Below are 113,359 nucleotides of genomic sequence, written 5' to 3'. Positions count from 1 at the left end.
CCCGGACCGGGCCGACTGGCGGTTCCTGCTCGGCGTCGCCTGGAACCTCGCCTTCATGACGGCCCGGATGCACTACGACAACCTCGTCATCGGCGACTTCTCCAGCAGCAACGTCGTCGTCGACGCCAACGGCTTCGTCACCTTCCTGGACTGCGACTCCATCGCCTTCACCGACCCGGTCACCGGCGAGCTCTTCCCGTGTCTGATGCACACCACCGACTACTCGTCCCCCGAGCGCCAGTCGGGCAGCGCCGCGAGCCGGCAGAGCGACGACTTCGCCCTCGCGATCCTCGTCTACCAACTGCTCACCGCCGGCAACCACCCCTTCGGCGGGGTCCCGCACGAGAGCCCCTCCGAGTCGACCGTCAAGGACAACATCGCCTCGTCCATCTCGTACGTCGTCCGCCCGGAGATGGTCGTCATCCCGCGCGGCACGGTCGACCCGTCCGTGCTCCCGCCCGAGCTGCTCACCCTCGCCAAGGCCGCCTTCGGCCCCGGAGTCCAGGCCCCCGCCGCCCGGCCCCCGGCCGAGGCCTGGCTGCGCGCCCTCGACAAGGAGCGCGGTCAGGTACGGGTCTGCCCGGTCCGGCCGCTGCACACGTTCGGCTCCCATCTGCCGACCTGCCCCTGGTGCACCCGCGCGGCCGTCACCGGCCACGACGTGTTCAACGGCCCCCGCCCGATGACCCCCACCGGACCGGGCACCCTCCAGCAGGAGCCCGTCCCGTCCCCGTACGCCGCGTTGACGGTGTTCGCCGTGGTGATCGCGGTGATCGTGCTGATCGTGATCCTGGCCAACGCCTGAGCGGCCCGGTCCCGCCGCTCACCCCGACGAGCGGTCCTCCAGATAGCGGGTGTGCGACTCCTGCCGCCGGGCCTCGACCTCCCGCAGGCCCTCCGCCACCCGCCCCAATTCCTCCTGCAAAAGCGCGAGTTGGCGTTCCAGGTGGCGCTCCGGCGGTTCCGTGCCCGGGGCCATCCGGGTCCACCACCGGGTGCGTACGAAGGTGTCGACCGCCTCCGGGACGTCCTGCCGTACCGCCCGCGACAGCTTGTGCACGCCCTCCGGGTCCTGGACCAGGACCTCGGCGACCCAGCCGGGGTCGAGCAGGGCCGCGAGCAGCTCGGTCAGTTCGGTGAGGCGGCCGGCGGCGGCCGGGGGCAGTTCGATGCCGCTCAGATACTCGCCGAGCCTGCCGAAGTCGTCCCGGATCTCGTCCAGTTGGGCCGAGGGGTCCGGGAAGTCCGGCAGCGGCGGACGCTCGGGCGGGGCGATCAGGGCGCCCGCCCCGTACAGGCCCGCCACGACCACCGGCCAGTACGGGCCCGCGACGCCGGCGAAGGTCAGCCCGAGCCCGGCCAGGCCGAGCGCGCTGCCGGTGAGGTTCTTGCGGGACTCCAGGTAGCCGACGAACCTGGTGCTCCTACTGGTAGCCACGGATCTCCTCGAAGGCGCCGTCCAGCGAGCCCTTCCGGGCGTCGAAGAGACGGCCGCCGGTCAGCTCGGCGATGTGCTCCAGCTCGTCCTGGTCGGAGTCGCCGAAGAGGATCGGGAAGACGGGGATCCGCTGCTCGTCGCCCGGCAGTCGGCCGTAGAAGTCGTCGAACTCCTCCGGGCCCGCGCCCGTCGTGTTCTCGCCGTCCGTCATCAGCACGATCGACGTGAACGTGTCCCGGTCGTCGGTCCCGAGATGCCCGTACGCCTTCTCCAGGGACGTGTAGATCGCCGTGTCGCCGTCGGCGCTCAGGTTCCCCGTGTCCTCGCGGATGGCGTCCAGGCCTGACTTGGGGTTCTCGGGGCTCACGACATGCGTCCGTACGCTCTTCACGTCCGACCCGAACGGCATCAGCGTGACCTCCTCCCGGTCCCGGAAGTCGCCGGTCAGCTCGGTGAGCGCGGTCTTCAGCCGGTCGAGGCGGTCGCCCTCCATCGAGCCCGAGGTGTCCAGCACGTACACGGTCCGGGACGGCCGGCGCAGCTCGTTCTCGTAGGCGTCGAGGAGTCCGTCGGCGACGGACCGGCTGCCGGGGAAGGGGAGTTCGCGACGGCGGGTGGTGTCCAGGCCGGTCGCGGGCGGCACCGAGGCGACCACCGGGCGGCGCAGGGTCCTGTCGGTGATCAGCTTCTGCAAGCCGGTCGTGCGCAGGGCGTCGGTGACCCGGCGGACGTCCTCGCGGACCTCCTTGCCCGTGGAGGAGAGGGAGGACAGCGGATAGTCGGCCGTCACGACCCCGTCGCGGGGGCGGATCACCGTCAGGTCCTTGCGCGCCTTCAGCACCGACTCGTAGTTGAGCAGCGCGTCGACGTCACCGCGCCGGTCGTAGGCCTGGGCCAGCCAGCCCGACGAGCCCGACGTCAGCTCCTGGCCCTGGAAGAACTCCTTCAGCCTCGGCGTCGCCTTCGCCACGTCCGCGTCCGTGAGCGCGGACTGGGCGCCGGACAGCCCCGAGGCCACCGAGATCAGCGTCGAGAAGCCGGAGTTGGAGCGCGAGGGGTCCGTCATCCCGTACGTCAGCCTCCCGGCCGCCACCGCCTCCTCGATGTCCGACCAGGTCACGTCCTCGGGCTTCCAGCCCAGCTCCCGCACGGTGTCCGGCTTGACGCCGATCGCGACGGGGCTGGACATCACCGGCGTCTCCGACACGACCTGCTTCGCCGCCTCGGGCCGTAGCCGCAGATAGTCGTTGGAGGAGAGCCAGAGGGCGTCGTACGTGCCCTTCGCCCGGCCCTTCGCGAGCAGTTCGACGGCGTCGAGGGTGCCCATGTAGGTGGGGCGGATCTCGATGCCGGTGTCCTTCTCCAGCCGCTCCCAGACGGGCTTCATGTCGGCCAGCTCGCTGGAGGCGAGGACGCGGAGGGTGCCGGGGCGGTACTCGTTCGCGGGTGCCTCGGGCTCCTCGGTGGTGCAGGAGACCGAGAGAAGCAGCATGGCGGCGACCGCCACGACCGCACGTACTCTCATGCGAGGCCCCCTTCCAGCGCGCCCCGCGAGCGGCTGCGCTCCAGGTACGCGGTGGCGCTCTGGAGTTCGGAGGTGAGGGACTCGACCGTGGCCGCCATGGTCTCGGTGGCCTGGACCTTGTAGGTGTCGATGGCGTCGAGGGTGCGGTAGATCTGCTGGAACGCCGTGCGGAGGGTCTCCGCGCCGACGGCCGGGTCGGCGGCGATGCGCTGGATCTCGCCGCTCTGCGTGGCGAGCATCTCGGCGTTGCCCCGGATCAGGTCCTCGGTCGTGCCGCGCAACGCGTTGACCTGCTCGATGACCTTCTTCTGGTTGTCGAGCGCGGAGGCCAGCATCACGGAGATGCGCAGCGCGGAGACCGTGGTGGTGGCGGCCCGGTCGACGCCCTTGATCAGCTCGTCGTTGTTGCGTCGTACGACGTCCATGGCGAGGTAGCCCTGGGCGCAGACGGCGAGCTGGGTCAGCAGGTCCTGGTGCTTCTGGCGGACCGGGAACAGGACGTCCGCGCGGAGGGTGTCGGCCTGCTGCGGGTCACCGGCGCCGCCGATGTGCTCCTCGACCGCCCTGTCCAGGGCCTCCGTCAGCACCACGAACTCCTGGAGCTTGCCCATGGTCTCCCACAGGCGGACCCGCTCGGTCTGCAAGGCCGCGTTGTCGCGCCGGAGTTCGTCCTGGCCGCCGCGCAGCGAGCCCACGATCTTGTTGAGCGTGCCCTGTGCGGAGGCGTACTTGGCGACGTGGTCGCGCAGCTTGTTGCCGCCCGGCAGCCGGGACAGGAACTTGCGGCCCTTGCTCGCCGGCAGGTCGCGCGGGTCCAGGTCCTCGACCACCCGCCGGAGTTCGACGAGCGAGCCCGCGACCTGTGACTGGGCGTCCCCGCCCTTGTCGGGCAGGCTGCGCAGGGTCCGCTCCAGCATGCGGTTGGACTGCGCCGCGGCGGCCCGCATGTCGGCCGAGCCGAGCCCGGCGATCTCCCCGACCTTGCCCGCGAACTCGGGCGACCGGGCGTCGAGCGCGGCCAGCCCCCGCACGTACTCGGCGGCCTTCGCGGCCATGTCCGACCGTACGGAGTCGTCGACGGGCACGAGCCCGCCGGCCTTCTCCCGGGGCACGGCCGCGACCGGCTCGGGAGGGGTGAGCGTGAAGGTTTCCTCGGTTGTCATGACTGGTGGTCCCCCGTTGTTCTCACTGGCCTCTGGCCCGGCGCGCCATCTCGTGCAGCACCTCGGAGGTGGGCACGGGCGCCTGCCGGACGGCCAGTCGTGGCGTCAGATACGTCGTGTGGTCGGCGGTCGCCGCCGTGAACTCGGTGGCCGCCCCCTGCGGCCGGAACCCGTGCCGGGCCGCCAGCTTCCGCAGCGTCGGGTCCGTGCCCAGGAGTTCACCGAGGGCGCGGCCCTCCTGCGTGACGGGGACGACGGTGTGGTCGCTGTTGACCGTGGTGTCCGGGTAGAGGACGACGAGGTCGTCGGCGGACGCCTGGCCCTGGTCCTGGTTGAGCAGCGCGGCGACCTGCGACTCGTAGACGAGGACGAGCGGGTTGCCCACCCCGCTGACGAAGTCCCGGAAGGCCGCGTCCGTGCTGGTCTGCTGGGCGCCCTGGACGCTGATCAGCTCGTGCAGCAGCGGTGCGGTCTTCCTCACGTCCGCGTCGGCCGCCACGACCCGGCCGCCGTTGGCCACGAAGGAGGTGGCGGCGAGGTACAGCGCCCCGGAGTTGGAGGTGGTCGGGTCGGTCGTGGCGATGTAGAGGAGGCCGGTCAACTCCCCGTACTTCTCCGCTCCCTTGAGCTGCTGCCACGTCCGCCCGTCCTCGGCGGCCTTCAGGTACGCGGTCATGTCGAAGGTGCCCCGGCTCTTCTCCAGCTTCGCCAGACCGTTCCTCCGCAGCACCTCGGCGGCGTCCCGGTGGGCGACCACGACGAGGGGCGAGTAGAACGGCCGGGGCAGGGTCCCGCGCACCTTGTACTTGGCGGCCAGCTCCTCGGCGGGTGCCTGGCTGGACGGGAACGCGAAGTCGTACTCCTTGAGGTCCAGCCCTTCCATGGCCCAGGACCCCGACGTCTCCGTCTTCACGGTGTAGCCCTTGGCGGCCAGGGCTTTCACCACCTCGGGATCGGCGAAGAACTCCGCCTTCTCCGACCCGATCACTCCATGCACGGTCTTCGTTGCCGTGCCCTTGTCCCCGGTGTCCCGGCCCGCCACGACAGCAGCCACCACGCCGCCGATCAGCAGGACCGCGAGGACGATTCCAGCGATGCGTCTCACACCGGGGAGCGTGCTCCCGGAACCCAACGTTCCCGGTGGGTCCGGGTGAACGTCAGGTGAAGCGGCCGTCCCGGTACGCAACCGGAAGCAGGGCCGCCGGTATGTGGAACGGGGAGAGGGAGGGTCGGCTTACTGGCGGGCCCTCCGCCGATCGGCCTCGTGGCCGTGACGACCCCGCTCCGCACCACGATGCTGGCCCTGCCCGCGCTGATGGCGACGCCGGAGATCCTGACGACACGCTTGGGCGAGCTCGAACCCGGCGAGCGGGTGGTCGGAGTTCAGTCCTTCCACTCGTGGGCGAGTATCGCGTAGACGTACTCGCTGCCCCAGCGGTCCCCGTCGAGGTCGTTGTCGACCAGATGCGCTTCGCGGCGCATTCCGAGACGCTCGCACACGCGTACCGACGCGGTGTTGAGGACATCGAGCCGGGCGAAGACCCGGTGCACCCCCAACCGGCCGAAGGCCAGCGAGGCCAGGGCGCGTGCCGCCTCGGTGGCATAGCCCTGTCCGGCGTACCGCGGGTTGAAGACCCAGCCGATCTCGGCCTGCCGGGCGCGCGCACTCCGCAGGGTGAGGACCACCTCGCCGACGACACCCGGTTCGTCCGCGCGGCACACGGCCAGCAGGAGTACGTCACCATCGGCCTGCCAGGTGGTCCCGTCGGCTCGCGCGGCGATGGACTCGGCACAGCCCTCGTGGGTGAGCGGCGGGCGAAGGAGGTAGCGCACGACCTCCGGCAGGGACTGGTACGCGTACCGGTCGTCGACGTCACCCGGCGCGAACAGCCGCAGGATCAGCCGTTCGGTGGCGATGGTCGCCGGGACGTACCGCGTGACGTTGTCCATCTCAGTGGGTCGCCAGCTCCCGCTGGTCGGTGCTGGTGCTGGTGCTGGTGCTGGTGGTGGCCGCCGCCAGCGCGGCGTCATGCGCGTCCATCCGCTCCGCCGCCAGGATCGCCGCCGCCGTGTCCGCCCGGGACGCCGCGACGACAAGGGCCCGTCCCGCGAGGGCGTGCGCACGGCGGTGCAGCGGGGCGGCGGTGGTCTCCGACGCGGGGGCGCCCGGCGTCCGTACCGGCCGGTGTCCTCCCCGTAGCCGGGTCACCTGCTGGACCAGCCGTTCGGCGGCCGTGTCCAGCTCGCCGGAGGGGGTCAGGGCGCGGAGCTCGTCGGTCGTCGCGAGCAGTGCCGCGAGATGGCCGGCGAGCTGGATGTCCAGCTCCTCCTCGCGCGAGCGGTGGGGGAAGTCGGAGGTGGCGGGGCCGGCCATCGTGTGGACCGACTTGCGACGGATCGGCTCGTACATGGGATGGCCTCCAAGCTGTCGTCCACCCACCTTACCTTAGATCCTGTCTAAAGTTGAGCGACGTCTGAAGCGTATGCGGGCGCCCCCGGTGAACGACGAAGCCGGGGCGCCTCACAGGCAACCCCGGCCTCACACCCGGCCAAGCCGGCACGGCGCTACGGCTGGCCGTACCCGTCCAGGAAGTTCCCGATCCGCGTGATCGCCGACCGCAGGTCACCCACCGTCGGCAGGGTCACCACCCGGAAGTGATCGGGCTCGCTCCAGTTGAAGCCGGTGCCCTGGACGACCATGATCTTCTCCTGCCGCAGCAGGTCCAGGACCATCTGCCGGTCGTCCTTGATCTTGAAGATCTTCGGGTCGAGGCGGGGGAAGAGATACAGCGCCCCCTTCGGCTTCACGCACGACACGCCCGGGATCTGCGTCAGCAGCTCGTACGCTACATCGCGCTGCTCCTTCAGACGGCCGCCCGGCAGCACCAGGTCGTTGATCGTCTGGCGGCCGCTCAGCGCCGCCACCACTCCGTGCTGCCCCGGCATGTTCGCGCACAGCCGCATGTTCGCCAGGATCGTCAGACCCTCGATGTAGGAGTCGGCGTGCGCTCGCGGCCCGGAGATCGACATCCAGCCGACCCGGTAGCCGGCGACGCGGTACGCCTTCGACATGCCGTTGAACGTGAGCGTCAGCAGGTCGGGGGCGATCGAGGCGGTCGGGGTGTGGGTGGCGCCGTCGTAGAGGATCTTGTCGTAGATCTCGTCCGAGCAGACCAGCAGGTTGTGGCGGCGCGCGATGTCCGTCAGGCCCCGGATCATGGCCTCGTCGTAGACCGCGCCGGTGGGGTTGTTCGGGTTGATGATGACGATCGCCTTGGTGCGGTCGGTGACCTTCCGCTCCACGTCCGCCAGGTCCGGCATCCAGTCGGACTGCTCGTCGCAGCGGTAGTGGACCGCCGTACCGCCGGACAGGGAGACCGCCGCCGTCCACAGCGGGTAGTCGGGGGAGGGGACGAGCACCTCGTCGCCGTCGTCCAGCAGGCCCTGCATGGCCATCACGATCAGCTCGGAGACGCCGTTGCCGATGAAGACGTGCTCGACGTCCGTCTCGATGCCGAGGGTCTGGTTGTGCATGACGACCGCCCGGCGCGCGGCCAGCAGGCCCTTCGCGTCGCCGTAGCCATGCGCCGACGAGACGTTGCGGAGGATGTCCTCCAGGATCTCGGGCGGGCACTCGAAGCCGAAGGCGGCCGGGTTTCCGGTGTTCAGCTTGAGGATCCGATGTCCGGCCGCCTCGAGCCGCATCGCCTCCTCGAGCACCGGGCCCCGGATCTCGTAACAGACGTTGGCGAGCTTGGTCGACTGGATCACCTGCATGTCCGTGAGCTTACGGCCCGGTAACGCCTCACGGGTCGTGTTTTCCACCACGTGGGACCGGCGCGTTCGTGGGTGAGACTGGCCTCCGCTACCCCACAGGCCCCACCTGTCCCTAGAATGCGCGGCTATGTCCAGCGAGCCACCGAACGTGTACCTCCCCGTCGGCGACCCGGATGCCACGCCCGCCTACGACGGGTACCGGGACCCGGCGGCCGCTCACGGTTGGCAGAACGCGTACGACGACACGGTTCTCCTGGATCAGCCCGTCTCCGAGGGTGTGAATCAGCCGGGGGAGGCGCCCGGTCGCCGCACTGAGCACCGCCCTGAGCGCCGCCCCGCCGCCGGCCGTCGCCGCCGTCGGCCCCCGGGGCGTACGGCCGCGATACGGGGGCGGCGCGCGGTCGTCGTCGCCATCGGTGCGGGTGTCGTCCTCACGGGCGCCGTGATCGCCGCCCTTTCCGGAGGCAGGCCCCAGGACGCGGACACGGGGGACCGGAGGACGCCCGCTGTCGAGGACTCCGTCTCCGCCGACGAGGGCAGTACCGGCGGCACCGCGGGCGCGGATCCGTCTCCCGAGGCCTCCCCGGGCACCACCGGCGACGCGTCCCCGAGCGCCGTCACAAGCACCGCCGCCCCCGGCTCCGGCGACCCCGCCGCGGAACCCTCCGCCTCCCCGAGCGCCGCCACCCCCACCTCCTCCGCGACCGAGCCGACGGCCCGAGGCAACTCCGGCAACGGCAAGGGCCGCGGCCAGGGATCGACGAAGGGTCCCAAGTGACAGGGAGGCCGAGGACGTCGGGTCGGGACCGTGCGGCAGGTTCTGGCCGACCTCGGCGCTTCGCCTTCTGAGGAACCGTCAGCCTCCACCAAGGGTCCCAAGTCCACGCAATACGGCGGCCAAAGATCATCCGGCCGGAACGAACTCCTTGCCCCCGCGCACCTTGACCATCACAATGCACATGACAAATCAGACGGCGGTCGAAGGATTTCCCGTGGATTTACCGTCACCGCCACCCATGCAACCGCAAGAGGGGACCCCCACATGAGAAAGCCTCTCGTCGCCGTGCTGTTCGCCCTGGCGATCACCGGCGCGGGCGTGGCACCCGCGGTCGCGGCTCCCGAGTCCGCGCCCGTGGCCGCCGAGTCGAAGTCGACGATCGCGCAGGCCGTCGGTTCGGTGACCGACGCCGTCGCGAAGACGGTGGCAGGCCAGGCCGCCGACGCGCCCTCCATCAAGGCCGTCAACTTCGCCGGCACCGTCTCCCTCAGCAACTGTTCCGGCTCGGTGATCCGCTTCCCCAACTCCGTGGACACCGACCCGGCCCTGGTGCTCACCAACGGCCACTGCCTGGAGACCGGCTTCCCTGCGGCCGGCGAGGTGATCGTCAACCGGGCGTCCACCCGCACCTTCGGTCTGCTCAACTCCGCCGGTACGCGGGTCGCGACACTGCGCGCCAGCAAGATCGCGTACGGCACGATGACCGACACCGACGCCGCGGTCTACCAGCTCACCTCCACCTACGCGGCGATCAAGAACTCCTACGGCATCAGCGCCCTCACCGTGCAGGACACCCACCCGACCGCCGGCACCGCGATCACCGTCGCCTCCGGTTACTGGAAGCGGCTCTACGCCTGCAACGTCGACGGGTTCGTGTACCGCCTCAAGGAGGGCGACTGGACCTGGAAGGACTCGGTCCGCTACACCTCCGCCTGCCAGACCATCGGCGGCACCTCCGGCTCGCCGGTGATCGACAACGCCACCGGCAAGGTCGTCGCCGTCAACAACACCGGCAACGAGGACGGCGGTCGCTGCACTGACAACAACCCCTGTGAGGTCGACGCGAACGGCACTGTGACCGTCCGCGAGGGCATCAACTACGCCCAGCAGACCTACCAGTTCCCGGCCTGCTTCGGCACCGGCAACCAGCTCAACCTCAACGCGAGCGGGTGCGTGCTGCCCAAGCCGTGACGAAGGGTGGCGCGGGCGGTCACCGGGGAGTCCGGCGGACCGCCCGCCCCGCCAGCACGTCCGTCCGACGGCCGTCCTCGATCACGAACCGGCCGTCGACGAGGACGTACGGGATGCCCGTGGGCAGGGTCCTGGGCGCCTCGTACGTCGATCCCGCGGCCACCGTCGCCGGGTCGAAGAGGACCAGGTCGGCCCGGTACCCCTCCCGGACGAGCCCCCGGTCCGGCAGCCGCAGCCTGGCCGCCGGGCGCGAGGTGAGGTGCGCGACGCACTCCTCCAGCGACAGCACCCCCAACTCCCGGACGTACCGCCCGAGATAGTGCGGGAACGTCCCGTACGCGCGTGGATGCGGCTTGGTGCCCTGCAGGACGCCGTCCGAGCCGCCGGTGTGCGTGCGATGCCGCATGATCGTCCGTACGTTCTCCTCGTGGCCCACGTGCTGGAGGATCGTCGAACCGAGCCGGTCGTCGAGGAGAAGCCGGCGGGCGGTGGTCCAGGGCTCCTCGCCGCGCGCGTCGGCGGACTCCCGCACGGTGCGGCCCACGTACGGCCCGAGCGCCGGATCGGCGACCCCCGAGATCTCGATCGTGTCCCACTCGATCGGCACGCCGTGGCAGCCGTCCGCGCCGACGACCTCCAAGTGGTGCCGGATGCGTACGGCGGTGTCGTCGTCCGCGAGCCGCGCCAGGACCGCGTCCGGCCCGCCCTCGCTCGCCCAACTCGGCAGCAGCGCCACGAGGGTGGTGCAGCCGGGGGTGTACGGGTAGGTGTCGAGCGTGATGTCGGCCCCGGCGGCGAGCGCGTCGTCGAGGAGGGCCAGCAGCTCCGGCGCCCGCCCCTCGTTCACGCCGAAGTTCATGGTGGCGTGCGCGAGGTGCAGCGGGCAGCCCGCCTCGCGCGTGAGGGTCACCATCTCCTCGTACGCCGCCAGCGCCCCTGCCCCGTACGAACGGTGGTGCGGGCAGTAGTAGCCGCCGTACGACGCCACCACCCGGCACAGCTCGGTCAGCTCGGCGTCCTCGGCGTACATGCCGGGCGTGTACGTCAGCCCCGACGACATGCCGACCGCGCCCTGTTCCATCCCCTCGGCGACCAGCCGCCGCATCCGCTCCAGCTCCCGGGGCGTGGCCTCGCGGTCCGCCCAGCCGACGACGAGCGCGCGGACGGTCCCCTGGGGGATCAGATAGGCCGCGTTGACGGCGATGCCCCGGTCCAGCCGGTCCAGGTACTCGCCGACCGACCGCCAGTCGAAGTCGAGGTCGTCGCCGTAACCGTTCCAACCGGTTACGGCCCGGCGCACCTCCTCCAGCGTCCGGTCGTCGACGGGCGCGTACGACAGCCCGTCCTGCCCGAGGACCTCCAGGGTGACCCCCTGCGCGGCCTTGGCGCTGTGGTCGGGGTCCCGGAGGAGGGCGAGATCGCTGTGGGCGTGCATGTCGACGAACCCGGGGGAGAGGACGAGCCCTTCGGCGACCAACTCCCGCCTTGCCGACGGCCGTTGACAACCGGCTGACGCGGCCTCCTGGACGATCGAGACGATCCTGCCGCCGTCGATCACCACATCGGCGCGGTACGACGGGCCGCCGGAGCCGTCGACGACGTCCGCGTCCCGGATGACGAGCTCTTCCATCAGGGAGCCCTCAGAAATACGTGCGGATGTACTCGACGACCGTGCCGTCCGCCTCCGCCACCGGGATCAGCGGCCACTTGTCGAAGGACGTGCACGGATGGGACAGCCCCAGGCCGAGCCAGTCGCCGACCTCCAGATCGGCCTCGGGGCCGGTGCGCAGCCAGGCGTGCTGGTCGGACAGGGCGGTCACCTCGATCCCGGCGGCCGGCCGCTCGGTCCCGTCCCGCCGAACCACCTGGGCGAACGGCAGATCGAGGTCGTACGCCGCGTCCCGCTTGCCCGCGTTGACGAAGGCCTGCTCGGGGGAGGGGCGGGAGACCACCTGGGCCCACAGCCGGAAGGCGGGCTCCAGGGCGCCTTCCTCCGGGACCCGGTTGAAGGGGGTGATCTTCCGGTAGCGGCCGTCGTCGTGCGAGACGTACGCGCCGGAGCGCAGCAACTTCAGCACGGGGAGGGAGAATTCGGGGATATCGGCGAACACGTCGGCCACCGCGTCGAACCAGGCACTGCCGCCCGCGCTGACCACGATCTCGTCCGCCCCCTCGAACCGCCCGTCCTTGTCGAAGCCGACGGCGAGGGAGACGAGCCGCCGCAGCCAGGCGTGCACACGCTCGGGGTTCGCCTCCGGGACCTCGGCCTCGTACCCGGCGACCCCGACGAGCCGCAGCGCGGGCGTGGCCGCCACGGCATCGGCGACGGCCGCGCACTCCGCCTCCGTACGGACACCGGTACGGGCGCCCTCGCCCGCGGCCAGCTCGACGACGACGTCGAGGGGGCGGGTCGCGCCCTGGAGGGCCGCGTCCATGAGCGCGACGCCGCGCACCGAGTCGACGTAACAGACGAGACGGAAGTCGGGGTCCGAGTCGAGTTCGGCGGAGATCCATCGGAGCGCCGCCGGGTCGACGAGCTCGTTGGCGAGGAACACCCGCTGAAAACCGAAGGCCCGCGCCACCCGTACCTGATGAGGCACCGCGAGCGTGATGCCCCAGGCCCCGCGCTCGATCTGGCGCTGGAAGAGCCGGGGTGCCATGGACGTCTTGCCGTGCGGCGCGAAGGCGAGCCCGTGCCGGACGGCGTACGTCTCCATGAGCCGCAGGTTGTGCTCCAGCCGCTCGGCCGAGAGGGCGAGGACGGGCGTCGCGAAGCCGCCGGTGAAGAGATTGCGGCGCTGGGCGGTCAGCTCCCCGACGGTCAGCCCGTCGGCGTCCGGAGGGAGGCCCTTGAAGCGGTGGTCGACGCGTTCCTCGGCGAGTCGGGCGAGCGCCTCGGTACTCATGGAACCTCCCTGATCAGGCGTGTTGCACTCTTTGCAACGTCCATTGCGTATATCGCTTGTCGCTGTCTAACATCCACGCCAATGCCGGGTCAACGGAGCCGCCGCGGCCCGAGACGACGAGGAGCCACGACCATCGTGCATGCCCCCGACGTCGTGGACGTCGTCGCGCTCGGCGAGTCCATGGTCACGTTCCTGCCCACCCGCCCCGGGCGCCTCGCCGACGTACCGTCCTTCGAACGGGGCATCGGGGGCGCGGAGTCGAACGTGGCGTGCGCGCTGGCGGCCGCCGGCCACGCGGTGCGCTGGGTGAGCCGGGTCGGCGCGGACGGCTTCGGCGATCACCTGGTGGAGGCCGTCGCCGCGTACGGCGTCGACGTGACGTCCGTACGACGCGACCCGGACCGCCCCACGGGCGTCTACTTCCGCACGGCGGGCGACCGCGCCACCCACGCGCACGAGGTGGCGTACTACCGCACGGGCTCGGCGGCCTCCGCGATGACGTCGGCCAACGTGGACCCGCGCGTCGTGCGGGCGTGCCGGGTACTGCACCTGTCGGGCATCACGGCGGCGCTGTCGGCGGGTTGCCTGGGGCTGCTGCGCGAACTGACCGGCCCCCGCTCCGACGGCCCGCTCGTCTCCTTCGACATCAACCACCGCTCCGGACTCTGGCCCGCCCCCGACGCCCCACAGGTGCTGCTGGGCCTGGCCCGCGGCGCCGACATCGTGTTCGTGGGGGAGGACGAGGCGGAGGAGGTGTGGGGGGTGACGGGCGGACCGTCGGCGATCCGGGAGCTGCTGCCGGAGCCCGGGGTGCTGGTGGTGAAACAGGGGGCGCGGGGCGCGACGGTGTTCCGTCGTGCCGCGGGCGATCGTGCCGCCGGGGCGGCTCCCGACCCGAAGACGGGCGGCACCCCGACAGCGCCGGGCCGCGCGACCACCCCCCGCCCAGCACCGACGCCGGGTAGCGCACGACAGACGGTCGTCTTCGTCCCCGCCCCCACGGTCGAGGTCGCGGCAGCGACAGGCGCGGGCGACGCCTTCGCCGCAGGCTTCCTCTCGGCAACCCTCCGGGGCCTCCCCCTGAAAGCCCGACTGCGCCACGGCCACCTGACCGCCGCGGCCACCCTCACCACACCCGCCGACCTCGCCCCACCCCCCACCCGCGCACACGCCGACCACCTTGCCGCCCTGGCCGACGACTCGTGGGGGAGACTTCGACTCGCCCCCGGCTGGACAGACATACCGGACCGGGCCGAGGAGGAGGTACCCACCCCATGAGCCAGACCGTCGACCGCGCGCTCAGCATCCTGCCGCTGCTCGCCGAGGGCCCCGCCGACCTGGGCCGGGTGGCCGACCGCCTGGGCGTCCACAAGTCCACCGCGCTCCGCCTCCTGCGCACCCTCCACGAACACGGCCTCGTCTACCGCCAGTCCGACCAGCGCTACCGCCTCGGCGCCCGCCTCTTCGCCCTCGCCCACGAGGCCATGGAGAACCTGGACGTCCGCGAGATCGCCCACCCCCACCTCGTACGCCTCAACGAGAGCTGCGGCCACACCGTCCACCTCGCGGTCCACGAGGAGAACGAGGTCCTCTACATCGACAAGGTGGAGAGCCGCTACCCGGTGCGCATGTACTCACGCATCGGCAAGCCGGTGGCCATCACGGTCGCCGCCGTCGCCAAGATCCTCCTCGGCGACCTTCCCGAGACCGAGCGCCGAGCGCTCGCGGAGAAGCTCGACTACCCCATGTACACACCCCGTTCGACCCCCAACGCCCCCGCGTTCCTCAAGGAGCTGGCGAGGGTCCGTGAACAGGGCTGGGCCACCGACCTCGGCGGCCACGAGGAGTCCATCAACTGCGTCGCGGCACCCGTCCGCGGCGCCGACGGCCGGGTCGTCGCCGCGATGTCGCTCTCCGCGCCCAACGTCGTCGTCACCGCCGACGAACTCCTCACCCTGCTCCCACTGGTCCGCCGTACGGCGGACACGATCAGCGGCGAGGTCTCCGGCAGAACCCCACAGAAGGAAACCGAATGACCGGCAAGCACCAGAAGGTCGCCCTCAACCCCAAGAGCCTCCCCGCCCCGCCGGCGAGGTTCTCCCACGGCGTCAGGAAGGGCGGGATCCTCCAGACCGCGGGCCAGGTCGGCTTCCGCCCCGCCGTCGAGGGCGAGCCCCCCACCCCCGCCGGCCCCACCCTGCGCGAACAGATGCTCCAGACCCTGGCCAATCTCCAGGCGGTCCTGGAGGAGGGCGGCGCGACCTGGGACGACGTGATGATGATCCGCGTCTACCTCACGGACACCGCGCACTTCGCCGAGATGAACGAGATCTACAACGCGTACTTCGACGAACACCCCACCGAGCCCCCCGCGGCCCGCACGACGGTGTACGTGGGCCTCCCGGCAGGCCTCCTGATCGAGATCGACGCTCTGGCCGTACTCGACTGACGTCGATCGGATCGATCAGATCGATCAGATCGATCAGATCGACGGAACCGCGGGGGAGGAAGCCAAATCGAAGCAGGGGTTGGCTGTGCCCGGCACAGGGTTGTCAGCCATACTTCCCGCTGTGGAGCAGCGCATAGGTCCGAACAGCCAGCCCCTGGCCGCCGTCGCGGCCGACCCGTCGCACATCCCCGGCCTCACGGCACCGGTGTCGGTGACCAAGCCGGAGAAGCAGGAGGAGGAGCCGGAGGAGAAGACTGCCTCGGCGAAGGAAGACGCGAGCTCCGAGGAGCCGACGCCGGCCCCGGCGGAGGACGACGCGGCGGACGAGATCCAAGAGGCCGACGACGCCGACGACGACGCTGACGGCGACGCCGAAGAGGTCGACGGCCCCGTCTTCGAGGCCGAGGACCGCCGCGCGAGGATCGTCGCCGACCACCGGGGCGTACGACTGCGTCTGGACGACCAGGAGTGCGAGTTCCGCTGGGACGAGATCGCCGCGGTCGAGACGGAGTCCCCCCGCTTCGGCAAGCGTTTCACCGTCACGGTGCACACCCCCGACCGCCGCTGGTTCCCGATCGAGATCGAGGCCAAGGCGAAGTCGAAGCACGCCGAGTGGGAGACCCGGATCGACGAGGTCCTGGACGCGTACTTCGAGGACGCGGACGAGAAGAAGGACATCGAGGACGCGGACGAGAAGAAGGACGTCGAGGGCGCGGACGAGAAGAAGGACGTCGAGGAGAGCACCCCGTAAGGGGCGCGGGGAACTGCGCGACCGGCCACAGCCGGCCCGCAGTTCCCCGACGTTCTGATCAGTGCCGCGGGCTCATCCGCAGTACTGCGCCTCCTTGCCGATGGACCGGTACATGCAGTCCGAGTTCTCCAGCAGTTGCAGCACCGCGTCCCGGTTGCGCGCGGTCTCCCGGTCGATCACCTCGTCGGGCGGGTAGAAGCCGCCGCCTCCACTGGAGGACGGGTACATCTCGAAGGTGTACGAGAAGATCTTCTGGGAGCCCCAGAGATAGTCGTCGATCGACCCGTCCGTGATGTACAGATCACTCGCCTGCTCGGCCGTGTACCCGTTGCTCGCGGCCATCTTCCGCCCGACCGCCTTGAACGCGGCGTTGTCGTCCGCCGTCATCCCGGTCGCAGTGTCGGCGGTCGTGTACCCGAAGGGCCACAGGACCAGCTCGCTGTAGGTGTGGAAGTCGATGCCGGTCTTGATCTGCTGGACACCGCCGACGATCCGGCTGCGCACGAAGTTGGCGACGACCTTCACCTCGGGCGCGGACTCGGCGGCCGTACCCCGGTAGGTCTCCGAGGACGTGGAGCCGGACGAACCGCCGCAGCAGCCCCAGCGGTAGTTCCAGTTGCGGTTGAGGTCCGTGCCGACGGCCGACGAACCGCTGTTGGGCTGGCGGTTCTTGCGCCACGAACGGTACGAGCCGCTCGCCACGTCGTACTCGCCGCCGTCCGGGTTGAGGTCCGGGATGATCCAGATCTCACGGTTGTTCACCATGTTGGTGACGCGGGAGTCGCTGCCGTAGTCGGAGGTCAGCTCGCGCAGCAGATAGAGCGCCATCTCGACGGTGAGGTGCTCACGGGCGTGCTGGTGGTGCGTGAACAGCACCTCGGGCTCGGCCTCGTCGGTGCCGACGTTGTCGCTGATCTTGATGGCGACGATGTTCCGGCCCTGGTACGAGGTGCCGATGACCCGCTGGCTGGCGATGGAACTGTTCGCCGAGACGAGCGAGTTGATCTCGCTCGTCATCTCCGTGTAGTTGTGGTACTTCGAGTCGGCGGACGGGAAGTCGAAGAGCCGGAGGTCGTCCTTGCCGTTCGACCGGTCGGGGACCGCGCCCAACGCCGTGACCTCGTAGCCCTGTTGGCGCAGCTTCTTCACCTGGTCCGCGCGGCCGGAGATGAAGACGGAGTGGTCGTCGGCGTCGTCCACGCTCACGCCGGACTTCTGGATCGCCGTACGGGACTTGGCGTCCGAGTGCATATGGACCTCGTACTGGCGGATGTCGTCCGCCGAGGCCGCCGGGCGCTTGCCGCTGGTCGCGGTCGCGTCGGTGGTGGTGGTCGCGATCGGGGCCGCGAGGGCCATCGCCATCAGCGTGGCGAGGGTGGCGGTGCGGCGGACGGATCTCTTGCCGGTGCCGCCTGGTGCGGAGGCTGCCCTGCCGCGTATGCGAAGTCGCATGAAGTCTCCTTGTTTCTCCGGGGGTTCCGGGATCTTCCGGAAGCGGGGGAGTGGAGCGGGGGGTGGTTCCGTGCGACGTGCCTCGGGCCTGCCGGGTGCCGTGGGGTGCCCGACAGGGCCTGGTGCGGGTGTGGCGCTCATCGTGCGGCTATGACATGGCCAGGTCAAGGGTGAGGGTGGTCGGCGGCAGGTCCGCGTGGCCGGAAGGGATCGGAAAATGGCCGGTGGGGGGCGCGGGTGGTCGGGGAGGGGTGCGGGTGGTCGGTGGGGTAGCCGGGACCGCCGGGGGTGCTGCCGGGGCTGCCGGGTTGAGCGACGGGGCGCATCGGGTGCGCCGGGCGCATCGGATATGCCGGGCTCATCGGGCGTATCGGGCACTCCGGGCGCTCCGGGCGTAGGCTCACCGGTCCCGGGGTGGCAGCGAGTCGCGCAGTTTACGCGTCCCCGCCCCCTCCCCGGCGTCCCGCACAAAACGCCACCCACAGGTGTGAATCGCGGATGCGCAATCGGGCGACAGCCGCGACAGTAGGGGTCCGCGCAAGAGGAGCCCCACACTCCGGCGACTTTCAACCCACCCCAGAGGACTGGCTGATCATGGGCGGATCAGCGCCACGACGGGACCCCCACACCCTCCGGGCACCCCACACAACCCAAGAGTCACACGCACTCCCGGCACCGGACACCCTCCGAGCGCCGGGCACCTCCCATGCCTCGGGCACCCTTCACGTATCGGCCACTCCCCACGTACCCCACCCCCCGACCTCCCCCCAACTCCCGGTCGAGACCACCACCTTCGTCGACCGTGCCCACGAACTCGCCGAAGCCCGCCTCCTCCTGACCAGGACCCGCCTGGTCACGCTCACCGGCCCCGGCGGCGTCGGCAAGACCCGGCTGGCCTGCCGCCTCGCCGGCCGTACCGAACGTGCCTTCCCGGACGGCATCAGGCTCGTCCACCTCTCCGCGCTCCAGGACCCCGCCCTCGTCCCCCTGGTCACCGCCCACGCCCTCGGCCTGCTCGACAGCCCGGCCGACGCGCCCGACGCGCTCGACGCCTCCGCCGTGCTCGACGCCCTCCTCGACCACCTGCGCGACCGCCGCCTCCTCCTCGTCCTCGACAACTGCGAACACCTCCTGTCCGCCTGCGCCGACCTCACCGCCGCCCTGCTGCGCGGCACGACCGGCGTGCGGGTCCTCGCCACCAGCCGGCACCGCCTCGGCCTCACGGAGGAACACCTCCTGGAGGTACGCCCGCTCCAGGTCCCCGACCCCGACGACGACCTCTCCGACATCCGGCTCCACCCGGCCCTCGCCCTCTTCGCCGACCGTGCCGCCGCCGTCGTTCCCGGCTTCGCCCTCACCCCGGCCAACCGCGCCTCCGTGGCCCGCCTCTGCCGACGCCTCGACGGCCTCCCCCTCGCCATCGAACTCGCCGCCGTCCGGATGCGCGTCCTCGGCGTCGACCAGCTCCTCGACCGCCTCGACGACCGCTACCGCCTCCTCGCCGCGGGCAGCCCGGCCGTCCCACCCCGCCATCGGACGCTCCGCGCGGCCGTCGACTGGAGCCATGAACTCTGCACCCCTCAGGAGCGAGCGGTCTGGGCCCGTGCCTCGGTCCTGGCCGGCACCTTCGACCTGGCGACGGCGGAGGCGGTCTGTGCGGACCCGCCCGGCGCGGCGGTCCGCGCGGACACCGGCCGCACGGACCCGCAGGCCACCGTCCCCATCACCCCGTACGACGTCCTCGAAGCCCTTGCCGGGCTGGTCGACAAGTCCGTCCTGATCCGCGAGGAACAGCCACAGGGCACCGTCCGCTACCGCCTCCTCGACACCCTCCGCCACTACGGCCTCGACCTGCTCCGCCGCACCCCCGGCGCCGAGGCCGCCGCCCGCCGCCGCCAGCGCGACTGGACGCAGACCCGGGTGGCGGCGTACGAGCGGGCCTGGTTCGGGCCCAGGCAGCGGGACATCGTCGCCCGGCTGCGCGCCGACAGGGACAGCCTGCGTACGGCACTGGAGTTCAGCCTCGCCACCCCCGGCGAGGCCCTGGCCGGGCTGCGGCTCGCGGGCACCCTCTGGTTCTTCTGGCATGCCTGCGGTGAGCGACGGGAGGGCCGCTACTGGCTGGACCGCGCCCTGGAGGCGAACCCGGAGCCCACCCCCGAGCGGGCCCGCGCCCTGTGGACCTCCGCCCTCCTCACCGACGGCCACGGCCCCGAGAGCCACGGCCCCGAGAGCCACGGTCCTGAGAGCCACGGCCCCGAGAATCTCGCCGTCCGGGCCCGCGAACTCGCCCGCACCCTCGGCGAGCCCGTCGAGGCCGCGCACGCCGAGCACGTTCTCGACGTGCTTCACCTCCTCGACGGCGACCTCCCCGCCGCCCTCGCGCACTGCTCGGCCACCGCCGCCCGGGTGCCCGTCCCCGGCACCCACCCCGCCGTCGTCGCCCTCGGCCACGTGCAACTCGCCCACGCCCTCGCCCTCCTGGGCCACGCCGAGCGGGCCCAGGCCGTCTGTGAGCGCGTCCTGCGCCGCTGCGAGCGACGTGGCGAGGACTGGGTGCGGTCGTACGCGCTGCGGGCCATGGCCGTCGCGCACACCGCGCGCGAGGAGTGGCACCGGGCGGAGTCGTACGCCCGGGAGGCGCTGCGCCGCGCGAGCGCCGTCCACGACCTACTCGGTGTCGGCCTCACCCTCGACCTGCTGATCTCGATCACCACGGCCCTCGGCGCCCACGGCCGCGCCGCCGCCCTCCTCGGCGGCGCCGACCGCGTCTGGTCCGGCATCTCCACCGACCGCCTCGGCTCCCCGGCCCACACCTGTGCCCGCCACCAGGGCGAGGCACGCGCCCGGGAGGCCCTGGGCCGCCGCTCCTACGAGCGGTCGTACCGTCGGGGCGCCGCGATGGACCTGGACGAGACGGTGGCGTACGCGCTCCAGGAGGGCCTCCGGGAGGGCCTCCGGGGGGGCCTTCAGCGGGGCCTTCAGGAGAGCGTCCGGGAGATCGCGGAGCGATCCGAACCCTCCTCCGACGAAGGGTCGGTGACCGAGCAACAGGCACCGTCGGCGTCGACGCCACCTGCCCCCCTCACCGCCCGCGAGACCGAGGTGGCCCGTCTCGTGGCCGAGGGGCTGGCCAACCAGCAGATCGCCGACCGCCTCGTCATCGCCCGCCGTACCGCCGAAGGCCATGTGGAACGCATCCTCGGCAAGCTCGGCTTCCACAACCGCAGCCAGATCGCGGCCTGGGCGACGGCCCAGTCGCTCACCGCGCAACGCTGACCGCCGCGGTTGCCCGGGCTCCGTGGCCTCGCGAGCCGCACATACCCACGTACGCGCATACAAGTAACACAATCTCCCATACCTGGACGCAGTGGGGTGGGAAACAGGTATATGCAGACCGGGAAAACGGGTATTCCTCCCCGTGTACCGACCCCTCGCCGCGGCAACCCTGGAGGCATGCTGCAACTCTCCGGGGGGCACCTTCCGGAATCCGGCCCCCACTTCGCCTCCTACCCCCAACCTCCCATGCGCGCGGGCAACCTGAGCGTCGAGTACGACCCCCGCCCGACCGCCGCCGCGCAGGCCCGCGCCGAGGTGCGCCGGCAGTTGGAGGGCTGGGGACTCCTCGATCAGAGCGAGACCGCGGAACTCCTCGTGAGCGAGCTCGTCACCAACGCGCTCGTACACGCGGAGAGCCGTCTCAAGCTCACCCTGTCGGCCTCACACGGCATCCTGCGCTGCGAGGTGTCGGACGCCGACGCCCGACCGCCCAGCGTGCGCCGCACGACGGAGATATCGGACAGCGGCCGAGGGATGTTCCTGGTGGACGCGCTCGCCGGGCGCTGGGGCTGCCACCAGGACGGGCCGGGCAAGACCGTGTGGTTCGAGCTCGGCACGTGCGGGTCCGACGGCTGTGGTCGGCGACAGCCGTGACCCGCTGAGTTCCGACGGAGCACCGCCACCCCGTTCCGGAACGACAGCCAAGGCCCCCCGGCGGCGCGCCCAGCCGCCGGGGTCCGTCCCGGGCGTGAAGCCCCCAGGGTTCTTCACCGCACGCCCTCTTGTGCGGGCCCCCTCTTTACGCTTTCTTGATCCGCATGGCGGACACCACGGACAACACAGCGACCGGGGCGACTGCGGAGTCGAACCCGGCCCCACGAAAGTCCAGTTGGAAATACATCGGCCCTGGCATCGTTGTCGCCGCGACCGGCGTCGGCGCCGGCGACCTGGTGGCGACCCTCATCGCGGGCAGCAGTTTCGGCTACACCCTGCTCTGGGCGGCGATCCTCGGCTGTCTCGTCAAGATCTCCCTCGCCGAGGCGGCCGGCCGCTGGCACCTGTCCACCGGCCGCACCCTCTTCGACGGCTGGGCGAGCCTCGGCCGCTGGACGACCTGGTTCTTCGTCGTCTACGTCGTGATCTGGGGCTTCGCGTACGGCGCGGCCGCGATGTCCTCCAGCGCCCTGCCCCTCCAGGCGCTGTTCCCCGATGTGATGGACCTCGAATGGTGGGCCATCGCCTGCGGTCTGGTCGGCCTCGTCTTCGTCTGGTTCAACAAGTACGAGGTCTTCGAGAAGGTCATGACGGTCCTGGTGGGCGTCATGTTCGTGGTGACGGTCTACCTCGCGATCCGCGTCACGCCCAACATCCCCGACGCGCTCGCGGGGCTGCTGCCCGTCCTCCCCGACGAGAAGGACTCCGTCCTCAACACCCTCGGCCTGATCGGCGGCGTCGGCGGCACGATCACGCTGGCCGCCTACGGCTACTGGGTCAACGCCAAGGGCTGGACGAACACCGGCTGGATGAAGGTGATGCGCCTCGACAACCGGGTCGCGTACGTGACCACCGGCATCTTCGTCATCGCGATGCTCTTCGTCGGCGCGGAACTCCTCCACTCCTCCAAGGTGGCTCTCGCCGGCGGCGACAAGGGCCTCATCCAGCTCACCGACATCCTGGAGGCCGAATACGGCTCGGCGACGGCGAAGTTCTTCCTCATCGGGTTCTTCGCCACCTCCTTCACCTCCCTCATCGGCGTCTGGCACGGCGTGAGCCTGATGTTCGCGGACTTCGTGGCGCGCTACCGGGGCCAGGGCGCGGGCAAGGGCGAGGAGGTCGCCTCCGGCGCCCGCGAGAAGTCCTGGCCCTTCCGCGCGTACCTGCTGTGGCTGACCTTCCCGCCGATCGTCCTCGTCTTCCAGGGCCAGCCCTTCCGCCTGGTCATCCTCTACGGCGTGCTGGGCGCGGCCTTCCTCCCCTTCCTCGCCCTCACCCTCATCTGGCTCCTCAACTCCTCCCGTACACCCAGGGAGTGGCGCAACGGGATCATCAGCAACGCGATGCTGGCGATCGCGGGCCTGCTGTTCCTGGTCCTGTGCGTGAAGCAGATCTGGGACCAGGACTGGGCGGACTTCTTCTGAGCCCTGTTCTCCCGGTGGCTCAGCCGAGTTTCGCCCACTTCTCACTGGTGGCGATCTTCTTGAGCTGGGCCATCGTGAGCGCGGGGGTGTCGCGGGTCGCGGCGGCGGTCTGGGAGCCGGAGTTGAAGGCGCTGACGACGACCCGCAGCCCGCTGCCGGGCCGGAGCGTGTCCACGGTCCACATGACGACCCCCGCGCCGCCCTTCTCGCCGGGCTCCTGCCGGGAGTCGACCACGGTCCCGTCGGGCAGGGTCTCGGCGTCGTCGCCGTAGACCGAGCCGAGGACGTCCCCCATCCCCAGCTGCACGTTGATCTGCACGAGGCTCCGCCCCTTGCCGTCGTCGAGGACGACATACGCGTAGTCGCTCTCCTGCCCGCCCTTGGCGACCACGTCGACGCCGTCGGGGAGCAGCCCGAGGAGGGTCTCGCGGATGGCGTCCCCGTCGACGGTCGGGGCGTCGACGGAGGCGGTGGAGCTGCCGCCCGGCTGGGGCTCCTTCGACCGGTCTTCCTCGTCCGGGATGGCGTCGGCGGCCCTGCGCCAGATCTCAGCAGTGGCGATGCTCTTCAACTGGGCGGTGGACAGCGGTGGTTCGTCGCGGCTGACGGGCTCGCCCTTCTGGGCCGGGGAGTTCCACTCGGTGACGGTGACGACGTATCCCTTCGGGCTGACCAGGCTGGCGTACCAGTTCTTCGTGCCGCCGCGGCGGTGGTACTCGTACCCCTGGAACAGCATGAGCGTCGACCCGTCGGACAGCTTGCTCGTCCGGCAGGAGTCGTACTCCATCTGGTTCGTGTCCGGGCACAGGGTCGCGACGAACGCCGTCTCGCTGTCCGGTTCGACCAGGGCGATCCCGACGTCGACGGCCGCCGCGCCCTTCCCGTCGTCGTACACGACATGCGCGTACGGCGCGTTCTCGGAGCTCGTGCCGCGCCCGATCTCCTCGCTGAACTCCCCCTTCGGGAGCCGCTTCTTGAGCTCGCGGACGAGATCGGCGCCGGAGTAGGTGCCGTCGTCGTCGGGGGGCGGTGGCAGGGAGGGGCTGGTGGCCACGGAGTCCTTGTCCCGGCCGCTGTCGCCGCCGGGCAGGACGAGCGCGCCGCCGATCCCCACGAGGGCGACGCCGGCGACCCCGCCGACGAGGGCGGCGCGCCGCCGGAACAGCAGCCGACGGCCGCGTACGGCTCCGCCGCTGACCAGGGCGTGGCGATCGGTCTCGAAGGCACCGCCGGCCGTGCGGAGGGCGTCGCCGAGGCGGTCCTCGAAGGGGGCGTCGAAGGGGCCGTCGTGCTGGTCGATGGGCATGGTGGACCGCCGTTTCTGCGAGTGCGTGGGTGTTGGTGGACGAGGGGGCGGGGGCAGGGGCAGGGGCGATCAGGGGGCGACGTACTCGCCGAGCGCGTCCCCGAGGAGCACGCGAAGCCGGGCGAGGGCGCGCACGCACCGCGTCCGTACGGCCGCCGAACTGGCGTTCATGGCGGCGGCGGTCTCCTCGATGGACCGGTCCTCCCAGTAGCGCAGGACGACCACGGCCCGGTCCTTGGCGGGCAGCTGGGCGAGCGCCTCGACGAGGGTGAGCCGCAGGGAGGCGTCGGAGCCGGGAACGGCGGCCCTGTCGGGTATCGAGTCGGTGGCCCGCTCTTTGCTGCTCCGCCGACGCTGATGGGCGAGAAAGGTCCGAGTGAGCACGGTCTGCGCGTACCCCGCCGGATTCCCGACCCGCTGCACGCGTCCCCACCGCACGTACAGCCGGCCGAGCGTCTCCTGCACGAGATCCTCGGCGAGATGGGTGTCACCGCCGGTGAGCAGACAGGCGGACCGGTAGAGATGCCCCGCGCGCGCCGCGGCGAACTCCTGGTACTCGTCCGCGCGGACTTGTCTCATCTCTGACTCCCACTGGGTGGACTGGCCGGGCTTCTCACTTCATTGATGCGGTGGACCCCGGGGAATGTTTCAGCATGATCTAGCGCGGAACCCCGGGTGTTCACGCCCGGGAGGAAGCGCTGGCGTGGACCTTGGTATCGAGAACATCGCCACCGCCTCCACCGGCTACCTCGCGGCCGGGCGGGGGCTCAACCGGTACCGCAAGGCGACAGCTTGCCCTGCGTGCCAAGCTCCAGAAGAAGCGCACCAAGAGCGCCAAGCGGCGGCTCAAGGCCCGTGCCCGCAAAGAGGCGCGGCACGCCGCCAACCAGAACCACATCATCTCCAAGACGATCGTGACCGAGGCTGAACGCACCGGGCGCGGCCTGTCCCTCGAAGAACTCAAGGGCATCCGCAACCGGGTACGGCTCCGCAAGCCCCAACGGGTCGCACTCCACTCCTGGGCGTTCGCCCAGCTCGGAGACTTCATCGTCTACAAGGCCAAGCGGGCCGGTGTGCCCCTGGTTTTCGTTGATCCCGCGTACACGTCGCAGACGTGCGCCGAGTGCGGCCACGTCGACAAGCGAAACCGTGTCGACCAGGGGCTTTTCATCTGCCGGGGGTGCGGGGTCGTTGCCCACGCCGACCGGAATGCTTCCCACAACATCGCCACCCGTGGCGAGAGAGTGTGGAATGCGGGGCGTGAGTCACGCGTCCCTGCCACCCCATAACGGGGTGTCTGGACGGAGGAGTCCACCCCAGCAGCCAGTTGGGCACTACTTCCAAGCCCGGTCCTTCAGGGCCGGGTCAAGTTGACAGACGGGTGAGGGATACGGTGCGGAACGCACGGAGACAGACGACCCGCACACAACCTCAGGGGGACGAGCCACGATGGACCAGCAACCGCCACCGCCGCCGTGGACCCCGCCCGGGGGAGGGGCGCCCGCGCCCCAGCCGGGCTTCGGCCCACCGCCACCGCCGTACGCGCCACCGGGGCCGCCGCCCGCTCCACCGGGGATGCCTGGAGTGAACCCGTACGGGCAGCAGCCGGCGCCCCCGGCGCCCCCGGTGGCCTCGGGCCCGGAGTTCCTGGCGGTGGACCGCCACAACTCGGTGGTGATCGACCCCTCCGGAGTCGCCTTCGAGGACCACGGCCTCTCCGTCGACTTCCCCTGGCCCGAGATCCGCAGCGTGCACTACAAGTCCAACCCCTCCGGCAAGGCGTTGATGGTCGCGGTGGTCCTTGTGGACGGCCACTTCTACGAGTGCTCGGTGGACGCCAAGCCGAGGGAACGCCTGCACCAGTGGTTCGCCCAGCTGGCGCATGTGCTGGGGTACTACCGGCCGATGGGCTGACGCGCGGCGCCCTGGCGGCTCGGGTTCTCAGAGCAGGTGATCCATTTTCCCGGCCTTGATGTCGAGGATGAGGGTCCGGAGCGCTTCACGGGTGTCGGTGAGGTGGTGCTCCTCGGCACCGGCTATGGCGATGTAGGCGTTGCCGGTGGTGTCGGTGCCGAGGCGGAAGCAGGCCGATCCCTCGGCGCAGAACGGCTCTTCCCACGTGATGTCGGCCATGGCTGTCTCCTTCAGAGTTGGCTGGCGATGTCCTGGATGAAGACGCGCGACTCCTCGGTCGCCAGGGCGCGCTGTTCCATCCAGTCCAGTTGGGCTCGGTACTTGGACAACTGGGCTTCCTGGTGGAGGAATTCCGGTCCGTGGGCGCTGTCGATCTGGACGGTGTCGAGCCTCGGCACGGGCCCTTCCATGTAGATCACGGTCTGCCCGGCGCCGGGGAAGGAACCGGCGTCGAACGGAATGACCCGCAGTGACACGTTGGCCCGCTCCGACATGGCGAGCAGATGCTCGAGCTGCGCACGTGCGACCTTGCGCCCGCCGAACTGCATCCGCAGCGCGGCCTCGTGCAGTATCCCGATGTACTCCGTGGGGTTGTCCCTGTCCAGCACCCGCTGACGCTCCAGACGGTGCGCGAGCCGCAGGGCGATCTCATGGTCGGGCAACGGCGGCAGCCCGGCCTTGAACACGGCCTGGGCGTGGTTGCTGGACTGCAGGAGCCCTGGCATGTGGATGAGGTGAACGCTGCGCAGGCGCACCGCATGGTGCTCCAGTTCGGCGATGTCGAGGAGCCCGGTCGGCAGGCTGCCCCGGTACTTCTCCCACCAGCCTCGCTCGGCGGGGTGCGCCATCTCCACCAGTGCGTCGACGTATGCCTCGTCGTCACAGTCGCAGTTGCAGGCCAACGTACGCAGTCGCTCAGGGCTGATGGCACGCGTGCCCGACTCGATGTTGGAGATCTTGCCCCGGTCCACACCGAGCAGTCCGGCGGCGTACTCCCCGGTCATCCCGGCGGCGGTGCGCATCCTCCGTACCTCCGCCCCGAGCCTCTTCTGACGCTCCGTCGGGGACGTCCTCGCGGCCATGCCGTTCCTTCCTCGAAGTCAGCGCCACCCTATGCGGTGCTTGAGTTGCATCAATGGCAGGGCAACATAACCCCCCATTGCCCTACAGTCAGTGATGCACAAGCTACACACGGCAGTTGGTGGTGCATCGCGCGAGCCTGCGTCCACGATCAACCCCATGACCTCACCCGAACCGGAGCCCCCACATGCCCGACCCCACCCCCTGGCACTGCCACCTCGAACTCCCCAACGACCCCCGCTCCCCCCACATCGCCCGCCACACCATCCGCACCACCCTCCTCGGCTACGCCCAGCCTCCCGGCCTCACCGACACCGCCGAACTCCTCACCTCGGAGTCGGTCTCGAACGCGGTGAAGCACTCGGACGGCCCGATCTCCATCAGACTCCGCGCCCACCACGCAGCCATCCGCATCGGAGTCATGGACAACCACCCGGAACTCCCGGAGCCCGTGTCCACGACCCCTGACCAGGGCTTTGGCCGGGGGCTGTTCCTGGTCGAGGCACTCTCGGACGCGTGGGGCCGGTATCCGGTGACGTCCCACTCGCGAACGCCGAGCTGGAAGGTGGTGTGGTTCGAGCTGTCGGCTGCCTGTGGCTGACCGCGCGCAATCACGGCTGCGGTGGGCGGGTCAAAGGAGGCCCGCCTGCCGTGGTTGTCTGCCCCGGGTGTCCCGATGGCGGGAGTGGGAACCGCGGCGTCCCATATATCTCAATCGGTGGAGAAGGTGTGTTCCATGAAGGTCAGGGGTTGTGATTCCGGCTGTGCTTCAAATATCTATTTGTCTTGCCATTTCGGCTTCCCCCAGGAGTCTGTGAGAAAGTAAATCCACCAGACTGGGTTGATGAAGTTCAGCCAGTTCTTCCTGTTCCTGAGATGCCGCTCCCAATATGCATCCTGTTCCTCTACGGAGCCAATTTTGCTGGGGGGTGCATAGGAAAGAGTAGGCGCCAGGTCACGTACGGTCGAGGGGCGCCACATATGTAGGGTGTAGATCATCCAGGCGCCATGTGATGCTGAGAGTGCTGATGGCCTGACGTTGGCCCGTGCTCCGTTGCAGCAGATGATGATGCGCCTTGGGAAAAGTTGAGTACGGATGGATCTCAATGCTTCAAAGACATTGTTGCCAAATGCCGTTGATTCAACCCCGTTGGCTGATTGAAGGCTCAGGTGCCACGGGCCATCGCCTTCAATCAACATCTTCCAGATTGCTTCCCGGCCATCGATTTGGACGCGGATCGGAATTTCTTCGCTCATTCCGTGTGTCCTGGGTTCTCTGTGATTTCTCCGGTGGGCCGTGAGAAGCTCCACCGTTCCGTGCGGAAAATATTTATCGGATCGATATTTCTGAAGATTACTTCACGTTCGGACGGGAATCCGAGTCCTTTTATTCAGGCGCGAATGGCCCCGCCAAAGTGATCGGTTGATATCTACACCGTACCCGGCGCCACGGATCTCTTACACCCACGTGCTGCGACCCTTGGCTTCCATTGGGAAGTTTCCGTCCTCGCTGGCGACCTTGCTCGTTCCAACCCAATTGTAGGGCGTGTTGGACCTGTTACGAGGTGCTTGGATCAGCGAACGCGGTGCCATCCTTTTCTGAGGGATGCTGAGGGGTTTGCCTTCTTTGTTTGCCGAGGCAGCAGGTTCTTTCGTTGGGGCGATTCACTCGGTAATTGAACGACGGAACGGGTCCCAGATCTCACGGACGGCTGCTTGGATTTCTGCATCGGTCAGATCACCTGGCTCCCTGAGGTCCGGGTCGACCGCGTAGTCCTCCAGCATCATGAATACTTGGTCGAAGAGATCTGAGAGCGGCGCCTGGATGCGCTCCCCGTTTGCTTGGGAGGCTCGTCGAGCCTCCCACCAGTCACGGGCGAACTCAGGCGCGGAGCGAGTGCCGTCCGTGAACTCATTCAACAGTGAGAGCTGTCGCCCTACCTCGCTCCCGGGGGAGACATCGGCGGGGTAGGCCCATGCTCTGCGTGCGGGCGGGTGAGCAGTCGCGACGGCCGTCAAGCCCGGGTGCCGATCCGAGAGGGTCCGGGCGTAGCGGCTGAAGCGTGCACGTGCTGCGTCGACGCCCTCGCCGACAGCGGCAGCCATGAAGGCGTCGGTTCCTGCGACGAGTGCATAGCCGGATTCCTGAAACAGTACGCCCCCCTGCCGGTCAGGCGTATAGAAAACTGACGGCGGACGGATGTTTCCGTATCCTGAACCGATCGGGAACTGTACCGCTTTGTCGGCAGGATCGGTGCGGGTACTGCTCGCGAGATCCACGCAGAGTACATGCGGCGCACCCACAGCGCGACAGCCGGCTGCGATGCGGCGGGTCAGTGCAGCATCCACATGCGAACCTGCCGGGACGGGGGCGATCGACTTGCCGCGCAGCCATGGTGAGGAGAAGGTTCCGTCCGGGCCGAGGACAGGGGTGGAGTTTCCAGGCCGTTCGCGTTTCGGATGGGTCACCACAGGAATCCTTCGTCGATAATTCCCTGAAATTGCCGGTCTGACAACTTATAGGCAGACCAGAACTTGCCATCGGTGTGCAGCATCACCATCTTCTGGGTGTCTGGGTCGATGAATCCAACTGCAGTTCCTTGACGCCTGTAGTCAAATCGATAAATTTTTGTTCCATCTGCGGTCATGTGCTCCCGCATAGCGTCTTCGAACCGCTGCATATTGATCTTGTTCAGGTTCCCTGGGGTGTCAAGGAAATCTCCGGCGTGGGCGTGAAACTTCTTGCTCATGATCTTCTGGCTGGAGAAGTCCGCCTTTTCTTCCCATGCGCCGCGGGGGCACGGTGCAAGCCCGAGGGGATCAGTCCAAGCGTAGGGGTTGTCTACGTAAGCGGCTGGATTGGGGGCAGGTGCAAGCCCAAGGGGGTCGCAAGTGATGTAACGGGCAGTTTCGGGGTCGTAGTGGCGAAGATAGTTGTAATGAAGGCCGGTTTCCGGGTCGTAGTACTGGCCGGGAAATCGGAGGGGTGTATAGGCCGTGCTGTCAGTTGCCCAAGCCGTAGTCCCCCACAGAGTGCTTCGTGTGCGCCAGGCGATCCCACCTTGCTCGTCCACGAGTTCGCTCGGGGTTCCCATGAAGTCCGTGACGATGGCGAAGAAGCGGGAGTCGATCTCCTCCTGCGGTGCGTCGGTCGCGGTGATGCGTTCCGTTTGGGCGATGGGACTCAGTCCCTGGTGGTCCCACGTCAGCGTCACCGAGTTCGGTAGGCCTGTGGACGTGGTCGTCTGTTCGCAGAGGGTCGTGTCGTCCCAGGTGAAGTCGACCCGTTCGACAACCGTCTCGCCGTCACCGGACAGGCGGAGTTTCGCTGTGCGGCGGCCGAGAGGGTCGTACGTGTACCGCCAACGCGTGCCGTCCGGTGTCGTCACCGACGTCAGTCGGTCCTCGGCGTCCCACTCGTACCGCCACGTGTCCGGCTTGCGGGACAGGCGCGTCTTCTGGCGGAGGGTGATGCGGCCGAGGGCGTCGTGTTCGTAGCGGACGTTGCCCGCGCGGGTGATCCGGGTGCCCGTGTAGGTCCGGGCGCCCGCCGCCTCCTGGCCCGGGTGGTCCGTCGGCCAGGACGCCGACGTCTGGTTGCCCGTCTCGTCGTAGGCGTACGTCTCCGTCCAGTTCGCCGCGTGCACCGCCGTCACGCGGCCCGCCGCGTCCAGGTCGAAGCGGCGGGAGCCGGACAGGTGGTCGTCGATGCCTATCAGGTTGCCGTCGGCGCGGTAGGTGTATGCCCGGTGTTGGACCGAGCGGTTGTCCGCTCCTCGCACCGACTGACTTGTCAGGCGGCCCAGGGGGTCGAAGGTGTGTTCCAGAGTGACCGTCTCGCCGATGCGGCGGGTGAGTTCTCGGCCTGCCTCGTCGTAGGTGAAGCCGACGGTCCGGCCTGAGGCCGTCATCCCCGTACGGCGCCCGGCCGCGTCGTACGTCCACGTCGTCGTCGCGCCCGTCGGCGTCGTACGGCTCACGCGGCGGCCGAACTCGTCGTACCCGTACGTCAGTTTGCGGCCGTCGACCGTCTCCGAGCGCACCAGGCCGAAACGGTCGCGCAGGACGGAAAGCGTGGTGTCCGCGCCCGTCGCCTGGGCCAGCTGGTCCGTCATGTCGTACGCGTACGTCGTGACCTGGCCCGCCGCGTCCTTGCGTGTCATCTGGCCCAGAGCGTTGCGTTCGAAGGACACCACCTGGCCGAGCGCGTTCGTGCGGGACCTCAGGCGGCCCGCCTCGTCGTGCTCGTATGTGAGGGTGCGGTCGTCGAAGTCCGTCTCCGAGATCAGGCGGCCTGCCGGGTCGTACTCGTACTCCCATGTCAGGCCTTGCGGGTTGGTCACCCGCGTCAGGTGCAGTTCCGCGTCGTGCTCGAACTCGTATCGGACGCCGTCGGGGCCCGTGCGGGCCGTCAGCAGGTCGAAGTGCGTGTACTCGAAGCGGGAGACGCCGCCCATCGCGTCCGTGTGGCTCGTGCTGTTGCCCTCGCCGTCGTACGTCCACGACTCCGTCGTGCCGTCGGCGGCCGTGCGGCGGGCCAGGTGACCCTCGACCGTCCACTCCACGTGGGTCGTGGCGCCCGTAGCGTCCGAGATGGTGACCGGTCTGCCGAAGGGGTCTCTTTCGTAGCGGGTCGTCGCGCCGAGCGGGTCCGTGACCTCGATCGGGAGGCCGGCGCTGTCGCAGCGGATCGTCGTCGCGTTGCCCAGGGGGTCGGTCACCGTGGTCAGGTGGCCGGAATCGTTGTACGTGAAGCGGGTGGTCCGGCCGGTGGGGCCGGTCACCGACGTGCGGTTTCCCCGGTCGTCGTACGTCTGGTGTACGACCGTGCCGTCCGGGGTCACCACCCGCACCGGCAGGCCCAGCTCGTTGTACTCCGCCGTTGATTCGCGGCCGTCCGGGCGTACGACAGCCGTCGGGTTGCCCGCCTCGTCGTAGCGGAACGACGTCGTGTGGCCCAGGGGGTCCGTCTGGGACAGCAGGCGGTTGTAGCGGTCCCGTTCGTAACGGGTGACCGCGCCCAGTGGGTCGATGTCGGCGACCACCTGCCATGCCTCGTTGATGAGGAAGCGGCGGGTGTGGCCCTCGCCGGTCGTCGTGGTCGTGACGCGGAGGCCCGTGTCGGGGTCCGTGTCGTCGTACGAGACGCGCAGGGTCATGTGGCCCGCCGAGCCGCCCTCGGCCGTGCAGCGGTCCTGGTCGTCGTACTCGTAGGTGTAGCCGCGGTCGTTCGTGTCCGTCCACGACGTGACACGGCCCGCCTCGTCGTAGGTGAAACGGAGGGGGAGACCGGAGGAGTTCACGACCTCGGTGAGGTTGCCGTCGGTGTAGCCGTAGCGTTTCAGCTCCCGGTCGGCGGCGGCCAGGTGGAGGGCCGTGACCCGGTTCGCGTCCGTGGCGATGCGTACGTCGTATCCGGCGCTGGAGACGATGCCGAGCGGGGTGCCTTCGGTGTCGTACTCGAAGGTGATCCAGTTGCCGTTGCGGTCGTCGATCTGTTCGAGGACGGCGAGGGTCTCGGTTCTGTCGGAGAAGTGCCAGGTGCGGCGGGTCTGCGGGTCGGTGACCGTGTAGCCGCCGTCCTCGCGGGACAGGGGCCAGCGCGGGCCGTGGCCGGGGAGGGTCGGGACGCCGGGGGCCGGGTGGGGGTAGTCGAGGAGGAGGCCGTCCTCGGTGACGAAGATGACGCCCTCGGAGTCGATCTCCAGGCGCTGGTCGACGGTGGAGGACCAGGACGGGCCGAACCACTTGCCCAGGTGGTAGCCCGACTCGACACGGCGTCTGAACACCAGGGGAAGGGCGCCGGGCAGCGTCACGTCCGTCTGGGGGAGGTACATCCTGCCGGTGGCGAAGTCGATCGGGTCGGAGCCCCGCGACTCCACCGCGTCGGGCTGGCGCGAGTCCCGGCCGGGGCCGTCGCTGACGCTTTCTCGCGCCGACACGTCCGGCTTCTTTCCCGACTCGAGCGCGTCTTTGATGCCCTTGAGCGTCCCTTTGAGTCCGCCGGTCGCCGCTCCGCGTGCGGCCCCCGCTCCCTTGCCGGCGAAGATTTCGGGGAGCAGGCGGCCGATGCCCTCGCTCTTGTCCTTCTTGAAGGACTCGTACGCCTCCGTCACGGCGCGGTCGGGGTGCGCGACCGTCGAGGTGACGCCCGCCAGAGTCATGCTGACGTTCTGGTAGTACTCGGCGGGGTGGGACAGGTTGTAGGGGTCGAGGGCGTTCATGCTGCGGCCGAAGGTGATCGCGCCCGCGACGCCCTTGACCACGCCGCCGGCGACGTGGGTCAGTTCCACGCTCTGCGCTGCCCCGGTGTCGGCGAGGTTGGCCGCGAGGCGGAGTGCGGGTGGCATTTCGGCGGGGGCGTGTTCCAGGGCGGCCTTCACCGTGGTGGCGGCGGTGCGGGCGGCCTCGTTGCGCTGGCGGCGGGCCTCCTTGAGGATCTCGTGGGCCCTGGTGATGTCCTTCTTGCCCGGGTCGGGACCGAGTTCGGGTTTGGGGCCGGGGTCGTCACCCGACTTGACCTTGGCGTTGTAGGTGTCGACCTTGGCGTTGTACGCGTCCACCGCGTCCGTGGACGCCTTCCTGCCGTCCCGGTACGCGTCGATCGCGTCCTGCGCCTGCTCCTGCGCCCACTTGACCGTGTCCGCGTACGAGTCGAGCGCCTTGGCGGCCTTGTCGCAGGCGTCCGCCGCCTGCGCCCACTTCTTGGGCTGCATGGCGAACTTCTCGCGGAAGGTGTCGGCCGCCTGGCCCTTCCAGTGCGAGGAGTCCAGCTTCCGCATGCCGTCGCCGACCTTGTCGAAGGCCGTGTGGAAGTCCTTCAGGTGCTTGGCGCTCTCCCGGATGCGGGCCGGGCTGCCGTGGATGAGTTCGTTCGCTTGTTCGGTGTCGCCGAGTTGCTGCTCGCCCGGGGTGGCGCCCAGTGCCGAGGCCGTCTCGTCACCCCAGTCCTCGACCTTGTCCGCCCAGCCCTCGGCGCCGACCTTCTCCAGGCCCCAGCCGACGGCGTCGGTGCCCTTGTCGATGCCCTCGCCGACGAGCTTCTTGCCGCCGTCGATGAGGTCCTCGCCCTTGCCGACGACGGCGTTGGCCACGCCTTTCCAGGTCCAGTCGTCACCCATCAGCCCGCGTCCCCGCCCTGGCCCTCGGTCTGCGCTTCGGCCGCCTGCGCGCGCTCTTCCGGCGACGGACCGAACTGCTGGTCCAGCCACGTCTCGTACTGCGCGTCCGTCATGCCCATCTGCTCCTGGGGCGTACCGACCGGCCCCTGCCAGAGCACCTCGGACGTCATCACGTCACGCTTCGCGTCGTTCCACGCCTGGTCGCTGTTCTCCTGCGCCTTCTGCCAGGACTCCTCGCTCCAGTCGGCGTCGGCGAACATGTGGTTGTCGCCTATCTCGCCCCAGCTCATCTGGGTGACCTCGTCCTCGGAGAGCTGCGGGTTGCCCATCACCGAGTTCGCCGCGATCTTGAACGTGCCGTCGATGTACTGCTCGGTCTCGTAGAACGTGCCCGCCGTCAGGCCCACCTCGTCCGCGAAACGGCTGCCCTCCTGGACCAGCGCGCGTACGCCCCACTCCCAGCGCTCGCAGAAGGAGTCGAGCGCCGACGTCAGTCCGCCGTGCCCCAACTCAAGCCCGGACAGCGCAAGATCGGAGAAACTGCGGCCCGCGCTCGCCTCCCCGATCATGCCGAGTTCCTTGAGTTCCGCCATGGCCAGGTTGATGCCCTCGGTGATCAGCGCCAGGCCCTCCACCTGGAGGTCCTTGCCCGCCTCACCGCCGCCGCCCCCACCGCTGCTGCCACTCAACGCACCGAACCCCCGTCCACCTCGGCCCCTGCCACACCCACATCCACACCCGCGTCCACCGCCGCCGCGTCCGGCACGATCCCCAGCACCGGCGGGAACAGGGCACCCCCGCCCTCGCCTTCACTCCCGGCGTCCAGCGCCACCCCGTACGGCACCGGCATCGCGGGGATCACCGCATCCAGCAACCGGGCGCCCAGCACCCGGTCGTACACCCACTCCCGCGAACCCTCACCCCTTGCGATGGCGAACCGCGCCAACGTCGACTCGTCCGAGAACGCGTAGATCCACCGGATGCCGCCGAACTCCGCCGTCAACGGGCCCCCGCCCTCACCCAACGGCAACAACACCGCCGTCCGCCGGAACTCGCCCAGCAGGGCCGCCGCTTCCCGTCGGCGCCGGGCCACGTCGACAGAAGACCCCTGGTCGGAAGGGATTTCCAGGGGCTCCAGGGGCTCCAGGGGCTCCAGGGGCTCCAGGGGCTCCGAGGGTTCCAGGGATTCCGGGGATTCCGGGGATTCCGGGGATTCCGGGGACTCCGGGGATTCCGGGAACTCCGAGGGCGACGGCTCGGAGACGGGTTCCACGGCGACCGTCTCAGCGGCCCCGGCCGCCTTCTCGACCACAGCCGCAGGAGCCATGAACTCGAAGATCCTCGACCGGCGCACACCCTCGGCCGACCCGCCCTCTCCCCCGTGATCAGACATGCGTGCGATCATTCCACCGGCCCGCCGCCACCTGCAACGCCGAACCCTTTGCCGCAAAGCCGAACCCTTGGCTGCGAAGACGCCCGCCGACTGTCGTTCAGCACTCCCCACCCGCAGGCGCCTTGACGGTCGGCAGCCCCGCGCGGACATGGTCCGCCCACGCCAACAGGCCGTACGCGCCCGAGCGTCGGGCCAGGGCCCTCGCCCGGTCCAGGTGGGACCCGGCCTCCGCGAAACGGTCCGGCAGTGATGTCAGCGCCGTGCCCGCCGTGATGTGTGAGATGGCCTCGTACAGCGGCATCCGGCACGTGGCGAAGGTGGTGGCCGCCCGAGCGGCGTGGTGGGCGGCGGTCGCGAAGGCGCGGCGGGCCAGGTGGACCTCCGCCTCGGAGAGGGCCGTGAAGGCCTGTTGATGGAGGGGGCCTTCGGGGTCCGTCGCGGCGGCCGAGCGGGCCGCCCAGTCGGCGGCGGCCGTGACGTTCCCCCGCGCCAGCTCCGCGCTGGTCAGGACCGCGTACCACAGGGGGCGGACCGGAGCCTCGAAGCGGGGGAGGGCGGGGCCGCCGCCGCTGCGGACCATCGTGCGGACGCAGCTCTCCGGGTCGCCGGACAGGAGGAGCGTGTGGCTGAGGACGCCCAGGGCCGCCGCCCTGATCGTGGTGGGCTCGGGCGCGTTCTCGTCGGCGTGGCGGTCCAGGCCGGACTCCTGGAAGGTCTTCAGCGCGCCCGGGATGTCGCCCCGCCACAGCTGGACGGCCGCGCGCACGGCCGTCGCGAACGAGGACGCCTCGTCGCTGCCCACGAACGACGCCGCCTCCAGCGCCGCGTCCGCGCAGCGCGCCGCCTCGTCCAGGTCGCCGAGCTGGAGGTTCACATACGCCGACGCGGCGAACAGGTCGGTGAGCAACATGCTGTTGCCGGTACGGCGGGACAGCGCCACCCCCCGGTCGAGATGCCTCAGCGCCGACGCGTAGCGGGCCTGCAGGAACTCCGTCCAGCCGGTCAGGACCAGGGAGTCCATGTACTGCGGTTCGTCGTCCCCGGCAGTGTCCGCGCCGCCGAGCGCCCCAGCCGCCCCGCCACCGACGTCGTCGCCGTCGCCGTGCCGTCTGTCGTCACCGGGGGCGTCCAGCGCTCCGCACAGCGCGTTCAGGTGGTGCAGTGCCTGGGCGTGGTGGCCCGTGGACGTGGACGCCAGGGCGAGCAGGCCCCTCGCCGTCGCCGCCTGTGCCGGGTCGCCGGAGCGTTCCGCCGACTGCAGGGCCCGTTCGCTCCAGTGCAGGGCCGCGGAGAAGTCGTCGGTGCGCTGGGCCACCGCCGCGAGGGCCGCTTCGAGATATGGGGTGCCCGAGTGGTCGAGCCGGGGGAGGGCCGGGCCGGTGTGGCCGTCGTGCGGGCGGGGGCCGTCCTGGGCGGTGAGTTCGCCGCGCAGCAGCCGTACGGCCTCGTCGTAGTCGCCGAGCATCCACTCCATGGTGGCCAGCGAGACCGTCACCTGTACGCGGTCCTCGGCCGCCCGCACGGGCAGCAACGACCGCAACGTACGCAGCAGTTCACGGCTGTCCCGCAGCCGGCCGGCCGTGCCCAGCGCGGTGGCCTGCTGGAACCACAGGTCGGGCCGCTGCCGGCCCTCCTCGCCCAGCAGCCGCAACGCCTCCGCCGTCCAGTGCGCGGCGGTCGCCGGGGCGACGGTGAGGACCGTACGGGCGGCCCGGGCCAGCAGATCCGCGGCCCGGCGGTCACCCGGCTGCGCCGACCGCTGGACATGGAAGGCCTGGGTGGTGAGCGGCGCCCCGGTCGCCGCCAGATACCGGGCGGCCCGGGCGTGCGCGCCGATCCGCCAGCCCGCGCCCGCTCCCTCGTACACCGCGGCCCGTACGAGCGGGTGACGGAACCGGAATCGGCCGGGCGTGTCGGCGTCCGCCGGGCGGATCAGATCGTGCGCGGCGAGTTCGTCCAGGGAGGCGAGGGAGTCCGCAGGGGAGGGTTCGCCGTCCAGGACCACGTCACCACCGCCCTCGTAGCCGCCTCCGTACCCGCCTTCGTACGCCACCGCCGCCGCCGTCTCCGCCGTGAAGGAGTCGCCCAGTACGGCCGCGGCCCGCGCGGTCCTGCGGGCCTGCGGCGACACGCCCTCCAGCTCGGCCAGGAGGGCGTCGCGTACGGCGGAGGGCAGATCGGCGATGTCCGTCAGGGGGAGAGCGGGTGGCCCGGTGGTCAGGGCCCGTGATGTGCGCGGGCGGGCCAGCGCTTCGAGGTAGAGCGGGTTCCCGGAGGAGGCCCGGTACAGCTGCTGCCAGTGGGTGGCGCCCAGCCCCTCGCCGTACAGCCGGGCCGCGTCCGTCGACGACAGCGGGCCCAACTCCAGCCGCTCCGAACGGTGTTCGGCCCGTGACCGGGACAGGGCCGTGGACAGACGGGGCGGGAGCTGGCGGGGGCGGTGGGCGAGGGCCAGGAGCACGGGGGCGCGCGGCGGATGCCGCAGGAGGTGGTCGATCAGCTCCACGGTGCCTTCGTCCGCCCAGTGCAGGTCGTCGAGGGTGAGGACCAGACCATGGGGGCCGGCCAGGGTCTCCAGCAGCGAACGCATCGCCCCGTGCAGCCAGTAGCGTTCGGCGCGGGCCGTGCCCGGAGACGTACCGTCGCCGTCGAGCCCGAGCCCGAGCCCGAGCGACGGGAAGACGGTGGCGAGGTGGTGAGCCACGGCCGGCGGAAGTCCCGCGACGGTACCGGTGGCCGCCAGCTGGTCGTCGAGGGCGTCCACGAACGCGCCGTACGGTGTCGCCCGGTCGTACTGCACACTGCGGCCGGTGAGGGTCAACAGGCCCTGCTGCCGGGCCCGTTCGGCCAGTTCGTCCAGTAATCGGGTCTTGCCGATACCGGGTTCCCCGGCGAGCTCCAGCACCCGGGGGCCGGCGCCTCGCCGCTGCCGCGCGAAGCCCTCGGCGCACTCCGTGACCGCCCGTTCGAGTACGGCAAGTTCGGCGTCGCGGCCCACCAGGGGGCGACCAGGGCCCGACTTCTTGGGCTCGGGTGGGGCAGCAGCCGTACCGGACGCCACGACACCCACGTCCGACGCGCCGCCGCCCATGGTGACCACGGCGCTGTCACCGCGTACGCCCGGCACCTCCCCCCGCAGGATCAGCTGATGGGCCCGCCGCGCCTCCGGCCCGGGATCAGTGCCCAGCTCCTCCGCCAGCCGTGCGCGCAGCTCCGCGTACCGGGCCAGCGCCTCCGGGGCGCGGCCGGAGGCGCCGAGCGCCCGCATCAGCGCCGAGGTCAGCGGCTCGACCAGCGGATACTCGGCGACCAGCTCGGCCAGCCGGCCCGTGACCGCCGCGTGGTTGCCGCACCGGAGTTCGGCGTGCGCCCACAGCACCACGGCGTCCAGATACCGCTGCCGCCAGCTCTCCCCGGTACGCGCCGCCCACGCCCCCGGCAGTCCGGCGAACGGTTCCCCGCGCCACAGCCCACAGGCCTCGCGGAGCAGCAACGCGCGTTTCGCGTACGGAAGTTGTGGGTCGGCGGCCTGTTCCACCGCGCCACGGAAGCGGTGCAGGTCGACCCGGTCGGGAGCGACGTCGAGGAGGTAGCCGCCGGCCCGGCGCAGCAGACGGGGTACGGCACCGGTGGCGGTCGTCGTGCCCTCCGCCAGCGTCCGGCGGATCCGGGCGACATGGGAGTAGAGCGAGGCGCGGGCCTCGTCGGGCGGTTCCTCGCCCCACACCCGGTCGATCAGCGTCTCCAGCGGGACGGGGCGTCCGGCGTCGACGAGCAGGGCGGCCAGCAGCGTGCGCCGCTGGGGCGGCCCCACCTCCACCACCCCTCCGGACACCTTCAGTTCCAAGGGGCCCAGGAGCAGAAACTCCGTCACGGCGTCATCACATCAGGCGCATGTCGAACGAACAAGTGTCACTCCGATGTCTGTCCGACAAGCTTTCGACAAGGCTTTCACCAGACGCCCCGGTCATCATCGAACCCAGACGCCGCCGCGACCGCGCGGAACGAGTCCGCGGGGAGATCAGGGGATCGGGGGAACGGGGACCGGGGGGCCGCGAGGTCGCCGGCGGCGTCAGCGAGCACCTCCGTGCACGGCCCCCAACGGCCCCCAACGGCCCCCGCCGTCCTACGCCTTGGGCCGCTCCCGGTACTCGTCGACGATCGCCCGCTCCAGAACGGCGGTCTCCGCCAGCACCGTCCCCTTCTTGCCCGTCGGGCCGCTCTCGGCCAGATAACTGCGCTCGCCGAGGTACATGAGGCTGTCCCGGTCGAAGACCCACTCGGTGGCCCACGACAGCCGCTCGTCGACCCGGCGGATGCCGATCCCGTGGCGTCCGGCCGGGTCCACCGCGTCCTCGATCCGTGTCACCCCGGGCAGCTTCGCCGCGGCCGCGTACAGCGCGGCGGCGGTCTCGGGGGGCATGACCGTGGTGCCCACCAGCTCGCCGATCCGGTCGAACACGACCTGGGCCTTCTCCTCCCCGTCCATCGGCTTGCTCAGCCGGTAGAGCTCGGCGAGCAGGTCGTCCGGGTCGGTGGGCAGGGAGGCCAGCCACTTGTACGTGGGCCGGTCGATCCCCGCCGGGGTGCCGGGCGAGCCCGGCGGCAGCAGCTCCCGCCTCGGGTAGTAGTCGCCTTCCTCGTAGGACAGGGCCAGCTGCTTGACCGGGCCCGGCTCCTGCGACACCCACTCCTCCAGTTCGTGCAGCTCCCCGGGCACCCACGGGCTGTCCTGATCCTTGGCCTCCGCCCCGGCCGTCAGCATCCTGACGTACACGAGCTGGTCGTCCCGTACGGGCGTGACCTCCGTCTTCGCGGCGACATCGGCGATGCGGTCGAGGAGGACCACGGCGTTCTCGGCGCGGGACGACTCGACCCCGTAGCCGGAGTCCAGGTGTGTGACGAGGCCGGCGGTCAGCGCCCCGGCCAGCGTGAGCGCCGCGACGGGCAGCCACAGGGCCGGGCGCGGCAGCCGACGGCGCGTCGGCCGGACGGGGGCGGACACGGCGGGGGCGGAGGCGCCAGCGGCAGGGGCGGTGGTCTGATCGTCGTCGATGAGCTGCATCAAACGGTCCTTGTGATGGTCGTGGCGACCAGGCGGGAGATCCCGTTCGGGCGGGGGCGGAAGCAGGCGGGCCAGCTTCTCGTGCGCGTCGTTCATCGGGATCCCTCCTGAATCTCCTTGAGCGGACGGGCCGCGAACGCGGCCTCACCGATTACCTCTCCGCGACGACGAGGTGGTTCCACACTTTTTCTCCCGCTTCCTGGGCTTTCCTCCTTCAGCTGCTGGTCCGCCAGTCGCCCCAGCCGCGCCCGCGCCCGCGACAACCGGGAGCGCACCGTCCCCACCGGGACGCCCAGCGCCTCGGCCGCCTGCGCGTAGTCCAGCCCGGACCACACGCACAGCGCCAGCACCTCCCGCTCCGAGCGCCGCAGCCGCCCGTACACCTGCCGTACGGCGGCCAGTCGGCGCGCGTCGTCGAGGCGTCCGGCGGTCTCGTCGGCGAAGTCGGCCACGGGGTCCGGCGCCGGGCGGCGGGCCAGGAAGGCCAGGCGGCGGCCGACGCCGCGGTTGGCGTTGCGGGCCTTGTTGGTCGCCATGCCCAGCAGCCACGGCAGCACGGTGCCGCCGTCCGGCTCCAGTCGCTCCCGGCCCCGCCAGGCGTCGAGGAAGGTGTCGCCCATCACCTCCTCGGCGGTCGACCAGTCGCCGGTCAGCCGGAAGGCGTGGTTGTAGACGGTACGGGCGTACTCCTCGTAGACCTCCGCGAAGGCCTCGCGGTCGCCCGCCCGTATCCGTACCCGCAAAGGGTCACTCATCTCGCATGCACCTCAAACACCTCACACCCTTGCCTCTCCGCGAGGCGCGGGTGGTTCCGGTGACGTGCGCCACAGCCGTGACGCGGGGGAGGAGGTGCTCTTTCGTCAACGCTTCCGCGCCGGCTCGGAGTAACCCTTCGGGGTGACCTCAAGTGACCTCAACCCCTGCTCCGACCTGCCGAGTTGAGGCATATGCGTCTCACTCTGTGTGGATACGGCCCGTACCTTCGGTGAGTTGATCAAGGAGATTCGGTGTTGATCGGGGCATGCCGTGGATATGGTGCTGATGTCACAGGGGCCAACTGAGGCGGTGGTCGACCACCGGCCGCAGTGAACGGGGTGGTGTGCAGCGTGCCGACCGCGATAGCCGTCACCAGTTCCGATCTGGTGCTCCCACCGCATGACCGGCAGACCCCGCCCGCGGTCGTACAGCCGCAGGGAACGCTCGAAACGTCCCTCATCGGCATGCACACGCTCATCGAGCAGCACGGGTACGTCATCGCCCTCCACTCGTCCTCCGACGAACCGGAACTCACCCGGCGGCTGCACACCGTCCGTTCCGTGCTGGAGAGCGACCGCATCGCCCTGCTCGGCGTCGACCTGCCGCCGCTCGGCCTCGCCCTGCTGGCCCAGCAGCTGCGCCAGCTCTCCGTGTGCGACTTCAGCCCGGGCGTGCTCGCCTCCTCCGTACGCCTGCTCGCCCACTACATCTACGCCGGCGCCCTCCTCGGCTCCGTCGCCAAGCTCGACCGGGTGCCGGTCACGCTGAAGTCGCACGCCAAGTCCTGGCTGCCGGGCGCCCGGTTCGCCGTACTGGCGGGCCCGCGCCCCCAGCTCGTACGGCTGAACGGTGCCGATCAGGAGCCGCCGGCCGGGCCGGAGTTCGGTACGCGGCTGCTGGTCGCCCAGGGGCCGCAGCCGCCGTCCGACTGGGTCACCGCGACCCTCGCGCCCGCCTGGCAGGTGCAGGGCGTCGCGACCGTGCCGCTGCCGGAGGGCTCCACGCGCTGGTGGGGGACGGGAAAGCTCGTCGAGTTCGCCGCCGGACTGTCGGACGTCTCCGTCCTCTACCAACTGGTCTCGTCCGTACGCCGCGAGGAGTGCCACTGGTGCGGGCTCGAACTCATCGGCGACCGCTGTGGGTTCTGCGCGGCACCGCTGCGGGAGCCGGAGTCCGATCCGGTACGGGCACTGCCGCGAGGGGTCACATGAGTCGCGCCGCCACAACCGCATGACCAGCGGGTCCGTATGAGCCGGTCCGTATGAGCGAGTCCGTAGTCAGCCCGTACAGCCAGCACGTACAGCCAGTCCGTATCAGCCAGTTCGTCATCGGCTCCACCGCAGAACCGCTTGACCGCTCGACCGCAGAACCGCTTGACCGCAGAACAGCTCGACCGCTCGACCTGTCCGTCCCCACCGTCCGATCGAGGTTGTCCGAGTCATGAACTCACGCCAGCGCCGCGGCGTCATCCTGCTGGTCCTCTCGGCCCTGTGCGCCCTGGCGGCCTTCGCCGGTGTGCTCTCCGTGGTCCGTGACGTGAACTCGAAGGTCGGGCCCGAGGTGACCGCGTACCGGCTGAAGAGCGACATCGCGCCGTACAAGGCGCTGTCGGCGGACCAGTTCGAGAAGATCTCGATGCCGAAGCGGTGGCTGTCCGGCACGGCCGTCACCGACCTCTCCGACATCCGCGGGAAGATCGCCGTCACCCAGTTGAAGAAGGGCTCGCTGCTCCAGACGGACATGGTCGTCGACTCGCCCGAACTCGAACCCGGGCAGCAGGAGATCGCCATCATGATCGACGCGTCGACCGGTGTCGCCGGGAAGATCAACCCGGGCTCGCGGGTCAACATCTACGCCACGTTCGAGTCGAAGGACAGCGACTCGGGCAAGGACACGTCGAAGCTGCTGGTCACCGACGCCCGCGTGATCGACGTCGGCAAGCTGACCGCCCTCGAGTCGGGCCAGTCCAGCAGCGAGCGCCGCCGTACGGCGACCGAGGCCGTCCCCATCACCTTCGCGCTCGACACCGCCGACGCCCAGCGCGTCGCGTACGCCGAGTCGTTCGCCGAACACGTCCGACTCGCCCTGGTCGCGAGCGGCGACTCCACGGACGTCGTGCCGGACGACCGTTCGTACACCCTCGACGAGGACAAGAAAGAGGCCACGCGATGAGGTCGAGGTCGGTCCGGGACGTCCGCGCGAGGATGTGTCGAACACGGGTGCGCAGGACGCTGGTGTGTAGGACAGTTGCGCGGGGGACAGGAATGTCCCATACGGGTGAGTGGCGAACGGGGACGTGCCGATGACCATCCGCATCCTCCCCGCAGCCGGGGACGTCGACTCGGCCAGCGCCCTCACCACCCTGCTCGGCCAGCTCGCGGACGCCGAACCGGCCCCGCCCGTGCCCGACTCCACCGCCCTGCTCGACACCCTCGCGCGCCTGGCCGCCGAGTCGCTGGACGAGCTGCCGGAGGTGGTGCTCGTCCACGAACGCATCGGCCCCGTCCCCGCGCTGGACCTGGTCCGCGACCTCGTGCTCCGCTTCCCGGCGGTCGGCGTCGTCCTCATCACCTCCGACACCAGCACCGGCGTCCTCACCGCCGCCATGGACTCCGGCGCCCGCGGCATCGTCAACCTCCCCCTCTCCTACGAGGCCCTCGCCGAACGCGTCCAGGCCGCCGCCGCCTGGTCGGCCGGCATGCGCCGCCACCTCGGCAGCAACACCCCCGAGCTGTACACCGGCCCCGGCGGCACCGTCGTCACGGTCAGCGGCGCCAAGGGCGGCGTGGGCGCGACGGTCACGGCGGTCCAACTGGCCCTCGCCGCACGGGCGTCCGGCCGTACGGTCGCGCTGCTGGATTTCGACCTCCAGTCCGGTGACGTGGCCTCCTACCTGGACGTGCAGTTCCGCCGCTCGGTCGCCGACCTCGCCGGGATCACGGACATCAACCCCCGCGTACTGCAGGAGGCGGTGTACGCCCACGACACGGGCGTCTCCCTGCTCCTCGCCCCCGGCGAGGGCGAACGCGGCGAGGAGGTGACCGACCGGGTCGCCCGCCAGGTGCTCGGCACCCTGCGCTCCCGCCACGACGTCGTGATCGTCGACTGCGGCTCCCAGATGAACGCGGCGACCGCGGCGGCCGTGGAGACCGCCGACCACGCGCTGCTCCTGGTGACCCCGGACGTCGTCGCCGTCCGCGCCGCCAAACGCATGGTCCGCCTCTGGGACCGCCTCCAGATCCGCAAGGCCGAGGAGACCCTGACCGTCGTCAACCGGCACACCCGCGGTACGGAGCTCCAGCCGTCGCTGGTCGAGAAGGTCACCGGCACGAAGGTGGCCCGCAACGCCGTACCCGCCGCCTTCAAGGACCTCCAGTCGGTCGTCGACGCCGGCCGACTGCAGGACCTGGACGCCCGCTCCACGGTCAAGCAGGCGCTGTGGGCGCTGGCGGGCGAGCTGGAGCTGGTGGCCGCGCCGGAGGGCGGGGGAGGAGGCGGCCGCCGCCGCAAGGCCTCCTCGGACCGGGGTGCGCTGGTGCTCCGCCGGAAGGGCGGCGACCGGGGTTCGTCGACCCTGGAGTTCGCCGGGATCTTCCCGCTCCTCCTCGTCGTGATGACCATCCTCTGGCAGTGCGCGCTGTACGGCTACACGTACTCCCTGGCGGGCAACGCGGCCGACGAGGCGGCCCGCGCGGCCACCGCCGCGTACGCCGTGGACGGCGATGTCGCGGGCGCCTGCCAGTCCGCCGGCGGCCAGAACCTCCCCGGCGCCTGGAGCGGCGCCGACATCGACTGCGACGTGGACGGCCCGGTCATGCGGGCCCGCGTCAGCGCCGACGTACCGCTGTTCTTCCCGGGCTTCGACGCCGGATGGTCGGTCGACGGGGAGGCGGGGGCGGCCTTGGAGGGGGACGACTGATGAGGGGCCTCGTCGGGCGGCTGCGGCCGGGGGACGGGCACGGGCGCCGGGTGAGACCGGCGTACGGACGCAGGCCGCGGTCGGTGCGTGGGCATCCGGCGCCATCGGCGCACGGGCGTCGGCTCCGCGCCGACCGGGGCGCCGCCATCCTGGAGTTCGCCGGCTTCCTCCCGATCCTCATGCTCGTCGCGCTGGGCGTGATCCAGCTCGGGCTCGTCGGCTACGGCGTCAACCAGGCGGGTACGGCCGCCCGGGCCGCCGCCCGGGCCGCCTCGCTCGGCGAGGACGGCGTCGCGGCGGGCCAGGCCTCGGTCAGCGGCTGGCTGAACCCCGAGGTCGACGCGCCCGGAGGCGGCGGCGAGACCACGACCGCGACGGTCGTCGTCACCGTCCCCTCCATCCTCCCGCTGCTCGACATCCCGACGATCGAGCGCAGCGCCACCATGCCCAACGACAACGACAACGACAACGACGACTGAGCCCGGCCCCGGTAACAACACCCCCACCACCGAGAGGAGTTGACGAAGAGATGAGCCTGCGATCCCGTATCGCCGCCCCCGACGAAGGGGGAGCCGGACGCGAGGACGGACACCTCGTGGCCGTCTACCGCGCCAAGCTCCTCGAAGAGATCGACCTCGCCGAGATGTCGGGCCTCGCGGCCACCGAACGCCGCGCCCGCCTGGAACGCGTCCTCGGCCACATCATCAGCCGGGAAGGCCCGGTCCTCTCCTCGGCGGAGCGTTCCCAGCTGATCCGTCGTGTCGTCGACGAGGCCCTCGGCCTGGGCGTCCTCGAACCGCTGCTCGCCGACGCGTCGATCACCGAGATCATGGTCAACGGCCCCGACTCGATCTTCGTGGAGCGCGCGGGGCGGGTGGAACAGCTGCCGATGCGGTTCGCGTCCACGGACCAGCTGATGCAGACGATCGAGCGCATCGTGTCCACGGTCAACAGGCGCGTCGACGAGTCCAACCCCATGGTCGACGCCCGTCTCCCCACCGGCGAGCGCGTCAACGTCATCATCCCGCCGCTGGCCCTCACCGGCCCGACCCTCACCATCCGCCGCTTCCCGCGCGCCTACACCCTCCCCGAGCTGATCGGCCTCGGCTCGCTCGACGAGCAGATGCTGATGCTGCTCGCCGCCTTCGTCCGCGCCCGCTTCAACGTCATCGTCAGCGGCGGTACGGGCACCGGAAAGACCACCCTGCTCAACGCGCTCTCCGGTCTGATCCCACGCCACGAGCGCATCATCACCATCGAGGACTCCGCCGAACTCCAGCTCCAGCAGGAGCACGTGATCCGCCTCGAATCCCGCCCCCCGAACGTCGAGGGCAAGGGCCAGATCACCATCCGCGACCTGGTCCGCAACTCGCTGCGCATGCGCCCCGACCGCATCATCGTCGGTGAGGTCCGCGGCGGCGAGACCCTCGACATGCTCCAGGCCATGTCCACCGGCCACGACGGCTCCCTCGCCACGGTCCACGCCAACACCGCCGAGGACGCCCTCATGCGGCTGCAGACCCTCGGCTCCATGTCGGAGGTCCTCATCCCCTTCGAGGCCCTCAAGGACCAGATCAACTCGGCGGTGGACGTGGTCGTCCAGCTCACCCGCTTCGCCGACGGCTCCCGCAAGATCACCGAGATCACGCTGCTCGTCTCGCACGGCCGCGAACAGTTCCGGATCGCCACGGTCTCCCGCTTCGTCCCGCAGCCCCTCGGCGCCGACCGCGTCGTCAAGGGCCACTTCCAGCACCTCCCGGTGCCCCGCCCCATCGCGGAGAAGCTGTACGTGGCCAACGAACCGCTGCCACCGGCGTACGGGGTGGCGGAGGCCATCGACGCGCTCGACACCCGCCAGGCCATCGGATAGGCCGGAGAGAACCCGACCATGGACAACCCCACCCTGCTGGCCCTCGGCGCCACCGTCCTGTGCGGCACGCTCGCCGTCGCGGGCGTACACACGTACGCGTCCGGCCGCGCCCAGCAGCGCGCCCTGGCCGACCGGCTCGCCGGCCACCCGGGCGGTCCGCCGCGGACGGCGACGGGCCGCGTACGCCGGTTCGCGGCCGTCGACCGCCGGCTGCGCCGCACCCGCCTCGGCCGCACGATCCACCTGCGGCTGACGACGACCGGCCTCGACCTCACGGCGGGGGAGTTCGTCACCTACGTCACCATGCTGGTGATCGCCCTCTGGCTGATCGCCTCCGCCACCCTCGCCCCGTTCTTCGGCCCGATCGCGGGCGCGGTCGGCGTCTGGGGCGCGGCCATCTTCCTCAACTGGCAGCGCCAGAAACGCATCGAGGCCTTCATCAACCAGCTCCCGGACGTGGCCCGCCTCCTCGCCAACGCCACCGCCGCCGGCCTCGCCCTCCGTACGGCACTGGCGATGGCGGCGGAGGAACTGGAGGCCCCCGCGGGCGAGGAACTGGCCAGGGTCGCCGACCAGCTGACGCTGGGCAGGTCGGTCGACGACGCCCTCGGTGAACTGGCCGAACGACTCCCGTCCCGCGAACTCATCGTCCTGGTCACGACCTTGGTGCTGTCGAACAAGGCGGGCGGCTCGGTGGTGAGCTCGTTGCGCAACCTGACCCAGACCCTGGAGGACAGGAAGGAGACGAGGCGCGAGGTCCGCACGATGCTCTCCGAAGTCAACGCGACGGCGTTCACGGTCCCGTTCCTGGGCCTCGGCTCCCTCCTCCTCATCAATTCCTCGAACGACGGAGCCCTGGCCCGAGTGACCGGCTCCCCCCTGGGCCAGGCCCTGGTCCTGATCTCGATAGGGCTCTACACGGTCGGCTTCTTCGTCATCCGTCGCCTGGGCAAGATCGAAGTGTGAGAGGGGAGACGAGAGCGAGATGACGACACTGCCCCTGCTCCTCGCCGCGCTGATGGCCGTGGCCGTCGCGGGTGTCCTCCTCGGCATCCGGATGATCCGGGCGGACGCGAAACTTCCGGCGGACCTGGCCCTGGCCCTGGAGGTGGGCGCCACCCGGGTATCGAAGACGGGCTCGGCGATCGACCGCCTGGGCATGCGCTTCGCGCCTCTCGTACTCCGCCTGATGGGCCCCCGCGGGGTCGAGGCGAAACGCCGCCGCATCGACATGGCGGGCAACCCGGGCGGCCTGACGCTGAACAGATACGCGGCCCGGCGCGCGGTCTACGGCTTCTTCGGCGCCTTCATGGGCCTGGTCTTCCTCACCAACGGCCGCCCCCTCATCGCCGCCCTCACCTTCGCCTTCGGCCTGCTGGCCGCCGACGCGGCGATCTGGCAGGCGGTCCGCGAACGCAAGGACGTCATCGACCGCACCCTCCCCGACTTCCTGGACGTCCTCGCGGTCGTGGTCTCCTCGGGCCTCGGCTTCCGGCAGGCGCTGGACCGGGTGGCGGACAAGTACGAGGGCCCGTGGGCGGATGAACTGAGAATCACCTTGCGCCAGATGGACATGGGCGTAAGCCGCCGCCAGGCCTTCGACGAACTCCGCAAACGCAACACCTCGGAACAGGTGGCCCAGTTCGTCTCGGCACTGCAGCAGGGCGAGGAACTGGGCAGCCCCATCGCCGAGACCCTGATCCAACTGGCCGCCGACATGCGCCGCACAGACGCCCAGAACGCCCGTCGCCGCGCCGCCCGCACCATCCCCAAGGCCACCATGGTCACTCTGATCTTCATGCTCCCCGCCACGATGATCCTCATCGCCACGGGCATGTTCCTGGGCTCGGGCACGAACTTCGGCGAGATCTTGGGCCGATGAGAGGCAACCGGCTCACTCGTCGCCTGTCCCAGCTGCGGGAGGCCACGCGACTGGGGCGCCACCTGTCCAGACAGCGGCAAGAGGGCGCAGCTGGCCTCCACGGCCTAACGCTGTCGCAGCTGCGGGCAGTCGTGCCGCTGGGGCGGCACGGGTGGGCGCAGCGGCACCCTGTAAGCGCCGGGCCGCACGACTTCCCCCCGCCCAGCCCCGGCACCGGCGAGCACTCCCGACCCCGGCCCACCTCACCCCCCGGCACCGGCTACCTACAAGACGACGCCCCACCCCCACCAGGCCTCCGTCTCCAACTCAACGCCCTCCAATCCCTCTCCCGACAGACCTTCGCCGTCCGCCTCACCACCCTCGCCATCGGCACCCCCTTCGCCATGGCCAACACCACCGACGGCCCCCCGAGCTACGCGGTCCTCACCGCCGCCGTCCTCGGCATCACCATCTCGTACGCCATGCTCAGGGACTGGGACCGTTTCGCCCCCCGCCTCCTCGCCCACCCCACCCTCATGGCCCTGGACCTCCTCTTCGGCGCGGTCCTCCTCCTCACCGCCTCCCCGGCCTCCCCCCTCGCCTACGCCACGGTCTGCACCCCCCTCCTCTCCGGCCTCCTCTACGGCTGGCGCGGCGCCGGTGTCCTCACCGGCCTCCAACTCGCCGTACTCGTCACGGTCCACCGGGCCTGGGAACACCACCCCGGCACAGGCGCCAGCACCCTCCTCATCGCCGGCTTCTGCGCCGCCGCCGGCATCATCGGCGTCACCCTCCGCAACCTGGTGTTCCGCTTCGGTACGGCCACCCAGGCCCTCTCGGAAGCCACGTCCCGCCTGGCCGTGGCGGAAGCGGTCGAGTCCGAGCGCGCCCGCCTGGCCAGAGAGCTGCACGACTCGGTCGCCAAGACCCTGCACGGCCTCTCCCTCGCGGCAGAGGCACTCGCACAGTCCGCGGGCCGACCGGACCCTGACCCCGCGGTCGTCAGCCAACAGGCGACCCTGATGGCGGCGGCAGCCCGCCGAGCCGCCACGGAGTCCCGCCACCTCCTCACGGACCTGCGCCGCCACACGGACCTGACGACGCCCACACCCGTGGCCCTGACGACCGGACTGACGACAAGGGCGACGGACTTCGAGTCCCGCACAGGCATCCCCACGACATTCACCCACCAGGGGCCCCCACCCCCGCCCCTCCCCGCCGACACCACCCGCCACCTCCTGGCGATCGTCTCGGAGGCCCTGGAGAACACCCACCGCCACGCGCGGGCGACCCAGGCGGAAGTACGGCTGGCCGTCTCCCCGGACAGCCTCCACCTCACGATCAAGGACGACGGCGTAGGCCTGCCCCCCACGGCCACCCTCGAAGCGGCGGCGAATTCCGGCCACTTCGGCCTCCTGGGCATGGCGGAACGAGCACAGTCGACCGGCGCCGCACTGACCCTGACCCGAGGGACCCCCGACGACGGCACACCCACCACACCAGGCACGGAAGTCACCCTGCACCTCCCGCTCGCCCACCCCGCCGCCCCCGCCCCCCGACCCTTCCCCCAGCCCCAGGAGTCCGCCCATGCCTGACCCGAACCAGGCCCCGGACCAGGAACTCCCCGCTTCCCACCCCCTCCGCGTACTCGTCGCCGACGACAACCCGGTGGTCCGCGCAGGCCTCGCCGCGCTGCTCGGCGGCCACCCCGACATCGAGGTCGTGGCACAGGCGACGAACGGCGAGGAGGCGGTGGCAGAGGCACGGCGAAGTGACCCGGACGTGGTCCTCCTCGACGTCCGCATGCCCGGCACGGACGGCCTGACCGCGCTCCCCGAACTGGCCGCGCTGGCCCCCGTGATGATGCTGACCTACAGCACGGAACCCGAGGTCGTGGCCGAGGCCCTGCACCAGGGCGCGGTCGGCTACCTGGTCCACGGCGACTTCACGGCCCCCGAACTGATCGAGGCCGTTCGGGACTTGAGGGAGGGCCGCCCGACTATCTCCTCCTCCGCCTCCACCGCTGTCTCAACTTCGCTCGGCGTTTCCTACAAACCTTCACACGAAAGTCACGACCACTCTTCGCAGCTGCAATCAGTTGTGGCACAGTCGTCGTACCGTGTTGACCGCTCCAACCAACCGTCCTACGGCCTGAGTTCAAGGGAGGTGGAGGTGATGGACCTCATTGCATCCGGTATGAGTAACCAGCAAATCGCCTCCGCCTGCTTCATCAGCGAGAAGACGGTCAAGAACCACATCAACCGCATCTTCGCGAAACTGCACAGTTCCTCGCGCAGCGAAGCCATCGCCCACTGGCTGGGCACGGCCCGGGAGGGGTGGAGCCGATGAATCCGTCCACCGGGACGGGTGGGGGAAGTTGGGCCCCTGGGCCCACCCGCGACAGGGTGATCCTCACGTACGGTGATCCGGTTGTTACCGGCATCGGGCGGGAGGGCAAGGGCCATGAGTGCGAGGAACCGGTTCGAGACATGGAAGACGAACGTCGTCTCCCGCATGCGGGGCAAGGGGCGGGACGCGGGCGCGGGGTTCGTCGAGTACGCCGGCATCATGATCATCGTGGCGGGCATCTTCGTGATGATCGACGGACTTGGGCTGGATGGTCAGATCTCGGAAGCGATCGGACAGGCGGTCGCGGACGTCGTGGGTGGCGGCTGATCTCTGCGCACCTTCGGAGTGATCGAGGGTCGACCCTTCCCATCTACATATGGCTGACGGCGATCGTGCTCTTCGCCGGCTTTGCCTTCTTCGCGTTCGCCCAGGCAGCGTCCGCCCGCAATGGTGCTCAATCCGCGGCGGACGCTGCGGCGTTGGCGGCGGCACAACAGGCCCGAGACGAGCTGCTGCTGGACCTGGGGGACGTCATCGACGGCGACGAGGACGACTGGCTGGACTGGCTGGACCTCAACGACGTGGGGCTCCCGGCAGACGGCGCGTCCGCCGCGGCCCAGGAACTGGCCGCCGAGAACGACGCGACCGTCCAGGGCGGTGCCCAGCCCACCGAGGTGGATGGTTTCCCGGGGTTCTCGGTTCAGGTCGAGACGAACTACACCGTCGGAGAGTCGATCATCCCCGGCACCGAGGGCATGTCGGCCCTGGCCAGCGCCACGGCCGTGGTTCAACCGCGCTGCGATTTCGACCCGGACGCCGATCCCGCTGATCCTTTGGAACTGGTCTGCGACGGTAAAACCGTCATCATCGACCCCGAAGATTTCGATCCGGACGACCTCCCTGACGCGTCCGTAATGTTCTCTGTGCGTCTGGCCGAGTGAAAGGAAGCTGAGTCCATGAAACTCCGGTACACCAAGAGGGGCCGCGCGGCTCTGACCACGGTGACGCTCGCCACCGGGCTGGTCCTCACGGTGGCCGGCTGCGGAGGGGGAGGAGACGACGACAAGGCGGACAAGAACACGTCCTCGTCCACGCCGACCACGACCTCGGACGACTCCTCCGGGGGCAAGGCATCGGATGCTCCCGAAGAGAACAAGGTGCTCGCCGAGTCCAAGGACGGCGACATCTCGCTCGTCGTCACGTCGGCCGTGCGGGACTCCGGGGGCTTTGTGACGGTGTCGGGAACGGTGACCAACAACGGTTCCCGGCTGTGGACAGCAGCGGACTGGCGCGGTGACGAGAACGAACTGCGGGGCAACGCATCGTCCGTCGCCGGTGCGAATCTCGTGGACCAAGAAGGGAAGAAGAAGTACCTCATCCTCCGTGACACACAAGGGCGTTGCCTCTGCACGCGCTTCACCGGTGGTGTAAAGGCCGGTGAAACGACGGACTGGTTCGCCCAGTTCCCCGCACCCCCCGAAGACACCACATCCGTGGACTTCCAAGTCGGCTCCATGCCCCCCGCCTCCATCGAACTCTCCGAGGGCGAGTGATCATGGCCGCCCTCACCCCACGAGCCACGGCCGCCCTCGCCGTCCTGGTCGCCCTCACCTTCACGACCCCGGCGTACGCGGACACGTCCGACGACCCCAGCGAACCCCCAGGCTCCGTCACCACCTCCCCACCCCCCGAGGTCGACGCCAACAGCCCGGGCCTGAAGCTGGCCGACGGTGCCACACTCGCTCCCGCGAAGGTCCTGGACATCAAGTCGGTCGTGGAGGACCTCGGCGGCGAGGAGCGCCGCGAGGACACGAACGAGAACGTCACCTTCGCGCTCCAGGCGGAAGTCCTCTTCGGCAAGGACAGCGCCAAGCTGAACCCGGAGGCGCGCTCACGCATCCAGGCGATCGCGGACGAGATCAAGTCCCAGAACGCGGTGAAGGTCCGCGTCTTCGGCTTCACCGACAACCTCGGCTCGTACGCCCACGGCCTGACCCTCTCCAAGAAGCGTGCCGAGGCCGTCCACGACCTCCTCGCCGGCGACCTGGGCGGCGACATCACCTTCGAGGTACGCGGCTACAGCGAGGACTACCCCATCGCCGACAACTCCTCGGAGGAGGGCCGCCGCAAGAACCGCCGGGTGGAGGTGTCGTTCCCGAGGACCGGGGGGACGACTGACGAGAGCGGGACGGCGAGCGAGTAGAGCTGATGCCTGAACGGCCGACCGGCCGTCCGGCCACCGTTCCGCCCGTCACACACCTACGACGCGAGCTCGGTCTCCGCAGAGCTTGTTCATGTCGTCTGCGTCGGAGGTGACGACGATGCGGGGCCCGGAGTAGCCCAGAGCCGTGGAGGCCACCACGGAGTCGATCGCGTACTTGTGGCCGTGCAGGTTCGCGTTCCGCAACAGGTCGATGGCACGCCAGGTGACGGCGTCGTGACAGGTAGGACCTCCAGCCGGGAGGCGTGCCCCAGCGAAGGCGGTCCATACGGACTTTCGAGTGCCGTGCCTCGATCAGGGTCAGACTGCTCAGCGCTACACACGCGTGCCCACGCGTGCCTTGACCGCCGCGATAAGTGGTAATTGCTCGCGGGGAGGTCTATGGGGTGGAGGAGGGGGCGATCCCGGCTTCCGGGTCATCGCTGCCGGACCCTTGCTCCTGCGGGTACGCGACGAACGTGCCCTTCGCGGGGAGCGTGACCACGAGACCGCGTTCGCGTAGCTCGCGGATGGCGCGGCGGGCAGTCAGATACGCGACTCCGTACTCGGCGCCGAGATCCCGTTCGCCGGGTAGTCGTGCTCCCGGCTTCAGCGCTCCCGAGGTGATCCGGGCGGCGATGTGGTCGGCCACCTGCATGTAGACGTACGCGATCTTGTTTGGGTCGATCGGCGAATCTCCTGAGTCCACTGCCATAGCAACCACCGTAAAACAGTCCTGAGCTGCAGCGATGGGTGCGAAGCTACATACTGCTATGCACTGACATGCGTAGCAATGTAGGCTGCAAGCGCAAAGACCCCGGCGACGAGGCAACGTCCCGGGGCATGGCCAACGCTGCAAAGGAGCGTCAACATGCTGGACTTTACCGTCCGAGCCGCGCTGTGGATGCTGAGCATCGTCATGCCGAACCCGCGCGGCCGTCACCGCGCTCAAACCCTGGCGGCACCCCATCCCGCCTTGCGGATCACCCCGCCCCCAGCCCTCTTCACCGAGCTGATCGACGGCAGCGCGTCCCCACTCGTACGCCCCTACGTCCTCACCCAGGACGAACGCCGCCTCCAACGCGAACGCCGCCGCGCCCTCTGCCTGGCCACCCTCGGCATCGACACCGGCCCGCACCACATCCACGGAGTCCGCGTAGGAGCCGCCCGATGAAGAAGCCCTCCACGCGCCGTCGCCCGATCCGTATGTGCGCCCGTTGCCAGCGGATGACCAGCACACCGGTCGTGGTCCACGAGGAGCACGCCGCGACGGGCCCAGGCTTCACCGTCTACGCCTGCCCGGAGTGCGCGGAGCACTACCCGCCCCCGGCCGACGCCCTGGAACCTCTGGACCCCGCCCCGAGACAGTCCCGGATGACGATCCGCGTGTACAAGGCGACGTCGGACAACAGCACCACCCAGGACCGCGCCGAGGTCCACGTCTGCACCGGCAGCCGTATCGACCCCACCCCGCAGTCGGCGGCCTTCCCGCCCTGCACCTGCCCGAGGTGCCGAGAGGCCCGGCAGTCCTGACAGTCCCCCTGCCCCGGCGCCGTCCAGTCACCTGACGACGGCGCCGGTGGACTCCGGCACCCATGAGGCGGCCGTCGGGCCGGGCAGTCTCGTCGAGCGGTGATCGGACTGCTCGGTCGGGCGTTCGGTGTCGTTCCTGATGAGGAAGAGCTCCGGCAGCGCCCCAACGCGTGAGTCGAGAAGATCAGGAGAGTGCCGCCCCACCCACCCTCACTCCGCCAACGAATCCCGCACATCCCAGAAGTGCTCCTTCGGCCACTGCTCGACGACCCGGGCCGAGTCCGCGTAGTACCGGGTCTCCCCCTCCCGGCCGACATAGTCGCGTACGACGATCTGCTCGGCGCGGAAGGGCAGCGGCCGCCCGCGCTTCCCGAGCGCGCACGCGGCGTGGAGGACGACGGCGGGGTCGGGGTCGTACAGGGCGCGCCGGAGGGTGGTGCGGACGGCCGCCGGCCCGTCGGCGAGGTAGGCCAGGGACGCCACGGCGTACCGGCGGGTGTCGGCGTCCGGGTCGCGGGCCAGGGTGAGCATGGCCTTGAGGAGGTCGCGGTCCTCCGGCTCCGCCGAGAACTCGAGCACGCAGGCGACCGCGGCGCGCACCTCGGGGTGCGGATGGCCGACATGCCGCATGATCTCCCGGGCGGCGTAGGCGAACTCGGCCTCCATCACCACCCCGCGGATGAGCTCCGCGAGGACGGCGGGGTGCTCCTCCACGGCCAGCCGCGCCCGCAGCAGCTCGGCCGCCTGTCGCATCCGGTGCGCCTGGTTGCGCAGGGAGGTGTTCATGAAGCAGAAGCCGCCGAGCAGCTCCGCCGCGAAGTAACGCTCGGGCGCCCGGGGACTGTTCAGCGCCTCCCGCGCCCCGTCCACCGTCTCGTCGTCCGCATAGCCGTCCAGGGTCCAGCGCGCCGTGAGCCAGATGTCGCTGTCGGGGTCCCCGAACAGCAGCGCCCGCCGCATCACCTCCGCGAAACCGGCCCGCTTGCCGAAGTACTTCTCCAGGTCGGTGACGATGATCAGATACCCGGGCTCGTCCGGCTCCCGCTCGGCACCCGTCGCCGCGAAGTCCAGTGCGCTGCGGCCCCGTTCGTCGCGCAGCGCCACATAGGACCGGTTGCCCCGCAGCTCCTCCGCCGCGTGGTACGCGCCCGCGCCCGCCGCCAGCATCAGCGGGGTCAGCCCGCCCCTCGACAGCCCGTTCGCATCGGCACCGCCTTCGAAGAGGGCCCCTACCATCGCCGCGTCGTCGTTCCGCGCGGCCAGTCCGAGGACCGTGACCCCGTCCCCGTCGACAGTCTCCGGCGACGCCCCACCCCCGAGCGCCTCCACTGCCGCACGCACATCACCACGTCGTACGGCCTCGACCAGCGCCGCCCCACCATCAGCCAACCCGGCTCCCCTTCGAACGCCCATCCGGCGAACCCTAGGGGGGCTCGGCGACACGAGCGACCGAATTCCGTGCCCGAGGCCCACGTCCGTGCGCCCGGGCCGCCACCGCGCGATCCTCTCCTTGAGAACCGCCACCGGGAGCACGGAGAGCCAGCCCCATGCGAAAGATCGTCCTGATGATGTCCGTGTCCCTCGACGGCTACATGGAGGGCCCGAACCGCGAGATCGACTGGCACCTGGTCGACGGCGAACTGCACATGCACTTCAACGAAGTCCTGGAGGACATGGGTGCTTTCCTCAGCGGCCGGGTGACGTACGAGCTGATGGCCGACTACTGGCCGACGGCCGACCGGGAGCCGGGCGTCCTCCGCCCCGTCGCCGACTTCGCCGCCATCTGGCGGAACATGCCGAAGCTCGTGTTCTCCCGCACCCTGCACCGGGCCGAATGGCACACGACGATCGTGCGGGACGTCGTCGTCGACGAGATCGAGGCGCTCAAGGCGCAGGAGGGCGGCGACCTGGCTCTCGGCGGGGCCGACCTCGCCGCCACGTTCATGCGGCACGACCTGATCGACGAGTACCGGATCTACGTCCACCCGGTCCTCATCGGCCGAGGCAGGCGCCCCTTCCCGGAGGCCGACGTCATGAACCCGACCGGCCTACGACTCGTCGAGTCCCGCACCTTCGGCAACGGCGTCGTCCTCCTGCACCACGAACGCGCCACCGCCGAAAGCACCACCGAGGCCGCCACGCAGGCCGACTCCGGTCAGCCCTAGGTCCTGTCGGCCCCGTCCCCCGAGGCACCCACCGCCGTCGCCCCCCGCGGCGCCGGCGAATGCCGTAGCTCCGCCTCATGGGAGTGCGTCCGCAGATAGCCGACCACCGTGTTGACGACCGCCACCAGCGGTACGGCCACCACCGCGCCGCCGATGCCCGCGACCATGCCACCGGCGGCGACGGACAGCACCACGGCCAGCGGATGCACTCGTACCGCGCGCCCCAGGATGAACGGCTGCAGGATGTGGCCCTCGATCTGCTGGACCGCCAGGACCACCACCAGCGTCATCACGGCGGTGAACACGCCCTGCGTCACCAGCGCGACCACGACCGCCAGCGCACCCGAGACGACCGCGCCCACCAGCGGGATGAAGGCGAACAGGAAGATGAAGACGGCCAGCGGGACGGCCATCGGGACGTCCAGGAAGTAGATGCCGAGGCCGATGAAGATCGCGTCGATCAGCGCCACCACCACCGTGCCGCGCACATACGCCGTCAGCGTGCGCCAGGCGCGCGGGCCCGCCCCCGAGACACCCGGCCGCGCCGCCGCCGGGACCAGCTTCAGGGTCCACTGCCAGATGCGCTTGCCGTCGTAGAGCAGGAACAGCGTGGAGAACACCGTCAGGAGGATGCCGGTGAGCGCCTCGACGATGACCGTCACGCCCTCCAGGCCCGCCGAGGTGATCGCGTCCGTGTTGTCGCTGATCGCCTCGCGCAGGTTCGTGGCGATGTCGTTGATCTGGTCCTCGGTGACATGGAACGGGCTGTCGAGCAGCCAGCCCCGCAACTCCTCGATGCCGTCCTGGATCTGGTCGGAGAGGTCGTCGACGTTCTCCATGACCTGCCAGGTGACGAACCAGCCGATCAGCCCCATGATCACGAAGCCGAGGATCGCCGTCATGGCCGTGGCGAGGCCGCGCGGGACGCCTTGGCGGGTCAGCCAGGCCACCGTCGGCTGGAGCAGCGCGGTGATGAGCAGCGCGGCGGCGAACGACAGCACCAGCAGCTGGATGGAGCTGATGACCCGCATCAACACCCAGAGCGTGCCCGCGAGGATGAGCAGCCGCCAGCCCGCCTCGGCCGCGACCCGCACCCCCCAGGGCACGACCTCCGCGGGGTTGGGGCGGCCGGGCACGGCGGGGGCGTAGGACGGGGGCGCGGGAACGTGCTCGGCGGCCGGTGTCCCGGCGGGGGAGCCCGTGGGGCGCGCAGCGGCCCCTCCCGGCTTCGCGGACGGCTCCCCGGGCGCTTCGTGGGGCTCCGCCCCGGTCTTCGCGGCCTTTCCGGACCCCTCCGGTCGCTCCGATCGCTCCGATTCCTCGGACTCCATCTCGGCGCGGCGTCGCTCCAGCCGCTCACCCCATCCGCTCAGCTCGGCACCGAGCCGGCCGAGCCACCCTGGCACTCGCGACATGATCCGTCCTCTTCCCCCATTGCTCCCGCTCACCACTCCCCCCTGGAGTCGCCGGCTCCGACCGTACATGGCAAGAGCCCCGCACCGAAGGACGGTGCGGGGCTCCAGAAGGTTGAGCGGCGGTCGGCCGGTGTGCGGTCGACGCGGCCGGTCGTGTGTGGCCTAGTACCAGTGGTTGGCCTGCCAGAACGACCAGGCCTCACACGGGCTGCCGTAGCGGGACTCCATGTAGTTGAGGCCCCACTTGATCTGGGTGGCCGGGTTGGTCTGCCAGTCGGAACCGGCGGACGACATCTTGGACCCGGGCAGCGCCTGGAAGAGACCGTAGGCACCCGAGGAGGGGTTGACGGCCTTGTAGTTCCAGGTGGACTCGTGGTTCACGATGTTGCTGAAGCAGGTCCACTGGTCGCTCGCGACGACCTGCTTCGCCATGGCCTGGATCTCGGCGATGGAGTACGAACCCTGGACGGGGATGTCACCGAGAGAACCGGCCGCTTCGGACTTCGCCTCGGCCTCTTCCTTCGCCTTGCGGTCCTGCTCGGCCTTCTCGGCGGCCTTCTGCTTGTCGATCGCGTCCTGGGCCGCCTTCTTGCGGGCGGACTCCTCGGCGTCCTTGCGGGCGCTCGCGTCGGCGGCGATCGCCTGGGCGTCGGCCTGGGCAGTCAGGGACGCGGTCTGCACCTGCGCCTGTTCACCGACAGGTATGTCGGCGAGCAGCGTGGTGTCGTTCGCGACCGCCTCGGCGTCGTCCGTGGTCTGTGCGGTGCTGCCGGAGGCAACGCCGACGACACTTCCGACTGCGGTGACCGCGGTGGCCGAGGCCACTGCGAATCCCCGGACCGAAATCCGGCTCACACGGGTTCCTTCCAGCATCGTCCGCTTCGGTGACCCTGGCGGACGCAATCGTGCCCCTGAACGCTGGCCTCCCAACTACGGGGTCACGGGAGGCGCGGGCCCGGTGGGAACTCCCTCGCGGGGAGCGCCACGTGGTGCTCGGGCGGCATACGACGGCGTTATGGAGTTGACCGTGGTGCTTTTGTTGTTCCGTACCGCTGGGGGTACAGCTGTGTCGTATGCGGGGCCTGACGGAAGTGAGACTCTGCCGTAACCCAACGCCGCAAGGCAATTCTGAGTTACGTGTGAAAGCTCACACCTCGTTTGCCTCAAGGGATTCACGGAAAGCCGCACATGCCGAGGCGCCGCCCGGCTAGGCTCATCGCCTTTGCCGGACGGCGCCAATCGGTCATTCGGTGACAGAAGTTGACCTATGTGATCGGGGCGGTCAGATCTGTCCGTCCTCCAGCATTTCGGTCACAAGTGCCGCGATCTGAGAGCGCTCGGACCGGGTCAGCGTGACATGGGCGAAGAGCGGATGGCCCTTCAGCTTCTCGACCACGGCGACCACCCCGTCGTACCGGCCGACCCTCAGGTTGTCCCGCTGGGCCACGTCATGGGTCAGAACGACCCGTGAATTCGCGCCGATTCGGGACAGAACGGTCAACAGGACGTTCCGTTCGAGGGACTGGGCCTCGTCGACGATCACGAAGGCGTCGTGCAGCGAGCGCCCGCGGATGTGGGTCAGCGGGAGCACCTCCAGCATGCCGCGGGCGGTGACCTCCTCGATGACCTCGCGCGACGTGACGGCCGACAGCGTGTCGAAGACCGCCTGCGCCCAGGGGCTCATCTTCTCCGACTCGGAGCCCGGCAGATAGCCGAGCTCCTGCCCGCCCACCGCGTACAGCGGCCGGAACACCATCACCTTCTGGTGCTGACGCCGCTCCAGCACGGCCTCCAGGCCCGCGCACAGCGCGAGCGCCGACTTGCCGGTGCCGGCCCGGCCGCCCAGCGACAGGATGCCCACGTCCGGGTCGAGCAGCAGATCCAGCGCGATGCGCTGTTCCGCGCTGCGGCCCTTGATGCCGAAGGCCTCGCGGTCGCCCCGGACGAGACGGATGTTGCCGTCGGGCGACACCCGGCCGAGGGCCTTGCCGCGCTCCGACTGGATCGTCAGACCCGTGTGCACGGGGAGGTCCCTGGCCTCGGGGGCGTAGACGGTCCCCTCCTCGAAGAGGATGTCGACCTGTTCGCCCGGCAGGGTCAGCTCGGACATGCCGGTCCAGCCGGAGGCGTCCGTGATGGCCAGCTCCGCGCGGTACTCCTCGGCGAGGAGGCCCACGGAGGACGCCTTGATCCGCAGGGGCAGATCCTTCGACACGACGGTGACGTCGAAGCCCTCGGCCTGCAGATTGCGGGCGACCGCGAGGATGCGGGAGTCGTTGTCCCCCAGGCGGTAGCCGGTCGGCAGGATGCTGGGGTCCGAGTGGTTGAGCTCGACCCTGACGGTCCCACCGAGATCCCCGATCGGGATGGGGGCGTCGAGGCGGCCGTGCCGGACCCGGAACTCGTCGAGCAGGCGCAGGGCCTGCCGGGCGAAATAGCCGAGTTCGGGATGGTGCCTTTTCGCCTCCAGCTCCGTGACCACGACGATCGGAAGCACGACCTCGTGCTCGTCGAAGCGGCTCAGGGCATTCGGGTCGGCCAGCAGGACGCTGGTGTCAAGGACGTAGGTGCGCCGGTCTGGCATACGGCGCTTTGTGCTGGTCACCACGGAAGGACGTACCCCCTCGGATGAGGTCGGGGAGCGACGGGTTCGAACTGGGCCGGTCGTCGGCGCCGTTGCACGGGCCGGTGACCGGCCCTCCGCTGCTTCGTCCGTGCTGTGACCGCACGATCGGGCTGGTGCAAAGGGCCTCCCGGGCGGACGGCCCCGAGCCGCCCGCTGAGATCCGACACCCGTGGTTCGGGTGTCGACCTGACTGGCTTATGCCCTCGAACATGCGCCGCCATGCCATGCCGTACGACGGCGCCCCGGTGAACTCCTCGTTACTTGCGTCCCGATGGCAGGTGTCAGCCTCCGTAGCGGCGGTGCCGTACCGCGTAGTCGCGCAGGGCGCGCAGGAAGTCGACCTTGCGGAAGGCCGGCCAGAACACGTCGCAGAAGTAGTACTCCGAATGGGCGGTCTGCCAGAGCATGAAGCCGGACAGCCGCTGCTCGCCGCTGGTGCGGATCACGAGGTCCGGGTCGGGCTGGTCGCCGGTGTAGAGGTGGCTGCCGATCAGGTCGACGGAGACGTTCTCGGCGAGCTCCTCCATCGAGGTGCCCTTCTCCTGCGCGTCCTGCACCATCGACCGTACGGCGTCGGCGATCTCCTGGCGGCCGCCGTAGCCGATGGCGACGTTGACCAGTATTCCGTCGATGTCGACGGTGGCCGCCTCGGCCTCCTTCAGGGTGGTCTGCATCTGACCGGGCAGCAGGTCGATGGCGCCCACGTGGTGCACCCGCCAGCGGCCGTCGGCGACGAGGGAGCGTACGACGTCCTCGATGATCCCGAAGAGCGGGACCAGTTCCTCCTGCGGCCGGTCGAAGTTGTCCGTGGAGAAGAGCCAGAGGGTGACGACCTTGACGTCCGTCTCGGTGCACCAGCCGAGGAACTCCTCGATCTTGTCGGCCCCGGCCCGGTGTCCCTGCGCGGTGGTGGAGCCCGCCGCCTTCGCCCAGCGACGGTTGCCGTCCATGATGACGCCGATGTGCTTGGGCACCTGGGCGTGGTCGAGGCGACCCTCGACCCTGCGTGCGTAGACCCTGACCAGCAGGCCGCGCAGTTTGTCGCGCAGGTTCACTTGAATGTCAGCCCCTCCATGCGATGACGGTCCCTTTGGGGGCCGAAGCCTACCGGTGCCCGGGGCCCCTTTGGCGGGGCGGGGTTTGGGGGAGTCGGGGGTCGCGGGTTGTGGATCTGCCGCGGGTTCGTGGGGGCTTGTCGCGCCCACGCGGCGGAGCCGCACATGTCACAGCCCCGCTCCCCTTGAGGGGCGCTGCGGGCCCCCCTGGTCGTGCGGACAAAAAACGGGCCGGTCCGTGGGGGGGAGACGGACCGGCCCGAGGGGGGGTTTCCACCATAACCCTTCGTGAGTGATGCTGCGTGCATTGGCGTCCGACAATTACTCTCCGGAGCCGTGCGACCGCGTCACGGTAGTTGTGGAAGCGCTCATTCAGCGTCTGTATAGAGGGGGATCATGGCTGATTCACAGCGGATTCAAAGGAGAGTGCGGGGAATTCGAGCGGAAGCAGGGGGTCCGCGCTTTCCTGTGCGACTGCCCGGGGTGTGGGGTCAGGCACCCCCGCACGGGTGAAGCCCGCGTGGAACGCTCGCTTGACGCGGTGGTTCGGCTTTTCGGCACCGCGCAGCCCCCTCCACTGCGCGGTGCCGCCCGCGCAGCTTTGCTCACGCGAATTACCTTGGTCTGAACCTACGTGAGGGTGCGGTGAGAAGCCAAGCCGCGGCCGGTAACGATGTGGAAACCCCGGACGGAGGCTCCAATGAGGACAGGACCCGGCCTCTTTCCTCTCTAACGTCGGCCCCATGACCGTGACTGTCACATGGGAACAGGCAAGCGCTCGGCGGCTGCGGCGGCAGTTTCTGACCGGCCCCGCACCGGCGGGGACACCGGTCGCCGAGGTGGCCGGCGCGCTGCTCGGCGCGCACGCGCAGGTGCTGTCGGCGGCCGAGCTGTCGCTTGGGGTGCGGACCGGGAGCGCGACGCGGGCGGACGTACGGGCCGCGCTGTGGGAGGAGCGGACCCTGGTGAAGACGTACGGGCCGCGTGGCACCGTCCATCTGCTGCCCGCCGCCGAGCTGCCCTTCTGGACCGCCGCGCTGACCGCGATCCCGTCGGGCGCGAGCCCCTTCGCCCCCGACGTCCGGCTCACCGACGCGCAGGCGGACGAGGTCGTTGCCGCCATCGGCGACGCGCTCGACGGGGCCACGCTCACCCTCGACGAGCTGAACGAGGAGGTCGTCGCCCGCACCGGCCCCTGGGCCGGCGACCTCGTCATGCCCGCCTTCCAGGACCTGTGGCCGCGCTGGCGGCAGGTGATGCACCGGGCGGGCCAGTCGGGCGCCCTCTGCTTCGGCCCCGACCGGGCCCGCAGGGCGACATACACCCGCCCGCCGGACTTCGTTCCCCTGACGCCGGACGAGGCCCTCGCCACGCTCGTACGGCGCTACTTGCGCGCGTACGGTCCCGCCGACGCCCGGCACTTCGCCAAGTGGACGGCGGCGCCGGGCGGCTGGGCCGACGGGCTGTTCGCGGAACTGGCCGGGGCGGGGGAGATCGAGGAGGTCGCCTTCGAGGGGGAGCGCGCCTGGGTGGAGGCGGGCGACACCGACTTCCCCGAGTCACCGGAGTCGGCCGTACGGGGTGTGCGGCTGCTGCCCTACTTCGACGCGTACGGCATCGCCGCGCAGCCCCGCGAGCGGCTGTTCCCCGGGGCCGCCTACGAGCGGGCCCTGGCGCGTGGGCAGGCGGGCAACTACCCCGTGCTGCTCGTCGACGGTGTCGTGGCCGGCGTCTGGCACCAGCGGCGGCGGGGGCGGCGGACGACCGTCACGGTGGAACCGCTGGGGCGGCTGACCGCGCGGCAGGAGCGCGAGCTGGGCGAGCGGGCGGCGCGAGTCGGTGAAGTCATGGAGGCCCGGGCCGAGTTGGCGATCGGAAAGGTTGCGGTCGGACCCCACGCGTGAGAGGTCAACCGGCCGCGGGCTTACGGGCCTCGAAGAGGTGGCGGGTGCTGTGGGCCACGAATGGGCCCTCGGCCTCGATCCGCTCGTGCAGGGAACGCAGCTGGGGGAGGTAGGCCTCGGCGGTGAAGCCCGGGACCATCCAGATCACCTTGCGCAGGAAATGGACGACGGCACCGATGTCGAAGAACTCCATACGCAGTCGTGCGGCGCGCAGATCGACGATTTCCAGCCCCGCGTCCTCGGCGCCGGCGCGCTCGCGGTCCGGATGCCGCGCACTGCTCGCCGCCTCCTCCTGCGGGCCGAGAAGGTGCTCGACGAGTTCGTAGACACTCCTCGGACCGACGTGCTGGGCGAAGTACGTGCCGCCGGGGCGGAGCACGCGGGCGATCTCCGCCCAGTGCGCGGTGACCGGGTGGCGGCTGGTGACGAGATCGAACGCCCCGTCCGCGAAGGGGAGCGGCGCGTCCTGCGGGGCGGCGACGACGACCGCGCCGCGAGGGTGGAGCAGGGCGGTGGCCTTGGCGACGTTCGGGGGCCAGCCCTCGGTGGCCACGGCGAGCGGCGGCAGCCGTGGGGCGGAGGCGAGGACCTCGCCGCCGCCGGTCTGGATGTCGAGCGAGGCCGACACGCGCGCCAGCCGATCACCCATCGAGCGGGCGTACCCCCAGGAAGGCCGCTCCTCGGTGGCACGGCCCTCGAACCAGGAGAAGTCCCAGCCGTCGGTGGGGGCGGCGACGGCTTCGGCGACGAGGTCTTCGAAGGCGCGGGGTCCGGTGGTCATGGGGGTGGATCTTTCCAAGGGCGGCCTCGGGGGCGCGACTTGTTTTCCGCTGCGGGGACGAGGGGCCTGAGGGCCTGTGCCTTCAAGGGGCGCGGGGAACCGCGCGACCAGCCCCCACCCACCCGCCGCCGACGAACCGCCCTACTCGTCCTCAAGGACCGCCTCCGCCTCCAGCGTGACCCCGACCGCCTGGATCACGGCCGCGATCCTGAAGGCCTCCTGGACGGTCCGGCGGTCGACGCCCGCCCTGCGCAGCGCCTGCTCGTGGGAGTCGAGACACAAGCCGCACGCGTTGATCGCGGAGACGGCGAGCGACCACAGCTCGAAGTCGACCTTGTCGACGCCGGGGTCGCCGAGGACGTTCATCCGCAGCCCGGTCCGCAGGCCGCCGTACTCGTGGTCCGACAACAGGTGCCGCGTGCGGAAGAAGACGTTGTTCAGCGCCATCACCGAGGCCGCGGACTTCGCCGCCGAGTACGCCTCGGGCGACAGCTGCGCCTTCGCCTGCGGCGCCAGCGCGCGCAGCACGATCGGTGAGCGCGCCGCGATCGCCGTCACCAGGACCGTGCCCCACAGCTGTTGCGCCGACAGTTCGGAGTCGTCGATCACCGCGCTCAGATTGCGGCGAAGGTCTTGGGCGTAGTCCGGGAGGGCGGACTTCAACGCGTCCAGCGACATGTCGTTCACTTTCATTGATCAGCAAGATCGTGATGCTTGGCCATCTTGATCGAAGACGGCTGTCAGTTGTTCGGTTGAGAGGTGTGGTCACAGGTGAGGGTTCTCGCCCACGGCTCCGCGATCGTACGGGCGGGGGCGGCGCGGGGCGGGGAGTACACGGAACTGGCCGCAGCGCTCACGGAAGCGCTGCGGCCGTTGCCGGTTCGGGTGGTGTGACCGAGTCCCCTCCTACTCGGTCCGCAGCCCCTCCGGCCGCATCAGGCGCAGCAGTGGCGGCAGGCTGAGCGCCGTCACCAGCAGGACCACGCCCGCGCCGATGCCCGTCATCCCGAGGACCCGCGCCCAGTCCACGGTCACGGGGATGTCCGTCATCTTCAGCAGGACCGTGCCCAGGACCAGGCCGACCGTGGTGGCGAGGACCAGGCCCAGGGCGATCGGGATCGCCGTCTGCCAGAGCACGGACAGGGTCAGCGTGCGGCGCCGGGTGCCGAAGGCGACCAGGGCCGACAACAGCTTCTTCCGCTCGCGCAACTGTTCCAGCTGGGAGATCAGCAGGCTCGCACCGATGAGGAGCAGCACACAGGAGGCGCCCACGAACAGCCCGACGCGAATCGCGCCGAACTCCTCCGTCCGCTCCGTCGCCGTCCAGACGCTGACCCACGAGAGCCGGTCCGCCTCGGCGGCCGTGTTCCGCACCTCGTCGCTCACGTGCGGCACCGACTTGTCGATCCGGAGGTAGACGCTGCCCTGGAGGGTCTTCGCGGCCCCGGCGGGCAGCGCGGAGGGGGTGGCCAGCAGACCGCTGGTGTACTGCCGCAGCGAGTCCTTGTGCTCGTAGGCCTTCTTCACCTCGCCCGGCAGGGTCCACTTGATCTCGGCGCTGCGCGGGGAGCCGTCGTAGGACGGCTCGAAGAAGATCGTGCGGCCGGACTTGCCGAGCTTGAACTGGTCCCTGTCGTACTCCACGAACTGGTTCACGAAGACGTCGCCCTCATGGCAGGAGGGGAGCTTGGCGATCTCGCGCAGGGACGCGCAGTCGCCGACGGCCACCTCGCTGCTGACCTCGGGCTCCCTGGCCCGGTCGCCGACCCAGCCGACGGAGATCGCCACGGCCTTCCGTACGCCCTTGGACTCCTGGAGCTTCTTCGCCATGGGCGTGACGTCGGTGCCCGGGGGCACGCTGACCTGCATCTGCGCCCGCTTGACGTTCTGGCCGGTCGGCTCCGTGTACTGGGCGTCGGACGCGGCGAACAGCATCTGCAGGGCGATCGCGCCGGCCACCGCCACCGCGATGCCGTTGACCATGCGGGCCGCCGTGCCGCTGCTCAGCTGGAGCCTGCGGACGGCCAGCTGCCAGGACACGGAGCCGGCGCCCAGGCGGGCGACGAACGCCTCGACGGCCCACGGCAGCAGAGCGGTGACACCGAAGAGCAGCAGGACGACACCGCCGACGACCATGTACTCGTTGAACCTCCCGCCCTCCGAGCCCTGGCCCATCATCGGGTAGAGCAGGCCGACGCCGGCGAGCGGCAGCAGCAGCCGCCACCAGAGCCTGCGCCGCGCCGGCTTGGCCGCGCGGACCACGCCGAGGGGCTCGATGACGACCCCGCGCAACGCGAACAGGGTGACGAGAACGGCGGACGCCGGGACCGCGGCGGCGATCACCCCGGCGAGCACGGGGGAGGGGTTCAGATAGCTCGGGAACACGCTGATGTCGAACAGCTCGATCGAGCCGGCGATCTCCCGGCCGATCAGGAAGAACACGGTGCCGAACACCAGCCCCAGAATGGCCCCCGCGAGAGCCTCGCCGGCCGCGATCCGGCGGGTCATCCGGCCGTCGGCGCCGACCAGCCGCAGCGCCGCGAGCCGCCGGTCGCGCCGCTCGCCGCCGAACCGTACGGCCGCGGCGACGAAGACGGCGACCGGCATCAGCAGCACCACGAGGACGACCAGGATGAGCAGCATCAGGACGGGGTCCAGCTCCTCCCCGTCGGACTGGTCCGTCGTCCCCGCGCCGAAGTGGTCGATGCGGCCCACGAGCGTGCCGTCGATCCGTGCCGCGAGTCCGTCGGCGCCCGCGATGTAGGCGAGTTCCTGCGAGCCGATCAGCCCGGGCTCGCCGATGGTCCCGATGACGCGGTACGGCAGCCGCTCCTTCAGCAGCTTCCCCTCGTCCGACGTCAGCAGTTCTTGCAGCGCGGGGGAGACGACCATCTCTCCCGGCGCGGGGAGCTTCGCCACCCCCGGGGGCCGTGGCGCCCGCGGTCCCTCGGCCTCCATGAGCCGCCCGCGAACGGCCTTGTCGTGGTAATTCGTGTCGGTGTTGGCGACGACCACGGTCTTGTCGGAGGCCTTCCTGCCGACGTTCTCCTCGTGATAGTTGAGGCCGATGTCGTCCCGGGCGTCCTCGCGGTCGTCCCGCGTGGCCAGGACGTTCGGTATCGCCGCGGTGAGCAGCAGCATCGCCACCCCGAGCCCCACCCCGACGGCGGTGAGCACGGCCCGCACCCACCCCTCCCGCCCCCCGGTGAAGGCGAATCTGGCGCCCATCAGCAGGTCCCGGTACCACTGCGTGACCGAGGGAGCGCTCATACGGCGCGCTCCATGTCCCGTGACTTGCCGTCCCGTACGACGATCTCGCGGTCCGAGTAGGCGGCGACGCGTGCCTCGTGGGTGACCAGGACGACGGCGGCGTTGGTGGAGCGGGCCGCTTCGGTGAGGAGTTCCATCACGCGTTCGCCGTTGAGGGAGTCGAGTGCGCCGGTCGGCTCGTCCGCGAAGAGCACGCGCGGGCTGGTGACCAGTGCCCGGGACACGGCGACCCGCTGCCCCTGGCCGCCGGAGACCTCACCGGGCCGCTTGCCGGCGAGGTCGTCGACCTCCAGGCGCCGCATCCAGCCGAGGGCGGTGCGCTCGGCCTCCTTGCGGGCGACGCCGTTGAGCCGCAGCGGCAGGGCCACGTTCTCGACACAGGTCAGTTCGGGCACGAGCTGGCCGAACTGGAACACGAACCCGAACTCGCTGCGCCTGAGGGCACTGCGCTCGGTGTCGCTCATGCCGGCCATCTCGCGGCCGTTGTAGAGGATCGAGCCCGAGTCGGGCGTGACTATCCCGGCGAGGCAGTGCAGCAGGGTCGATTTGCCTGAGCCGGAGGGGCCCATCACGGCGACGACCTCGCCGGGGTGGATGGAGAACTCGGCGCCGTCCAGCGCGGAGGTGGGACCGTACGTCTTGCGCAGATCGGTCGCGACGAGCAGGGAACCCGCGGGGGTCATCGCGTCACCGCCTCTGCCAGTTTGGCCAGTCGGGCGGCGGTCAGGTCCAGCCATCGCAGGTCGGCCTCCAGATGGAACAGGGCGTGGTCGCAGATCAGCTGGTCGGCGAGGTCGCCCTTGCGCTTGCGGTCGGTGAGGATGCGCATCATGCGCAGGTGCTCGGAGCGTTGGGTGTCGAGGATGTCGGCCGCGTCGCGGTGGGTCAGCAGAGCGAGGACGACCTTCGTGTAGAGGGTCGACTGCAGATACGGCTCGGGCTTCTCCGGCGTCGCGAGCCATCGCTGGACGTCCGTGATGCCGGCCTCGGTGATCGCGTACCGCTTGCGTTCGGGGCCGTCGCCGGGCTCGATGCCTTCGACCTCGACGAGGCCGTTCTTCAGCAGCCGCGACATCGTGGAGTAGACCTGGCCGTAGTGCAGGGGCCGGTCCTGACCGAACTTCTCGTCGAAGGCCCGCTTCAGGTCGTAACCGTGCCGGGGCCCGGACTCCAGGAGCCCGAGGAGTGTGTGACCGATGGACATGCCGAGCACTGTACACAGCGGGTATACACGCCACGTATACCCGCTGTGTATAGGAGGCGGCCGGAGGTGGCCGCGCCGCAGGTCAGAAGCGAATGTCACGGTTCCGTCACTGCGCGGGTCGGTGTTTGACGGGTCGGGTGAGGCAACCATCGGGCTGTCTGGAACGTCGGTTCCGGTGGGACGACGTGCGGGTTGACGCGGCGTAGGACGCCGGTTGACGGCGCACGGCGTGCGGATTGTCACGCCGCCACAGGGCGGACCGGCGGTTCTTCGGCACAGCGCTCGGTGTTAGCTTGCTGAGCTGACCGACGACCGACCCGGGTCGTGTACGGCGGGACGCCGGAGAAGCGAAACCGCGGCGGACCCGGCAGAAGGCCGACCGGCGGACGTATAAGAAGATCGAACAGCGGATCTACAGAGGCGGAGCGGACCGAGCCATGGGACGAGCGGAAGAGAGACGAGCGCGCCAGCGCGGTGGTCGCCGCGCGGCGCCCAAGCGCTCGTCCGGAGGCGGGACGGCAACGGCCACGGCGACTCCGACGGAGGCGTCCGGCGGCTCGACCGGAGGCGGCCGCGCCGCCGCCAGGGTCGCCGCGAAGGGCGGCACGGCCAAGGGCGGCGCGACGAAGAAGAGCTTCATACGCCGGATGTTCACCTGGAAGAAGATCCTCGGCGCGTTCTTCGGCTTCTGCCTGCTCGGCATGGGCGCCTTCATCGTGCTGTATCTGATGATCGGCATTCCCAAGGGGAACGCCGCGGCGCAGGAGCAGTCCAACATCTACAAGTACAGCAACGGCAAGACCCTCGCCCGCACCGGCACGACCAACCGCGAGATCGTCGACCTCGCGGTCGTCCCCAAGCGCGTCCAGCGGACCTTCATCGCCGCCGAGAACAAGAGCTTCTACGAGGACAACGGCGTCGACCTGAAGGGCATGACCCGAGGTCTGCTCAACACCCTGTCCGGCAAGGGCAAGCAGGGCGGCTCGACGATCACCCAGCAGTACGTCAAGAACTACTACCTCACGCAGGACCAGACGGTCACCCGCAAGCTCCAGGAGCTGGTGATCTCGCTGAAGGTGGAACGCGAGTACACCAAGGACGACATCCTCGCGGGCTACATCAACACCAGCTTCTACGGCCGCAGCGCCTGGGGCATCCAGGCCGCAGCCCAGGCCTACTACCGCGTCGACGCCAAGAAGCTCGATGTCGCGCAGGGCGCCTATCTCGCCGCGCTGCTGCAGGCCCCCAGCCAGTACGACTGGGCCGTCGCCTCCAAGACCAGCCGGAAGCTCGTCAAGGCGCGCTGGAACTACGTCCTCGACAACATGGTCGAGAAGGGCTGGCTCCCCAAGGGCGAGCGCGACGACCTGAAGTTCCCCATCCCGAAGCAGCCCCAGGGCGCGCCCGGCATGGAGGGCCAGACCGGTTACCTGGTCGACGCCGCCAACAACCAGCTGGCCAGGCAGCTCGTCTCCGACGGGTCGGTGTCCGACGTGGACACCGCCCTGGCGAAGATCCGGCAGGGCGGCTGGACCATCACGCTGAACATCAACAAGAACAAGCAGACCAAGCTGGAGAAGGCCGTCAAGGAACGCCTCACCAGCAAGCTAGACAAGAAGAAGCGCAAGGTCGACGCCTACATCCAGGCCGGCGCCGTCTCGGTCGATCCGAAGACCGGCAAGGTCGTCGCCATGTACGGCGGCGTCGACTACTTCAAGCACTATTCGAACAACGCCACCCGGCGGGACTACCAGCCCGCCTCCACGTTCAAGCCGGTCATCCTCGCCGCAGCCGTCGACGAGGGCGCAGAGACGCAGGACGGCGACCCGATCGCCGCGAACACGATCTATGACGGCGACAGCCGCCACAAGGTCATGGACGACGGCACGCCCGTGGGCTTCAACCCGCCGAACGAGGACAACGTCGACTACGGCGACGTCACCGTGCAGACCGCCATGAACAAGTCCATCAACTCCGTCTTCGCGCAGATGGGCGTCGACGTGGGCATGGAGAAGGTCATGGAGGTCGCCGGCAAGCTCGGCATGGACACCGAGGACATGCAGGCGGTGCCCGCGCAGACCCTCGGCTCCATGGGCGCGAGCCCGCTGGAGATGGCCGGGATCTACGCCACCCTCGACAACCACGGCAAGAAGGTCACCCCGACCATCATCGCCTCGGCCAAGCACCGGGACGGCGCGGTCGAGTTCCCCGACCCGATCGGCGAGCAGGTCATCAGCGAGAACGCCGCCGACACGGTCACCTCGGTCCTGACCGGCGTGGTCGACGACGGTACGGCCAAGACCTCCGTCCGCGACAACCCGGCCCGCGACGGCCAGCAGGTCGCCGGCAAGACGGGTACCTCCGACGAGAACCGTTCCGCCTGGTTCACCGGCTACACGCCGAAACTCGTGACCTCCGTCGGCCTCTTCGGCGAGGACATGAGCAAGAACGGCAAGCACGTCTCGATGTACAACGCCGTCGGAGTCCCCCGGATCAACGGCGGTGGCTTCCCCGCCCAGATCTGGGCGACGTACACCTTCGGTGTGATGGGCGAGGTCACCAAGTTCGACCTGAACACCGAGCAGGGCGCGGCCGTGGAGCCCACTGACTCGCCCACGCCCACCGAGACGCCGTCGGAAACACCGTCGGAGACGCCCACCACCGAGGAACCGACGACAACCCCGCCGACGACCCCGAAGAACACCCCGACCGACCCGGAGACGACCCCGGAGGAGACCCCGGAGACCACCCCGGAGGAAACCCCGACGGACGGCGACATCGATCTACCGGACGACCCGAACGACCCACAGGCGGGTTAGCAGGCAGAGAAGGACGAAGGGCGCCCGGTGGACACCGGGCGCCCTTCGTGTTGCTGCTCTTTCTGGCTTTTAGGGGCGTGGGGCTTGGTCGATGTGCGGCTCCGCCGCGTGGGCGCGACCAGCCACAGACAGTCCGCAGCCAACGAACCACGGTGACCCCCTATGGCGCCAACCCGGCCGCCCCCAGCGGAGCGCTCACGCCTGATTCAGTTCAAACCAGACAACCTTCCCGGCACTCAACCGAGTAGCCCCCCACCGCTTCGCCAACTTGTTGACGAGATAGAGCCCCCGCCCACCCTCATCCGTCGCCCGGGCCTGCCGAAGCCGAGGCAGCTGAGGCACGTCGTCCGTCACCTCGCACCGCAGCACATCGGTCCGCAGCAACCGCAACGTCACCGGCCGCGTCGCATACCGCACCGCGTTCGTCACGACCTCACTGATGAGCAGCTCGACGGAGTCGCTCAGTTCCTCAAGGCCCCAGCGGGACAAAGCGTGCCGCGCCAATCGCCGAGCCCGCCCCGGAGCCATCTCCTCCGGTTCCAGGAACCAGTAGGCGACATCGCTGGGAGCGATCCCATCGAACCGCGCGGCGAGCAGCGCGATGTCGTCGTCCCGGTCCCCCGGGCCGAGCATGTCGAGCACCTCGTCGCAGAGCGCCTCCAGCGGCGGCGGATGATCCGGCCCGGTCAACTGGGCGGTCGCGGCGAGCTTCTCGCGCAGTTGCTCTATCCCGGTCCACACGTCCCGCAGCCGGGACTCGACGAGCCCGTCGGTGTAGAGCAGCAGCGTGCCTCCGGCCGGCGCGTCCAGCTCGACGGCCTCGAAGTCCACGCCGCCCACACCGATCGGCGCCCCCGGCGGCACCCGCAGCACCTCGGCGCGCCCGCCCAGATGCAGCAGCACCGGCGGCGGATGCCCGGCGTTGGCGATGGTGATCCGATGCGATACCGGGTCGTAGACGGCGTACAGACACGTCGCCATCCGATCCGTGCCGAGGCGCTGCGCCTGCTCGTCGAGGTGATGCAGCACCTCCTGCGGCGGCAGATCCAGCCCCGCCAGCGTCTGCGCGGTCGTCCGCAACTGGCCCATGATCGCGGCCGACGTCATCGAATGGCCCATGACATCACCCACGACCAGCGCGACCCGGCTCCCCGGCAGGGGAATCGCGTCGTACCAGTCACCGCCGACACGCGCGGTCTCGGCGGCCGGCAGATACCGGTGCGCGAGCCGTACGCCCGTGCAGCGCGGCAGGGCCTCGGGCAGCATCGTGCGCTGCAACTCGTCCGCGATGTACGCCTCGCGGCCGTACAGCACGGCCTTGTCGATGCCGAGCGCGCTGTGCGTGGCGAGCTGGGCGGCGACCAGCAGATCGTCCTGCTCGAACGCCATCCGCTCCGGTCGGCGCAGGAAGAGCGCCGCGCCGATCACCCGGCGCCGGCCCCGCAGCGGCGCGAGGATCGCGCGCTGACCGGGCGGCACCGTCAGCTCGGACTCCGGCCCGAGCAGCTCCGGCAGGGCGTCGTGCGCGGCGGGCGCGTCGGCGAAGACCGGCCGTACGCCGCGCAGCACCTCGGCGAGCGCGCCGCCCGGGCGTACCTCGCAGATCTCGGCGGTGACCACCGCGAGGTCCGCGGGCTCCGGCTGGAACGCGGGCATGAAGCCGCCCTCGGTGTCCCGCTCCTCCAGGACCCGGTCGGTGCGGCGCAGCCGCAGCACCATGGGCCCGGTGGGGCGCTCGTCGCCGACCGGCAGCGGCTCGCGCAGATACACGAGGATCGCGTCCGAGAACGTCGGCACGGTTGCCCGGCACAGACCCATGACGATCTCGTCCAGGTCGATGCCCCGGGCGATCCGCCGGGTCGCGGCGCCCACGAAGCGCAGCCGGTCGCCGTCGCGCCGCATGGGCATGGGCGCACCGGGCGCCACACCCTGGCCGGAACGCCGTTCGAGAGCGCCGAGCGTGCCGACCGGCCGCTCCGGCTCGCCGCCCGGCTGCGCCGGGATGGCCTCCGGCGCGGGGCGCGGACGGTGCGGGTCGGGCTCGGTGGCCGCCGGCTGGGAGTGCTCGGAGAGCGCGGGCTGCGAGTGCTCCGAGGGAGACTCGCCGTCCTTGACGCACGGGTCCGAGGTGTCCTGCTCGGCCGAGGCGTCGCCCGGGCGGGCAGCCGTGTCGCCCGTACGGGCCTGTGCGTCACCCATGCGTGCCTGTGCGGGTAAGGCCGCGGCGGGCCCGGCTCGCAGCGGCTCCTGGGTACGCAGGAGCGCCCCGCGGGGATCCGCGGGGCCGGCGCCGCTCTGAGGGCGCTCGTGGGAGGTGGGGTGCTCCGTCACGCGTGTCGAATCCATCCGTCCGGGGCTGCGCGTCGTCCACGCAGTTCGTCCCGCAGCAAACCCGATACTTCGTTCCGCAGAAAGCCCGATACCCGGATTAGGTGCCCCAGGAACGGAATTCCCGCGTGGTCAGAGGTAGTTCCTGTGCCACACACGGTACCGGCCGACCCGTCGAACGACAGTGCTGTTCGACCGATCGGTCTTCTGCGACTCGTACCGGTGTAGTCGTCGAACTCCTTGATCACGTCCTGCCGCCCCTCGGTGACTTATGGTCAAGCGCTGCGCGAACTGCGGGAGTTGCCCCTGTGCGCCCTTGCGGAGGACGATCCTACGGTTCTTGCCCGGGGGCACATCAAGGGTCTCACGAGGACAAGTGCGCGGGGGTACGGTCCCAGTCGTCCGGCAAGGACGGCACGGACCAGGCCGGATCCGGCCGCCAGTGCTGCCAGCCGTCCGAGAACGGCGGGCCCCAGGCCCGGATCACCTCCACCGCTGATCGCCCCGCTTCCCTTACCGCCTCGGCCACTTGACCGTCCATCAGCCCGTCCTGCTGGGCCTGCGCGAACTCGTCCTCGTCGCGCCAGTCCCAGCTGCGGTCGGGGTAGACACAGATGTCCAGGAAGTGGTCCTCGGAGTCCACACCGCCGTCCCAACGGGCCAGCGGCGACTCCAGGTTGACGTACCAGTTCTTGAACTGCCAGCCCGGCTCCCAGAACAGCCACACCGACCACGGCTCACCCGGCCGGGCCAGCTTCAGCACACCGGTCCCGAACCACCGGTCGCGCCGTACGGACCTGGGCTTGGTGTAGCGCGTGGCCAGCGGCTCGGAGTGCGGCGACGTGCCGTCCGCCAGCACGGGTTTGACGCACTCGGTGCCGGGCGCCAGCCACACGGCCAGCAGTTCCTCGTCGTCCCGTACGACGGTGACGGGACGCGCGATGTGGACGTGCTCGCCGGAATTCTCACGGTACCGCCACAGGATCTGACTCCCGGGGGTCCAGAACTGCGCCGACCGGCCCGCTTCCACTCGTCTCACCGCTCCGTCGTCTGCCATGCACAGATATTAGGTGCCACGGGCATACGACGCTGCGGCCCCGGTCACGGTTCACGCCATGGCGGGAATCGGTTACCGAAGTGTCATCTGTGACCAGGGAATTGTTCAGCGCGGTTATCGCGCGGTCACGGCCGCGTCATCCGCAGGACATCGAGTGCCTCATCGAGCTGTTCCACCGTCAGGTCACCCCGCTCCACGTACCCGCCCTCCAGCACGACTTGGCGGATGGTCTTCCGCTCGGCCAGCGCCTTCTTGGCGACCTTCGCGGCCTCCTCGTAGCCGATGTACTTGTTGAGCGGCGTGACCACGGACGGCGACGACTCGGCGTACTCACGCGCCCGTTCCCGGTGCGCGACGATCCCGTCGACGGTCCGGTCGGCGAGCAGCCGCGAGACATTGGCGAGCAGCCGGATCGACTCCAGGACGTTCTTGCCGATGACCGGCAGCATCACATTGAGCTCGAAGTTCCCGGAAGCGCCCGCGGTGGTCACGGTGACGTCGTTCCCGATGACCTGCGCGGCCACCATGAGAACCGCCTCGGGGATGACGGGGTTGACCTTGCCGGGCATGATCGACGACCCTGGCTGGAGGTCCGGCAGGGAGATCTCGGCGAGCCCGGTGCGCGGTCCGGAGGCCATCCACCGCAGATCGTTGGCGATCTTCGTCAGACCGACGGCGACGGTCCTGAGCTGCCCGCTTGTCTCGACGATCCCGTCCCGCGCGCCCTGCGCCTCGAAGTGGTCGCGCGCCTCGGTGAGCGGCAGCCCGGTGGCCCGCGCGACCTCGGCGATGACGGCGGCGGAGAACCCGGGCGGGGTGTTGATCCCGGTCCCCACGGCCGTACCGCCCAGGGGGAGTTCGGCCAGCCGGGGCAGTGAGGCCCGGAGCCTCTCCACGCCGTACCGCACCTGGGCGGCGTACCCCCCGAACTCCTGCCCGAGCGTGACGGGCGTGGCGTCCATCAGATGCGTACGCCCGGACTTCACCACGTCCTCGAACTCATGCGCCTTGCGCGCGAGCGCGGCCGCGAGGTGGTCCAGGGCGGGAATCAGCTCGTGGGTCACGGCGGCGGTGGCGGCGATATGGATCGACGAGGGGAAGACGTCGTTCGACGACTGCGAGGCGTTGACGTGGTCGTTCGGATGCACATCCCGCCCGAGCCGCTCGCTCGCGAGGGTGGCGAGCACCTCGTTGGTGTTCATGTTCGACGAGGTCCCGGACCCGGTCTGGAACACGTCGACCGGGAAGTGCTCGTCCCACCGCCCCTCGGCGACTTCCCGCGCAGCCTCCTGAATGGCCTCGGCGACGTCCTTGTCGAGCACCCCCAACTCGGCGTTCACCTTGGCGGCGGCCCCCTTGATCCGGGCCAGCGCCTCGATGTGCGCCCGTTCGATCCGGTGGCCGGAAACGGGGAAGTTCTCGACCGCACGCTGGGTCTGGGCCCGCCACTTGGCGTCCGCCGGGACTCGGACCTCACCCATGGAGTCGTGTTCGACGCGGTACTCGCTCATGACCGGTACAGCGTCACCGCGGACGGGGATGTTCCCGGCCTTGCTCCGTATGGGGGAGGGGCAGGGACGAGGGATATCGCGAGCCGTTGTCGCCGCCGTGCAGTAGCGTCACCCCGACGTGTTGTCGGTCGAACGCCGGGCGTGTTTCCGGCCGAACGACTTTCGAAGAAAGAACGTGCATTGAGAAGAGCTGTCATACGTCGGTCCTGCCTCGCCGGTGTCGCGGCCCTGTCGCTGACCCTGCTCACCGCCTGCTCGGACTCGGGCAGCGGCGACACCGACTCGGGCAAGGGCAAGTCCGACGCCGCGGCCGGGAGCGAGACGTCGACGCTGTCCGCCGCGGACCTCGAAAAGGCTGTGCTGAAGGACGGTGACGTCAAGGGCCACAAGGTCACCGAGCCCACCGCCACGATCGAGCAGAAGGACGTCGAGGCGGACAACGACGAGTGCGCGCCGGTGGCGTACGCCATGGGCGGCACGGTGGTGGACAAGCCGTCCGCGACCGTGCAGCGCGAGACGGCCAGCAAGGTCGACCCCGCCGAGGCCGCGAAGGGCGGCGACGCCGAGGAAGCGCTCACCTCCGGCCTGGACGTGACCAAGGTCCTGCTCCGCCTGTCCGCCTACGACAGCGCGGCCGCCCAGTCCGCGATGAAGGCGATCGGCGCCTCCGCCAAGGCCTGCGCCGACGGCTTCAAGGTCACCATGCAGGGCACGGCCCAGGAAGTCACCAAGGTCAGCACGGCCACCGCCCCCAAGGGCGCGGACGAGGCCCTCGCCATCGACTTCCTCAGTGAGGCCGAGGGCGCGAAGATCCCGATGAAGGTCGTCGTCTTCCGCAAGGGCAGCACGCTGGGCTACTTCACGGCCGTCAACTTCGCGTCGGCCGCCACGGGCAAGGACTTCGACTTCCCGACGGAACTCGTGGACGCCCAGATCAACAAGCTGGCGTAAGGGTTCGCGCACTCAGCCCGTCCGGACCACACAGCCTGTCCGGACCACCCAGCGCGTACGGACCACTCAACCTGTACGGACCACTCAGCCCGTCCGGCGTTTGAGGACGAGGCCGTTCAGGCCGATGGCGGGGGTCTGGGGGCGCAGTCCCCAGGAGCGGCCCGGGGTCGAAGGGGCGGAGCCCCTGGGGGATGGGACGGGTAGGGGCGGCGGGGGCGAAAACTCTCCCCAGCCGCCCCGAACCAAACCGACCCGACCCGACCCGACCCGATCAAACCCCGATCGGATCAAACTCGATCCGACCCGCCCCGACTACACCAGCCCCGGCCCCCGCACCGGAATCGACGTGAACGTAGGCGCCGGCGCCGGGTCCTTGAAGAAGTCGTTGCCCTTGTCGTCGACGACGACGAACGCCGGGAAGTCCTCGACCTCGATCTTCCAGACGGCCTCCATGCCGAGCTCCTCGTACTCGACGACCTCGACCTTCTTGATGCAGTCCTGGGCGAGCCGGGCCGCAGGCCCACCGATGGACCCCAGGTAGAACCCACCGTGCGCCCCGCACGCGTCCGTGACCTGCTGCGACCGGTTCCCCTTCGCCAGCATCACCTTGGACCCGCCCGCCGCCTGGAACTGCTCCACGTAGGAGTCCATGCGCCCGGCGGTCGTGGGACCGAAGGACCCCGACGCGTACCCCTCGGGCGTCTTCGCCGGCCCCGCGTAGTACACCGGGTGGTCCTTCAGGTACTGCGGCATCTCCTCACCCGCGTCCAGCCGCTCCTTGATCTTGGCGTGCGCGATGTCACGGGCCACGACCAGCGGACCGGAGAGCGAAAGCCGCGTCTTCACCGGGTACTTGGTCAGCTCGGCGAGGATGTCGTCCATCGGCTGGTTGAGGTCGATCCGGACCACGTCCGACGACTCGTCCAGGTGCTCGTCCGTCGTCTCCGGCAGGAACCGCGCCGGGTCCGTCTCCAGCTGCTCCAGGAACACACCCTCGGCGGTGATCTTCGCGACGGCCTGCCGGTCGGCGGAGCAGGACACGGCGATGGCGACAGGACACGAGGCGCCGTGCCGAGGCAGTCGCACCACCCGCACGTCATGGCAGAAGTACTTGCCGCCGAACTGCGCCCCGATCCCGATCTTCTGCGTCAGCTCGAAGACCTTCTCCTCCAGCTCCTTGTCCCGGAACCCGTGCCCGAGCGGCGAACCCTCCGCCGGGATCTCGTCCAGGTAGTGCGCGGAGGCGTACTTCGCGGTCTTCAGGGCGTACTCGGCGCTCGTGCCGCCGACCACGATCGCGAGGTGGTACGGCGGACAGGCGGCCGTACCCAGCGAACGGATCTTCGCCTCCAGGAACTTCATCATGGAGGCCTCGTTCAGGACGGCCTTCGTCTCCTGGTACAGGAACGACTTGTTCGCCGACCCGCCACCCTTGGCCATGAACAGGAACTTGTACGCGCCACCGTCCGTCGCGTACAGCTCGATCTGCGCCGGGAGGTTCGAGCCGGTGTTCTTCTCCTCCCACATGGTGAGCGGAGCCATCTGCGAGTAGCGCAGGTTCAGCTTGGTGTACGCGTCGTAGATGCCCTTCGAGAGGGCCTTCTCGTCCCCGCCTTCGGTGAGGACGTTCTGCCCGCGCTTGCCCATCACGATCGCCGTACCGGTGTCCTGGCACATCGGCAGCACGCCCGCCGCCGCGATGTTCGCGTTCTTCAGCAGGTCGAGCGCCACGAACTTGTCGTTGCTCGACGCCTCGGGGTCGTCGATGATCCGGCGCAGCTGAGCCAGGTGGGCCGGGCGCAGATAGTGCTGGATGTCGTGGATGGCCTCGGCGGCGAGCTTGCGCAGTGCCTCGGGCTCCACCTTGAGGAACGTCCGCCCGTCGGCCTCGAAGGTGGAGACACCCTCGGAGGTCACCAGCCGGTACGGGGTGGTGTCCTCTCCCATGGGGAGCAGATCGGTGTACTCGAACTCAGGCATGTCGCCCATTCCTCACTCGACAGACAGCACGGCTGGCCTCCGTGGGCAGCGCCCACCAGCGTAGAACCTGCATCGGACACCGGTGTTGTGAGGTAAGGCTCAGTTGGCGCCCGGGACGGGGATGCGCCGGCCCCGACGCGGGTTTTCCACAGGTGTCGTTCAGGTCTGGTCGCGATGTATCGCGAGTGGGTACTCTGCTGTCGTGGACCTTCAGAAGAGCCCTGCCCAGGCATCGCCACGACCGGTGGCATCGACCGAGCTGCGCGCCTCCGACGCCGACCGCGACCGGATCGCCGACCTCCTGCGCGACGCCCTCGCCGAGGGCCGCCTCACTCCGGAGGAGCACGCCGAGCGGGTCGAGGGGGTGCTGGCCGCCAAGACCGTGGGCGAACTGGACGTGTTCGTGCGGGATCTGCCGGCCGCCCACGGCGACACCCGCCGAGCGACGACGGCGTACGCCTCCGTTCCCTCCTCCGCCGTGCCCAACCGCCCGAGCCCCGGCGCCATCCCCGTCGACCCGGACGACCGCCTGGTGGCCGTCTTCAGCGCCTCGGTGCGCAAGGGGCGTTGGCGGACGGGCCGCCGTATCCACGCGTTCGCGATATTCGGCAGCGTCGAGATAGACCTCAGCGAGGCCCTGTTCGAGCACCGCCAGGTGATGATCCGCGCGTACGCGGTCTTCGGCAGCGTGGAGATCCGCGTCCCGGAGAACGTCTCGCTGCGCGGCAGCGGCGGCGGAGTCCTCGGCGACTTCGCGGTCGACATGCTCGACTCGACCGAGCCCGATGCGCCCGTGGTCTATGTCGACGGACTGGCCGTGCTCGGCAGCATCGAGGCGCGGCCCAAGCGGGGCAAGGTGATCGCCGATCTCTTCGACCGTGTCACCGACCGGGTGGCACGCAAGGTCGACGACAGTTTGCGCAAACACCTGGAGCGTTGACGCTTGTGAATTCGATCGTGTCCGAGCACCGCTCGAAGGGATTCGGTCCGGTTGCGATCGCTCGCCGAGGCCCCGAATTCCAGCGGTTCGGGACTCAGTGCATAGGCCCGCGCACAGCGGGTAGGCCTTGCTGCATCGTCTCTCGCTCGCGAAGCCGTCGTCAGGAGTAGACCGTGCTGCATCCGCCGCATTCGTCCCTGCAGGTCGCTGCCGTACCGCCTCAGGTGGTACCAGTACGCGACAGGGATCAGGACGCCCCGTGGCATACGGAGGCCGTGTGCCGGCGTGACGAGGCAGGCCTCTTCTTCGCCCCCTCCAAGGAGCCCACCGCGGCCCGGCTCTCCCGCGAGGAGGCCGCCAAGCGCGTGTGCGCCCGCTGTCCCGTCATGGTCGAGTGCCGCGAACACGCACTCCTGCAACCCGAGCCGTACGGCGTCTGGGGCGGCCTGACCGCAGCGGAACGCCGAGTGGTGCTGGCCCGCAGGCGCCGCCGCGACATGGAACTGAAGAAGGCCGCGAGGGCGACGGGTTCGATAGCGGCGGCGGGCTAGCCGCCACCAAGCGCACGAAAGGCGCCCTCTCCGCACAAGAGGGCGCCTTTCCTGGTGCCGGTCGGGGTTCTGCTCCAGGGGCGCGGTGCTGTGACATTCGCGGCTCCGCCGCGTGGCCGAGACAAGCCACGACGAACCCGCAGTCGACGAACGACCCGCGGTCCCCCTCCCCTCAGCGCACTTACTTGGCTTTCTCGAAATCGATGGAGCTGTAAGCACGGAGCTTGCTCAGTCGATGCACCGAGTCGATCCGCCGGACCGTCCCCGACTTCGATCGCATCACGATCGAGTCCGTGGTCGCGGTCTCCGACCGGTACCGCACCCCACGAAGCAACTCACCGTCGGTGATCCCCGTGGCGACGAAGAACACGTTCTCCCCGGACACCAGGTCGTCGGTCGTCAGCACACGGTCGAGATCGTGCCCCGCGTCGACCGCCCGCTGCCGCTCCTCGTCGTCCTTCGGCCACAACTTGCCCTGGATCGTGCCGCCGAGGCACTTCACCGCACAGGCCGAGATGATGCCCTCGGGCGTACCGCCGATGCCGAGGAGCATGTCGACACCCGTGCCCTCGCGCAGCGCCAGGATCGAGCCCGCGACATCGCCGTCGGAGATCAGCTTGATGCGCGCGCCGGTCTCCCGGATCTCCTTGATGATGCCTTCGTGGCGCGGCCGGTCGAGGATGACGACCGTGACGTCCTCGGGCGTGGACCGCTTGGCCTTGGCGACCCGCCTGATGTTCACGGACACCGGCGCGTCGATGTCGACGAAGTCGGCGGCCTCCGGGCCGGTGACCAGCTTGTCCATATAGAAAACCGCCGACGGGTCGAACATCGTGCCCCGGTCGGCGGCCGCGAGAACGGCGATCGCGTTCGTCATGCCCTTCGCCGTCAGCGTCGTTCCGTCGATCGGGTCCACGGCGATGTCGCACTCCGGGCCGGTCCCGTCACCGACGCGCTCGCCGTTGAAGAGCATCGGGGCCTCGTCCTTCTCGCCCTCACCGATGACGACGACGCCGTTCATCGAGACGGTGGAGACGAGGGTGCGCATGGCGCGTACGGCGGCGCCGTCGGCACCGTTCTTGTCCCCGCGGCCGACCCAGCGGCCCGCGGCCATCGCGGCGGCCTCGGTGACGCGGACCAGTTCCAGGGCGAGGTTGCGGTCGGGGGCCTCGGAAGGAACCTCGAGTTCGGACGGCAAATGATGATTCTCGGTCATCGGAGCGCACCTTTCTGATACGACGACGGCCGGATGAGGGTTCGGGCCGACTCTATCGTCAGTCCGACAAAATGAGCAGGGGACCCCACGGATGAGCGGACCGGTGCACCTGCGACGATGAGGGCGTGGCAGGTACGAAAGGCAAGCAGAGCGTTCGCGACATGGTCCTCTCCCTGGGGCTCATCGTGCTGGCGGCGTGGGTCATCTATCTCTTCATCCCTCATGACGAGACCGAGCCGGAGCTCAAGCGTGTCGACTACCGAGTCGAACTGCTGACGGCGCGCCGCGCGGCCTCCTATCCGGTTGCGGCACCCGAGGGACTGCCGAACACCTGGAAGGCGACCTCCGTCCGCTTCCGGGGCGACGAGTCCGACCACTGGCACCTCGGGTTCCACGACCCCGACGGGGCGTACGTGGCGGTCGAGCAGTCCGCTGAGAAGCCGTCCCGGTTCATCCCGGACGCCACGCAGGACGCCGAGAAGACCGAGGTCACCGCGGAGATCGGCGGCGAGACCTGGACGCGCTACAAGGGCGAGCGGTACGACGCGCTGGTCCTGGAGCAGGAGGGCGCCACGACCGTGGTCGCCGGCTCGGCGTCGTTCGCGCAGCTGACGAAGATGGCCGAGGCGCTGAAGACGCGGTGAGCGGAAGAGCGAGCGGAAACGCGAAGGGCCCCCGGCGCGACTGCCGGGGGCCCTTCGTCGTGTCCGGTGGTGGTGCTCAGACCGTCGTGATGACCTGGTCGAACTCCAGGCGCGGGGAGCGCGGGTAGGAGGCGCCCTCGCCCGGCTTGCCGATGTTGACGACCATCAGCGGGGTGTGGTCGGCGTCCAGGAACTCCTTCTGGACACCGGCGCGATCGAAGCCGGTCATCGGGCCTGCGGCGAGGCCGGCGGCCCGGACGCCGATGATGAAGTACGCGGCCTGCAGGGCGGCGTTCAGACCGGCGGCGGACTCACGGGCCGGGCGCTCGGCGAAGAAGAGGTCCTTGGCCTGCGGGAACGCGGGGAACAGGGCCGGCAGCTCCTCGTGGAACTCGTTGTCCGCGGAGAGGATCGCGACCAGCGGGGCGGTGGCCGTCTTGGCCTGGTTGCCCTCGGCCATGTGCGGCACCAGGCGCTCACGGGCCTCGGCGGAGCGGACCAGGATGATGCGCAGCGGGGTCTGGTTGAAGGCGGTGGGGCCGTACTTGACCAGGTCGTAGATCGCCTGCACCTGCTCCTCGGTCACCGGCTCGTCGGTGAACGTGTTCGCGGTGTGGGCCTCGCGGAACAGCAGGTCCTGGGCGGCGGAGTCAAGAACGAGGGACATGGAGGCAACCTTCGTGAGACGTGCGACTTTACGTCTCACGACAGTACGCAAGGGAAGTTCAAGGTTCAATCAAATGCGGGGTTGAGTGATCCGCTTCACATGGTCAGGGGCTGGCTTTTGCGGCCGCCGGTGTGAGCACGGCCGCCTTCTCACTCGCCGCCGTCGCCGGAGGCGGCCCCCTCCTCTTCCTCCTCCGCCAGCGCCGCGTCCAGCCGGGCCCGGGCGCCGTCCAGCCAGCGGCGGCACACCTTCGCGAGCTCCTCGCCGCGCTCCCAGAGGGCGAGGGACTCCTCCAGGGTCGTACCGCCCGCCTCCAGGCGCCGGACGACCTCGATCAGTTCGTCACGCGCCTGCTCGTACCCGAGCGCCCGGGCCGCCTCGGACGGCCCGCCGCCCCCGGTCACCGCGCCGGACTCGCTCACCTTGCTGGTCATGCCGCCCACCCTATGCGTCCCCTCTGACAGTCCCGTCGATCCCGGAAGCCCCCTCGGTCGTCGCCGTCCCGTCGACCCGGACGGCGAACTCGCCCTCGGCCACCCGGGCCCGCAACGGCTCCTCCGCCGAGACCTCCCCAGGGGCGCGGACCACATGCCCGTCGGCCTTCTGCAGCACCGCGTACCCCCGCTTGAGGGTCGCGGCGGGGGAGAGGGCCACCACGCGCGCGTGGGTGTGCGACAGCTCCGAGTCGGCGCGGTCCAGCAGATGACCGAGACAGCGGCGCCCGCGGTCGAGGAGCGAGGCCACGTGGTCGGCGCGCTCGTCGATCACGCGGTGCGGATCCTGTATCACCGGGCGGGCCAGCGCATGGGCCAGCCCCCGCTCCTCGCGCTCCACGAGCGCCTCGACGCACCGCCGCGCCCGGTCCCGCAGCCAGCGCACCCGCTCGTACTCCTCGCCCACGTCCGGCACGACCTTCTTGGCCGCGTCGGTGGGCGTGGACGCGCGCAGGTCCGCCACATAGTCCAGCAGCGGGGTGTCCGGCTCGTGCCCGATGGCCGACACGACCGGCGTACGACAGGCCGCCACCGTCCGTACGAGCTGCTCGTCGGAGAACGGCAACAGGTCCTCCACGCTGCCGCCGCCGCGCGCCACGATGATCACGTCCACGGCGTCGAGCGCGTCCAGCTCCTTCACCGCCTGCACGACCTGCGCCACCGCGTGCACGCCCTGTACGGGAACGTTGCGCACCTCGAAGCGGACGGCAGGCCAGCGGTGCCGGGCGTTCTCCAGCACGTCCCGCTCGGCCGCCGAGGCCCGGCCGCACACAAGTCCGATGAGCTGCGGCAGAAAGGGCAGCGACTTCTTCCGCTCGGCCGCGAACAACCCCTCCGCCGCCAGCGACTTCTTCAACTGCTCCAGCCGCGCGAGCAGTTCCCCGACCCCGACGGGCCTTATCTCCGCCGCCCGCAGCGACAACTGCCCCCTGGGCGCGTACCACTCCGGCTTCGCGTGGACGACGACACGGGCGCCCTCGCTCACCACGTCGGCCACCGCGTCGAACACCTGTCGGTAGCAGGTGACGCTCAGCGAGATGTCGTGCGACGGGTCGCGCAACGTCAGGAACACGACCCCCGCGCCCGGGCGCCGCGACAACTGGGTGATCTGCCCCTCGACCCACACCGCGCCGAGCCGGTCGATCCATCCCCCGATGAGCCGCGACACCTCACCGACGGGCAGCGGGGCGTCAGCGGACGTGTTGAGAGCCATGCGGTGAGCGTAACGGGGGGCGCCGACAGTGCCGCCCAAGAGCTCGGGGCCGGGGGTTGTCGGGCGGGTGCGGGTGGTTCGTGGCTGCTCCCACCACCCGCACCCGCCACACCACCGCATCCCGCCGAACTCTTTCCGCGCTTTCCCCGGGCGGGGCCGGCCCGGGGAAACCCCTACGATGGAAGACATGACCGCTTCGCCTGGCCGCCGCCGTGTCCTCCTCGCCGCCCCGCGCGGCTACTGCGCGGGTGTCGACCGTGCCGTGATCGCCGTCGAGAAGGCCCTGGAGCAGTACGGGGCCCCCATCTACGTCCGCCACGAGATCGTCCACAACAAGTACGTCGTGCAGACCCTGGAGAAGAAGGGCGCCGTCTTCGTCGAGCAGACGGAGGAGGTTCCCGAAGGGAACATCGTCATGTTCTCGGCGCACGGCGTGGCCCCGACCGTCCACGACGAGGCGGCGCGCGGCAAGCTCGCCACCATCGACGCGACCTGCCCGCTGGTCACCAAGGTCCACAAGGAAGCGATCCGGTACGCCAAGGAGGACTTCGACATCCTCCTGATCGGCCACGAGGGACACGAAGAGGTCATCGGCACCTCCGGTGAGGCGCCGGACCACATCCAGCTGGTCGACGGCCCCGAGGACGTCGCCAAGGTCGAGGTCCGCGACCCGTCGAAGATCGTCTGGCTGTCGCAGACCACGCTCTCCGTCGACGAGACGATGGAGACGGTCGGCGCGCTCAAGGAGAAGTTCCCGCTGCTCGTCTCCCCGCCGAGCGACGACATCTGCTACGCCACGCAGAACCGCCAGCTCGCCGTGAAGCAGATGGGCGCAGAGGCGGAACTGGTCATCGTGGTCGGCTCCCGCAACTCCTCCAACTCGGTCCGGCTCGTCGAGGTCGCCAAGCTCGCCGGCTCCCGCGAGGCCTACCTCGTGGACTTCGCCGACGAGATCGACGAGACCTGGCTGGAGGGCGTCACGACGGTCGGCGTCACCTCGGGCGCCTCGGTCCCGGAGGTCCTCGTCGAGGAGGTCCTGGAGTGGCTCTCCCAGCGCGGCTACGGCGATGTCGAGCTGGTCAAGGCGGCCGAGGAGTCCATCACCTTCTCCCTCCCGAAGGAGCTGCGCCGCGACCTGCGCGCGGAGGCCGCCACCCTCGTCGCGGAGCGCACCGGCAAGACCGCCGAGGCCTGAGCCGGCCCCGGCCGACCCCTGGCTCGTCCCTACGGCCCCGGAACGTGAAGGTTCCGGGGCCGTACGCGTCCGAAGATGTTCGGAAGATGTTCCGAGGTGGCGAGGATGCGCGGGCCGTGCCCCGGCCGTCCACCTCCCGGCAGTGACTGTCAGTCGTACGACGTAACGTAAGGCCATGCACATCTTCGGCGTGGACATCGGTGGTTCCGGGATCAAGGGCGCTCCCGTGGACCTGGACCTGGGCGACCTGGCGGACGAGCGGTACAAGGTGCTGACCCCGCACCCGGCGACGCCCGACCTGGTGGCGGACGGCGTGAAGGAGGTCGTCGACCACTTCGGGTGGACGGGCCCGGTCGGCATCACCTTTCCCGGTGTGGTCACGGGCGGCTCCACGATCCGTACGGCGGCCAACGTCGACAAGGGCTGGATCGACGTGGACGCGCGCGCCCTGCTGAGCGACCGCCTCGGCGGCCTGCCGGTGACCGTGCTGAACGACGCGGACGCGGCGGGCGTGGCCGAGATGCAGTTCGGCGCGGGCCGCGGCCGCCAGGGCACGGTCATCCTGCTCACCTTCGGCACGGGCATCGGCAGCGCCCTCTTCGCCGACGGCGTCCTCGTCGCCAACACGGAGCTGGGCCACCTGGAGCTGAACGGCCACGACGCCGAGACCAAAGCCTCCACCAAGGCCAAGGACGACCACGAGCTGACCTGGGAGCACTGGGCCCGCCGGGTCACCAAGTACCTCGCCCATGTCGAGATGCTCTTCTCCCCCGAGTTGTTCATCATCGGCGGCGGTGTCAGCCGCAAGTCCCAGAAGTTCCTGCACCTGATCGAGGGCATCAAGGCCGAGATCGTCCCGGCCCAGCTCCAGAACAACGCGGGCATCGTGGGCGCGGCGATGCGTGCGGCCAAGGCGGGCTAGGGCGTGTTTCGAAAGTGGCGTCGTCCGCCCGGAGAGCGGGGCCCGCGGCTCTGGTGCGGTGCGTCGCAAGGCGGAGGGTCGTCCGCGTACTGGGCGTACGTGGACGATCCCGACAACGCGGCGAGGTGCCGTGCCAGGCGTCGCGGGGCAGACGGGACTTTCGAAACACGCCCTAGGGGGTAGGGCGGCGCGGGCCGTACGCCGGAGCACCGAGCCGTACGGCGCTCCCGTGCAACCCGGCTGTACGGCGTCCCGGCGGGCGAGACCGTACGGGGTTGCGGCCCGGTAGACCGTACGGCGTCGCGGCGGGTCAGACCGTGCGGCGCTGGGGCCGGGGACGAGGCTGGGCCGCGCGCTGCCGGACATGAGCGGCCATGGCCGGCCCCCGGCCACCGCGCACGCCCTGCCCGCGCCCGTCCTGCCCGGCCCGTCCCCGGCCGCCCTGTACGCCAGGGCCTCGCCCTCCTTGCGCGGCCTGCCGCTCGGCCGCCTTGCGGGCCATCAGCCGGACCTTCCGTACCGTCACGATGAGACCGGCGACGAGCGTCCCGCCGTACAGCCAGCCCGCCTGGACGGCGAGGGCGGTCAGCAGGCCCATCAGATGCGCGCCGAGACCGCCCCCGAGGCCGGTGAGTGGCGGCAGCCCGGCGGCGAAGGCGATCGGCACGACCACGGGGACGCTGGCCAGGTCGCCGCGCCGCACCCACACCGCGGTCAACGCGCTGACCAGCAGGAACAGCACCCCGTACACCGTGGGGGACGATTCGAACAGCAGCCGGTCGAGGCAGGCGAGCACGAACATGGCCGCCGCGCAGAACAACCCGCAGCCCAGCCCGGTCAGCCGGGGGTTGGGCATCCGGCGCACGGCCCGCGCAGTGCGCCGTACCGCACGGACCGGGGGTGGCACGGGCCCGCGCGCGACCGGAGCACGACGCTGCGCGGCCACGCCGGGACCCCGGCCGCCTCTGCCACCCTGAGGGCCCCCTTGAGGTGGGAGGGAGGCGCCGCGGCGCGGTTCGGGGCGAGGGGGATGCGTCCTGTGTTGCTCCACTGGACCAACTTAGGTCGGTTTATGTGCCGAATGGGTCTACAGACACGCCGTGGAGCGGACCTTGGCCAAGCGTTCGATACCTCGCCGGGGTGGACGTCGGCACGCCGTAAACTGGGGGATCGGTCAGCCCTCTGGCCGCTAGGGCACGATCCGCCGGACCCGCCCTAGGCCCTGCTGTCCCAGGCCCCCAGGGCCTGTCGTCACATTCCCGTCTACCGCGCGACGCCATGCACGCCTTCTCGCCGCACCGGGCACAGACCCACGTACAACCAGTACGAGGGCCTGCGCCCGGCACGCCGAGAGGACGCACCTGACGCCGCGCAGCCCGCCCTGCGGGCGGACGACGGGAATGTGACGACAGGCCCTGGGCCGCCTGGCCGCCCTCTCATGTACGGGAAGTCGCAACGTGTCGCTCACGATCGGAATCGTCGGTCTGCCCAACGTCGGCAAGTCGACCTTGTTCAACGCCCTGACCAAGAACGACGTGCTGGCGGCCAACTACCCGTTCGCCACGATCGAGCCGAACGTCGGCGTCGTCGGCGTCCCGGACGAGCGGCTGACCAAGCTCGCCGAGATCTTCTCCTCCCAGCGGATCCTCCCGGCGACCGTCGACTTCGTCGACATCGCGGGCATCGTGCGCGGTGCGTCCGAGGGCGAGGGCCTCGGCAACAAGTTCCTCGCGAACATCCGTGAGTCGGACGCGATCTGCCAGGTCATCCGCGCCTTCAAGGACGAGAACGTCGTCCACGTCGACGGCAAGGTCTCGCCCAAGGACGACATCGAGACGATCAACACCGAGCTGATCCTGGCCGACCTCCAGACCATCGAGAAGGTCCTCCCGCGCCTCCAGAAGGAGTCGCGGATCAAGAAGGACATCGCGCCGAAGGTCAAGGCCGTCGAGGAGGCCAAGGAGATCCTCGAGAAGGGCGACACGCTGTTCTCGGCGGGCATCGTCCAGGGCTCGGGCAACGAGGAGCTCCTCCACGACCTGCACCTGCTGACGACGAAGCCTTTCCTCTACGTCTTCAACGTCGACGAGGACGAGCTGGTGGACGACGACTTCAAGAACGAGCAGCGCGCCCTCGTCGCCCCCGCCGAGGCGATCTTCCTCAACGCCAAGCTGGAGCAGGACCTCGCCGAGCTGGACGAGGCCGACGCGATGGAGCTGCTGGAGTCGGTCGGCGCCGAGGAGCCCGGCCTGGCCACCCTCGCCCGTGTCGGCTTCGACACCCTCGGCCTGCAGACCTACCTCACGGCCGGCCCCAAGGAGTCCCGCGCCTGGACGATCAAGAAGGGCGCAACCGCCCCCGAGGCCGCCGGAGTCATCCACACCGACTTCCAGAAGGGCTTCATCAAGGCCGAGGTCATCTCCTTCGCCGACCTGGTGGAGACCGGCTCGGTCGCCGAGGCCCGTGCGAAGGGCAAGGCGCGCATGGAGGGCAAGGAGTATGTGATGCAGGACGGGGATGTGGTGGAGTTCCGCTTCAACGTGTAGCGGGTGACGTGGCACCACATCGCTGATCTGGAAACATGCAGGTCAGCAGGGGTCCGGCTCTGCGGAGTCGGACCCCTGCTGCTTACCGTGCCGGGTCGGTGGGGATGCGGCCGTGCATCACACGGCGCCCAGGGCGCCACCGCGGAAGATGTCGCGGTCCACGGGATCGTCCCGCAGGATCGCCGCGCGCAGATCCTGCAGCTCGCGGCTCAGATCCAACCCCAGCCGCCGTGTCATGCGCGCTCGTGCCGAGGACAGCACGCGCAGCGCGTCCGCGCGACGCCCGCACTCGTAGAGCGTGGCCGCACGGAAGGCCAGGAGCATCTCGTGTTCCGGATGGTCCGCGGTGAGCCGTGCGAGCTCCGCCGCGAGCGACCAGTAGTTGCCCAGCTTGAACTCCGCCGCGACACGCAGCAGTTGCGCCGACATCAGCAGTTCGTCGAAAGCGGCGCCGACACCTCGGCGTGTCCGCTCGGTCGCGACGTCCTCCAGCACCGGCCCCCGCCACTCGGCCAGGGCGGCCGAGGCGAGTCGGGAGACCTCCTGCGGCTCGGTGACCCGCTGAGCCCGGTTGACCAGCTGAGTGAAGCGGTGCAGATCCACCAGCTGCGGATCGCCGGTCAGTGTGTACGTCGAACCGCTCCGCACCAGCCGCACCGACCCGTCGCACCCGCCACGGCGAAGGCTCGCCCGCAGCCGGCAGACATCCACATACAGGTCGGCCCGGGAACGCGGTCGTTCGTCCTCGTCCGACAACAGATCGATCAGCCGGTCCATCGGGAGCGGCCGGCCCATCTCCAGCAGGAGTAACCCCAGCAGCAGACGCTCACGGCGGCGACCGATGGCTCTGGGGCGTCCGTCGACCGTCCACTCAACTCTGCCGAGTACTCGAAAATGTGACCCCGTTGCAAGCATGGCGCCCATGTTGCTCAGCCCGTCATGTTCCTGGCAAGGTCTTGGCATCCTCCTGGCAGGCCCCACCTCTCACACTGCTCCCAAGTGCAACCGCGCCCAGGGGGGTCGAAACTTGCCGTACGTCATTGCCGGTCTGGTGCTCGTCGGAGCCGTCGCCCTGCTCAACCTCGTCCTGCTCATGGTCATCCTGCGCCGCTGGCAGGAACTCGAAGTCGTCCGCCGACGCGACGACTTCGCAAGCCAAGGGCCGCAACCCGGAGACGGACTCCCGGACTTCACCGCCACCGCGCTCAGCGGCCGGACCCTGACCCAGGACGACTTCCGCTCCGGGGAACTGCTGCTGGGTGTCTTCTCCCACGACTGCCCGGCCTGCACCGACAGCCTCCCCGACTTCGCCGACCGGGCCGACCGGGCCCGGGCAGCGGGCGGCCGGGCCCTGGCCCTGGTGATGGGCGACGAAGCCGCCGAGAGCAGCCTGACCGCCCAACTCGTCGGGCCTGCGGACGAGGTCGTACCGGGGCCCGAGGCGGCACCACTGTTCCGCGCCCTGCGCGTCCCCGCCTTCCCCACGGTCCTCAACTACCAGGACGGCGTCGTCGCCGCTCCCTCCGCCGCCGGCCGCGAACCGGTACCGGCGGCCTCCTGAACCCCGGTGCGACCGCCGACCGCGGTCGCACCGCGGAGTACGCACATCCCATCCACACAGGAAGAGGAGAACCATGCGCACACTCAAGGCCGGTGCGGGCCGCCTGATCGAGCGAATCCTGCCCAAGGCCGAAGCCCAGGCGGCCTGCCCGCCGGACTGCTGGACCGAGTGGAGCACCAGCGGCCAGCGATGCCGCCGCTGCTGCTACACCGGCGCGTGCAAGGTCAACTGCGGAAGCTGGGACTACTGCTGAACAACCACGGGGCGGGCCGCTTGCGGCCCGCCCCGTGCCCGCCGGCCCAGCACCCACTCCCTCGGAGTCACCCTTGTCCGACCTGCTGCTCGTCTGCCGCCTGACCCTGATCTGCGTGCTTGCCGTGGCCGGCCTCGCCAAGCTGCGCGACCGCCGCCGATTCGCCACGGCACTGGGCGATTTCACCTACCTGCCGGCCGCAGCCCGGCCGGCTCTCGCCGTCCTGGTGCCCGCGGCCGAGCTCCTCGCCGCCGTGCTCCTCGCCCTGCCCCGGACGCTCACCGCGGGCCTGGCCGTCGCCGCCGCCCTGTGCGCGGCGTTCAGCGCCGTCGCCGTCACCACCATGCGGCGCCGCAGCCCCGCCGGCTGCCCCTGCTTCGGCAGCAGGACCACTGTGCCCATGGGCCCCTGGCATGTCGCCCGCAACGCCACACTCACCGTGCTCGCCCTCCTCGGCGGTGCCATCGCCCTCACCCACGGCACCGCCACCCCCCTCAACGCGCCCGCACTCGCGCTCGCCGTCGCCGTCGCCGGCTATCTCACCGCGTTCGCCGTCTTCACCGACGACCTCGCCTTCTTCTTCGCCGCCCGCACCGGCCAACGCTGAAAGGACGACCACAGAGTGAGCTACGCCATCACCGGCCTCGCCCTCCTCGCCGCGGCCACCCTCGTCAACGCCCTCCTCACCTTCGCGGTGATCAAACGCTGGCGTACCACGGTGGCCGCCCCCGCCCCGGCCGCCGAGGCCCCGGGCCCGCCGGCCCTCGCCGTGCACGAAGGTGACCACACCCCCGCCTTCACCTTGCACACCCCCCGAGGCGAAGTCAGCGAATCCACCCTGGCCGGGCGTCCCACCCTCATCTGTTTCCTCCGTCCCGACTGCGGGCCCACCAGGGAGAGCCTCCCCGAGATCCAACGCTGGACCGAGGCGAACACCCCGTCAGGCGCGCATCTCGTCGCCGTCATCAGCGGACAGCTCCCCGAAGCCGGCCCCCTGCTCGAGGCCGTCGGCCCGCTCACCGAACTCACCGCCACCGAACCCCCGAACGGTCCCGTCGCCGGCGCCTTCGGCGTACGCCACCACCCCACCTTCGTCCTCCTCGACGCCGACGGGACCGTCACGGAGACAGGCATCGGCCGAGGTTCCCTGCCCACGCTCAACCTCCTCACCGCATGAGCGGGCAATCCACCTCCCGCACGGCCGAATTCCTGCGGTCCCTCACCGCCGTACTCGCCCTCACGCTGCGGTCCTGCCCCGGGGCCCTCGCCGTCCGCGTCGCCACCGTCGTCATCGCGGGTACGGCACCCGTGGCCGCCTCCTGGCTGCTCAAGTACGTGGTCGACAGCCTCACCGCGGACGACTTCCGCGCCTCGGACCTCAACTGGGCCGCGGCGGGCATCGGCCTGCTCACCGTCCTTCTCGCCGCCGCGTCGGCCACCTCCTCCTACGCCGACGCCCGCATCCGCCGCGCCACCTCCACCCGGGCCCAGAGCGACCTGCTCACGGCCGTCAACCGGCTCAGCGGTCTGTCCAAGCTCGAACAGCCCGCCTTCCACGACCGCGTCCAACTCGCCATCCAGAGCGCGCAGGGCGCCGAGCGACTCGTCGGCGCGGCACTCCAGGGCGCCCAGGGAGTCCTCACCCTGGCGGGCTTCCTGGGAAGTCTCCTGCTCATCAGCCCCACCCTGGCCGGCATCCTCGTCGTCGCGGCCGTTCCGGCCCTCTTCGCCCACCTGGCCAACAGCCGGCATCGCGCGGACATGTTCTGGCGCACCAGCAGCCTCGCCCGCCGCCAGATCTTCTACCGAGGGCTCCTCACCGACACCCAAGCGGCGAAAGAGATCCGCCTCTACGGCCTCGGCGGCTACTTCGCCGAACGCATGCGTACCGATCTCGACAGCATCAACCGGCAGGAGGAACGCCTCGACCGCCGCCTCGTCACCTACGAGACGGCCCTCGCCGCCCTCGGAGCCGGCATCTCCACCGGCGCACTCGTCTGGGGCGTGCACCAGGCCGCCGCCCACGCCCTCACCGCCGGTGACGTGTCCCTCCTCGTCGCCGCCCTCGCCGGCATGCAGACGGCGCTCGTCGGCCTGGTGGGGTGCATCGCCCAAAGCCACCAGACGGCCCTGCTGTTCAGCCACTACCTGCATGTCACCCAGGTCCGGGACGACCTCCCCGCCCCGGCCGCCCCGATCGCCCCACCGCCCCTGAGCCACGGCATCGAACTCCGGGACGTCTGGTTCCGCTACACCGACGACGGACCGTGGATCCTCCGCGGAGTCAGCCTGACCATCCCGCACGGCACCAGCCTGGCCATCGTCGGTCTCAACGGGGCCGGCAAGAGCACCCTCGTCAAACTGCTGTGCCGCCTCTACGACCCGCAGCGCGGCAGCATCCACTGGGACGGCATCGACCTCAAGGACTTCCCCGCGGACCAGCTGCGCCGACGGGTCAGCGTCGTCTTCCAGGACCCGATGGAGTACGACCTCACCGCCGGGGAGAACATCGGCCTCGGTGACCTCGGCTCCCTCCACGACCATGGGCGCATCCACGCAGCCGCCGCCGACGCGGACATCCACACCGCCCTCGCCCGCCTCCCACAGGGGTACGACACCATGCTCAGCCGGATGTTCTTCCCCGACGACACGGAAGACACCAGCCCTGGCGTCCAGCTGTCGGGCGGCCAGTGGCAGCGCCTCGCGCTCGCCCGGGCCCTGATGCGTTCCGAACGGGATCTCATGATCCTCGACGAACCCAGCACCGGCCTCGACGCGGTCGCCGAACGCCACGTCCACGACCGGCTCACCGCACTCCGCCAGGGCGCGACGAGCGTCCTCGTCTCCCACCGCCTCAACACCGTCCGCGCCGCGGACGCCATCGTCGTCATCGCGGACGGAACCGTGCACGAGGCAGGCACCCACGAACAGCTCATGACCGCCCAAGGCGCCTACGCCGAGCTCTTCACCACGCAGGCCGAAGGCTACGAGGAGACCGTCCGGTGACCGCCGCGGCCCCGGTGCTCCTCGCCCTCGCGGGACTCCTCGTCCTCGCCGCGGCCCTGTTGCTGGCGCGTGGGCGGCTGGTGGCCGTGACCGTCCGCGGATACAGCATGTCGCCGACGCTCATGCCCGGCGACCGGATCCTCATGCTCCGCGGCAGACACCGAGTCGCCACGGGCCGGGTCGCCGTCGTCGCCGCACCCCACCCCGAGCACGGCTGGCATTCCCCCACGGGCACCACGTCCGACTCGTGGTACGTCAAACGCATCGTCGCCGTCGCCGGAGAGCCCGTACCGTGCTGGGCCGGCCGATGCCCCGGAACCCACGTGCCGCCGGGCATGCTCGTCCTCCTGGGCGAGAAGCCGGGCTCGATGGACTCCAAACAGCTGGGCTACTGCCCCGAGGACAAACTCATCGGAACCGTCCTGCTCCGCCTGCGGGCCGCCACGGCTTCTGGTGCACCTTCTGGTTGTTCCGGCGGCTGATGTCGGCCTCTCCGGGACGGAAGACCTGGGGCGCCGCCGGGAACGTGGGTCGGGCCGCTGCGCCGTGCGTGGCAGGATGCGGGGACTCGGTACTGGGGGACGGCGGCGGGGGCGGGGCGCGATGGGGCGGAGCGAGCGGGAGGCGGTCGGCCGGGGCGAGCGGCTGCACGAGGCGGCGCGGGCGGTGGGCGATGACCACGCGCGAGCCGTCGAGGCCGTACGGGCGGCCCTGAAGCCGATCCACGACGACCTGGCGGAGCGGGAACTGGACGCCATCCCCGTGGCCCGGCTCAAGGACGTCACCGAGGGGCGGCTGCGCCTCGGTGAGGTGGAAAGGGGCGGCTTCCGTACGGTTCGGCAGGTGCTCGACGCCGGGAGCTACCGCCTCCAGCAACTCCCCGGAGTCGGAAAGCAGACCGCCGACCAGACGGTCGCTGCCGCCCGGCAGATAGCCGAGGCCGTGCGGGACACCGTGGCCGTGCACATCGACGTGGACCGGCCGGAGCCGCGGACGACCGCGCTGGTCGTGGCCCTGCACGTGCTGGTGGAGGCGGGGCCCGAGGCGCGTCGCGCCGTCGGCGCTGCCACGGCCCTGTCCCAGCGGCTCGGTCCACTGCTGGCCGACGCCAGACCGGCCTCCGGGCGGCTGCGGATGCTGCTGGCGGGCCGGGCGGGACGCGAGCACGCGCTGGAGGCCGTGGCAGAGGTCCGCTCGCTCATCGAGCAGGCCGAGCGCGAAAGGCTGCCGGAGCTGTTCGCCCAGGCCTCGGTGGACCTGCTGCGCGGCCCCGCGACCGACGTGGCGGCCCTGGTCGACTTCGAGCTGCGCTCCGCGGAGTACTACGGCCTGATCGCCGAACTCTCGGGCCGTGGCCCCGACCCCGCCGCGGCCGAGGGATTCCTGCCGGACGACCTGGCCGAGCGAGTCCGGGAGCAGGGGCTCGACGACACCCACCGCAGGGTCTCGCTCCGCGGCTACCAGGCCTTCGGCGCGCGCTTCGTCCTCGCGCAACGCCGGGCGATCCTCGGCGACGAGATGGGGCTCGGCAAGACCGTCCAGGCCATCGCCGCCCTCGCGCATCTCGCCGCCGAGGGGCAGAGCCACTTCATGGTGGTCTGCCCGGCCAGCGTGCTGATCAACTGGACCCGTGAGATCGAGGCCCGGAGCGAGCTGCGCGTGCTGCCCCTGCACGGCCCGGACCGACAGGAGGCGTTCGCCGACTGGAAGGGCCGCGGCGGCGTCGGGGTCACCACCTTCGACGCCCTGCGCGGCTTCCCGGCGCCCGGCGGCGGGGAACTGGGCATGCTCGTCGTCGACGAGGCCCACTATGTGAAGAACCCGAAGGCCCGCCGCTCGCTGGCCGTGACCGAGTGGGCGGAGCACTGCGAACGCGTGCTGCTGCTGTCCGGCACACCCATGGAGAACCGCGTCTCGGAGTTCCGCAGCCTGGTACACATCCTGCGCCCCGAACTCGCCGAGTCGGTCGGCGACGGCGACGGCGTGGCCGGCTCCAAGGCGTTCCGCAAGGCGGTCGCGCCGGTCTATCTGCGGCGCAACCAACAGGACGTCCTGACCGAACTGCCCCCGCTCCAGCGCACCGACGAGTGGGAGGAACTGAGCGCGTCGGACGAGGAGGCCTACCGCGAGGCCGTACGGGCCGGCAACTTCATGGCGATGCGTAGAGCGGCGTACGCGCGCCCGGACAAGTCGGCCAAGCTGAACCGGCTGCGGGAGATCGTCGCGGAGTCCGCCGAAAATGGGCTCAAGGTGGTGGTCTTCTCCAACTTCAGGGACGTGCTCGGCGTGGTGCGGGACGCGCTCCCCACGGCCCCGAAGGGCGGACAGGTCTTCGGGCCGCTCACCGGAGCCGTACCGCCCGCGCGCCGACAGGACCTGGTCGACGAGTTCGCCGCCGCGCCCGGTCACGCGGTGCTGCTCGCCCAGATCCAGGCGGGCGGGGTGGGACTCAACCTGCAGACCGCCTCCGTCGTGATCATCTGCGAGCCGCAGATCAAGCCGACCATCGAACACCAGGCGGCCGCGCGGGCCCACCGGATGGGACAGGTCCGGTCGGTCCGGGTGCACCGGCTGCTCGCCACCGGCGGAGTGGACGAACGGATGGTCAGGATGCTGGAGGACAAGTCCCGCCTGTTCGACGCGTACGCGCGGCGCAGCGTGGTCGCCGAGTCGACGCCGGACGCCGTCGACGTGTCGGACGTCTCGCTGGCCCGCCGCATCGTCGAGGAGGAACAGGCACGGCTCGGCGCGGAGCGGGTGCGGCCGGTGGAGCCCGCGTAGAGCGGGTCATCCGGCGGGCGTCGCCACCCCCGTCTTCAACCCTGCCCCGCACAAGGGCACCACCGCCGTACGGCTCCCCAGCGCCCCTTCCCGCACGGCCGCCCAGCACGCCACCCCCGTGGACTCGACGTACAGGCCGCGCGAGGCCAGGTCGAGCTGGGCGTGGCGGATCTGGTCCTCCGTCACGGTGAGGAAGGCGCCGCCGGAAGCCCGTACGGCGCGGAGGATCTGGCGGGCCCGGGGCGGGCGTGTGATCGCGATGCCCTCGGCGGAGGTGGGGGCCATGGGGGTGACCCCGACCAGGTCGTCCGCGCCCTCGGCGAAGGCGTGGGCCAGCGGGGCGACCGCCGCGGACTGGACGGCGTACAGCGCGGGTCGGCGGTCGATCAGGCCCGCCGCGTGCAGCTCGGCGACGGCGAGGGCCGCGCCCAGCAGCAGCGTGCCGTTGCCGACCGGGACGACGAGCACCTCGGGGAGCCGGCCGCCGAGGTCCTCCCACAGCTCGTGGACGTAGGTCTTCGTACCGTGCAGGAAGTACGGGTTGTAGACGTGCGAGGCGTAGAAGACGCCGTCCGTGTCCGCTGAGTCCGCCGCCTCCTCGGCCGCCCGCGCCGCCGCCCCGCGGTCGCCGTCGACGATCTCCAGCCGCGCCCCGTGCGCCTCGATCTGCTGCAGCTTCTTGGCCGACGTACCGGCGGGGACGTACACCGTGCAGGGCAGCGCGGCGCGGGCGCAGTACGCGGCGACCGCCGTGCCCGCGTTGCCGCTGCTGTCGGCGACGACGCGGCGGGGGCCGAGCCGCAGGGCGAGTTCGGCGAGCAGCACCGCGCCCCGGTCCTTGAACGACAGCGTCGGCATCAGGAAGTCGAGCTTGGCCGAAACGCCGTCCTTCAGCTCGACGAGCGGGGTGCGGCCCTCGCCGAGGGACACCGTGGGCGCCGCGAGGGGGAGGCACTCCGCGTAGCGCCACAGGGAGTTCACCCGGCCGGTGAGGGATTTGAGGGACGCGGGCGTGGGCGCGAAGTCGAGGTCCAGGGGGCCGCGGCAGGCCGGGCAGCACCAGGCGAGCGAGGCGGCGGGGACGCGCGTGCCGTCCGTCGGGCAGAAGCGATCCGGCAGAGGTGTCATGACCGCAGGGTAGTTGTGCCGGTTGATGGCGGTACGGAAGGGCGGGCGCGCGTGAAGCGTCTGGTTTGTGCCCCGCGTGTCCGCCCCGGCCGCCGCACGCTTACCATGCGCCCTGGCGTACGACTCTCGTACGTCAGTTCCCAGAGGTTCTTCGGAAGTTCCCGAGTTCCCAGAGGTCCTCCGAACTCCGGCGCAAGGAGCACGCGTACCCGTGGCCACACCCCCGCCCCCCGGACCCCAGCAGCCCCACGGTCCGTACCCGCCCCCGGGGCAGCCACAGCAGCAGTACCCGCACCCGTATCCGTATCCGCACCAGGCGGCACCGCAGCAGCCGTGGGGGCAGGCGTGGGGCCAGGGGTATCCGGGATATCCGGCGTATCAGCCGCCGCCGGCCACCAACGGGTTCGCGATCGCCGCGCTCGTGCTGAGCCTGGTCTGTGGTCTTCCCGGGGTGGGGCTGGTCTTCGGGATCGTCGCGCTGGTGCAGATCAAGAAGCGGGGCGAGCGCGGCAAGGGCATGGCCGTGGCCGGAATCGTACTGTCGTCGATCAGCACGCTCCTTGTGATCGTCCTCCTGGCCGTGGGCGGCTTCACCGACGTCTGGGACGACGTCAAGGACTCGGCGAGCGGCGGCACCACCTTCTCGGTGAAGAAGGGAGAGTGCTTCGACACGCTCGACGGATCGCTCGAGGGAGTCGCGTACGACGTCGACACCGTGCCCTGCGCCGGAAAGCACGACGCCGAGGTGTTCGCCAACATCCAGCTGCCGGACGGGGACTACCCCGGCCAGCAAGTGGTCGACGGGGACGCGGACGAGAAGTGCTCCGCGCTCTCGGAGTCGTACGCCATGGACGAGTGGGCCTTCCCGGCCGAGGCCGACGTCTACTACTACACGCCCACGCCGCAGAGCTGGCGCTACGGCGACCGCGAGATCACCTGCATGTTCGGCAACCGGGACGCCAAGAGCACCCTCACCGGGTCGCTGCGCAAGGACGAGACGACTCTCGACGACGACCAGTTCGCCTTCCTGGAGGCCGACACCATCCTCGAGGCGGCGTTCGACGGCGTGCCGGACACGGAGTACGTCGAGGACGACCTGCCCGCCCACAAGAAGTGGGCGCCGGAGGTGGTCGACGCCCTGGAGAAGCAGACGGCCGCGCTGCGGGCGCACGACTGGGAGCCCGGCGTCGAGAAGGAGGTCGCCGACTACGCCGACGCCCTCGACGAGGCGCGCGACGAGTGGCAGGCGGCCGCCGACGCCAGGGACGCCGAGGCCTTCAGTGAGCACTGGGTCGAGGCCCACAAGCTGACGGACGGCGCGAAGGCGGTCACCGCCCGCAAGGCTCTGGGGCTCGCGAGCACCCCGCAGCCGGACGAGGCGGAGGAGACCGGCGGGGACGGCGGAGGGGAAGGCTCCGGCGCGGAGGTGTGACAGCCGCCATAGCGGGGAGAAAGTGCCTGCGTAAAGCCCTCACCGGGGCCATGTCATCACATCGAGTGATTCCCTGGCCATTGCTTGCATGGCACAACCCACGGTTGCCAGGCTGTTGCTGTCTGTACATCCAGATGGGAGCGGCCAGTGACTTTCGGTGAGCAGCCGGCGTATCTGCGTGTCGCGGGTGATCTCCGCAAGAAGATCGCCGACGGTTCGCTGCCACCGCACACCCGTCTCCCCTCCCAGGCCCGCATCCGCGAGGAGTACGGCGTGTCGGACACGGTCGCGCTGGAGGCCCGCAAGGTGCTCATGGCCGAGGGTCTCGTCGAGGGCCGCTCCGGATCGGGCACGTATGTGCGCGAGCGGCCCGTGCCCCGCAGGGTCGCCCGCTCCGGGTTCCGTCCCTCCGGCGGCGCCACGCCCTTCCGCCAGGAGCAGGCCGACGCCGCCGCGCGCGGCACCTGGGAGTCGCGCAGCGAGCAGGTCGAGGCGAGCGGCTGTGTCGCCGAGCGGCTGGACATCCGGCCCGGCGACCGCGTGATGTGCACGATGTACACGTTCCGGGACGCGGGCGAGGCGATGATGCTCTCCACCTCCTGGGAGCCCCTCGCCCTCACCGGCCGTACGCCGGTCATGCTCCCCGAGGAGGGCCCGCTCGGCGGCATGGGGGTCGTCGAGCGCATGGCCGCCATCGACGTCGTGGTGGACAACGTCACCGAGGAGGTCGGCGCCCGCCCCGGCCTCGCCGACGAACTCCTCGCGCTCGGCGGGGTGCCCGGCCATGTCGTCCTCGTCGTCCAGCGGACGTACTACGCCTCCGGGCGCCCCGTCGAGACGGCCGATGTGGTGGTGCCGGCCGACCGGTACCGGGTGGCGTACCACCTGCCGGTGAAGTGAGCACCGTACGAGATGTCCCTGTTCGCACGCGCGTACGTCCCCTAGTGGGCGATTGTTCCCCTTTCGGGGAAACCGGACGGCTTCGCGTGTATGGCGCGGTGACGGGGGCATGTGTCAAGTTGCCCTTGCCTGAGGGAAGTTGACATCTCCAGAGCCCGTGGGATTCGGCGGAGTCGGTGCGGCCGTCGTGCTGTACCGAACGCAGTTCGAATTCGGTCGTTCTTGCCGCCCTGCCCGCTGGGGGCCCGGTAGTGCCCCGCTGTGCCCGATCGCCGCGAGAGGGCAGCTCGTTGGAGCTTCAGGGGGCGCGTGGGTAGTGATTGGCGGCGCGTTCGACGGGGTGCGCCCCTACCGTCTTGGCTGGTTGCGTACCTCTTTGTGAAAAGCCGTGTTCGCTGAGTAAAGGTTAGGCGTACGCTCGGGCATATGCGGATTGCGGTTTCCTTAGGCAGTGGGGCGCGACGGGGGCCGGGGGCGGGAAGCGGAGGGGCGCGATGAGCGACGGCACGATCACTCTGCCCTGGAGCGTCATACGGCAGGACGACAACGGCAATCGCTACCGCGTGGGCCGTTATGCGACCCGAGCCGAGGCGCAGAAGATCGCCGATGGCCTCGACAGTCGCGGCCACAAGCAGCTCTACTGGGTCGAACGCATCGGGCAGAACGGCCAGAGCGGCCAGAACGGCCAGAGTGGCTAGAACGGTCAGAGTGGCCAGAACGATCGGAGTCGGAGCAAGTGGCTCACCCCGCCCGTCCTCCTCGCCCGCTCCCGTAGGCTCCCGCGCATGACCGAACCGATCGTGGTGGTGGGAGCCGCCCTGCTGAGCGGCGGGCGATTGCTTGCCGCGCGCCGCAGCGCACCGCCTGAACTGGCCGGACGCTGGGAACTTCCCGGCGGCAAGGTGGAGCCCGGCGAGGCGCCGGAGCAGGCACTCGTGCGTGAGTTGCGTGAAGAGCTCGGCGTCGAGGCGAAGTCCGCCGAGCGGGTGCCCGGCGAGTGGCCGGTGAGACCCGGGTATGTGCTGCGGGTCTGGATAGCCCACCTTCTGTCCGGGGAGCCCCGGCCGCTGGAGGACCACGACGAGCTGCGCTGGCTGAGCGTGGACGAGGTGTGGGACGTGGAGTGGCTGGAGGCGGACGTTCCGGCGGTGATGGAGGCGGCGCGGGTGGCTTGGGGCAACGCGGGGGCGTGAGTCCGGGCTTTGGGCGGGCGTGAGTCCGGCTTCGGGCGGGCGGGGTAGCTCCTTCGGCTGCGGGCCGAACAGGGCCGGTCGCGCAGTTCCCCGCGCCCCCGAAGCGAAGAGCACGGGGCGCGGCCCCGGCTGCCAGGGGCGCGGGGAACTGCGCGAGAAACCACGCGAGCCCGTACCCGCCAACGCGCCCCCATATCTCGAGCTCTTGGACGTCCCCTCGCCAGTCGGACGGCATCCGTGCCACTGTGCGCCGTCGTGCGCGGTACTGCTGACCGGATATCGGGTATGTGCCCATTAACCCCATGAAACCGGACAGGGGCCGCTTCTGGCCTGGGAAGTGATCGGCGTGATCGACAGCGGAGGCGACTTCGCCGAGTGGACCTTCCCCGCGGAGCCCGGTGCCGTACGCACCGCCCGGGCCGTGGTGCGGGGAAGGCTGCGGGACTGGGGGCTCGACTCGCTGGGGGACATCACCGCACTGCTGGTGAGCGAGCTCGTGACCAACGCCCTGCGACACGCCACCGGCCCCATCGGCGTACGCCTCGTACGTCCCTCCGCCCCCCTCGGCACCCTGCTTGTCGAGGTTTCCGATCCAATGCCCGACCTGCCCCGTGAGCGCGCCGCCCATCCGGACGACGAGAGCGGCCGCGGTCTGCAACTGGTGGCCTGCTCCTCGCGGGCCTGGGGTACCCGGCCCGGTGAGGCGGGGAAGACGGTCTGGTTCGAGCTCGCGGTTCCAGGTTGAACCGCACTTGTCGGCGTATCGGCGCCGTTCCTGGTGCACGGCGGGAGCCCCCGGCGTACGGCCGGGCGGAAGGGGGCGGCTCCCCGGGGCGCACGGCGCCCGCACCGCGACCGTAAGGTTCAAGCCAGCACGGCTGGCCGGAGTCTTTGGTTCGATGGGCCACGGCCTGGTTAGAAGATTGGGAGTATGTCCCGGCGGGTCCAAAAACGATCGGGACCGTGCTGTGATCGTGAACACCGTGTTGTGCGGCGCCGTAGTACTGGATACTGCGGGCAGCCGCACCCGGTGACCGAAGCCGGACGCGGTGAGCTGGAGGGGACGGTTCGCGTGAGCGAGATACCAGCGAAGGCCACGGAGGCCACGGGGACCATGCAGTCCATGGGCCCGTCGGGCGGCGCCAGGCCCGAGGCCGCGGATGTTTCCGGCCTGGGCGGGGCCGCGCGCGACACGCCGCGCGGGCCGTCGCGCGACGGGACGGCCGGCGCGACACGCCGTGCCGGAGACGGCCCGGCGCGGGCGGCCGACACCGCGGGGGTGCCCACCTCCCTGGGCGGTGCCTCTTCCCCCGGTGACCTGATGTGGCAGGTCAGCCCGCCCGGCTCGATGTACGACTACATCAAGGTCGCGTCCTTCTCCATAGGTCCGGACGGTCTCGTCGACCAGTGGAGTCTGCGGGCCGAGCAGCTCTTCGGGATTTCCGCCGAGCGGGCCGTGGGCATGGACCCCATCGAGGCGTTCATCGACCCAGACCGACGTGAAGAGGGCCAGCGGAAGATGGCCGAGGTCCTCGACGGCCGGGAGTGGACCGGTGTGGTCCCTTTCCGGGTGCCGGGGCCCGAGGGCGCCGAGGGGCTCGCCGAGGTCTATGTGATGCCGACCACGGTGGAGGGCGGCGAACGGGCCGCCGTGTGCATCGTCGTCGATGTCCGCACCCTGCGCCGGATCGAGACGGATCTCGCCGCGTCGCAGGCGATTTTCGGCCAATGTCCGTTCGGTTTCCTTCTGATCGACACCGACCTCCGGGTGCGACGCGCCAACCAGCGCTTCGCCTCCATCTACGGCGGCCACGTCGACGACCATCGCGGCCGGGGCGTCCACGACTATCTGCGCTCCCCGGAGGCCGAGCGGGTCGAGGCGACGCTGCGCCGGGTCCTGGAGACCGGCGACTCGATCACCGACATGCACATAACGGGCTTCGTGCCCGGCTCCGAAGAGCGCCGCGACTGGTCCGTCAACCTCTATCGCGTGCACAGCGGCACCGGCCGCCCCATCGGCATCGCCTGGCTCGCCATCGACATCACGGCCCGCCGCGCCGCCGCCCGCGAGGCCGCCTCCGCCCGCCGCAACCTCGCCCTGCTGAACGAGGTCGGCTCCCGCATCGGCAACACCCTCGACCTGGAGACCACCGCCCGCGAGCTGCTCGACGTCGTGGTCCCCGGCTTCTGCGACCTCGCCGCCGTAGACCTCTACCAGGGCCTGCTGGCCGGCGACGAGACCCCGCCCGGGCTCGCCGACGGCAGCGCCGAGCTACGGCGGGTCGCCTTCGCCAGCGCGGTCTCCGACGCGCCCTTCGTCGGCGGACCGGCCCCGGTCGCCGTCGGCTCGGTCCACCACTACCCGTTCAACTCGCCCTGCGCGGACGCCCTGCGCACCGCCCGCCCCCAGCAGGTGCCCGAGGAGGGCAGCCTGGTCCAGACGACGCTCGCCGTGCCGATGGTCGCGCACGACACCGTCGTGGGACTCGTCCAGTTCTCGCGGGCGAAGGGCAGCGAGCCGTTCGGCGAGCGCGACCGGATGCTCGCCGTGGAGCTGGCCGCGCGCGCCGCGGTCTCCATCGACAACGCGCGCCTGTACCGCCGCGAGCACGAGCGCGCCCTGATCCTCCAGCGCTCCCTGCTGCCGCCGGGCGACCCCGAGGCGTCCGGCCTCGACATCGCCTGCCGCTATCTGCCGGGCAACGCGGCCACCGAGGTCGGCGGCGACTGGTTCGACGTCATCGAACTCCCCGGCCACCGCACCGCCCTCGTCGTCGGCGACGTCATGGGCCGTGGCCTGCGCGCCGCGGTGGCGATGGGCGAACTCCGCACGGCCGTACGCACGTTGGCCCTCCTCGACCTCGAACCCGCCGAGGTCCTCTCCGCGTTGGACGAGATCGCGCGGGGCCTCGGCACCCCGGCCGGCGTCCAGCAGGCCTCCCGCACGGCCGCCGGCCGGCCCCGGGACAAGGACCTCGCCGAGGTGTACCTCGCGACCTGCGTGTACGCCGTCTACGACTCGGTGACCAGGCGCTGCACCTTCGCCAACGCCGGTCATCTGCCGCCCGTCCTCGTCGAGCCCGGTGAGAGCGCGCTGATGCTGGACGTGCCGCCGGGCATGCCGCTCGGCGTGGGCGGCGAGCCGTTCGAGGAGGTGGAGGTCGAACTGCCCGAGGGTGCCCTTTTGGCGCTCTACACGGATGGACTGGTCGAATCCCGCGACCACCCCCTCGACGAGGGCCTCCAGGCCTTCGTCGGCGCCCTCACCGACCCGGCCCGGCAGACGGCCCTGCCGATGGTGTCCCGTCCCGCCGCCGACTCCTCCCGCTCCCTGGAGGACATCTGCGACCACGTCCTCAACACCCTCGACACCCACCACGGCGAGGACGACATCGCCCTGCTGATGGCACGTGTCCAGGGCCTGCCCGCCGACTCGGTCGGTGACTGGGTCCTGCCGCGCGAGCCGCGCAGCGTGGGCCGCGCCCGCGAGTACGCCCGCGCCCGACTGACCAGCTGGGACCTGGAACCCCTCGTCGACACCGCGGAACTGCTGGTCAGCGAGCTGGTCACCAACGCCCTGCGATACGGCGAGGGTGAGATCCGGCTCCGGCTGCTGCTGGACAGAACCCTGGTCTGCGAGGTCTGGGACGCCGGGCTCGTCCAGCCGCGCCGCCGCCGGGCCCGTGACACGGACGAGGGCGGCCGCGGCCTCCAGCTCGTCGGTCTGCTCTCCGCGGGCTGGGGCTCACGCCGTACGCCCCGCGGCAAGACCGTGTGGTTCGAACTGCCGCTGCCGGGCGGGGAAACCGGGCTGACGGATCCGGCGGAGGCGTTGCTGAGTCTGTTCTAGGGCCTGTTGCGAACGTCCCGCCTGCCCGGCGGCGTCCGGTGCGTGCTGCCGGTGCGGCGAGACGGCGTGCCGGGCGTCGCGACGGGGCAGACGTCGCCTGCCGGGGCACTGGCCTCCGGTCTGCCGGTCGGGTGTCAGAAGTGGCCGCCGGTCGTTCTGCGGCCACGGGTCGCGGTGCCGCCGAAGCAGGCGGGCCCGCGCGGTTCGCTCCGGCCGCCGCCGGGCGCCTCGCCGAGGACGATTCCGCCGAGCAGGGCCCCACCGAGTCCGTCCACGACGGGCCCGCCGTACGGATTGCCGTACGACCGCACGTCCCGCTCGGCCAGCTGCCGGGCTTCCTGGGCGAGGGTGAGGGCACGCTCGCTGTCGGGGCCGGCATCCGTGTTCTCGGGGGGCTCGGCGTGCTCGGCGTGATCGGCGGCGGTGAGGCACCGTTCCGCCTCCGCCAGCCGGGTTCTCGCGGGGGTGGCCACCGCTCCGCGATGCGTGGTGACGTAGTCCGCCGCGGCGGCCACGGCGGCGCGGGCCGCAAGGAGCGGGTCGGTGGTCGTCCCGGCGGTCGCGGGCGGTTCACCGGCGAGGCGTTCCACGCCGCTCACGAACACGTCCGCCTGGTCCACGGCCCCCTCGGCGGCCCGCAGACACACCGCCGCCGCGGCGTCCTCGCCCCGGTCCAGGGCCTGACGTGCCCGGTTGAGCTGGACCGTGGCGAACACCAGGCGGTCCTTGGCCTGTTCGACGTGCCCGGCGACGGGGAGGGAGACGGCGGGGTCGTACCGTTCGCGCAGCTCCGCGAGCGTCGTGGCGGCGGTCGCCGTCCGGCCGGTCAGTTCGCGGAAGCGGGTCTCCGCGCATTCCAGCGCGGCGCTCATCTCCCGTTCCAGGGCACGCAGTTGATCCAGGCCCGGTGCCGCCGAGTCGAGCCGTGACTGCGCGTCCGCGCACCGGGCGACGATCTCCTGGAGCATGGTCCGCTCATCGTCGGGCGCGGTGCCCGAGGTCTCGTCCAGCCGCTGCCGCAGCCGGAAGGCCTTCGCCAGCTCGGCTCGCGCGTACGCCACCGCCCGGGAGTACGGTTCGGCCGCCTCCGGGCCGGAGCGGGCCGCCGCGAAACGGAGTTCCTCGGCGCTCGTACGGACGCAGTCGTCGGTCTCCAGGAGGGCCCTCAGCGACCGCTGGTCGAGTACGGGCAGGGGTTCCTCGGGGAGGCCGGCGGCCGGTGCGTGGCTTGGGGCGGGCGTCGTGCGGCCCTCGGTGCGCCGCTTGCGCCGTACGTACGAGTACGTGGCGGCCGCTCCCGCCGCGCCCAGGAGGGCCACCGGCAGCACGAGGTCCGTGCCGGAGGAGCCGTCGTCCTTGGGCTGTGTGACGGCGGCCCGGGGCTCCTTGGCCTCCGGGGGGACCGGGGGGTCCGTCATCGCGGGCAGCAGCAGCCATGCCATGACCGCGACTCCGCCGAACAGGGCGTGTGCCACCCGCACGCCTATGTCCGACGGGGCGTGGCGCGACCGGCTTCGACTTGGGCGTGACGTCACATTTGGGAGCGTATGGCTGGTTGTGCGGGGTCGCTAGTGGGGTGCGGCGGTAGGGGGGAGGGGTGTTGGTTTCTCGCCCCCGCCGCCCTACCCCTCCCGTCCCGTCTCGTCCCGTCCCGTCCCGTCCCCAGAGGCTGCCCCCGTCGACCCCCGGGCCGGCTTGTCGGCCGCGGGTCGGTGGGGGCTTGTCGCGCAGTTCTCCGCGCCCCTCAGGGGCGCAAGACCTACGGGCGCCTCCGAATCTTCGAGCCAAGCCACACCAACGGGTCGTACTTGCGGTCCACGGCCCGTTCCTTCAGGGGGATCAGGGCGTTGTCCGTGATCTTGATGCCCTCGGGGCAGACCTCCGTACAGCACTTGGTGATGTTGCAGTAGCCGAGGCCGTGCTCGTCCTGGGCGGTCTTCTTGCGGTCCAGGCCGGACTCCTCGGCCGCGTCCAGCGGGTGCATGTCCAGCTCGGCCACCCGCATCAGGAACCGCGGGCCCGCGAACGCCGTCTTGTTCTCCTCGTGATCGCGGACCACATGGCACGTGTCCTGGCACAGGAAGCACTCGATGCACTTGCGGAACTCCTGCGACCGGTCCACGTCCTCCTGCATCATGCGGTACTCACCGGGCCCGAGATCGGCCGGCGGCACGAACGCCGGGACCTCGCGCGCCTTGGTGTAGTTGAAGCCGACATCCGTCACCAGGTCCCGGACCACCGGGAACGCGCGGAGCGGGGTGACCGTGATCGTCTCGTCCCGCTCGAACACCGACATCCGCGTCATGCACATCAGCCGCGGCCGCCCGTTGATCTCCGCCGAACACGAACCGCACTTGCCCGCCTTGCAGTTCCAGCGGACGGCGAGATCGGGCGCCTGGGTCGACTGGAGGCGATGGATGATGTCCAGCACCACCTCGCCGTCGTTGACCTCGACCTTGAAGTCCTCCAGGTCGCCGCCCTGCACATCGCCCCGCCACACCCTGAAGCGGGCCTCGTAGCTGCTCACTCGTACAGCTCCTCTTCGGCGAGGTACTTGACCAGCTCCTCCTTGTCGAACAGGGCGAGCAGGTCCGGGCGGATGGGTTCGGTGGTCTCGCGTACGAGGTCGATCTGGCCGTGGACCGGGTCCGTCGCCGCCAGACCTCCCGTCGGATCGGTGAGGCGGCAGAGCAGGTTCAGGCGGCGCCAGGCGCGGTCCATCGTCGGGTGGTCCTCGCGGGTGTGGCCGCCGCGCGACTCGGTGCGTTCCAGCGCGGCACGGGCCACGCATTCGCTCACCAGGAGCATGTTGCGAAGGTCGAGGGCCAGGTGCCAGCCCGGGTTGAACTGCCGGTGGCCCTCGACCCCGGCCCGGCGCGCCCGTACCCGCAGCTCCGCCAGTTTCTCCAGGGCGCGTTCCATCTCGGCCTCGCGGCGGATGATCCCGACCAGGTCGTTCATGGCCTGCTGGAGTTCCTGGTGGAGCGTGTACGGGTTCTCCGGCGGATGCCCGGCCTCGTCGCCGGGGCCTTCGGCCGAGAACGGCCGCAGTGCCTCCGCGGCCGCCAGGTCGATCTGGGCGTCGTCCACACCGGGACGGCCGTCGCTCGGGCCCGTGGCGTACTCGGCCGCGTGCAGCCCGGCCCTGCGGCCGAAGACCAGCAGGTCGGAGAGGGAGTTGCCGCCGAGGCGGTTGGAGCCGTGCATACCGCCGGCCACCTCCCCGGCCGCGTACAGACCGGGCACCCCGCGTGCCGCAGCCGTGTCCGACTCGACCGCGATACCCCCCATCACGTAGTGACAGGTCGGCCCGACCTCCATCGCCTCCGCCGTGATGTCGACGTCCGCCAGCTCCTTGAACTGGTGGTACATGGACGGCAGCCGACGTTTGATGACCTCCGCGGGCATACGGGTCGACACGTCGAGGAACACGCCGCCGTGCGGGGAGCCCCGGCCCGCCTTCACCTCGGAGTTGATCGCTCGGGCGACCTCGTCACGGGGCAGCAGCTCCGGTGGCCGACGGTTGTTGTCCGGGTCCTCGTACCAGCGGTCGCCCTCCTCCTCGGACTGTGCGTACTTCTCCTTGAAGACGTCCGGGATGTAGTCGAACATGAACCGCTTGCCCTCGGAGTTGCGCAGGACGCCGCCGTCTCCTCGTACGGACTCGGTGACGAGGATGCCCTTCACCGACGGCGGCCAGACCATGCCCGTCGGGTGGAACTGCACGAACTCCATGTTCAGCAGCGGCGCCCCGGCCAGCAGGGCCAGTGCGTGGCCGTCGCCCGTGTACTCCCACGAGTTCGACGTCACCTTGAAGGACTTGCCGATGCCGCCGGTGGCGATCACGACGGCGGGCGCTTCGAGGACGAAGAAACGGCCGGTCTCGCGCTCGTAGGCGAAGACACCCGAGACCCGGCTACCGTCCTTCAGGACGCGCGTGACCGTGCACTCCTGGAAGACCTTCAGCCGGGACTCGTAGTCGCCGGTCTCCCGGTGGTCCTCCTGCTGCAACGACACGATCTTCTGTTGCAGCGTGCGGATCAGTTCGAGGCCCGTACGGTCGCCGACATGCGCCAGGCGCGGATACTCGTGGCCGCCGAAGTTGCGCTGGGAGATCCGGCCGTCCTTCGTACGGTCGAACAGGGCGCCCCAGGTCTCCAGCTCCCACACCCGGTCGGGGGCCTCCTGCGCGTGCAGTTCGGCCATGCGCCACTGGTTGAGGAACTTGCCGCCGCGCATAGTGTCGCGGAAGTGGACCTGCCAGTTGTCGTGCTCGTTGGCGTTGGCCATCGCCGCCGCGATGCCGCCCTCGGCCATCACCGTGTGTGCCTTGCCGAACAGGGACTTGCAGATCACGGCCGTACGGGCGCCCCGCTCGCGCGCCTCGATGGCGGCGCGCAACCCGGCACCGCCGGCGCCGACCACGACGACGTCCCACTCCTGTCGCTCGACCACGGACATCTAAAGGCCCCACCCAATCTAGAAGAAGCGCGGATCGTCGAAGGCGCCGGACGCGACGAGATAGACGTAGAAGTCGGCGAGCGCCACGCTCACCAACGACGCCCAGGCCAGCAGCATGTGGCGGGCGTTCAGCTTCCCGACGAACTGCCATGCCTTGTAGCGCACGGGATGCTTGGAGAAGTGCTTGAGCTTGCCGCCGACGATGTGCCGGCAGGAGTGGCAGGAGATGGTGTACGCCCAGATCAGCACGATGTTGAGGAGAAAGACGAGCGTGCCGAGGCCCATGTGGCCCCACTCGTAGTGCTCGTCCCGGAAGGCGAGCACGGTGTCGTAGGTGAGGATCCCGGCGACGACGATGGCCGCGTAGAAGAAGTACCGGTGGATGTTCTGCAGGATCAGCGGGAAGCGGGTCTCGCCGGTGTACTTCTTGTGCGGCTCGGCCACCGCGCAGGCGGGCGGGGAGGCCCAGAAGCCGCGGTAGTAGGCCTTGCGGTAGTAGTAGCAGGTCAGGCGGAAGCCGAGCGGGAAGATCAGGATGATGATCGCCGGCGAGATGCCCCACCAGCCGCCGAAGAGGTCGGCATTGGGGCCCGCGTGCATCGGCGCGCAGTTCTCCGCGAGGCAGGGGGAGTAGAACGGCGAGACGTACGGCGCCGCGTAGTAGTCGGCGTTCGCGAAGGCCCGCCAGGTCGAGTAGACGATGAAGGCCAGCAGCCCGGCGGCGGTGGCGGCGGGGGCCAGCCACCAGCGGTCGGTCCGCAGATGCGGGGCGGTGATCGCGGCGCGCGTCGGGGTGCGTACGCCGCCGCGTGGGGGATGTGGTTCCGTGCCAGTGGTCAAGGTGTGCGGCACCTTCTCTCAGGGCTCGCGGCAGGGGCGTGCCGGGCGGGCGTTCGGGGCGCGCCGGGCTCGCCGTCGGAGCGAGGCTCGCCTCGGGGGCGCGCGGTGGCGGTGTACGCCTGCCGCGCGCCCCTCCGGCTCACTCGTCGCCGTCGGGTCGGGCGTCTCGGTCCTGTCGGCCCGACCGGCCCGACCGGTCGGACCTGTCGGGCCTGTCGGGCCGGTCGGGCCGGTCGGGTTCAGGGGGCGTGGCGGTCACGGGCGCCCAGGCCCTCGTCGTCCGAGTCGGTCCACAGGGAGTCGTCGTACGGCGTGTCGGGGACGGGCACGAGATCGGGACGCTTCGTCTGCTGCGTGGCCGGCCCGGAGGTCGTCTCGCGCAGCAGCGCGAGGCTCTCGCGCAGATGGTCGGCGTCGGCGCGGACGCGGCGCATGTCGAGCCCGCCGCTGCCGATCCGCTGCTCCAGGCGACCCACCGACCGGTAGAGGTCGTCGAGGCAGCGCTGGACGGATGTCAGTTCGTCTTGCACGGAATCCTGCACGGACATGACTTGCCCTCACTTCCGCGGGTCGTCGAGGACCGAGGCGGCAACGTTCATGCGCCTGCGAGTGTTGCGCGTCACACCTGGCGCTGTGAAGGGATGTGCATCGATTGGCGGATTGCAGGCCTCCCGATGCCCTCCTGTGTCCTCCTGTGTTCTCCAGCGTCCTCCCATGCACGCCCATATACGCCCATGCACGCCCATGCGCGTCCATGCATGCCCCTGCGCGTTCGGTGTGCGCCTGGGGAGCGCGGGAGTCCCGGAGTCCCTGGGGGTCCTGAAGTCCCCGGGGGTGCGCGCGCTCGGTGTGCGCCGGGGGGCGGGTGTGGCGCTTGCGCCGCACGGGTGGCTTTCCGCGCCCCGTCGCCGTGTCGCCTCGGCCGATGAACCCTCTCCCTTTCAGTGTGGTCGTAGATCTGATCAGCTCCATATGCACCCAAAAGTGATCATAAACCCCGATCGCGGGTGGTGCGGCCTCCGGAGGTAGCAGAGATGTCCCACGACGGCGTCGGCCCCAGGCCCTCTCCTCAATCTCCCGTCTGCCGGGCGGGGTCCGGCACACGCGTCCGCGGCGTTGTCGTCAGTCGCCGACGCTCCGCGTCGCCTCCCTCCTCCGCCTTGCAGCTGCGTGCTCCGGACCCCGCCCGGCCCGCTCTCCGGGCGGACGACGGGACATCGAGGAGAGGGCCTGGCGCGGTCATGCGCTCGGTCGCTTTTCTGACCGCGGGTGCGCTCGCGGTGCCC

General features: G+C 70.4%; 103 protein-coding genes and 1 pseudogene (2 of these 104 cut by a window edge). 54 read left to right on the top strand and 50 right to left on the bottom strand.

Going from position 1 to position 113,359, the window contains the following annotated elements; translation table 11 throughout:
* On the top strand, window positions 1-805 hold the 3' portion of the coding sequence (locus SGFS_RS22515) for a hypothetical protein (RefSeq protein ID WP_286252826.1). 356 nt of this gene lie to the left of the window's left edge; only the last 805 of its 1,161 coding nucleotides appear in the window; its start codon lies off the left edge, out of view; the stop codon is at window positions 803-805.
* 18 nt (window positions 806-823) lie between these two features.
* Here SGFS_RS22515 and SGFS_RS22510 read toward each other — a convergent pair whose 3' ends face one another.
* From SGFS_RS22510 to SGFS_RS22495, 4 genes are read right to left on the bottom strand one after another with little or no spacing between them, the layout of a single operon-like run.
* Entirely contained in the window at window positions 824-1,438 is a 615-nt protein-coding gene (locus SGFS_RS22510; protein ID WP_286252824.1) for a hypothetical protein, read from the bottom strand.
* Window positions 1,425-2,963 (bottom strand): substrate-binding and vWA domain-containing protein, encoded by a 1,539-nt coding sequence (locus tag SGFS_RS22505; RefSeq protein WP_286252821.1) that lies wholly within the window; start codon window positions 2,961-2,963, stop codon window positions 1,425-1,427. The genes SGFS_RS22510 and SGFS_RS22505 overlap by 14 nt, the downstream gene beginning before the upstream one ends.
* Complete coding sequence (locus tag SGFS_RS22500; protein ID WP_286252820.1) at window positions 2,960-4,126, bottom strand: toxic anion resistance protein; 1,167 nt, start codon at window positions 4,124-4,126, stop codon at window positions 2,960-2,962. The genes SGFS_RS22505 and SGFS_RS22500 overlap by 4 nt, the downstream gene beginning before the upstream one ends.
* A gap of 22 nt (window positions 4,127-4,148) precedes the next feature.
* Entirely contained in the window at window positions 4,149-5,231 is a 1,083-nt protein-coding gene (locus SGFS_RS22495) for a substrate-binding domain-containing protein (protein WP_286252818.1), read from the bottom strand.
* 159 nt (window positions 5,232-5,390) lie between these two features.
* Here SGFS_RS22495 and SGFS_RS22490 point away from each other — a divergent pair, with 159 nt between their 5' ends.
* Complete coding sequence (locus SGFS_RS22490; RefSeq protein WP_286252817.1) at window positions 5,391-5,543, top strand: hypothetical protein; 153 nt, start codon at window positions 5,391-5,393, stop codon at window positions 5,541-5,543.
* On the opposite strand, the gene SGFS_RS22485 is transcribed toward SGFS_RS22490, so the two are convergent.
* The 3 genes from SGFS_RS22485 to SGFS_RS22475 all read right to left on the bottom strand — a co-directional run bounded on the left by SGFS_RS22485 (window position 5,510) and on the right by SGFS_RS22475 (window position 7,903).
* Window positions 5,510-6,076, bottom strand: coding sequence for a GNAT family N-acetyltransferase (locus SGFS_RS22485; protein WP_286252816.1), 567 nt, complete (start codon window positions 6,074-6,076; stop codon window positions 5,510-5,512). The two genes, SGFS_RS22490 and SGFS_RS22485, sit on opposite strands and share 34 nt — an antisense overlap.
* Window position 6,077: 1 nt before the next feature.
* Window positions 6,078-6,536, bottom strand: coding sequence for an SCO4983 family protein (locus SGFS_RS22480; RefSeq protein ID WP_286252815.1), 459 nt, complete (start codon window positions 6,534-6,536; stop codon window positions 6,078-6,080).
* Window positions 6,537-6,691: 155 nt separating this feature from the next.
* Window positions 6,692-7,903 (bottom strand): pyridoxal phosphate-dependent aminotransferase, encoded by a 1,212-nt coding sequence (locus SGFS_RS22475; protein ID WP_286252814.1) that lies wholly within the window; start codon window positions 7,901-7,903, stop codon window positions 6,692-6,694.
* Between the two features lie 127 nt (window positions 7,904-8,030).
* On the opposite strand from SGFS_RS22475, the gene SGFS_RS22470 reads away from it, so the two are divergent.
* Both SGFS_RS22470 and SGFS_RS22465 read left to right on the top strand, forming a co-directional pair.
* Entirely contained in the window at window positions 8,031-8,681 is a 651-nt protein-coding gene (locus SGFS_RS22470; protein ID WP_286252812.1) for a hypothetical protein, read from the top strand.
* Between the two features lie 264 nt (window positions 8,682-8,945).
* A complete protein-coding gene (locus tag SGFS_RS22465; protein ID WP_286252811.1) occupies window positions 8,946-9,872 on the top strand; it encodes a S1 family peptidase in 927 nt (308 codons plus the stop codon).
* Window positions 9,873-9,891: 19 nt separating this feature from the next.
* On the opposite strand, the gene SGFS_RS22460 is transcribed toward SGFS_RS22465, so the two are convergent.
* Entirely contained in the window at window positions 9,892-11,502 is a 1,611-nt protein-coding gene (locus SGFS_RS22460; RefSeq protein ID WP_286252809.1) for an N-acyl-D-amino-acid deacylase family protein, read from the bottom strand.
* Window positions 11,503-11,512: 10 nt separating this feature from the next.
* On the bottom strand, window positions 11,513-12,778 hold the full coding sequence (locus tag SGFS_RS22455; protein ID WP_286252808.1) for an amino acid deaminase: 1,266 nt from the start codon (window positions 12,776-12,778) through the stop codon (window positions 11,513-11,515).
* An 81-nt stretch (window positions 12,779-12,859) separates the two neighbouring features.
* Between SGFS_RS22455 and SGFS_RS22450 the strand changes: the two genes are divergently transcribed.
* The 4 genes from SGFS_RS22450 to SGFS_RS22435 all read left to right on the top strand — a co-directional run bounded on the left by SGFS_RS22450 (window position 12,860) and on the right by SGFS_RS22435 (window position 15,978).
* The gene (locus tag SGFS_RS22450; protein ID WP_434027834.1) at window positions 12,860-14,056 is read left to right on the top strand and encodes a sugar kinase; all 1,197 of its coding nucleotides are present in this window, start codon (window positions 12,860-12,862) and stop codon (window positions 14,054-14,056) included.
* The gene (locus SGFS_RS22445) at window positions 14,053-14,814 is read left to right on the top strand and encodes an IclR family transcriptional regulator (RefSeq protein ID WP_286252804.1); all 762 of its coding nucleotides are present in this window, start codon (window positions 14,053-14,055) and stop codon (window positions 14,812-14,814) included. The genes SGFS_RS22450 and SGFS_RS22445 overlap by 4 nt, the downstream gene beginning before the upstream one ends.
* A complete protein-coding gene (locus tag SGFS_RS22440) occupies window positions 14,811-15,227 on the top strand; it encodes a RidA family protein (RefSeq protein ID WP_286252803.1) in 417 nt (138 codons plus the stop codon). Before SGFS_RS22445 ends, SGFS_RS22440 begins: the two co-directional genes overlap by 4 nt.
* A gap of 121 nt (window positions 15,228-15,348) precedes the next feature.
* Complete coding sequence (locus SGFS_RS22435; RefSeq protein WP_286252801.1) at window positions 15,349-15,978, top strand: hypothetical protein; 630 nt, start codon at window positions 15,349-15,351, stop codon at window positions 15,976-15,978.
* Window positions 15,979-16,050: 72 nt separating this feature from the next.
* Here SGFS_RS22435 and SGFS_RS22430 read toward each other — a convergent pair whose 3' ends face one another.
* Complete coding sequence (locus SGFS_RS22430; protein ID WP_286252800.1) at window positions 16,051-17,430, bottom strand: M14 family metallopeptidase; 1,380 nt, start codon at window positions 17,428-17,430, stop codon at window positions 16,051-16,053.
* A gap of 594 nt (window positions 17,431-18,024) precedes the next feature.
* Between SGFS_RS22430 and SGFS_RS22425 the strand changes: the two genes are divergently transcribed.
* The 3 genes from SGFS_RS22425 (at window position 18,025) to SGFS_RS22415 (ending at window position 22,847) form a co-directional block, all read left to right on the top strand.
* Window positions 18,025-20,709, top strand: a complete 2,685-nt coding sequence (locus tag SGFS_RS22425; protein ID WP_286252799.1) for an ATP-binding protein — start codon at window positions 18,025-18,027, stop codon at window positions 20,707-20,709.
* A gap of 246 nt (window positions 20,710-20,955) precedes the next feature.
* Window positions 20,956-21,363, top strand: coding sequence for an ATP-binding protein (locus SGFS_RS22420; RefSeq protein ID WP_286260011.1), 408 nt, complete (start codon window positions 20,956-20,958; stop codon window positions 21,361-21,363).
* 164 nt (window positions 21,364-21,527) lie between these two features.
* The gene (locus tag SGFS_RS22415; RefSeq protein WP_286252797.1) at window positions 21,528-22,847 is read left to right on the top strand and encodes an Nramp family divalent metal transporter; all 1,320 of its coding nucleotides are present in this window, start codon (window positions 21,528-21,530) and stop codon (window positions 22,845-22,847) included.
* A gap of 19 nt (window positions 22,848-22,866) precedes the next feature.
* Here the strand turns inward: SGFS_RS22415 and SGFS_RS22410 are convergent, their stop codons facing one another.
* Window positions 22,867-24,153, bottom strand: coding sequence for a hypothetical protein (locus tag SGFS_RS22410; protein WP_286252795.1), 1,287 nt, complete (start codon window positions 24,151-24,153; stop codon window positions 22,867-22,869).
* A 69-nt stretch (window positions 24,154-24,222) separates the two neighbouring features.
* On the bottom strand, window positions 24,223-24,732 hold the full coding sequence (locus tag SGFS_RS22405) for a SigE family RNA polymerase sigma factor (RefSeq protein WP_286252793.1): 510 nt from the start codon (window positions 24,730-24,732) through the stop codon (window positions 24,223-24,225).
* A 112-nt stretch (window positions 24,733-24,844) separates the two neighbouring features.
* Here SGFS_RS22405 and SGFS_RS22400 point away from each other — a divergent pair.
* Both SGFS_RS22400 and SGFS_RS22395 read left to right on the top strand, forming a co-directional pair.
* Window positions 24,845-25,442, top strand: a pseudogene (locus SGFS_RS22400) (RNA-guided endonuclease InsQ/TnpB family protein); the annotation flags it as partial.
* A 295-nt stretch (window positions 25,443-25,737) separates the two neighbouring features.
* Window positions 25,738-26,067, top strand: coding sequence for a hypothetical protein (locus SGFS_RS22395; RefSeq protein ID WP_434027829.1), 330 nt, complete (start codon window positions 25,738-25,740; stop codon window positions 26,065-26,067).
* 27 nt (window positions 26,068-26,094) lie between these two features.
* On the opposite strand, the gene SGFS_RS22390 is transcribed toward SGFS_RS22395, so the two are convergent.
* Both SGFS_RS22390 and SGFS_RS22385 read right to left on the bottom strand, forming a co-directional pair.
* Window positions 26,095-26,286 (bottom strand): hypothetical protein, encoded by a 192-nt coding sequence (locus SGFS_RS22390; RefSeq protein ID WP_286252789.1) that lies wholly within the window; start codon window positions 26,284-26,286, stop codon window positions 26,095-26,097.
* 11 nt (window positions 26,287-26,297) lie between these two features.
* Complete coding sequence (locus SGFS_RS22385; protein ID WP_286252787.1) at window positions 26,298-27,149, bottom strand: helix-turn-helix domain-containing protein; 852 nt, start codon at window positions 27,147-27,149, stop codon at window positions 26,298-26,300.
* Between the two features lie 185 nt (window positions 27,150-27,334).
* Between SGFS_RS22385 and SGFS_RS22380 the strand changes: the two genes are divergently transcribed.
* Window positions 27,335-27,748 (top strand): ATP-binding protein, encoded by a 414-nt coding sequence (locus tag SGFS_RS22380; RefSeq protein WP_286252786.1) that lies wholly within the window; start codon window positions 27,335-27,337, stop codon window positions 27,746-27,748.
* Between the two features lie 176 nt (window positions 27,749-27,924).
* Here SGFS_RS22380 and SGFS_RS22375 read toward each other — a convergent pair whose 3' ends face one another.
* The 8 genes from SGFS_RS22375 to SGFS_RS22340 form a co-directional block, all read right to left on the bottom strand.
* Window positions 27,925-28,404 (bottom strand): hypothetical protein, encoded by a 480-nt coding sequence (locus tag SGFS_RS22375; protein WP_286252785.1) that lies wholly within the window; start codon window positions 28,402-28,404, stop codon window positions 27,925-27,927.
* 408 nt (window positions 28,405-28,812) lie between these two features.
* A complete protein-coding gene (locus SGFS_RS22370) occupies window positions 28,813-29,616 on the bottom strand; it encodes a colicin immunity domain-containing protein (RefSeq protein WP_286252784.1) in 804 nt (267 codons plus the stop codon).
* A complete protein-coding gene (locus tag SGFS_RS22365) occupies window positions 29,613-34,268 on the bottom strand; it encodes a putative T7SS-secreted protein (protein WP_286252782.1) in 4,656 nt (1,551 codons plus the stop codon). Before SGFS_RS22365 ends, SGFS_RS22370 begins: the two co-directional genes overlap by 4 nt.
* The gene (locus SGFS_RS22360) at window positions 34,268-34,957 is read right to left on the bottom strand and encodes a hypothetical protein (RefSeq protein ID WP_286252780.1); all 690 of its coding nucleotides are present in this window, start codon (window positions 34,955-34,957) and stop codon (window positions 34,268-34,270) included. Before SGFS_RS22360 ends, SGFS_RS22365 begins: the two co-directional genes overlap by 1 nt.
* A complete protein-coding gene (locus SGFS_RS22355) occupies window positions 34,954-35,415 on the bottom strand; it encodes a hypothetical protein (protein WP_434028206.1) in 462 nt (153 codons plus the stop codon). Before SGFS_RS22355 ends, SGFS_RS22360 begins: the two co-directional genes overlap by 4 nt.
* Before the next feature lie 343 nt (window positions 35,416-35,758).
* Complete coding sequence (locus SGFS_RS22350) at window positions 35,759-39,535, bottom strand: BTAD domain-containing putative transcriptional regulator (protein WP_286252778.1); 3,777 nt, start codon at window positions 39,533-39,535, stop codon at window positions 35,759-35,761.
* Between the two features lie 252 nt (window positions 39,536-39,787).
* Window positions 39,788-40,822, bottom strand: coding sequence for a CU044_5270 family protein (locus tag SGFS_RS22345; protein WP_286252776.1), 1,035 nt, complete (start codon window positions 40,820-40,822; stop codon window positions 39,788-39,790).
* Window positions 40,819-41,481: an RNA polymerase sigma factor gene (locus tag SGFS_RS22340; protein WP_286252774.1), complete on the bottom strand. Its 663-nt coding sequence runs from the start codon at window positions 41,479-41,481 to the stop codon at window positions 40,819-40,821. Before SGFS_RS22340 ends, SGFS_RS22345 begins: the two co-directional genes overlap by 4 nt.
* 351 nt (window positions 41,482-41,832) lie before the next feature.
* Here SGFS_RS22340 and SGFS_RS22335 point away from each other — a divergent pair, with 351 nt between their 5' ends.
* The 13 genes from SGFS_RS22335 (at window position 41,833) to SGFS_RS22275 (ending at window position 53,684) form a co-directional block, all read left to right on the top strand.
* On the top strand, window positions 41,833-42,693 hold the full coding sequence (locus tag SGFS_RS22335) for a hypothetical protein (RefSeq protein ID WP_286252773.1): 861 nt from the start codon (window positions 41,833-41,835) through the stop codon (window positions 42,691-42,693).
* A gap of 229 nt (window positions 42,694-42,922) precedes the next feature.
* Window positions 42,923-43,654 (top strand): Flp pilus assembly protein CpaB, encoded by a 732-nt coding sequence (gene cpaB / locus SGFS_RS22330; RefSeq protein WP_286252771.1) that lies wholly within the window; start codon window positions 42,923-42,925, stop codon window positions 43,652-43,654.
* Between the two features lie 130 nt (window positions 43,655-43,784).
* Window positions 43,785-45,401, top strand: coding sequence for an AAA family ATPase (locus SGFS_RS22325; RefSeq protein ID WP_286252769.1), 1,617 nt, complete (start codon window positions 43,785-43,787; stop codon window positions 45,399-45,401).
* Entirely contained in the window at window positions 45,401-45,880 is a 480-nt protein-coding gene (locus SGFS_RS22320; RefSeq protein WP_286252767.1) for a TadE family protein, read from the top strand. The genes SGFS_RS22325 and SGFS_RS22320 overlap by 1 nt, the downstream gene beginning before the upstream one ends.
* A 50-nt stretch (window positions 45,881-45,930) precedes the next feature.
* Window positions 45,931-47,271, top strand: a complete 1,341-nt coding sequence (locus SGFS_RS22315; protein ID WP_286252764.1) for a CpaF family protein — start codon at window positions 45,931-45,933, stop codon at window positions 47,269-47,271.
* A gap of 18 nt (window positions 47,272-47,289) precedes the next feature.
* Window positions 47,290-48,237 (top strand): type II secretion system F family protein, encoded by a 948-nt coding sequence (locus tag SGFS_RS22310; RefSeq protein ID WP_286252763.1) that lies wholly within the window; start codon window positions 47,290-47,292, stop codon window positions 48,235-48,237.
* Window positions 48,238-48,256: 19 nt separating this feature from the next.
* The gene (locus tag SGFS_RS22305) at window positions 48,257-49,153 is read left to right on the top strand and encodes a DUF5936 domain-containing protein (protein WP_286252761.1); all 897 of its coding nucleotides are present in this window, start codon (window positions 48,257-48,259) and stop codon (window positions 49,151-49,153) included.
* Between the two features lie 383 nt (window positions 49,154-49,536).
* Window positions 49,537-50,727 (top strand): sensor histidine kinase, encoded by a 1,191-nt coding sequence (locus SGFS_RS22300; RefSeq protein WP_286252760.1) that lies wholly within the window; start codon window positions 49,537-49,539, stop codon window positions 50,725-50,727.
* The gene (locus SGFS_RS22295) at window positions 50,720-51,481 is read left to right on the top strand and encodes a response regulator transcription factor (RefSeq protein ID WP_286252759.1); all 762 of its coding nucleotides are present in this window, start codon (window positions 50,720-50,722) and stop codon (window positions 51,479-51,481) included. Before SGFS_RS22300 ends, SGFS_RS22295 begins: the two co-directional genes overlap by 8 nt.
* 114 nt (window positions 51,482-51,595) lie before the next feature.
* Window positions 51,596-51,808 carry a hypothetical protein gene (locus tag SGFS_RS22290; protein WP_286252758.1) on the top strand — a complete coding sequence of 71 codons (213 nt, stop codon included), beginning with the start codon at window positions 51,596-51,598 and terminating at the stop codon, window positions 51,806-51,808.
* Entirely contained in the window at window positions 51,805-52,422 is a 618-nt protein-coding gene (locus tag SGFS_RS22285; protein WP_350284089.1) for a pilus assembly protein TadG-related protein, read from the top strand. The genes SGFS_RS22290 and SGFS_RS22285 overlap by 4 nt, the downstream gene beginning before the upstream one ends.
* A gap of 15 nt (window positions 52,423-52,437) precedes the next feature.
* A complete protein-coding gene (locus tag SGFS_RS22280) occupies window positions 52,438-53,034 on the top strand; it encodes a hypothetical protein (protein WP_286252757.1) in 597 nt (198 codons plus the stop codon).
* A 2-nt stretch (window positions 53,035-53,036) separates the two neighbouring features.
* The gene (locus SGFS_RS22275) at window positions 53,037-53,684 is read left to right on the top strand and encodes an OmpA family protein (RefSeq protein ID WP_286252756.1); all 648 of its coding nucleotides are present in this window, start codon (window positions 53,037-53,039) and stop codon (window positions 53,682-53,684) included.
* Window positions 53,685-53,732: 48 nt separating this feature from the next.
* Here SGFS_RS22275 and SGFS_RS22270 read toward each other — a convergent pair whose 3' ends face one another.
* Both SGFS_RS22270 and SGFS_RS22265 read right to left on the bottom strand, forming a co-directional pair.
* A complete protein-coding gene (locus SGFS_RS22270) occupies window positions 53,733-53,888 on the bottom strand; it encodes a hypothetical protein (RefSeq protein ID WP_286252755.1) in 156 nt (51 codons plus the stop codon).
* A 193-nt stretch (window positions 53,889-54,081) separates the two neighbouring features.
* Entirely contained in the window at window positions 54,082-54,396 is a 315-nt protein-coding gene (locus tag SGFS_RS22265) for a winged helix-turn-helix domain-containing protein (protein ID WP_286252754.1), read from the bottom strand.
* 156 nt (window positions 54,397-54,552) lie between these two features.
* On the opposite strand from SGFS_RS22265, the gene SGFS_RS22260 reads away from it, so the two are divergent.
* Window positions 54,553-54,855 carry a hypothetical protein gene (locus tag SGFS_RS22260; protein ID WP_286252752.1) on the top strand — a complete coding sequence of 101 codons (303 nt, stop codon included), beginning with the start codon at window positions 54,553-54,555 and terminating at the stop codon, window positions 54,853-54,855.
* Window positions 54,852-55,214, top strand: coding sequence for a hypothetical protein (locus SGFS_RS22255; protein WP_286252750.1), 363 nt, complete (start codon window positions 54,852-54,854; stop codon window positions 55,212-55,214). The genes SGFS_RS22260 and SGFS_RS22255 overlap by 4 nt, the downstream gene beginning before the upstream one ends.
* A 210-nt stretch (window positions 55,215-55,424) precedes the next feature.
* Here the strand turns inward: SGFS_RS22255 and SGFS_RS22250 are convergent, their stop codons facing one another.
* The gene (locus tag SGFS_RS22250; protein ID WP_286252749.1) at window positions 55,425-56,603 is read right to left on the bottom strand and encodes a HEAT repeat domain-containing protein; all 1,179 of its coding nucleotides are present in this window, start codon (window positions 56,601-56,603) and stop codon (window positions 55,425-55,427) included.
* Between the two features lie 158 nt (window positions 56,604-56,761).
* On the opposite strand from SGFS_RS22250, the gene SGFS_RS22245 reads away from it, so the two are divergent.
* On the top strand, window positions 56,762-57,379 hold the full coding sequence (locus SGFS_RS22245; RefSeq protein ID WP_286252748.1) for a dihydrofolate reductase family protein: 618 nt from the start codon (window positions 56,762-56,764) through the stop codon (window positions 57,377-57,379).
* On the opposite strand, the gene SGFS_RS22240 is transcribed toward SGFS_RS22245, so the two are convergent.
* The 4 genes from SGFS_RS22240 to SGFS_RS22225 form a co-directional block, all read right to left on the bottom strand.
* On the bottom strand, window positions 57,376-58,794 hold the full coding sequence (locus SGFS_RS22240) for an AI-2E family transporter (RefSeq protein ID WP_286252747.1): 1,419 nt from the start codon (window positions 58,792-58,794) through the stop codon (window positions 57,376-57,378). The genes SGFS_RS22245 and SGFS_RS22240 overlap by 4 nt on opposite strands.
* Before the next feature lie 162 nt (window positions 58,795-58,956).
* Window positions 58,957-59,649: an aggregation-promoting factor C-terminal-like domain-containing protein gene (locus SGFS_RS22235; protein ID WP_434027813.1), complete on the bottom strand. Its 693-nt coding sequence runs from the start codon at window positions 59,647-59,649 to the stop codon at window positions 58,957-58,959.
* 427 nt (window positions 59,650-60,076) lie between these two features.
* Window positions 60,077-61,402, bottom strand: a complete 1,326-nt coding sequence (locus tag SGFS_RS22230) for a PhoH family protein (RefSeq protein ID WP_286252744.1) — start codon at window positions 61,400-61,402, stop codon at window positions 60,077-60,079.
* A 299-nt stretch (window positions 61,403-61,701) separates the two neighbouring features.
* Window positions 61,702-62,475 (bottom strand): isoprenyl transferase, encoded by a 774-nt coding sequence (locus SGFS_RS22225; RefSeq protein WP_286252743.1) that lies wholly within the window; start codon window positions 62,473-62,475, stop codon window positions 61,702-61,704.
* A gap of 743 nt (window positions 62,476-63,218) precedes the next feature.
* On the opposite strand from SGFS_RS22225, the gene SGFS_RS22220 reads away from it, so the two are divergent.
* Window positions 63,219-64,379, top strand: a complete 1,161-nt coding sequence (locus SGFS_RS22220; RefSeq protein ID WP_286252740.1) for a winged helix DNA-binding domain-containing protein — start codon at window positions 63,219-63,221, stop codon at window positions 64,377-64,379.
* Between the two features lie 4 nt (window positions 64,380-64,383).
* On the opposite strand, the gene SGFS_RS22215 is transcribed toward SGFS_RS22220, so the two are convergent.
* Together SGFS_RS22215 and SGFS_RS22210 are read right to left on the bottom strand one after the other, a co-directional pair.
* Window positions 64,384-65,160, bottom strand: a complete 777-nt coding sequence (locus tag SGFS_RS22215) for a class I SAM-dependent methyltransferase (RefSeq protein ID WP_286252738.1) — start codon at window positions 65,158-65,160, stop codon at window positions 64,384-64,386.
* Between the two features lie 141 nt (window positions 65,161-65,301).
* Window positions 65,302-65,838, bottom strand: a complete 537-nt coding sequence (locus tag SGFS_RS22210) for an alkyl hydroperoxide reductase (protein ID WP_286260008.1) — start codon at window positions 65,836-65,838, stop codon at window positions 65,302-65,304.
* Between the two features lie 93 nt (window positions 65,839-65,931).
* Between SGFS_RS22210 and SGFS_RS22205 the strand changes: the two genes are divergently transcribed.
* Window positions 65,932-66,054 (top strand): hypothetical protein, encoded by a 123-nt coding sequence (locus tag SGFS_RS22205; RefSeq protein ID WP_286252736.1) that lies wholly within the window; start codon window positions 65,932-65,934, stop codon window positions 66,052-66,054.
* 12 nt (window positions 66,055-66,066) lie between these two features.
* On the opposite strand, the gene SGFS_RS22200 is transcribed toward SGFS_RS22205, so the two are convergent.
* The 3 genes from SGFS_RS22200 to SGFS_RS22190 are packed head-to-tail and all read right to left on the bottom strand — an operon-like array spanning window position 66,067 to window position 69,634.
* Window positions 66,067-68,430: an ABC transporter permease gene (locus SGFS_RS22200; protein ID WP_286252735.1), complete on the bottom strand. Its 2,364-nt coding sequence runs from the start codon at window positions 68,428-68,430 to the stop codon at window positions 66,067-66,069.
* On the bottom strand, window positions 68,427-69,113 hold the full coding sequence (locus SGFS_RS22195; protein WP_286252734.1) for an ABC transporter ATP-binding protein: 687 nt from the start codon (window positions 69,111-69,113) through the stop codon (window positions 68,427-68,429). Before SGFS_RS22195 ends, SGFS_RS22200 begins: the two co-directional genes overlap by 4 nt.
* Window positions 69,110-69,634 carry a PadR family transcriptional regulator gene (locus SGFS_RS22190; RefSeq protein ID WP_286252732.1) on the bottom strand — a complete coding sequence of 175 codons (525 nt, stop codon included), beginning with the start codon at window positions 69,632-69,634 and terminating at the stop codon, window positions 69,110-69,112. The genes SGFS_RS22195 and SGFS_RS22190 overlap by 4 nt, the downstream gene beginning before the upstream one ends.
* 437 nt (window positions 69,635-70,071) lie before the next feature.
* On the opposite strand from SGFS_RS22190, the gene SGFS_RS22185 reads away from it, so the two are divergent.
* Window positions 70,072-72,453, top strand: a complete 2,382-nt coding sequence (locus SGFS_RS22185; protein WP_286252730.1) for a transglycosylase domain-containing protein — start codon at window positions 70,072-70,074, stop codon at window positions 72,451-72,453.
* A gap of 195 nt (window positions 72,454-72,648) precedes the next feature.
* Here the strand turns inward: SGFS_RS22185 and SGFS_RS22180 are convergent, their stop codons facing one another.
* The 3 genes from SGFS_RS22180 to SGFS_RS22170 form a co-directional block, all read right to left on the bottom strand.
* Window positions 72,649-74,799, bottom strand: a complete 2,151-nt coding sequence (locus SGFS_RS22180; RefSeq protein ID WP_286252728.1) for an ATP-binding SpoIIE family protein phosphatase — start codon at window positions 74,797-74,799, stop codon at window positions 72,649-72,651.
* Window positions 74,800-75,145: 346 nt separating this feature from the next.
* A complete protein-coding gene (gene fomD / locus SGFS_RS22175) occupies window positions 75,146-75,838 on the bottom strand; it encodes a cytidylyl-2-hydroxypropylphosphonate hydrolase (protein WP_286252727.1) in 693 nt (230 codons plus the stop codon).
* Between the two features lie 125 nt (window positions 75,839-75,963).
* Window positions 75,964-77,349 carry a class II fumarate hydratase gene (locus SGFS_RS22170; RefSeq protein ID WP_286252725.1) on the bottom strand — a complete coding sequence of 462 codons (1,386 nt, stop codon included), beginning with the start codon at window positions 77,347-77,349 and terminating at the stop codon, window positions 75,964-75,966.
* Window positions 77,350-77,529: 180 nt separating this feature from the next.
* Here SGFS_RS22170 and SGFS_RS22165 point away from each other — a divergent pair, with 180 nt between their 5' ends.
* On the top strand, window positions 77,530-78,300 hold the full coding sequence (locus SGFS_RS22165; RefSeq protein ID WP_286252724.1) for a hypothetical protein: 771 nt from the start codon (window positions 77,530-77,532) through the stop codon (window positions 78,298-78,300).
* A 312-nt stretch (window positions 78,301-78,612) separates the two neighbouring features.
* Here the strand turns inward: SGFS_RS22165 and SGFS_RS22160 are convergent, their stop codons facing one another.
* Entirely contained in the window at window positions 78,613-80,280 is a 1,668-nt protein-coding gene (locus tag SGFS_RS22160; protein ID WP_286252722.1) for a fumarate hydratase, read from the bottom strand.
* 202 nt (window positions 80,281-80,482) lie between these two features.
* Between SGFS_RS22160 and SGFS_RS22155 the strand changes: the two genes are divergently transcribed.
* Window positions 80,483-81,220, top strand: coding sequence for a DUF1707 SHOCT-like domain-containing protein (locus tag SGFS_RS22155; protein WP_286252720.1), 738 nt, complete (start codon window positions 80,483-80,485; stop codon window positions 81,218-81,220).
* A 173-nt stretch (window positions 81,221-81,393) separates the two neighbouring features.
* On the top strand, window positions 81,394-81,771 hold the full coding sequence (locus SGFS_RS22150; RefSeq protein ID WP_286252719.1) for a WhiB family transcriptional regulator: 378 nt from the start codon (window positions 81,394-81,396) through the stop codon (window positions 81,769-81,771).
* A gap of 181 nt (window positions 81,772-81,952) precedes the next feature.
* Here SGFS_RS22150 and glpX read toward each other — a convergent pair whose 3' ends face one another.
* Window positions 81,953-82,987, bottom strand: coding sequence for a class II fructose-bisphosphatase (gene glpX, locus SGFS_RS22145; protein WP_286252718.1), 1,035 nt, complete (start codon window positions 82,985-82,987; stop codon window positions 81,953-81,955).
* 125 nt (window positions 82,988-83,112) lie between these two features.
* Here glpX and SGFS_RS22140 point away from each other — a divergent pair, with 125 nt between their 5' ends.
* A complete protein-coding gene (locus SGFS_RS22140) occupies window positions 83,113-83,631 on the top strand; it encodes a DUF4245 domain-containing protein (RefSeq protein WP_286252717.1) in 519 nt (172 codons plus the stop codon).
* Between the two features lie 76 nt (window positions 83,632-83,707).
* Here SGFS_RS22140 and SGFS_RS22135 read toward each other — a convergent pair whose 3' ends face one another.
* The 3 genes from SGFS_RS22135 to xseA all read right to left on the bottom strand — a co-directional run bounded on the left by SGFS_RS22135 (window position 83,708) and on the right by xseA (window position 86,005).
* The gene (locus SGFS_RS22135) at window positions 83,708-84,298 is read right to left on the bottom strand and encodes a malonic semialdehyde reductase (protein WP_286252716.1); all 591 of its coding nucleotides are present in this window, start codon (window positions 84,296-84,298) and stop codon (window positions 83,708-83,710) included.
* 149 nt (window positions 84,299-84,447) lie between these two features.
* Window positions 84,448-84,732: an exodeoxyribonuclease VII small subunit gene (locus SGFS_RS22130; RefSeq protein WP_286252715.1), complete on the bottom strand. Its 285-nt coding sequence runs from the start codon at window positions 84,730-84,732 to the stop codon at window positions 84,448-84,450.
* Window positions 84,733-84,742: 10 nt separating this feature from the next.
* The gene (gene xseA / locus SGFS_RS22125) at window positions 84,743-86,005 is read right to left on the bottom strand and encodes an exodeoxyribonuclease VII large subunit (RefSeq protein WP_286252714.1); all 1,263 of its coding nucleotides are present in this window, start codon (window positions 86,003-86,005) and stop codon (window positions 84,743-84,745) included.
* Between the two features lie 178 nt (window positions 86,006-86,183).
* Between xseA and SGFS_RS22120 the strand changes: the two genes are divergently transcribed.
* Window positions 86,184-87,200 (top strand): 4-hydroxy-3-methylbut-2-enyl diphosphate reductase, encoded by a 1,017-nt coding sequence (locus SGFS_RS22120; protein WP_286252711.1) that lies wholly within the window; start codon window positions 86,184-86,186, stop codon window positions 87,198-87,200.
* Window positions 87,201-87,375: 175 nt separating this feature from the next.
* Window positions 87,376-88,122, top strand: coding sequence for a polyphosphate--glucose phosphotransferase (ppgK, locus tag SGFS_RS22115; protein WP_286252710.1), 747 nt, complete (start codon window positions 87,376-87,378; stop codon window positions 88,120-88,122).
* A gap of 310 nt (window positions 88,123-88,432) precedes the next feature.
* Here ppgK and SGFS_RS22110 read toward each other — a convergent pair whose 3' ends face one another.
* Window positions 88,433-88,978 (bottom strand): DUF6542 domain-containing protein, encoded by a 546-nt coding sequence (locus tag SGFS_RS22110; protein ID WP_286252708.1) that lies wholly within the window; start codon window positions 88,976-88,978, stop codon window positions 88,433-88,435.
* Between the two features lie 601 nt (window positions 88,979-89,579).
* Between SGFS_RS22110 and ychF the strand changes: the two genes are divergently transcribed.
* Window positions 89,580-90,668, top strand: coding sequence for a redox-regulated ATPase YchF (gene ychF, locus SGFS_RS22105; RefSeq protein WP_286252706.1), 1,089 nt, complete (start codon window positions 89,580-89,582; stop codon window positions 90,666-90,668).
* 117 nt (window positions 90,669-90,785) lie between these two features.
* Here ychF and SGFS_RS22100 read toward each other — a convergent pair whose 3' ends face one another.
* A complete protein-coding gene (locus SGFS_RS22100) occupies window positions 90,786-91,463 on the bottom strand; it encodes an AfsR/SARP family transcriptional regulator (RefSeq protein WP_286252704.1) in 678 nt (225 codons plus the stop codon).
* A gap of 232 nt (window positions 91,464-91,695) precedes the next feature.
* Here SGFS_RS22100 and SGFS_RS22095 point away from each other — a divergent pair, with 232 nt between their 5' ends.
* The 7 genes from SGFS_RS22095 (at window position 91,696) to SGFS_RS22065 (ending at window position 98,269) form a co-directional block, all read left to right on the top strand.
* Window positions 91,696-92,229, top strand: a complete 534-nt coding sequence (locus SGFS_RS22095; RefSeq protein WP_286252702.1) for a redoxin domain-containing protein — start codon at window positions 91,696-91,698, stop codon at window positions 92,227-92,229.
* A 73-nt stretch (window positions 92,230-92,302) separates the two neighbouring features.
* Complete coding sequence (locus tag SGFS_RS22090; RefSeq protein WP_286252701.1) at window positions 92,303-92,482, top strand: hypothetical protein; 180 nt, start codon at window positions 92,303-92,305, stop codon at window positions 92,480-92,482.
* A gap of 73 nt (window positions 92,483-92,555) precedes the next feature.
* Window positions 92,556-93,089 carry a MauE/DoxX family redox-associated membrane protein gene (locus SGFS_RS22085; RefSeq protein WP_286252699.1) on the top strand — a complete coding sequence of 178 codons (534 nt, stop codon included), beginning with the start codon at window positions 92,556-92,558 and terminating at the stop codon, window positions 93,087-93,089.
* Between the two features lie 15 nt (window positions 93,090-93,104).
* Window positions 93,105-93,659 (top strand): TlpA family protein disulfide reductase, encoded by a 555-nt coding sequence (locus SGFS_RS22080; RefSeq protein ID WP_286252698.1) that lies wholly within the window; start codon window positions 93,105-93,107, stop codon window positions 93,657-93,659.
* Complete coding sequence (locus tag SGFS_RS22075) at window positions 93,656-95,488, top strand: ABC transporter ATP-binding protein (RefSeq protein WP_286252697.1); 1,833 nt, start codon at window positions 93,656-93,658, stop codon at window positions 95,486-95,488. Before SGFS_RS22080 ends, SGFS_RS22075 begins: the two co-directional genes overlap by 4 nt.
* Window positions 95,485-95,970: a S26 family signal peptidase gene (locus SGFS_RS22070; protein ID WP_286252696.1), complete on the top strand. Its 486-nt coding sequence runs from the start codon at window positions 95,485-95,487 to the stop codon at window positions 95,968-95,970. The genes SGFS_RS22075 and SGFS_RS22070 overlap by 4 nt, the downstream gene beginning before the upstream one ends.
* Before the next feature lie 121 nt (window positions 95,971-96,091).
* Window positions 96,092-98,269 carry a DEAD/DEAH box helicase gene (locus SGFS_RS22065; protein ID WP_286252694.1) on the top strand — a complete coding sequence of 726 codons (2,178 nt, stop codon included), beginning with the start codon at window positions 96,092-96,094 and terminating at the stop codon, window positions 98,267-98,269.
* A gap of 6 nt (window positions 98,270-98,275) precedes the next feature.
* Here the strand turns inward: SGFS_RS22065 and SGFS_RS22060 are convergent, their stop codons facing one another.
* Window positions 98,276-99,397, bottom strand: a complete 1,122-nt coding sequence (locus SGFS_RS22060; protein WP_286252693.1) for a pyridoxal-phosphate dependent enzyme — start codon at window positions 99,395-99,397, stop codon at window positions 98,276-98,278.
* Window positions 99,398-99,608: 211 nt separating this feature from the next.
* On the opposite strand from SGFS_RS22060, the gene SGFS_RS22055 reads away from it, so the two are divergent.
* From SGFS_RS22055 to SGFS_RS22030, 6 genes are all read left to right on the top strand, one after another.
* Complete coding sequence (locus tag SGFS_RS22055; RefSeq protein WP_286252691.1) at window positions 99,609-100,829, top strand: DUF4190 domain-containing protein; 1,221 nt, start codon at window positions 99,609-99,611, stop codon at window positions 100,827-100,829.
* Window positions 100,830-100,976: 147 nt separating this feature from the next.
* A complete protein-coding gene (locus tag SGFS_RS22050) occupies window positions 100,977-101,729 on the top strand; it encodes a GntR family transcriptional regulator (protein ID WP_286252689.1) in 753 nt (250 codons plus the stop codon).
* A gap of 494 nt (window positions 101,730-102,223) precedes the next feature.
* Window positions 102,224-102,427, top strand: a complete 204-nt coding sequence (locus tag SGFS_RS22045) for an SPOR domain-containing protein (RefSeq protein WP_286252688.1) — start codon at window positions 102,224-102,226, stop codon at window positions 102,425-102,427.
* 87 nt (window positions 102,428-102,514) lie between these two features.
* The gene (locus SGFS_RS22040; RefSeq protein WP_286252687.1) at window positions 102,515-102,922 is read left to right on the top strand and encodes a (deoxy)nucleoside triphosphate pyrophosphohydrolase; all 408 of its coding nucleotides are present in this window, start codon (window positions 102,515-102,517) and stop codon (window positions 102,920-102,922) included.
* A 337-nt stretch (window positions 102,923-103,259) separates the two neighbouring features.
* Complete coding sequence (locus tag SGFS_RS22035; RefSeq protein ID WP_286252686.1) at window positions 103,260-103,667, top strand: ATP-binding protein; 408 nt, start codon at window positions 103,260-103,262, stop codon at window positions 103,665-103,667.
* Window positions 103,668-103,994: 327 nt separating this feature from the next.
* Window positions 103,995-106,772, top strand: a complete 2,778-nt coding sequence (locus SGFS_RS22030) for a SpoIIE family protein phosphatase (protein WP_434027790.1) — start codon at window positions 103,995-103,997, stop codon at window positions 106,770-106,772.
* Between the two features lie 134 nt (window positions 106,773-106,906).
* On the opposite strand, the gene SGFS_RS22025 is transcribed toward SGFS_RS22030, so the two are convergent.
* The 5 genes from SGFS_RS22025 to SGFS_RS22005 form a co-directional block, all read right to left on the bottom strand.
* Window positions 106,907-108,247, bottom strand: a complete 1,341-nt coding sequence (locus SGFS_RS22025; protein WP_286252685.1) for a hypothetical protein — start codon at window positions 108,245-108,247, stop codon at window positions 106,907-106,909.
* 284 nt (window positions 108,248-108,531) lie between these two features.
* Window positions 108,532-109,299, bottom strand: a complete 768-nt coding sequence (locus SGFS_RS22020) for a succinate dehydrogenase/fumarate reductase iron-sulfur subunit (protein ID WP_286252684.1) — start codon at window positions 109,297-109,299, stop codon at window positions 108,532-108,534.
* On the bottom strand, window positions 109,296-111,233 hold the full coding sequence (locus SGFS_RS22015; protein WP_286252683.1) for a fumarate reductase/succinate dehydrogenase flavoprotein subunit: 1,938 nt from the start codon (window positions 111,231-111,233) through the stop codon (window positions 109,296-109,298). Before SGFS_RS22015 ends, SGFS_RS22020 begins: the two co-directional genes overlap by 4 nt.
* A gap of 18 nt (window positions 111,234-111,251) precedes the next feature.
* Window positions 111,252-112,073 (bottom strand): hypothetical protein, encoded by an 822-nt coding sequence (locus SGFS_RS22010; RefSeq protein ID WP_286252681.1) that lies wholly within the window; start codon window positions 112,071-112,073, stop codon window positions 111,252-111,254.
* A gap of 239 nt (window positions 112,074-112,312) precedes the next feature.
* On the bottom strand, window positions 112,313-112,621 hold the full coding sequence (locus tag SGFS_RS22005; protein ID WP_286252679.1) for a hypothetical protein: 309 nt from the start codon (window positions 112,619-112,621) through the stop codon (window positions 112,313-112,315).
* A 693-nt stretch (window positions 112,622-113,314) separates the two neighbouring features.
* On the opposite strand from SGFS_RS22005, the gene SGFS_RS22000 reads away from it, so the two are divergent.
* Window positions 113,315-113,359, top strand: partial view of an ABC transporter family substrate-binding protein gene (locus tag SGFS_RS22000; protein ID WP_286252677.1) — the 5' end (the start) only. The gene runs 2,259 nt beyond the window's last position; only the first 45 of its 2,304 coding nucleotides appear in the window; its start codon is at window positions 113,315-113,317; the stop codon falls past the right edge of the window.

It is taken from the genome of Streptomyces graminofaciens (assembly GCF_030294945.1).
Lineage (GTDB): Bacteria > Actinomycetota > Actinomycetes > Streptomycetales > Streptomycetaceae > Streptomyces > Streptomyces graminofaciens.
This window is presented reverse-complemented; position numbering and strand designations above follow the sequence as displayed.

Bases quoted from the DNA above. Each gene is read 5' to 3' on its own strand.
- SGFS_RS22185 (WP_286252730.1), top strand. From the start codon at position 70,072: ATGGGACGAGCGGAAGAGAGACGAGCGCGCCAGCGCGGTGGTCGCCGC.
- SGFS_RS22190 (WP_286252732.1), bottom strand. From the start codon at position 69,634: ATGTCCATCGGTCACACACTCCTCGGGCTCCTGGAGTCCGGGCCCCGG.
- SGFS_RS22290 (WP_286252758.1), top strand. From the start codon at position 51,596: ATGAGTGCGAGGAACCGGTTCGAGACATGGAAGACGAACGTCGTCTCC.
- SGFS_RS22305 (WP_286252761.1), top strand. From the start codon at position 48,257: ATGACGACACTGCCCCTGCTCCTCGCCGCGCTGATGGCCGTGGCCGTC.
- SGFS_RS22160 (WP_286252722.1), bottom strand. From the start codon at position 80,280: ATGCCTGAGTTCGAGTACACCGATCTGCTCCCCATGGGAGAGGACACC.
- SGFS_RS22380 (WP_286252786.1), top strand. From the start codon at position 27,335: ATGCCCGACCCCACCCCCTGGCACTGCCACCTCGAACTCCCCAACGAC.
- SGFS_RS22385 (WP_286252787.1), bottom strand. From the start codon at position 27,149: ATGGCCGCGAGGACGTCCCCGACGGAGCGTCAGAAGAGGCTCGGGGCG.
- SGFS_RS22215 (WP_286252738.1), bottom strand. From the start codon at position 65,160: ATGACCACCGGACCCCGCGCCTTCGAAGACCTCGTCGCCGAAGCCGTC.
- SGFS_RS22325 (WP_286252769.1), top strand. From the start codon at position 43,785: ATGACCATCCGCATCCTCCCCGCAGCCGGGGACGTCGACTCGGCCAGC.
- SGFS_RS22265 (WP_286252754.1), bottom strand. From the start codon at position 54,396: ATGGCAGTGGACTCAGGAGATTCGCCGATCGACCCAAACAAGATCGCG.
- SGFS_RS22320 (WP_286252767.1), top strand. From the start codon at position 45,401: ATGAGGGGCCTCGTCGGGCGGCTGCGGCCGGGGGACGGGCACGGGCGC.
- cpaB (WP_286252771.1), top strand. From the start codon at position 42,923: ATGAACTCACGCCAGCGCCGCGGCGTCATCCTGCTGGTCCTCTCGGCC.
- SGFS_RS22170 (WP_286252725.1), bottom strand. From the start codon at position 77,349: ATGAGCGAGTACCGCGTCGAACACGACTCCATGGGTGAGGTCCGAGTC.
- SGFS_RS22310 (WP_286252763.1), top strand. From the start codon at position 47,290: ATGGACAACCCCACCCTGCTGGCCCTCGGCGCCACCGTCCTGTGCGGC.
- SGFS_RS22255 (WP_286252750.1), top strand. From the start codon at position 54,852: ATGAAGAAGCCCTCCACGCGCCGTCGCCCGATCCGTATGTGCGCCCGT.
- SGFS_RS22460 (WP_286252809.1), bottom strand. From the start codon at position 11,502: ATGGAAGAGCTCGTCATCCGGGACGCGGACGTCGTCGACGGCTCCGGC.
- SGFS_RS22015 (WP_286252683.1), bottom strand. From the start codon at position 111,233: ATGTCCGTGGTCGAGCGACAGGAGTGGGACGTCGTCGTGGTCGGCGCC.
- SGFS_RS22300 (WP_286252760.1), top strand. From the start codon at position 49,537: ATGGCCAACACCACCGACGGCCCCCCGAGCTACGCGGTCCTCACCGCC.
- SGFS_RS22485 (WP_286252816.1), bottom strand. From the start codon at position 6,076: ATGGACAACGTCACGCGGTACGTCCCGGCGACCATCGCCACCGAACGG.
- SGFS_RS22500 (WP_286252820.1), bottom strand. From the start codon at position 4,126: ATGACAACCGAGGAAACCTTCACGCTCACCCCTCCCGAGCCGGTCGCG.
- fomD (WP_286252727.1), bottom strand. From the start codon at position 75,838: ATGGCAGACGACGGAGCGGTGAGACGAGTGGAAGCGGGCCGGTCGGCG.
- SGFS_RS22420 (WP_286260011.1), top strand. From the start codon at position 20,956: ATGCGCGCGGGCAACCTGAGCGTCGAGTACGACCCCCGCCCGACCGCC.
- SGFS_RS22430 (WP_286252800.1), bottom strand. From the start codon at position 17,430: ATGCGACTTCGCATACGCGGCAGGGCAGCCTCCGCACCAGGCGGCACC.
- SGFS_RS22130 (WP_286252715.1), bottom strand. From the start codon at position 84,732: ATGACCAGCAAGGTGAGCGAGTCCGGCGCGGTGACCGGGGGCGGCGGG.
- glpX (WP_286252718.1), bottom strand. From the start codon at position 82,987: ATGACCGAGAATCATCATTTGCCGTCCGAACTCGAGGTTCCTTCCGAG.
- SGFS_RS22180 (WP_286252728.1), bottom strand. From the start codon at position 74,799: ATGGATTCGACACGCGTGACGGAGCACCCCACCTCCCACGAGCGCCCT.
- SGFS_RS22390 (WP_286252789.1), bottom strand. From the start codon at position 26,286: ATGGCCGACATCACGTGGGAAGAGCCGTTCTGCGCCGAGGGATCGGCC.
- SGFS_RS22445 (WP_286252804.1), top strand. From the start codon at position 14,053: ATGAGCCAGACCGTCGACCGCGCGCTCAGCATCCTGCCGCTGCTCGCC.
- SGFS_RS22245 (WP_286252748.1), top strand. From the start codon at position 56,762: ATGCGAAAGATCGTCCTGATGATGTCCGTGTCCCTCGACGGCTACATG.
- SGFS_RS22315 (WP_286252764.1), top strand. From the start codon at position 45,931: ATGAGCCTGCGATCCCGTATCGCCGCCCCCGACGAAGGGGGAGCCGGA.
- SGFS_RS22375 (WP_286252785.1), bottom strand. From the start codon at position 28,404: ATGAGCGAAGAAATTCCGATCCGCGTCCAAATCGATGGCCGGGAAGCA.
- SGFS_RS22480 (WP_286252815.1), bottom strand. From the start codon at position 6,536: ATGTACGAGCCGATCCGTCGCAAGTCGGTCCACACGATGGCCGGCCCC.
- SGFS_RS22220 (WP_286252740.1), top strand. From the start codon at position 63,219: ATGACCGTGACTGTCACATGGGAACAGGCAAGCGCTCGGCGGCTGCGG.
- SGFS_RS22110 (WP_286252708.1), bottom strand. From the start codon at position 88,978: ATGCCCAACCCCCGGCTGACCGGGCTGGGCTGCGGGTTGTTCTGCGCG.
- SGFS_RS22135 (WP_286252716.1), bottom strand. From the start codon at position 84,298: ATGTCCCTCGTTCTTGACTCCGCCGCCCAGGACCTGCTGTTCCGCGAG.
- ppgK (WP_286252710.1), top strand. From the start codon at position 87,376: ATGCACATCTTCGGCGTGGACATCGGTGGTTCCGGGATCAAGGGCGCT.
- SGFS_RS22120 (WP_286252711.1), top strand. From the start codon at position 86,184: ATGGAAGACATGACCGCTTCGCCTGGCCGCCGCCGTGTCCTCCTCGCC.
- SGFS_RS22465 (WP_286252811.1), top strand. From the start codon at position 8,946: ATGAGAAAGCCTCTCGTCGCCGTGCTGTTCGCCCTGGCGATCACCGGC.
- SGFS_RS22075 (WP_286252697.1), top strand. From the start codon at position 93,656: ATGAGCGGGCAATCCACCTCCCGCACGGCCGAATTCCTGCGGTCCCTC.
- SGFS_RS22440 (WP_286252803.1), top strand. From the start codon at position 14,811: ATGACCGGCAAGCACCAGAAGGTCGCCCTCAACCCCAAGAGCCTCCCC.
- SGFS_RS22365 (WP_286252782.1), bottom strand. From the start codon at position 34,268: ATGGGTGACGACTGGACCTGGAAAGGCGTGGCCAACGCCGTCGTCGGC.
- SGFS_RS22060 (WP_286252693.1), bottom strand. From the start codon at position 99,397: ATGACACCTCTGCCGGATCGCTTCTGCCCGACGGACGGCACGCGCGTC.
- SGFS_RS22425 (WP_286252799.1), top strand. From the start codon at position 18,025: ATGGGCGGATCAGCGCCACGACGGGACCCCCACACCCTCCGGGCACCC.
- SGFS_RS22275 (WP_286252756.1), top strand. From the start codon at position 53,037: ATGGCCGCCCTCACCCCACGAGCCACGGCCGCCCTCGCCGTCCTGGTC.
- SGFS_RS22505 (WP_286252821.1), bottom strand. From the start codon at position 2,963: ATGAGAGTACGTGCGGTCGTGGCGGTCGCCGCCATGCTGCTTCTCTCG.
- SGFS_RS22040 (WP_286252687.1), top strand. From the start codon at position 102,515: ATGACCGAACCGATCGTGGTGGTGGGAGCCGCCCTGCTGAGCGGCGGG.
- SGFS_RS22470 (WP_286252812.1), top strand. From the start codon at position 8,031: ATGTCCAGCGAGCCACCGAACGTGTACCTCCCCGTCGGCGACCCGGAT.
- SGFS_RS22345 (WP_286252776.1), bottom strand. From the start codon at position 40,822: ATGAACGACGCGCACGAGAAGCTGGCCCGCCTGCTTCCGCCCCCGCCC.
- SGFS_RS22195 (WP_286252734.1), bottom strand. From the start codon at position 69,113: ATGACCCCCGCGGGTTCCCTGCTCGTCGCGACCGATCTGCGCAAGACG.
- SGFS_RS22455 (WP_286252808.1), bottom strand. From the start codon at position 12,778: ATGAGTACCGAGGCGCTCGCCCGACTCGCCGAGGAACGCGTCGACCAC.
- SGFS_RS22260 (WP_286252752.1), top strand. From the start codon at position 54,553: ATGCTGGACTTTACCGTCCGAGCCGCGCTGTGGATGCTGAGCATCGTC.
- SGFS_RS22210 (WP_286260008.1), bottom strand. From the start codon at position 65,838: ATGTCGCTGGACGCGTTGAAGTCCGCCCTCCCGGACTACGCCCAAGAC.
- SGFS_RS22100 (WP_286252704.1), bottom strand. From the start codon at position 91,463: ATGGGCCGGCCGCTCCCGATGGACCGGCTGATCGATCTGTTGTCGGAC.
- SGFS_RS22475 (WP_286252814.1), bottom strand. From the start codon at position 7,903: ATGCAGGTGATCCAGTCGACCAAGCTCGCCAACGTCTGTTACGAGATC.
- SGFS_RS22005 (WP_286252679.1), bottom strand. From the start codon at position 112,621: ATGTCCGTGCAGGATTCCGTGCAAGACGAACTGACATCCGTCCAGCGC.
- SGFS_RS22280 (WP_286252757.1), top strand. From the start codon at position 52,438: ATGAAACTCCGGTACACCAAGAGGGGCCGCGCGGCTCTGACCACGGTG.
- SGFS_RS22295 (WP_286252759.1), top strand. From the start codon at position 50,720: ATGCCTGACCCGAACCAGGCCCCGGACCAGGAACTCCCCGCTTCCCAC.
- SGFS_RS22410 (WP_286252795.1), bottom strand. From the start codon at position 24,153: ATGCCCATCGACCAGCACGACGGCCCCTTCGACGCCCCCTTCGAGGAC.
- SGFS_RS22240 (WP_286252747.1), bottom strand. From the start codon at position 58,794: ATGTCGCGAGTGCCAGGGTGGCTCGGCCGGCTCGGTGCCGAGCTGAGC.
- xseA (WP_286252714.1), bottom strand. From the start codon at position 86,005: ATGGCTCTCAACACGTCCGCTGACGCCCCGCTGCCCGTCGGTGAGGTG.
- SGFS_RS22405 (WP_286252793.1), bottom strand. From the start codon at position 24,732: ATGAGACAAGTCCGCGCGGACGAGTACCAGGAGTTCGCCGCGGCGCGC.
- SGFS_RS22090 (WP_286252701.1), top strand. From the start codon at position 92,303: ATGCGCACACTCAAGGCCGGTGCGGGCCGCCTGATCGAGCGAATCCTG.
- SGFS_RS22065 (WP_286252694.1), top strand. From the start codon at position 96,092: ATGGGGCGGAGCGAGCGGGAGGCGGTCGGCCGGGGCGAGCGGCTGCAC.
- SGFS_RS22340 (WP_286252774.1), bottom strand. From the start codon at position 41,481: ATGAGTGACCCTTTGCGGGTACGGATACGGGCGGGCGACCGCGAGGCC.
- SGFS_RS22450 (WP_434027834.1), top strand. From the start codon at position 12,860: ATGCCGGGTCAACGGAGCCGCCGCGGCCCGAGACGACGAGGAGCCACG.
- SGFS_RS22415 (WP_286252797.1), top strand. From the start codon at position 21,528: ATGGCGGACACCACGGACAACACAGCGACCGGGGCGACTGCGGAGTCG.
- SGFS_RS22200 (WP_286252735.1), bottom strand. From the start codon at position 68,430: ATGAGCGCTCCCTCGGTCACGCAGTGGTACCGGGACCTGCTGATGGGC.
- SGFS_RS22045 (WP_286252688.1), top strand. From the start codon at position 102,224: ATGAGCGACGGCACGATCACTCTGCCCTGGAGCGTCATACGGCAGGAC.